Origin of the sequence: Cellulomonas fulva (assembly GCF_018531375.1) — a bacterium.
Taxonomy (GTDB): domain Bacteria; phylum Actinomycetota; class Actinomycetes; order Actinomycetales; family Cellulomonadaceae; genus Cellulomonas; species Cellulomonas fulva.
On sequence record NZ_JAHBOH010000001.1, the window covers coordinates 1 to 115,343 of the forward strand.

99 protein-coding genes and 1 tRNA gene (1 of these 100 running past the window's edge) are annotated in these 115,343 nt (G+C 74.5%); 30 read left to right on the forward strand and 70 right to left on the reverse strand.

Translation table 11 applies throughout. From position 1 onward, the window contains the following. Window positions 1-502: 502 nt before the first annotated feature. From KIN34_RS00005 to KIN34_RS00015, 3 genes are all read right to left on the reverse strand, one after another. Complete coding sequence (locus KIN34_RS00005; protein WP_214345692.1) at window positions 503-1,435, reverse strand: tetratricopeptide repeat protein; 933 nt, start codon at window positions 1,433-1,435, stop codon at window positions 503-505. 131 nt (window positions 1,436-1,566) lie between these two features. Further along, the gene (locus KIN34_RS00010; RefSeq protein ID WP_214345693.1) at window positions 1,567-2,571 is read right to left on the reverse strand and encodes a DUF8094 domain-containing protein; all 1,005 of its coding nucleotides are present in this window, start codon (window positions 2,569-2,571) and stop codon (window positions 1,567-1,569) included. Further along, window positions 2,568-4,490, reverse strand: a complete 1,923-nt coding sequence (locus KIN34_RS00015) for a hypothetical protein (protein WP_214345694.1) — start codon at window positions 4,488-4,490, stop codon at window positions 2,568-2,570. Before KIN34_RS00015 ends, KIN34_RS00010 begins: the two co-directional genes overlap by 4 nt. A 231-nt stretch (window positions 4,491-4,721) precedes the next feature. Between KIN34_RS00015 and KIN34_RS00020 the strand changes: the two genes are divergently transcribed. Together KIN34_RS00020 and KIN34_RS00025 are read left to right on the forward strand one after the other, a co-directional pair. After that, window positions 4,722-6,983 carry a coiled-coil domain-containing protein gene (locus KIN34_RS00020; protein ID WP_237689008.1) on the forward strand — a complete coding sequence of 754 codons (2,262 nt, stop codon included), beginning with the start codon at window positions 4,722-4,724 and terminating at the stop codon, window positions 6,981-6,983. A 129-nt stretch (window positions 6,984-7,112) separates the two neighbouring features. After that, window positions 7,113-7,562: a hypothetical protein gene (locus tag KIN34_RS00025; protein ID WP_214345695.1), complete on the forward strand. Its 450-nt coding sequence runs from the start codon at window positions 7,113-7,115 to the stop codon at window positions 7,560-7,562. Between the two features lie 9 nt (window positions 7,563-7,571). Here KIN34_RS00025 and KIN34_RS00030 read toward each other — a convergent pair whose 3' ends face one another. The 7 genes from KIN34_RS00030 to KIN34_RS00060 all read right to left on the reverse strand — a co-directional run bounded on the left by KIN34_RS00030 (window position 7,572) and on the right by KIN34_RS00060 (window position 16,527). Continuing rightward, window positions 7,572-8,348 carry an alpha/beta fold hydrolase gene (locus tag KIN34_RS00030; RefSeq protein ID WP_214345696.1) on the reverse strand — a complete coding sequence of 259 codons (777 nt, stop codon included), beginning with the start codon at window positions 8,346-8,348 and terminating at the stop codon, window positions 7,572-7,574. Then, window positions 8,345-9,229, reverse strand: coding sequence for an alpha/beta hydrolase (locus tag KIN34_RS00035; protein ID WP_237689009.1), 885 nt, complete (start codon window positions 9,227-9,229; stop codon window positions 8,345-8,347). Before KIN34_RS00035 ends, KIN34_RS00030 begins: the two co-directional genes overlap by 4 nt. Before the next feature lie 10 nt (window positions 9,230-9,239). Beyond that, a complete protein-coding gene (locus tag KIN34_RS00040; RefSeq protein ID WP_307858003.1) occupies window positions 9,240-10,142 on the reverse strand; it encodes an HAD family hydrolase in 903 nt (300 codons plus the stop codon). 1 nt (window position 10,143) lies between these two features. Then, window positions 10,144-10,446, reverse strand: coding sequence for an Rv1322 family protein (locus KIN34_RS00045; protein WP_214345697.1), 303 nt, complete (start codon window positions 10,444-10,446; stop codon window positions 10,144-10,146). Between the two features lie 41 nt (window positions 10,447-10,487). Next, window positions 10,488-11,933, reverse strand: a complete 1,446-nt coding sequence (locus tag KIN34_RS00050; protein ID WP_214345698.1) for a GH1 family beta-glucosidase — start codon at window positions 11,931-11,933, stop codon at window positions 10,488-10,490. Window positions 11,934-12,097: 164 nt separating this feature from the next. Further along, on the reverse strand, window positions 12,098-14,392 hold the full coding sequence (yicI, locus tag KIN34_RS00055; RefSeq protein ID WP_214345699.1) for an alpha-xylosidase: 2,295 nt from the start codon (window positions 14,390-14,392) through the stop codon (window positions 12,098-12,100). Further along, complete coding sequence (locus tag KIN34_RS00060; RefSeq protein WP_214345700.1) at window positions 14,389-16,527, reverse strand: beta-galactosidase; 2,139 nt, start codon at window positions 16,525-16,527, stop codon at window positions 14,389-14,391. Before KIN34_RS00060 ends, yicI begins: the two co-directional genes overlap by 4 nt. A 221-nt stretch (window positions 16,528-16,748) precedes the next feature. On the opposite strand from KIN34_RS00060, the gene KIN34_RS00065 reads away from it, so the two are divergent. Then, window positions 16,749-17,759 (forward strand): LacI family DNA-binding transcriptional regulator, encoded by a 1,011-nt coding sequence (locus KIN34_RS00065; protein ID WP_214345701.1) that lies wholly within the window; start codon window positions 16,749-16,751, stop codon window positions 17,757-17,759. A gap of 7 nt (window positions 17,760-17,766) precedes the next feature. Here KIN34_RS00065 and KIN34_RS00070 read toward each other — a convergent pair whose 3' ends face one another. The 4 genes from KIN34_RS00070 to KIN34_RS00085 form a co-directional block, all read right to left on the reverse strand. Further along, window positions 17,767-20,169, reverse strand: coding sequence for a glycosyl hydrolase family 95 catalytic domain-containing protein (locus tag KIN34_RS00070; RefSeq protein WP_214345702.1), 2,403 nt, complete (start codon window positions 20,167-20,169; stop codon window positions 17,767-17,769). Between the two features lie 9 nt (window positions 20,170-20,178). Next, on the reverse strand, window positions 20,179-21,174 hold the full coding sequence (locus KIN34_RS00075; protein ID WP_214345703.1) for a carbohydrate ABC transporter permease: 996 nt from the start codon (window positions 21,172-21,174) through the stop codon (window positions 20,179-20,181). Next, window positions 21,171-22,037: an ABC transporter permease gene (locus KIN34_RS00080; protein WP_237689103.1), complete on the reverse strand. Its 867-nt coding sequence runs from the start codon at window positions 22,035-22,037 to the stop codon at window positions 21,171-21,173. The genes KIN34_RS00075 and KIN34_RS00080 overlap by 4 nt, the downstream gene beginning before the upstream one ends. 188 nt (window positions 22,038-22,225) lie before the next feature. After that, entirely contained in the window at window positions 22,226-23,893 is a 1,668-nt protein-coding gene (locus tag KIN34_RS00085; protein WP_214345705.1) for a type 2 periplasmic-binding domain-containing protein, read from the reverse strand. Between the two features lie 562 nt (window positions 23,894-24,455). On the opposite strand from KIN34_RS00085, the gene KIN34_RS00090 reads away from it, so the two are divergent. Next, entirely contained in the window at window positions 24,456-27,320 is a 2,865-nt protein-coding gene (locus KIN34_RS00090; RefSeq protein WP_372449545.1) for a glycoside hydrolase family 3 C-terminal domain-containing protein, read from the forward strand. Window positions 27,321-27,324: 4 nt separating this feature from the next. Here the strand turns inward: KIN34_RS00090 and KIN34_RS00095 are convergent, their stop codons facing one another. Next, the gene (locus KIN34_RS00095; RefSeq protein WP_214345706.1) at window positions 27,325-27,705 is read right to left on the reverse strand and encodes a VOC family protein; all 381 of its coding nucleotides are present in this window, start codon (window positions 27,703-27,705) and stop codon (window positions 27,325-27,327) included. Window positions 27,706-27,880: 175 nt separating this feature from the next. Here KIN34_RS00095 and tatA point away from each other — a divergent pair, with 175 nt between their 5' ends. Continuing rightward, entirely contained in the window at window positions 27,881-28,132 is a 252-nt protein-coding gene (gene tatA / locus KIN34_RS00100) for a Sec-independent protein translocase subunit TatA (RefSeq protein WP_214345707.1), read from the forward strand. 70 nt (window positions 28,133-28,202) lie between these two features. Here tatA and KIN34_RS00105 read toward each other — a convergent pair whose 3' ends face one another. From KIN34_RS00105 to KIN34_RS16975, 18 genes are all read right to left on the reverse strand, one after another. Beyond that, window positions 28,203-29,420: an N-acetylglucosamine-6-phosphate deacetylase gene (locus tag KIN34_RS00105; protein ID WP_214351550.1), complete on the reverse strand. Its 1,218-nt coding sequence runs from the start codon at window positions 29,418-29,420 to the stop codon at window positions 28,203-28,205. Window positions 29,421-29,562: 142 nt separating this feature from the next. Then, window positions 29,563-30,258: an endonuclease NucS gene (gene nucS / locus KIN34_RS00110; protein WP_214345708.1), complete on the reverse strand. Its 696-nt coding sequence runs from the start codon at window positions 30,256-30,258 to the stop codon at window positions 29,563-29,565. Between the two features lie 59 nt (window positions 30,259-30,317). Beyond that, the gene (locus KIN34_RS00115; protein ID WP_214345709.1) at window positions 30,318-30,740 is read right to left on the reverse strand and encodes a DUF2550 domain-containing protein; all 423 of its coding nucleotides are present in this window, start codon (window positions 30,738-30,740) and stop codon (window positions 30,318-30,320) included. 13 nt (window positions 30,741-30,753) lie between these two features. Continuing rightward, entirely contained in the window at window positions 30,754-31,035 is a 282-nt protein-coding gene (locus tag KIN34_RS00120) for a F0F1 ATP synthase subunit epsilon (protein ID WP_214345710.1), read from the reverse strand. Then, the gene (atpD, locus tag KIN34_RS00125; protein ID WP_214345711.1) at window positions 31,035-32,516 is read right to left on the reverse strand and encodes a F0F1 ATP synthase subunit beta; all 1,482 of its coding nucleotides are present in this window, start codon (window positions 32,514-32,516) and stop codon (window positions 31,035-31,037) included. Before atpD ends, KIN34_RS00120 begins: the two co-directional genes overlap by 1 nt. Before the next feature lie 87 nt (window positions 32,517-32,603). Further along, complete coding sequence (locus tag KIN34_RS00130) at window positions 32,604-33,503, reverse strand: F0F1 ATP synthase subunit gamma (protein WP_214345712.1); 900 nt, start codon at window positions 33,501-33,503, stop codon at window positions 32,604-32,606. Window positions 33,504-33,505: 2 nt separating this feature from the next. After that, window positions 33,506-35,134 (reverse strand): F0F1 ATP synthase subunit alpha, encoded by a 1,629-nt coding sequence (gene atpA / locus KIN34_RS00135; protein WP_214345713.1) that lies wholly within the window; start codon window positions 35,132-35,134, stop codon window positions 33,506-33,508. A gap of 57 nt (window positions 35,135-35,191) precedes the next feature. Further along, window positions 35,192-36,004: a F0F1 ATP synthase subunit delta gene (locus KIN34_RS00140; RefSeq protein WP_214345714.1), complete on the reverse strand. Its 813-nt coding sequence runs from the start codon at window positions 36,002-36,004 to the stop codon at window positions 35,192-35,194. Then, on the reverse strand, window positions 36,004-36,594 hold the full coding sequence (locus KIN34_RS00145) for a F0F1 ATP synthase subunit B (RefSeq protein WP_214345715.1): 591 nt from the start codon (window positions 36,592-36,594) through the stop codon (window positions 36,004-36,006). Before KIN34_RS00145 ends, KIN34_RS00140 begins: the two co-directional genes overlap by 1 nt. Then, window positions 36,591-36,836, reverse strand: a complete 246-nt coding sequence (gene atpE / locus KIN34_RS00150; RefSeq protein WP_307858006.1) for an ATP synthase F0 subunit C — start codon at window positions 36,834-36,836, stop codon at window positions 36,591-36,593. The genes KIN34_RS00145 and atpE overlap by 4 nt, the downstream gene beginning before the upstream one ends. 110 nt (window positions 36,837-36,946) lie before the next feature. Beyond that, window positions 36,947-37,750: a F0F1 ATP synthase subunit A gene (gene atpB / locus KIN34_RS00155; RefSeq protein WP_307858007.1), complete on the reverse strand. Its 804-nt coding sequence runs from the start codon at window positions 37,748-37,750 to the stop codon at window positions 36,947-36,949. Window positions 37,751-37,904: 154 nt separating this feature from the next. Next, a complete protein-coding gene (locus tag KIN34_RS00160) occupies window positions 37,905-38,447 on the reverse strand; it encodes a Cg1360 family ATP-synthase-associated protein (protein ID WP_307858008.1) in 543 nt (180 codons plus the stop codon). Further along, window positions 38,444-39,547: an MraY family glycosyltransferase gene (locus KIN34_RS00165; RefSeq protein ID WP_214345717.1), complete on the reverse strand. Its 1,104-nt coding sequence runs from the start codon at window positions 39,545-39,547 to the stop codon at window positions 38,444-38,446. The genes KIN34_RS00160 and KIN34_RS00165 overlap by 4 nt, the downstream gene beginning before the upstream one ends. Next, window positions 39,544-40,302, reverse strand: a complete 759-nt coding sequence (locus KIN34_RS00170; protein WP_214345718.1) for an L-threonylcarbamoyladenylate synthase — start codon at window positions 40,300-40,302, stop codon at window positions 39,544-39,546. The genes KIN34_RS00165 and KIN34_RS00170 overlap by 4 nt, the downstream gene beginning before the upstream one ends. Continuing rightward, complete coding sequence (gene prmC, locus KIN34_RS00175; protein ID WP_307858009.1) at window positions 40,299-41,219, reverse strand: peptide chain release factor N(5)-glutamine methyltransferase; 921 nt, start codon at window positions 41,217-41,219, stop codon at window positions 40,299-40,301. Before prmC ends, KIN34_RS00170 begins: the two co-directional genes overlap by 4 nt. Continuing rightward, on the reverse strand, window positions 41,216-42,301 hold the full coding sequence (gene prfA, locus KIN34_RS00180; protein ID WP_214345719.1) for a peptide chain release factor 1: 1,086 nt from the start codon (window positions 42,299-42,301) through the stop codon (window positions 41,216-41,218). The genes prmC and prfA overlap by 4 nt, the downstream gene beginning before the upstream one ends. 135 nt (window positions 42,302-42,436) lie before the next feature. Beyond that, complete coding sequence (gene rpmE / locus KIN34_RS00185) at window positions 42,437-42,652, reverse strand: 50S ribosomal protein L31 (RefSeq protein WP_214345720.1); 216 nt, start codon at window positions 42,650-42,652, stop codon at window positions 42,437-42,439. A gap of 113 nt (window positions 42,653-42,765) precedes the next feature. Further along, window positions 42,766-43,239: a TfoX/Sxy family protein gene (locus KIN34_RS16975; RefSeq protein WP_307858010.1), complete on the reverse strand. Its 474-nt coding sequence runs from the start codon at window positions 43,237-43,239 to the stop codon at window positions 42,766-42,768. Between the two features lie 209 nt (window positions 43,240-43,448). Between KIN34_RS16975 and KIN34_RS00195 the strand changes: the two genes are divergently transcribed. After that, window positions 43,449-44,585: a glycosyltransferase family 4 protein gene (locus KIN34_RS00195; protein ID WP_214345721.1), complete on the forward strand. Its 1,137-nt coding sequence runs from the start codon at window positions 43,449-43,451 to the stop codon at window positions 44,583-44,585. Between the two features lie 68 nt (window positions 44,586-44,653). Beyond that, on the forward strand, window positions 44,654-45,259 hold the full coding sequence (locus KIN34_RS00200) for a DinB family protein (protein WP_214345722.1): 606 nt from the start codon (window positions 44,654-44,656) through the stop codon (window positions 45,257-45,259). A gap of 74 nt (window positions 45,260-45,333) precedes the next feature. Here the strand turns inward: KIN34_RS00200 and KIN34_RS00205 are convergent, their stop codons facing one another. From KIN34_RS00205 to KIN34_RS00280, 16 genes are all read right to left on the reverse strand, one after another. Continuing rightward, on the reverse strand, window positions 45,334-46,278 hold the full coding sequence (locus tag KIN34_RS00205; protein WP_237689012.1) for a glycine betaine ABC transporter substrate-binding protein: 945 nt from the start codon (window positions 46,276-46,278) through the stop codon (window positions 45,334-45,336). A gap of 55 nt (window positions 46,279-46,333) precedes the next feature. Next, window positions 46,334-47,221, reverse strand: coding sequence for an ABC transporter permease (locus KIN34_RS00210; RefSeq protein ID WP_214345724.1), 888 nt, complete (start codon window positions 47,219-47,221; stop codon window positions 46,334-46,336). Then, window positions 47,218-48,453: a quaternary amine ABC transporter ATP-binding protein gene (locus tag KIN34_RS00215; RefSeq protein WP_372449510.1), complete on the reverse strand. Its 1,236-nt coding sequence runs from the start codon at window positions 48,451-48,453 to the stop codon at window positions 47,218-47,220. The genes KIN34_RS00210 and KIN34_RS00215 overlap by 4 nt, the downstream gene beginning before the upstream one ends. Window positions 48,454-48,956: 503 nt before the next feature. Further along, entirely contained in the window at window positions 48,957-51,014 is a 2,058-nt protein-coding gene (gene rho, locus KIN34_RS00220; protein ID WP_214345726.1) for a transcription termination factor Rho, read from the reverse strand. A gap of 334 nt (window positions 51,015-51,348) precedes the next feature. After that, on the reverse strand, window positions 51,349-52,320 hold the full coding sequence (thrB, locus tag KIN34_RS00225) for a homoserine kinase (RefSeq protein WP_214345727.1): 972 nt from the start codon (window positions 52,318-52,320) through the stop codon (window positions 51,349-51,351). 6 nt (window positions 52,321-52,326) lie between these two features. Then, the gene (gene thrC / locus KIN34_RS00230) at window positions 52,327-53,418 is read right to left on the reverse strand and encodes a threonine synthase (protein ID WP_214345728.1); all 1,092 of its coding nucleotides are present in this window, start codon (window positions 53,416-53,418) and stop codon (window positions 52,327-52,329) included. Next, window positions 53,418-54,737, reverse strand: a complete 1,320-nt coding sequence (locus KIN34_RS00235; RefSeq protein ID WP_214345729.1) for a homoserine dehydrogenase — start codon at window positions 54,735-54,737, stop codon at window positions 53,418-53,420. The genes thrC and KIN34_RS00235 overlap by 1 nt, the downstream gene beginning before the upstream one ends. Window positions 54,738-54,852: 115 nt before the next feature. Continuing rightward, a complete protein-coding gene (locus KIN34_RS00240; protein WP_214345730.1) occupies window positions 54,853-57,174 on the reverse strand; it encodes a hypothetical protein in 2,322 nt (773 codons plus the stop codon). Further along, entirely contained in the window at window positions 57,167-58,348 is a 1,182-nt protein-coding gene (locus KIN34_RS00245) for a hypothetical protein (RefSeq protein WP_214345731.1), read from the reverse strand. Before KIN34_RS00245 ends, KIN34_RS00240 begins: the two co-directional genes overlap by 8 nt. Then, a complete protein-coding gene (locus KIN34_RS00250) occupies window positions 58,345-59,148 on the reverse strand; it encodes a heme ABC transporter ATP-binding protein (RefSeq protein ID WP_214345732.1) in 804 nt (267 codons plus the stop codon). Before KIN34_RS00250 ends, KIN34_RS00245 begins: the two co-directional genes overlap by 4 nt. Then, window positions 59,145-60,254: a FecCD family ABC transporter permease gene (locus KIN34_RS00255; RefSeq protein WP_214345733.1), complete on the reverse strand. Its 1,110-nt coding sequence runs from the start codon at window positions 60,252-60,254 to the stop codon at window positions 59,145-59,147. Before KIN34_RS00255 ends, KIN34_RS00250 begins: the two co-directional genes overlap by 4 nt. Next, window positions 60,254-61,384, reverse strand: a complete 1,131-nt coding sequence (locus tag KIN34_RS00260) for a heme/hemin ABC transporter substrate-binding protein (protein WP_214345734.1) — start codon at window positions 61,382-61,384, stop codon at window positions 60,254-60,256. Before KIN34_RS00260 ends, KIN34_RS00255 begins: the two co-directional genes overlap by 1 nt. Before the next feature lie 82 nt (window positions 61,385-61,466). After that, window positions 61,467-63,929, reverse strand: a complete 2,463-nt coding sequence (locus tag KIN34_RS00265) for an Ig-like domain repeat protein (protein WP_214345735.1) — start codon at window positions 63,927-63,929, stop codon at window positions 61,467-61,469. Window positions 63,930-64,127: 198 nt separating this feature from the next. After that, window positions 64,128-65,489 carry a diaminopimelate decarboxylase gene (lysA, locus tag KIN34_RS00270; RefSeq protein ID WP_214345736.1) on the reverse strand — a complete coding sequence of 454 codons (1,362 nt, stop codon included), beginning with the start codon at window positions 65,487-65,489 and terminating at the stop codon, window positions 64,128-64,130. Then, window positions 65,486-67,165, reverse strand: coding sequence for an arginine--tRNA ligase (gene argS / locus KIN34_RS00275; protein WP_214345737.1), 1,680 nt, complete (start codon window positions 67,163-67,165; stop codon window positions 65,486-65,488). The genes lysA and argS overlap by 4 nt, the downstream gene beginning before the upstream one ends. Further along, window positions 67,162-68,442, reverse strand: coding sequence for an MFS transporter (locus KIN34_RS00280; protein ID WP_214345738.1), 1,281 nt, complete (start codon window positions 68,440-68,442; stop codon window positions 67,162-67,164). The genes argS and KIN34_RS00280 overlap by 4 nt, the downstream gene beginning before the upstream one ends. A gap of 178 nt (window positions 68,443-68,620) precedes the next feature. Here KIN34_RS00280 and KIN34_RS00285 point away from each other — a divergent pair, with 178 nt between their 5' ends. Continuing rightward, window positions 68,621-69,274, forward strand: a complete 654-nt coding sequence (locus KIN34_RS00285) for a FadR/GntR family transcriptional regulator (protein WP_214345739.1) — start codon at window positions 68,621-68,623, stop codon at window positions 69,272-69,274. 50 nt (window positions 69,275-69,324) lie between these two features. Next, window positions 69,325-69,400: transfer RNA gene (locus KIN34_RS00290), tRNA-Arg, on the forward strand. Between the two features lie 116 nt (window positions 69,401-69,516). On the opposite strand, the gene KIN34_RS00295 is transcribed toward KIN34_RS00290, so the two are convergent. Both KIN34_RS00295 and KIN34_RS00300 read right to left on the reverse strand, forming a co-directional pair. Beyond that, window positions 69,517-70,359 carry an NAD-dependent epimerase/dehydratase family protein gene (locus KIN34_RS00295; RefSeq protein WP_214345740.1) on the reverse strand — a complete coding sequence of 281 codons (843 nt, stop codon included), beginning with the start codon at window positions 70,357-70,359 and terminating at the stop codon, window positions 69,517-69,519. Between the two features lie 10 nt (window positions 70,360-70,369). Beyond that, window positions 70,370-71,029, reverse strand: coding sequence for a M15 family metallopeptidase (locus KIN34_RS00300; RefSeq protein WP_214345741.1), 660 nt, complete (start codon window positions 71,027-71,029; stop codon window positions 70,370-70,372). A gap of 159 nt (window positions 71,030-71,188) precedes the next feature. Here KIN34_RS00300 and KIN34_RS00305 point away from each other — a divergent pair, with 159 nt between their 5' ends. The 5 genes from KIN34_RS00305 to KIN34_RS00325 all read left to right on the forward strand — a co-directional run bounded on the left by KIN34_RS00305 (window position 71,189) and on the right by KIN34_RS00325 (window position 78,014). Further along, window positions 71,189-72,901 carry a cation:proton antiporter gene (locus KIN34_RS00305; protein ID WP_214345742.1) on the forward strand — a complete coding sequence of 571 codons (1,713 nt, stop codon included), beginning with the start codon at window positions 71,189-71,191 and terminating at the stop codon, window positions 72,899-72,901. 202 nt (window positions 72,902-73,103) lie between these two features. Beyond that, window positions 73,104-75,845 (forward strand): bifunctional acetaldehyde-CoA/alcohol dehydrogenase, encoded by a 2,742-nt coding sequence (gene adhE, locus KIN34_RS00310; protein ID WP_307858011.1) that lies wholly within the window; start codon window positions 73,104-73,106, stop codon window positions 75,843-75,845. 159 nt (window positions 75,846-76,004) lie between these two features. Further along, the gene (locus tag KIN34_RS00315; RefSeq protein ID WP_214345743.1) at window positions 76,005-76,526 is read left to right on the forward strand and encodes a hypothetical protein; all 522 of its coding nucleotides are present in this window, start codon (window positions 76,005-76,007) and stop codon (window positions 76,524-76,526) included. 104 nt (window positions 76,527-76,630) lie between these two features. Beyond that, window positions 76,631-76,747: a molybdopterin oxidoreductase gene (locus KIN34_RS00320; protein ID WP_214345744.1), complete on the forward strand. Its 117-nt coding sequence runs from the start codon at window positions 76,631-76,633 to the stop codon at window positions 76,745-76,747. A 34-nt stretch (window positions 76,748-76,781) separates the two neighbouring features. Continuing rightward, the gene (locus KIN34_RS00325) at window positions 76,782-78,014 is read left to right on the forward strand and encodes a pyridoxal phosphate-dependent aminotransferase (RefSeq protein WP_214345745.1); all 1,233 of its coding nucleotides are present in this window, start codon (window positions 76,782-76,784) and stop codon (window positions 78,012-78,014) included. Window positions 78,015-78,048: 34 nt separating this feature from the next. Here KIN34_RS00325 and KIN34_RS00330 read toward each other — a convergent pair whose 3' ends face one another. Continuing rightward, entirely contained in the window at window positions 78,049-79,431 is a 1,383-nt protein-coding gene (locus KIN34_RS00330; RefSeq protein WP_307858012.1) for a multidrug effflux MFS transporter, read from the reverse strand. A gap of 203 nt (window positions 79,432-79,634) precedes the next feature. Between KIN34_RS00330 and KIN34_RS00335 the strand changes: the two genes are divergently transcribed. Continuing rightward, the gene (locus tag KIN34_RS00335) at window positions 79,635-80,396 is read left to right on the forward strand and encodes an SOS response-associated peptidase (protein ID WP_214345746.1); all 762 of its coding nucleotides are present in this window, start codon (window positions 79,635-79,637) and stop codon (window positions 80,394-80,396) included. 109 nt (window positions 80,397-80,505) lie between these two features. On the opposite strand, the gene KIN34_RS00340 is transcribed toward KIN34_RS00335, so the two are convergent. Together KIN34_RS00340 and KIN34_RS00345 are read right to left on the reverse strand one after the other, a co-directional pair. Then, entirely contained in the window at window positions 80,506-81,588 is a 1,083-nt protein-coding gene (locus KIN34_RS00340; protein ID WP_214345747.1) for an adenylate/guanylate cyclase domain-containing protein, read from the reverse strand. After that, entirely contained in the window at window positions 81,585-82,451 is an 867-nt protein-coding gene (locus KIN34_RS00345; RefSeq protein ID WP_214345748.1) for a biotin--[acetyl-CoA-carboxylase] ligase, read from the reverse strand. The genes KIN34_RS00340 and KIN34_RS00345 overlap by 4 nt, the downstream gene beginning before the upstream one ends. A gap of 102 nt (window positions 82,452-82,553) precedes the next feature. On the opposite strand from KIN34_RS00345, the gene KIN34_RS00350 reads away from it, so the two are divergent. From KIN34_RS00350 to KIN34_RS00360, 3 genes are read left to right on the forward strand one after another with little or no spacing between them, the layout of a single operon-like run. Then, window positions 82,554-84,149 carry an acyl-CoA carboxylase subunit beta gene (locus KIN34_RS00350; RefSeq protein WP_214345749.1) on the forward strand — a complete coding sequence of 532 codons (1,596 nt, stop codon included), beginning with the start codon at window positions 82,554-82,556 and terminating at the stop codon, window positions 84,147-84,149. A gap of 14 nt (window positions 84,150-84,163) precedes the next feature. Continuing rightward, on the forward strand, window positions 84,164-84,760 hold the full coding sequence (locus tag KIN34_RS00355) for a hypothetical protein (RefSeq protein WP_214345750.1): 597 nt from the start codon (window positions 84,164-84,166) through the stop codon (window positions 84,758-84,760). Further along, the gene (locus tag KIN34_RS00360; protein WP_214345751.1) at window positions 84,757-84,972 is read left to right on the forward strand and encodes an acyl-CoA carboxylase subunit epsilon; all 216 of its coding nucleotides are present in this window, start codon (window positions 84,757-84,759) and stop codon (window positions 84,970-84,972) included. Before KIN34_RS00355 ends, KIN34_RS00360 begins: the two co-directional genes overlap by 4 nt. 3 nt (window positions 84,973-84,975) lie before the next feature. Here KIN34_RS00360 and KIN34_RS00365 read toward each other — a convergent pair whose 3' ends face one another. After that, the gene (locus tag KIN34_RS00365; protein ID WP_214345752.1) at window positions 84,976-86,175 is read right to left on the reverse strand and encodes a hypothetical protein; all 1,200 of its coding nucleotides are present in this window, start codon (window positions 86,173-86,175) and stop codon (window positions 84,976-84,978) included. Further along, window positions 86,172-86,708, reverse strand: a complete 537-nt coding sequence (locus KIN34_RS00370) for a sigma-70 family RNA polymerase sigma factor (RefSeq protein ID WP_214345753.1) — start codon at window positions 86,706-86,708, stop codon at window positions 86,172-86,174. The genes KIN34_RS00365 and KIN34_RS00370 overlap by 4 nt, the downstream gene beginning before the upstream one ends. 146 nt (window positions 86,709-86,854) lie before the next feature. Between KIN34_RS00370 and KIN34_RS00375 the strand changes: the two genes are divergently transcribed. Next, window positions 86,855-88,555 (forward strand): DUF885 domain-containing protein, encoded by a 1,701-nt coding sequence (locus KIN34_RS00375; protein ID WP_214345754.1) that lies wholly within the window; start codon window positions 86,855-86,857, stop codon window positions 88,553-88,555. Between the two features lie 82 nt (window positions 88,556-88,637). On the opposite strand, the gene KIN34_RS00380 is transcribed toward KIN34_RS00375, so the two are convergent. Beyond that, a complete protein-coding gene (locus tag KIN34_RS00380; RefSeq protein ID WP_307858014.1) occupies window positions 88,638-89,315 on the reverse strand; it encodes a vitamin K epoxide reductase family protein in 678 nt (225 codons plus the stop codon). A 118-nt stretch (window positions 89,316-89,433) separates the two neighbouring features. On the opposite strand from KIN34_RS00380, the gene KIN34_RS00385 reads away from it, so the two are divergent. From KIN34_RS00385 to efeB, 6 genes are all read left to right on the forward strand, one after another. Continuing rightward, window positions 89,434-90,153: a Maf family protein gene (locus KIN34_RS00385; RefSeq protein ID WP_214345756.1), complete on the forward strand. Its 720-nt coding sequence runs from the start codon at window positions 89,434-89,436 to the stop codon at window positions 90,151-90,153. 169 nt (window positions 90,154-90,322) lie between these two features. Further along, window positions 90,323-92,119: an acetyl/propionyl/methylcrotonyl-CoA carboxylase subunit alpha gene (locus KIN34_RS00390; RefSeq protein WP_307858015.1), complete on the forward strand. Its 1,797-nt coding sequence runs from the start codon at window positions 90,323-90,325 to the stop codon at window positions 92,117-92,119. 22 nt (window positions 92,120-92,141) lie between these two features. Beyond that, entirely contained in the window at window positions 92,142-92,612 is a 471-nt protein-coding gene (locus KIN34_RS00395) for an NUDIX hydrolase (RefSeq protein ID WP_214345757.1), read from the forward strand. Window positions 92,613-92,792: 180 nt separating this feature from the next. Then, the gene (gene efeU / locus KIN34_RS00400) at window positions 92,793-93,659 is read left to right on the forward strand and encodes an iron uptake transporter permease EfeU (protein WP_214345758.1); all 867 of its coding nucleotides are present in this window, start codon (window positions 92,793-92,795) and stop codon (window positions 93,657-93,659) included. A gap of 30 nt (window positions 93,660-93,689) precedes the next feature. Next, on the forward strand, window positions 93,690-94,892 hold the full coding sequence (gene efeO / locus KIN34_RS00405) for an iron uptake system protein EfeO (RefSeq protein WP_214345759.1): 1,203 nt from the start codon (window positions 93,690-93,692) through the stop codon (window positions 94,890-94,892). 1 nt (window position 94,893) lies between these two features. Then, window positions 94,894-96,258 (forward strand): iron uptake transporter deferrochelatase/peroxidase subunit, encoded by a 1,365-nt coding sequence (efeB, locus tag KIN34_RS00410; RefSeq protein WP_214345760.1) that lies wholly within the window; start codon window positions 94,894-94,896, stop codon window positions 96,256-96,258. Between the two features lie 13 nt (window positions 96,259-96,271). Here efeB and KIN34_RS00415 read toward each other — a convergent pair whose 3' ends face one another. Further along, on the reverse strand, window positions 96,272-97,063 hold the full coding sequence (locus tag KIN34_RS00415; protein ID WP_214345761.1) for a transglutaminase-like domain-containing protein: 792 nt from the start codon (window positions 97,061-97,063) through the stop codon (window positions 96,272-96,274). Window positions 97,064-97,120: 57 nt separating this feature from the next. Here KIN34_RS00415 and KIN34_RS00420 point away from each other — a divergent pair, with 57 nt between their 5' ends. After that, window positions 97,121-99,133, forward strand: a complete 2,013-nt coding sequence (locus tag KIN34_RS00420) for an endonuclease/exonuclease/phosphatase family protein (RefSeq protein WP_307858016.1) — start codon at window positions 97,121-97,123, stop codon at window positions 99,131-99,133. Here the strand turns inward: KIN34_RS00420 and KIN34_RS00425 are convergent. After that, window positions 99,120-99,515 carry a hypothetical protein gene (locus KIN34_RS00425; RefSeq protein ID WP_214345762.1) on the reverse strand — a complete coding sequence of 132 codons (396 nt, stop codon included), beginning with the start codon at window positions 99,513-99,515 and terminating at the stop codon, window positions 99,120-99,122. The genes KIN34_RS00420 and KIN34_RS00425 overlap by 14 nt on opposite strands. Before the next feature lie 51 nt (window positions 99,516-99,566). On the opposite strand from KIN34_RS00425, the gene KIN34_RS00430 reads away from it, so the two are divergent. After that, the gene (locus tag KIN34_RS00430; RefSeq protein ID WP_214345763.1) at window positions 99,567-100,640 is read left to right on the forward strand and encodes a WXG100 family type VII secretion target; all 1,074 of its coding nucleotides are present in this window, start codon (window positions 99,567-99,569) and stop codon (window positions 100,638-100,640) included. After that, window positions 100,637-100,969, forward strand: a complete 333-nt coding sequence (locus KIN34_RS00435) for a hypothetical protein (protein ID WP_214345764.1) — start codon at window positions 100,637-100,639, stop codon at window positions 100,967-100,969. Before KIN34_RS00430 ends, KIN34_RS00435 begins: the two co-directional genes overlap by 4 nt. Window positions 100,970-101,039: 70 nt before the next feature. Here the strand turns inward: KIN34_RS00435 and KIN34_RS00440 are convergent, their stop codons facing one another. After that, window positions 101,040-102,467, reverse strand: a complete 1,428-nt coding sequence (locus KIN34_RS00440; protein WP_214345765.1) for an NAD(P)H-quinone dehydrogenase — start codon at window positions 102,465-102,467, stop codon at window positions 101,040-101,042. 108 nt (window positions 102,468-102,575) lie between these two features. On the opposite strand from KIN34_RS00440, the gene KIN34_RS00445 reads away from it, so the two are divergent. Both KIN34_RS00445 and KIN34_RS00450 read left to right on the forward strand, forming a co-directional pair. Beyond that, on the forward strand, window positions 102,576-103,406 hold the full coding sequence (locus KIN34_RS00445) for a purine-nucleoside phosphorylase (RefSeq protein ID WP_214345766.1): 831 nt from the start codon (window positions 102,576-102,578) through the stop codon (window positions 103,404-103,406). A 54-nt stretch (window positions 103,407-103,460) separates the two neighbouring features. After that, window positions 103,461-105,302, forward strand: coding sequence for a phospho-sugar mutase (locus tag KIN34_RS00450; RefSeq protein ID WP_214345767.1), 1,842 nt, complete (start codon window positions 103,461-103,463; stop codon window positions 105,300-105,302). Window positions 105,303-105,306: 4 nt separating this feature from the next. Here KIN34_RS00450 and KIN34_RS00455 read toward each other — a convergent pair whose 3' ends face one another. The 10 genes from KIN34_RS00455 to KIN34_RS00500 form a co-directional block, all read right to left on the reverse strand. Next, window positions 105,307-106,827 (reverse strand): Ig-like domain-containing protein, encoded by a 1,521-nt coding sequence (locus KIN34_RS00455; protein WP_214345768.1) that lies wholly within the window; start codon window positions 106,825-106,827, stop codon window positions 105,307-105,309. 117 nt (window positions 106,828-106,944) lie between these two features. Further along, entirely contained in the window at window positions 106,945-107,625 is a 681-nt protein-coding gene (gene deoC / locus KIN34_RS00460) for a deoxyribose-phosphate aldolase (protein ID WP_214345769.1), read from the reverse strand. Continuing rightward, complete coding sequence (locus tag KIN34_RS00465) at window positions 107,622-108,737, reverse strand: adenosine deaminase (RefSeq protein WP_214345770.1); 1,116 nt, start codon at window positions 108,735-108,737, stop codon at window positions 107,622-107,624. The genes deoC and KIN34_RS00465 overlap by 4 nt, the downstream gene beginning before the upstream one ends. Further along, window positions 108,734-108,967 (reverse strand): hypothetical protein, encoded by a 234-nt coding sequence (locus KIN34_RS00470; protein WP_214345771.1) that lies wholly within the window; start codon window positions 108,965-108,967, stop codon window positions 108,734-108,736. Before KIN34_RS00470 ends, KIN34_RS00465 begins: the two co-directional genes overlap by 4 nt. Before the next feature lie 67 nt (window positions 108,968-109,034). Then, complete coding sequence (locus KIN34_RS00475; protein WP_214345772.1) at window positions 109,035-110,324, reverse strand: thymidine phosphorylase; 1,290 nt, start codon at window positions 110,322-110,324, stop codon at window positions 109,035-109,037. Between the two features lie 9 nt (window positions 110,325-110,333). Continuing rightward, on the reverse strand, window positions 110,334-110,738 hold the full coding sequence (locus tag KIN34_RS00480; RefSeq protein ID WP_214345773.1) for a cytidine deaminase: 405 nt from the start codon (window positions 110,736-110,738) through the stop codon (window positions 110,334-110,336). Further along, a complete protein-coding gene (locus KIN34_RS00485) occupies window positions 110,738-112,033 on the reverse strand; it encodes an ABC transporter permease (protein ID WP_214345774.1) in 1,296 nt (431 codons plus the stop codon). Before KIN34_RS00485 ends, KIN34_RS00480 begins: the two co-directional genes overlap by 1 nt. Further along, entirely contained in the window at window positions 112,030-113,298 is a 1,269-nt protein-coding gene (locus KIN34_RS00490; RefSeq protein WP_214345775.1) for an ABC transporter permease, read from the reverse strand. The genes KIN34_RS00485 and KIN34_RS00490 overlap by 4 nt, the downstream gene beginning before the upstream one ends. Beyond that, window positions 113,295-114,815: an ABC transporter ATP-binding protein gene (locus KIN34_RS00495; RefSeq protein ID WP_214345776.1), complete on the reverse strand. Its 1,521-nt coding sequence runs from the start codon at window positions 114,813-114,815 to the stop codon at window positions 113,295-113,297. Before KIN34_RS00495 ends, KIN34_RS00490 begins: the two co-directional genes overlap by 4 nt. A gap of 105 nt (window positions 114,816-114,920) precedes the next feature. Further along, a protein-coding gene (locus KIN34_RS00500) for a BMP family lipoprotein (RefSeq protein WP_214345777.1) crosses the window boundary here: on the reverse strand, window positions 114,921-115,343 show its 3' portion. It continues 699 nt past the right edge of the window; the window shows 423 of its 1,122 coding nt (coding positions 700-1,122); its start codon lies off the right edge, out of view; it ends in the stop codon at window positions 114,921-114,923.

Here is a 115,343-nt window from a genome sequence, read left to right on the forward strand (position 1 = left end):
CCCAGCCACCCACGGGGTGGGCACCAGGCCTCCATCTCAACCATCAACCCACCCCGCAACACGGGACAGGCCATATGGCATCGACTACTTGGCACACTGTTGAGTTCTCAAGGAACAGACGCGCATCCTTCCCGGACTTGTTCGGTCCGGCCCGGAGGCAACCTCTCTAACTTAGCCGCTTCGATCCTCACCGTCAAGCCGCCTTGCGTTGGCCTCACGAGGTTGGTCGAGCCGCGTCCAGCGCATCGCACTCGGCCGGCGACGTGGTCGTCGGCTCTACGAGCTCTGGGGGGTGTCACCTGCGGGACCAGCCACCGCTTCGTTCGCGGTGTCCGTTCCTCCCTGCCGGGCGACGACGAGAACATTACGCACGGGCCTGGCGAGAGCGCAAATCCGCGACGTGGTGACGGCGATCACCCTGCCTGCGCCGGGCATCTCTGCAGGTCAGGGCTGGATCGGGCACGCGACAGACCGCGGGCACGCGCCGGCGACCGGGCGGGCCTCAGTAGAGCGCGCTCGCCATCGCGCGGCGGGTGGCCATCACGCGGGGGTCGTCGGAGCCGACGACCTCGAACAGGTCGACCAGGCGCAGGCGCACGCGCTCGCGCTCCGGGCCGCTCGTCGCGCGCAGCACGTCGAGGAGGCGGTCGAAGGCGTCGGCCACCTGGCCACCCAGGATGTCGACGTCGGCCACCGCGAGCTGGGCGTCGACATCGGTGGGGTCGGCGGCGGCCGCTGCCCGGACCGTTGCGAGGTCGACGTCGCGGGTGCGCGTCAGCAGCCCGACCTGCGCGAGGCCGGCCCGCGCGAGGTCGTCGCGCGGGTTCTCCTTGAGCGCCTGCTCGTAGGCCGCCGTCGCCGCGTCGAGGTCGTCGCGCTCGATCGCGTCGTACGCCGCCTGGTGCAGGGGCGGCAGCTCGGGCTCGGGCGGCGCCGCCGGCGGCTCGTCGCCGGTGGCGGGCACGACGCCCGTGAGGCCGTTGGCCGCGGCAGCGGTGAGGACCTGGTCGATCACGGCGCGGACCTGGTCGCGCGGCGCGCTCCCCTGGAACAGCGGGAGCGGCTGCCCCGCCAGGACCGCGATCGCCATCGGCACCGACTGCGCCTGGAAGGCCGCCGCCACCTGGGGCGCCGCCTCCGAGTCGATGCGCGCGAGGAGCCAGCGGCCCGCGTCCTGCGCAGCCAGCGCCGCGAGGTCAGCAGCGACTTGCTTGCTCGCCTCCGACCAGGGCGCCCACAGGACCACCACCACCGGGTGCTGGGTGGAGCGCTGCACCAGGTCGGGGAAGCCCGCCTCGTCGACGTCCTCGACGTACGGGCCCGGGGCGGGCAGCCCGTTCGGGGAGCCGGGCGGCGTCACCGTGCGCGCGAGCGACGACAGGTCGATCGCGCCGCGGACGTCGAGACGGGGCTGCGGGAGGTCGGACTGAGCCATGCGCGTTCCTTCGTTGCGTCAGTGCCGCGGGGCCGAGGTCTGCCTGCGCGGTCGGTGGGGCATCTGGTGCGGGCGGTCGTGCGGACGGTCGTGCGTGCTGGTCGGCACCGAGCTCGGCGCCGCCATCGGGCTCACTCCGCCTCCGCCGTGGTGAGGACGAGCTCGCCCGCGAGCACCTGGATGGTCGCGTCCGAGCCGGCGGGCGGGACGTACAGGACCACGACGCCGCGGTAGGTGCGCTCGAGCGACTCGGAGACGCTGGTGGCGCCGGCGAGCGAGGCCAGGAAGTCGTCGGAGAGCGGGATCGTCGCGCCGTCGAGCGTGATGTCGATCGTCGACGTCGTCGTGAACGCGCCGGCGACGACCGCTCCCCCGTCGATGGTCTGCAACGCCGTGCCGAGCACGGGCGGCGAGTACGACGCGGTGGCCGTGCCGGCCTCGCCGATGCTGTCCTCCGCCTGCTCGTGCAGGTCCGCGATCTCGTCCTGGTACGGGCTGGCCGTGAAGTCGTCGGCGAACTCGGAGTCGTCGCCGCTCTTGAGCGTGCTGACGAACATCTTCAGCGCGTCTTCCGGCGCGAACAGGAGCGTCGAGTCGTCGTCCGCCGCCACGACGGGGCTGCCCTCGTCGGCCGGCGCCGTCGCGGGCATCTGCGCCCCCGGCATCAGCCGGGTCCAGCCCCACATCCGGTACGGGGCGCGGGCGTCGTCCTGGCGCAGGATCAGGATGCGCTGCGCCTGCAGGTCGTCGGGCTGCTCGGTCACGACGAGCTGGGTCCGCGCCCAGTCGGTGGTCTGCGGCACGACGCTCGCGAGCGCCTCGGTCGGCAGCTCCGTCGGCGGCTTGTCGCCGTCCGTCGCCGACGAGCGCACGTACTCGGCCGTGCGCATCTCGAGCGCCGGGCCCTCGATGCGCGGCGTGAGCGCGTCCGCGTCGAGCTCCTCGTCACCGTCGGCGAGCACGGTCCCGAGATCGGTCAGCACCGAGTCGGTCTGGTCGACCGTCAGTGCCGCCGGGACCACGGCCGGCGGCGGCGGCGTGACGACCTCGGGCGGCGTCGAGGCGCAGCCCGCCAGGACGAGCGCGAGGAGCCCGAGGCCCGCCAGCGTGCGACCGGTGCGGTTCGTCGCGGTCATCGCTCGCTCCCCTCGTCGTCGGCCTGGGCTCCGTCGGCGGGGTCCGGTGAGGTGGGCGGCAGGCCCCACGCGCGGCGCCAGGCGTCGGCGCGCGAGCCGGCGGACGGGTCCGCTGCGCTCTGGTCGGCGGGCGCGGCCGGCTCGGTCTTCTCGGTCTTCTCGGTCTTCTCGGTCTTCTCGGTCTGCGCGTCGGTCGCACCCGGGCCCGACCGCACGGGGCCACCCGGTCCTGCGCTCGGCGCGCCCGGTCGCGGCGACCACGCCGCCGTGGGCGCTCCCGCGACCGGCGGGTGCGCCCAGCTCGGGGCTCCACCGTGCGTCGTGGGCGCGTCCGGACCGGCCGAGGGACCGCCGGGCACCCAGCCTCCGGGGTGCTGCGCCGGCTGCGGCGGGGCGCCGGCAGCAGGTGACGTCGGGCCGGCGGGACGGGCGGCGCCGCCGAGCCAGGAGGGCCGCTGCCGCGCGCGGTCGGCGGCCGAGCCCGGCACCACGGGGGCGGTGCCGTCGGGCGTCACGTCACCGGACGTCGGGGCGGCCGAGGTCGGGGCGGCCGACGCCGAGGTGGTCTGCGCCGCCTTCGCGTCGCCGCTCGAGCCGGCCGCGGGGCCGGTGGCCGGCGTGGCGGGCGGGGACGCGGGACCGGCAGGGGCGCCGGGACGGGCGGCGGTCGAGCCGGGTCCGACGATGCTGATCTGCCCGGTCGGAGCGCCTCCGCGGAGCGCGCGCCGACTCACCGGGGCGGTCGGCGGCTGCGCCCGCACGGGATCTGACGCGCCCGTGGGGGCGCCCGCCGGCGCCGGCGTGCCGGCGTCGGTGCGCGGCCGCGACGCGGTCGGGCCGGCGGTGCCAGGGGCGGTGGCACCCGAGGTGGCGGCACCCGAGGTGGCGGAACCAGGTCCACCCGGAGCGCTCGGACCGGCCTGCCGCGGCTCACCGCTCGGCGAGGGCGCGGCGGTCGGCGGCGGCACGGTCGGCAGCGCGCCCGTGGTGACCCGCGGGATCTGGCCCGTGCGGCGGGACGCCTGCTCCGCCTCGCGGAGCTGGCGCCGGGTGAGCACCTGGCCCTCCCCGGTGACGACGGGCACGGCGCCGGTGTGCACGGGCTCCCAGGTGCCCGGCCGGGTGGCCGCCCGGCCGCGCAGCAGCAGCACGGCGGAGACGAGCGCCAGGAGCGCACCGACGACGACGCACGGCCACAGCCACGGCGTCGTCACGACGCGGGGCCAGGCGATCGACAGGGTCGGCGTGGCGTCGCCCGCGGTCGCGACGAGCAGGCTCCACCGGCCCGCCTCGGTGGGCCAGACGAGCTCGGCCGAGCCGTTGCCCGACGCCCGGGCGAACCACATGTCCGAGTCGGTCGGGTCCGGCGAGATCACCGCCTCCTCGTCGGACCCCTCGTCTGACGCGGCGGCCGTCCCCGACGAGGTCGGGGTGGGGCGGGCGCTCGTCGTCGCGGAGGCGGTGCTCGACGGGGTGCTGCTGGACGAGGCGCTGCTGGACGAGGCGCTGCTCGACGGGCTGCTGGTGGACGACGGGGTCGCGGACGGCGACGCCGACGACGACGTGGCGGCGGGCGTCGGGGTGGGCGCGGGTGCGGCGCCTGCGGTCGTCGCGAGCTCGTCCCAGGACGCGAGGCCGGTCACGCGCGTGTACGGGTCCTCGCCGACCCAGCCGTCGACGTCGTAGTCCCGGCCGACCACCAGGACGACCGGGGCCCCGCCGGGCGCCGTGACCCGGACGGTCGCCGGGTCACCGCCCACCTCGAGCACGCCGGGGTCCGTCACGACGAGCTGGGTCGACGACGTCGTCGTCGCGACGAGGACGTCGTCCGCGCGCCAGAGCGTCGCCGAGGCGACACCGAGGCCGATGACGACCAGTCCGACGACGCCGACGGCAGCCGTGATCACTCGCTTGCGCACGCACAGTCCTCTCAGGCGGAGAGAGCCAGGATAGGCGGACGATCAGGCGCGACGCCCTCCCGGACCGATCCGAGCAGGCCAGGAGGGGGCCCGTGCGGGGTCTCGGCACCGCCACGACCGGGTGACCGAAGACCCCCCGACGGGTGACGCCGACCGCGTATCCTGGCGAGCGGCCCAGGCTCGCGGTCGTCACCGGGCACGCGGGTCCACACCATCCGAGGAGGAACTCTCGTGCCCGACGCCAGGCCCACCTTCCCCGTCGTGAACTTCCGCGGGTACGAACGCGAGGCCGTCGACGCACGCATCGCCCAGCTCCAGCAGTCGCTGGCGGAGGCGCGGTCGCAGGTCGAGTCGATGGACGCCAAGGTGCTGCAGGTCGCCGGCGAGCTCTCCGAGGCGCACCGCCAGCTGCGCGAGGCCGAGCGCCCGACCTACTCCGGCCTCGGCTCGCGGATCGAGCAGCTCCTGCGCTCGGCGGAGGAGCAGTCGTCGGACGTCGTGTCCCAGGCCAACGCGCAGGCCGCGGACTCCCTGGCCCGGGCCAAGCTGTCCGCCGGGCAGCTGCGCGCCCGCGCGGAGAACGAGGTCGCCGAGCTGCTCGCGACCGCGCGCCGCGAGGCCGAGGAGGTCCGCTCGACCGCGTCCGCCGAGGCGGAGAGCACCCTGCTGGCCGCGCAGCGTCGGGCCGAGGAGCTCGTCGGCTCGGCCGAGCGCGAGGCCGCGCGCATCCAGAGCGCGATCACGACCGAGGAGGCCGAGCGCCGCACCACGCTCGAGCGCGAGCTGGGCACGCTGCGCGCGAGCGTCGAGCACGAGGCCACGCAGCTGCGCGTCGCCACCGAGCGGACCGCGAGCGACATGCGCCAGCTCGCCGAGACCGAGACGGCCGCCCAGCGCGCGGACGCCGAGCGCTACGCGCAGGACCTGCGCCAGAGCGCGGACGTGGACACCACCGCGCTGCGTGCCACGACCGAGGCCGAGGTCGCCGAGCTGCGCGGCGAGGCCGAGCGGTACGTCGCCGAGCTGCGCGCGACCGTCGCCCAGGAGGTCGCGCGCCAGCGCCAGGACGCCCAGACCGAGGCCACCGCCCTGCGCACGCAGGCGCAGGAGTACGCCGACGGCACCCGCGCCGCGGCCGACCGGGACGCGACCGCGCTGCACCAGCGCGTCGCGGGCGAGGTCGCCGCGCTGCGGACCGAGGCCGACCAGTACGCCGGGTTCGTGCGGGCGCAGGCCGACCGGGAGACGGGCGAGCTGCGCGCGCAGGTGTCCGACGAGGTCGCGGCCCAGCGGTCGCAGGCGGAGCAGGAGATCGCCGCGCTGCGTGCCGAGGCCGACCAGTACGTCGCGACCGTCCGCGCCGCCGCCGAGCGCGAGACCACGGAGCTGCGCGAGCGCACCGAGCACGAGGCGACGCACCTGCGGGACACGACGGAGCGCGAGACCACCGAGCTGCGCGAGACCACCGAGCGCGAGGCAGCCGAGCTGCGCGCCGCCACCGAGCGCGCGACGCGCGAGCAGCGCGAGCAGACGCGCCTCGACACCGAGCGGGTGCTGACCGAGGCGCGCCGGTCCGCCGGCGAGACCGTCGCCAACGCCAAGGCGCGGGCCGACGAGCTGGTCCGCACCGCGGAGCAGCGCCTGGCCGACGCCGAGCTCGAGATCGCGTCGAAGCGCGAGGCCAGCGAGCGGCACGACGCGGAGCGCCACGAGGCCGCGCGCGCCGAGACCGAGCGGCTGGTGTCCGACGCCGAGGCGCACGCGTCCGAGGCCGAGGAGCGCGTCGCGAAGGCGCTCGCCCAGGCCGAGAAGGTGCGGGTCGACGCGGAGAACCACGCCAAGGAGCTGCTCTCCAACGCGCGTCGCAACGCCGACCGCGTGGTCGCGGAGGCGCGCGAGCACGCCGAGAAGCAGATCTCCGAGGCCATGACCGAGTCGGAGCGCGAGCGGACGACGGCCGCGCGCCAGGTCGAGGACCTCAACCGCCAGCGCGAGTCGATCACGACGTACCTCGACGAGCTGCGCAACCTGCTGGGCCACGACCCCGACCGCGCCTCGCTCGAGCGCGCACGCCGCGTCGAGGCCGAGTTCGCGGCCTCGCACGGGCCCGCCGGCGGCGGGAGCGCCCAGGCGAGCGGCGAGGCGGCGCCCGCGAAGGCAGCCCGCCCGGCCGCGAAGGGCCGGCCCAAGTCCCGCCCGGCGCCGGTGTCCGCCGCCGCGCAGCAGCAGGCCGCCGCACCGGCACCCGCCGCGGACGACGCATCCACCTCGGGCGCGCCCGAGGCCTCGGCGTCGACGGCAACGGAGGGGAGCGCGGGAGAGCCGACGGCGCAGCAGGCCACGTCCGACGAGAGCAGCGGGTCCGGCGAGAGCGGCCCGAACAGCACCTCCGGCGAGAGCGGCACCTCCGGCGAGGCCAGCGCGCCCGACGCGAGCAGCCCGTCCGGCGAGGGCGACGCATCGGCGACCGACGAGCCGGCCGCGACCCGCTGACGGGTCGGCGACGGGCGACGAGACCGGCGACGCGGAGGTGACGGCGTGAGCGGCCCGGTCGAGAGCACGGCCGACGGCGTAGGCGACCGCAGGGGTGACAGTGGGGGCGACGGCGGGAGCAGCGACAGCGTGGACAACGGTCGGAGCGGCGTTCCCGCCGGGACCGACGCCGCCCGGTGGCGCGAGGAGCGGCGCGCCGCCGCTGCGGCGCACGCCGAGGCGCTCGAGCGACGGCAGAAGGGCGAGTCCGCGCGCGCGAGCGCGATGATCGCCGAGTTCGTCGCGGAGGCGGCGACACGCGGTCCCGCGCCCGAGCCGCTGCGCGCGCGCACCTACGACGGGCGCGCCCGCTACCGGACGTCGCTCGAGGGCTGGTACCTGCGGCTCGACGAGACGCTCGCCGTCGACACCGCGGGGCGGTTCTACGTCCTGCGGACGCCGCCGAGCCTCGTCGGACGCCTCCGCGGGGTGGTCCCCGAGCCGTCGGACCCGCCCCTGGTGCTCGGAGCCGGCGGCAAGGACGGTGAGTCCGTGGACCTGCGCGAGGCCCTCGACCGGCTGCGCGCGCAGCGGGGCTGACCCGCCCGGTCAGTCCGTGTCGCTGCGCTGCAGCAGCTCGCTCAGCGCCGCCGCGACGGCCGCGGGCTGCTCGAGCGCGGACAGGTGCCCGGCCTGCGGCACCACGACGAGCCGCGCGGCGGGCGCCGATGACGCCATGTGCTCGGCCGCGGCGACCGGGGTGACGGCGTCCTCGTCGCCGACGACCACCGCGACGGGCCGGCCGAACGCGGCCAGCACCTCGGTGCGGTCCGGCCGCGCCGCCATCGCGCGCTGCGACCACGCGACGCCCGCGGGCGCCTGGTCCTCGATCCACGCGGCGACCTGCTCACCCACGTGCGGCTGCGCGCTGCGGGTGGTCTCGCCGACGAGCGTGCCCGCCATGGGCCGCACCGGGTCGAGCGTCTCCCCGTCGGCCGCCGCGCGGGCCATCCGGAGCCGGTTGTCCCGGGCCTCGGGGGTGTCCGCGGTCGACTTCGTGTCGAGGAGCCCGAGCGCCGCGACGAGCTCGGGGTGACGCTCGGCGAGCGCGAGCGCGACGTAGCCGCCCATCGAGAGCCCGGCCACCACCGCGCGGGCCACGCCGGCCGCCGCCAGCTCGCGCGCGACGTCGTCCGCGGCCGCCTCGAGCGACGGATCGGCCAGCCCGGTGCCGCCGCCGGAACCGGGCAGGTCCGGTGCCAGCACGGTCCACGAGCCGCTGAGCAGCTCCGCGACGGGTTGCCACATGCGGTGGTCGAGCGGGAAGGCGTGCAGCAGCACCAGCGGGACCGGTGCGTCGCCCTCGCGCAGCACGTGCAGGGTCATGCGTCCTCCTCGGTCGCGTCGCCGCGCTCGTCGTCCTGCCGCGGCGTCCCGGTGGCACCGTCGGCGACGTCGTCCGGGGACGGACCGGCGGCCGGTGGCTCGACGTGCGCGGTCGACGACGGGCCGGACCAGGTGGTCGGCAGCGGGCCGTGGCCGGGCAGCACGTGCGCGACGATCTCGTCGAGCACGCGCCGCACCGCGGGCTCGCCCACCCACAGGTGCTTGGCGCCGTCCACGGCGATCACCTCGGCCTGCGGCACGCGCGCGAAGCGGGCGCGGGCCTCGTCGGGCCGCAGGTAGTCGTCGAGCTCCGGCACCAGCACGACGAGCGGGCGGCCGAAGTCGGCCCACGCGTCGAGGTCGGCGTCGGTCGCCCGGTGCAGCGGCGGCGAGAGCAGCACCGCGCCCTCGACCGACGGGTCGCGGCCGTGCATGAGCGCGAGCTCCGTGCCGAACGACCAGCCGACGAGCCACCGGTGCGGCAGGTCGTGGAACTCGGCGTACTCGATGGCCGCGGCGACGTCGAGCCGCTCACCCCGGCCCTCGTCGAACGCGCCGTCGCTGGTCCCGCGCGGGCTCGTGGTCCCGCGCGTGTTGAACCGCAGCACCGCCAGGTCGGCGAGCGCGGGAAGACGCCAGGCCGCCTTGCGGTACACGTGCGAGTCCATGTAGCCGCCGTGCGTGGGCAGCGGGTGCAGCGTCACGAGCGTCGCGGCCGGCGTGGCGGGCGGACCGTCGCTCCCGGCTCCGGCCGCGAGCGGCCGGGCGAGCTCGCCGACGAGGGTCAGCCCGTCGGCCGTGTGCAGCTCGACGTCCTCGCGGTGCGCGGGCAGCACGGTCAGCGAACGGATCTCGGTCGGGGTCCCGGTGGTGGCGCTCATCGCATCGAGCCTATGCCCGGGGCGCGCCCTGCTGCCGTGCGGCGCCCGGCCGTGGCCCGGCGGTGCGGGCGAGCGCAGCAGCGTGCTCGAGCACCACCGCCACGCCGTCCTCGGCGTTGGCGGGGCACGCGTGGCGCGCCGCGGCCCGCACGGAGCCGAACGCGTTGGCCACCGCGAACGACTCGCCCGCCCAGCCGAGCATCGGCAGGTCGTTCGGCGCGTCGCCGCACGCCCACACGTCCGTCGCGGCGACCCCGCGGCGTGCCGCCCAGTCCGCGAGCGCCGCCGCCTTGGTGACGCCCGCGGCCGACACCTCGCCCAGACCGACCGCGCCGGAGTCGGCGACGAGCGCGTCGCTCCCCACGGCGCGCTGCACGACCGTGGCGTGCTCCGGGCCGTGGTCGGTAGCCGTGCGGACCAGGAGCTTGAGGGTCGGTCCGGTGACCGCGTCCTCGATGCGGTCGACGACCGGGCTGCCCGGTGGCACCACGTGCTCGTCGAGGTAGCCGGTCTCCGCGGCGAACCCGACGAGCGTCTCGACCGCGAGGTGCACCTCGCCGAGCTCGGCGCGCAGCCGGGCCGCCAGGTCCGCCACGAGGTCGACGGCCATGCCGTGCGACGCGAGCACCCGCCCGGTGGCGACCTCGACGACGGCGGCGCCGTTGGCGCAGATCGCCACGCCGTGGCCGGCGACGTGCGGGGCGAGCTCCGCCACCCAGCGCGGCGGCCGCGCGGTCACGAAGACCACCTCGACCCCCGCGTCCTCGGCGGCCCGCAGCGCGTGCGCGGTGCGGGCCGAGACGGTGCCGGCCGGCCCCAGGAGCGTGCCGTCGAGGTCCGTCGCCAGCAGGCGCGGAGCACGCTGCGGCCAGCCCGCGTCGGGGCCGGGGCCCGCGGCGTGGTCCGTCGCCACGTCAGCGCCGCCTCGTCGGGGACCGGCGCCCGCGCGCCTGCCAGCAGGCCGCGTGCCAGTGCCGACGGTCCTCGACACCCTCCCCCTGCCACCCGTCGATGCGCCAGGCGACGACGTGAGCGAATCCCGCCGGCACGACCTGGTCGCAGCCCGGGCAGCGGTACTCCCGGTCACCGCCCCGCACGCGCTGGACCACCCACTCGCCGTCGGGCGACTCCTGGACGGTGCGGCCGCCCGTCGCCCGGTCGGCGTCGATCGGCACGTGCGGCGCGCCGTACGGGCGCTTGCTCGAGCGGCGGGCCATGACCCCGATCCTCCCCCGGCAGCCGGGCGCGCCGCGACGCCTCAGAGCGTGGCGGCCGACTCGACCGTCGGGATCGCGCCCGTGCGGACGAGCTCGGCGTACCAGTGGCCCGAGTCCTTGACGGTGCGCGCGAGCGTGTCGTAGTCGATGCGGACGATGCCGAACCGACGGTCGTACCCGTAGGACCACTCGAAGTTGTCCATGAGCGACCAGACGAAGTACCCGCGGACGTCGACGCCCGCCTCGCGCGCCTCGCCGACGGCGTCGATGTGGTCGTGCAGGTAGGACACGCGGTCCTCGTCGTGCACGCGGCCGTCCTCGCTCACCGTGTCGTAGAACGCGGCGCCGTTCTCGGTGATCGCCAGGGGCAGGTCCGGGTAGCGCTCGTGCAGCGCGACGAGCAGCTCGACGAGGCCCTCGGGCTCGATGTTCCAGCCCATGGCGGTGTGCGGGCCGGGCAGCGGCAGCCACTCCACCTGCGTCGCGCCCACCCACGGGCTGTGCGCCGACGAGCGGTGCCCGTCCGGCCCGGGCGTGCCGTCGCCCCCCGCGGGGGTGCCGTGCTTGACCTTGCCCGTCGCGTAGTAGTTCACGCCGAGCACCTCGAGCGGGACCTTGATCGTCTCGAGGTCGCCCTCGTGGACGAAGGACCAGTCGGTGATGCCCGCGGTGTCCGCGAACACCTCCTCCGGGTACGCGCCCTCGAGCAGCGGGCCCAGGAAGACCTCGTTCGCGATGGTGTCGATGCGGCGCTTCGCCTCGACGTCCTGCGGCGAGTCGCTCGCCGCACGCGTGACGTGCAGGTTGAGCGTGATCGACACGGGGGTGTCCTCGCCCAGGACGTCCTTGACGGCGCGCGCGGCCAGGCCGTGCGCGAGGTTCAGGTGGTGCACGGCGCGCAGCGCCTTCTCGTCGTCCGTGACACCCGGCGCGTGCACGCCGCTGGCGTAGCCGAGGAAGGCGGAGCACCACGGCTCGTTGAGCGTGGTCCACAGGTGCACCCGGTCGCCCAGCGCCTGCGCGACGCCGCGCGCGTACTCCGCGAACCGGTACGCGGTCTCGCGGTTCGCCCAGCCGCCCTCGTCCTCGAGGGTCTGCGGGAGGTCCCAGTGGTAGAGCGTCGCCACGGGCTTGATGCCGGCGGCGAGCAGCGCGTCCACGAGCCGCGAGTAGAAGTCGAGGCCCGCGGCGTTGAGCTCGCCCGTCCCGGTCGGCTGCACGCGAGGCCACGCGATCGAGAAGCGGTAGGCCTGCAGCCCGAGCTCCTTCATCATCGCGACGTCGGACTCCATGCGGTGGTAGTGGTCCGCGGCGACGTCGCCGGTGTCACCGTCCAGGACCTTGCCCGGCGTGCGGGCGAAGGTGTCCCAGATGGACGGCAGGCGGCCGTCGTCGTGCGCCGCGCCCTCGATCTGGTAGGACGCGGTGGCCGAGCCCCACAGGAAGTCGGCGGGGAACTGGCGGCCGGACGGGCGCGAGATCGTCATGGGTCGATCCTTCAGCAGTGAGGCGGGTGAGTCGCGGGCGACGCGCGTCGGCGGTCCGGGCGGCCTCGCCCGGGACCGGTTCCGACGGGGGTCGAATCGATACGGTACACGTCGCGTCGCCGGGCGGACCAACCGCTGCGGCGGTGGCCCGCCCGGCCTCGCGGTCACGCGTCGAGCGTGAGCTCCAGGACGTCCGTGCCGGCGGCCGCGTGCGCCTCGACCGCGGGCGAGCCCGGCGTCGGCTCGACGCGGACCGACCACGGCGCGCGGGTGCCGGACGCCCGCACGCGGAGCGTGCGACCCGAGCGCTCGACGTCGAACTCGGCGTGCTCGCCGCCGTCGGACGCGGGCACCCGCGTGCGGCCGCGGTAGCCGTCCGGGACGCCGAACACCCGCAGCGTGACGTCCGCGGTCCAGTCCTGGTCCGGCCGGTCCGCGCGCGCCCCGAACGGCAGCACGGTGCCCGGCCGCACGTACAGCGGCAGGGAGTCGAACCCGTGCTGCTCGTGCACCCACCGCGGACCCGTGACCTGCTCACCGGTCAGCAGGGAGGTCCACGTGCCCTCGGGCACGTACAGGTCGACCTCGCCCTCGGCGTTGAACACGGGTGCGACGAGCAGGCTGTCCCCGAGCATGTACTGCGTGTCGACCGTCGCGGCCGCGCGGTCGCCCGGGAACTCCAGCACCATCGGCCGCATCACCGGGTAGCCGTGCTCGTGCGCCTGCTCGCCCAGCTCGGCGAGGTACGGCATGAGCCGGTGCTTGAGCCGGGTGAACGCCCGGGTCACGTCGACGGCCTCGTCGTCGAAGGCCCACGGCACCCGGTAGGAGTCCGAGCCGTGCAGGCGGCTGTGCGACGACAGCAGACCGAACGCCACCCAGCGCTTGAACACCGCCGGGTCGGGCTTGCCCTCGAACCCGCCGATGTCGTGGCTCCAGTACGCGAAGCCCGACGCGGCCAGCGACAGCCCGCCGCGCAGCTCCTCCGCCATGGACACGAACGTCGACTCGCAGTCGCCGCCCCAGTGCACCGGGAACTGCTGGCCACCCGCGGTCGCGGACCGCGCGAACAGCACCGCCTCGCCCTCGCCGCGCTCGGCCTCGAGCAGCTCGAACACCGCGCGGTTGTACAGGTGCGTGTAGTAGTTGTGCATGCGGTGCGGGTCGCTGCCGTCGTGCCACACGACGTCCGTCGGGATGCGCTCGCCGAAGTCCGTCTTGAACGCGTCGACGCCCTGACCCAGGAGCTCGCGCAGGTAGCCCGTGAACCACGCCGACGCCTCCGGGTTGGTGAAGTCGACGAGCGCCATGCCCGCCTGCCACATGTCGGTCTGCCAGACCGAGCCGTCGGCGCGCCGCACCAGGAAGCCGCGCTCCTGGCCCTCCGCGAACAGCCGCGAGCGCTGGGCGATGTAGGGGTTGATCCACACGCAGATGCGCAGGCCCTTGGCCTTGAGCCGGGAGAGCATGCCGACCGGGTCCGGGAACGTCGCCGGGTCCCAGACGAAGTCGCTCCAGTGGAACTCGCGCATCCAGAAGCAGTCGAAGTGGAACACCGAGAGGGGCAGGTCGCGCTCGGCCATGCCGTCGACGAACGACGTGACCGTCTCCTCGTCGTAGCTCGTGGTGAAGGACGTCGACAGCCAGAGGCCGTACGACCACGCCGGCAGCCGCGCCGGGCGGCCCGTGAGCTCGGTGTACCGGCGCAGGATCTCCTTGGGCGTGGGCCCGTGGATCACGTAGTAGCTCAGGCGCTCGCCCGCGACGGAGAACTGCGTGCGCGACACCACCTCGGTGCCCACCTCGAACGAGACCAGGCCCGGGTCGTCGACGAACACGCCGTAGCCCGCGTCGGAGAGGTAGAACGGCACGTTCTTGTAGGCCTGCTCGCTCGCGGTGCCGCCGTCCGCGTTCCAGATGTCGACGCTCTGGCCGTTCTTGACGAACGGCCCGAACCGCTCGCCGAGGCCGTAGACGTGCTCGCCGACGCCCAGCGAGAGCTGCTCGTGCACGTACGAGCCGCCGTCCGCGTCCGTCACGATGCCGATGCTGCGCGGCGTGGACGACGTGAGCGTGCGGCCGTCGGCGCTGAACTCGACGCCCCACGGTCCCTCGGTGCGCACCGACGCGACGAGCCCGCCCGAGCGGACCTCGGCGACCTGCGTCGCGGGGTCGTGGGTGATCTTCAGGTCGGGCGCGCGGCGGGCGACCTCGAAGTGCGGCCCCCGGTCGACCGCGCCCTGGTGGTGCTCGATGCACACGCCGATGACGTCGTCGGCCGGCGACGTGAGGGTCACCGTGACGAGCGGGCGGTTGAGCGTGTCCCCGCGCGTGGTCAGCGGTGCGGTCGAGGACCACACGGTCAGCGAGTCGTCCTCGACCCGCACGTCCGCGACGTCCCGGGGGCGCAGCACCTGCACCCCGGGCAGGGTGAGCCAGTAGCCGTCGGTGAACTTCATCGTGCTGCCTCTTCTCGACGCATGTCCGGTCGGTCCTCGCCTCTCGTGGTCGGTGGCACGCCGGCGACCACCGCGGCGCCGCGCGGCGCGAGCCGCACCCGCCCCTCGGCGACCTCGCCGCCCAGCAGGTCGCGCGCGCCGGGCCCGTGCGGCGCTGCGCCGTCCGTGCCGGGCAGCGCGACGACGCGGGCGTCGTCGGCGTGGTTGAGCAGGAAGATCAGGTCGCCGCGCACGGCCACCTCGACGTCGTCGGGCACCTGCGGGAGCGGGGCGACGAGCCCGGCCGCGTCCGCGCAGTCGGCGACGACCCGGGCGAGCACGTCCTCGGGCGGGACGGTCGCGACGTACCAGGCCTGCCCGCCGGACGGGTCACGGCGACGCAGCAGGGCGGGCTCGCCGGCGAGGTCGGCACCCGCGAACCGCGCGAGGACCTCGGCGTCGGCCGCGCGCAGCCGCTCGGACCACACCGTGGCCGTGAAGTCGCCGTACGCACCGGTGACCCCGACGCCCTCGTCGGGCAGCGGCCGCCACTCCTCACCCGCGAGACCGAGTGCGGCGGTCCAGGGCGCGGGGAACGCGCCCGTGCGCACACGCGTCGTCGGGTCCATGACGGCGCTGAAGGGTCCGACGAGCAGGACGCCGCCCCGCTCCGGCACGCGCGCGAGCGCCGCGGCGGCCGCGTCGTCCACCAGCGGGAGCGCCGGGACCACGACGAGGTCGTAGCGGTCCAGGTCCGCGTCCGGGGGCACGACGTCGGTCGCGATGCCGGCGCGCCACAGCGGCCGGTGGTAGGCCTCGAGCTGCTCGACGACGCGCAGGCGGTCCGACGGCCGCGCGGGCAGCTCGCCGGCCCACAGCGACGGCCAGTCGAAGACCAGCGCCGCGCGCGCCCGCACCGGCGCCCCGACGACGTCCCGGAGCCCGGCGAGCAGCCGACCCTGCTCGCGGACCGCCCGGTGCAGCCGTGAGTCCGGGCCCGCGTGCGGCAGCAGCGCCGAGTGGAAGCTCTCCGCCCCGGACGCCGACGCGCGCCACTGGAAGTAGCAGACGCCGTCCGCGCCGTGAGCGACGGCCCGCAGCGAGTCCTGCAGCATCTGCGCCGTCGACTTGGGCACGTTGTGCGGGCGCCAGTTCACCGCGCCGGCCGCCTGCTCCATCAGCAGCCACGGCGCACCGCCGCCGACGCCGCGCGTGAGGTCGTGCGTGAGGGCCGAGCGCGCCGGGCTCGCGGGGTCCTGCGGGTCGCCGTAGTGGTCGTCGGCGACGACGTCGAGGTCCGCGGCCCACGAGTGCTGGTCCACCCCGCCGAAGAAGCCCATGAAGTTCGTCGTGACCGGCGCGTCGGACCCCGCGCGCAGCACCGCGGCCTGCTCGCGGTAGAGGGTCCGCATCTGGTCGGACGTGAACCGCCGCCAGTCGACGGCCTGCGCGGGGTTGTGCAGGTACGGAGCGGCGCGCGGCGGCACCACCTCGTCGAACGAGCGGTAGCGCTGGCTCCAGAAGGCGGTCCCCCACGCCGCGTTCAGCCCCGCCACGTCGCCGTACCGCGCGACGAGCCACGCGCGCAGCTCCGCGGCGCACAGGTCGCAGAAGCACTCCTGGCCGAACTCGTTCCCGACGTGCCACATCGCGAGCGCGGGGTGGTCCGCGTAGCGGGCGGCGAGCGCCCGCGCGACGCGCAGCGCGGCCTCGCGGTACGCGGGCGCCGACGGGCAGAAGTGGTTGCGCGAGCCCACCGCCATCCGCACGCCGCGGGCGTCGACCGACGACGTCTCCGGGTGCAGCGCCGCGAGCCACGGCGGCGGCGAGGCGGACGGCGTCGCGAGGTCCACCGCGACGCCCGCCCCGTGCAGCAGGTCGAGCACCTCGTCGAGCCAGTCGAGCTCGAGCACGCCCGGCTCGGGCTCCAGCACGGACCAGGAGAAGACCCCGACGGTGACGAGGTTGACGCCGGCCTCGCGCATCAGCGCCACGTCCTGCGGCCACACCTCGCGCGGCCACTGCTCGGGGTTGTAGTCGCCGCCGTAGAGCAGACCGCGCGCGCCCGTCAGCGCCGGGAGACCCGTGAGCCTCGCGAGGCCGGCTCGGCTCGAGGTGCTGCGGGGCGCCGCCGCGCTGCTGGCCGTGCCCGTCATCGGGGTCCTCCTCGTCCGCGCCGGGGCGCCACCTCGTCGTCGAAGCGCTTCAACGATCTGCGCTGCCAGATGCTAGTCATGCCTCGGCCCACTCGTCCACGTCGACCCTTTCCAGCAGCGCACGGCGCTCCCGCCAGGATGTCTCCTGGTATCGAAGCGCGTCGTCGAGAGGGGGTGGAAATGCGTTCGACAACGGTCGCTGCGCCGGTACACTCCCCGGCATGGCCACGATCGCCGACGTCGCGAAGCTCGCCGGCGTCTCGTCGTCCACCGTCAGCTACGTGCTCTCGGGCAAGCGCCCGATCTCGGGGCCCACGCGCACCCGGGTCGAGCGCGCCATCCGGGACCTCGGCTTCAGCCCGCACGCGGGCGCGCGGGCGCTGGCGACCAACCAGACCAACGTGCTCGGGCTCGTCGTGCCGCTGCGCGCGCTCGAGGCGAACTCGGCGACCGTCATGGAGGTCGTCACCGGCGTCATCACGGCCGCCCGGGAGCACGGCGACGACGTGCTGGTGCTGACCGACGAGGACGTCGCCGACGTCCACCGGCTCGCCCACGGGTCGCGCGTGGACGCGCTGATCCTCATGGACATCGAGCGGCAGGACCCGCGCCTGCCCGTGCTCGCCGGCCTGCGCCAGCCGTCGATCCTCATCGGCGTGCCCAGCGACACGCAGGGTCTGTCCTGCGTCGACCTCGACTTCACCGCCGCGGGCCGGCTGGCGGTGCGGCACCTGGCCGACCACGGACACCGCAGCATCGCGCTGCTCGGCGCGGGCGAGGCGGCGCTGGCCCGGCACGCCAACTACGCGGTGCGGATCATCGACGGCTTCCGCGACGAGGCCGGCCGCCTCGGCGTCCGGCACACCGTGGTCCCGTGCGAGGAGTCCTACCCGCAGGCCGCGGCCGCGGTCGCCCGCGCGCGCGCCGAGGTCGACGACCTCACCGCGCTCGTCGTGCACAACGAGGGCGCCCTGCCGGGGGTCCTGGACGCGCTCGCGCGCGAGGGCCTGCGGGTGCCCGAGGACGTCTCCGTGCTCGCCGTGAGCCCCACGAGCCTCGCGTCGCACCTGGCCGTCCCGCTCACCGTGATCGACGTGCCGAGCGTCGAGATCGGCCGCACGGCGGTCGCGATGGCGGTCGGCCGCCAGGAGCGCACGACGGCCGTCGAGACGCGGCTGCTCGCCCCGCGCCTGGTCGAGCACGGGAGCTGCGCCGCGCCGCGCGCGGTCTGACATCGCGTCAGGCTGCACGGTCCACCAGCCCCGCCCCCAGCCGGACGACCGTCCCCGCACGCAGCAGCACGCGGCGGTGCACGCCGTCCGCGACGACCTCGCGCTCGCCGTCCGCACCGGGCCGCAGCACGAGCTCGACGAGCCGGCCGGACGCCCACCGCAGGTCGACCCCGAGCCGACCGCGGGCGCGCAGCCCGCGGATCTCGCCGTCGGGCCAACCCGGGGGCAGCGCCGGCAGCACGTGCAGGCGCGTGCGGCTCGAGCAGAGCAGCGCCTCCGCCATGGCGGCGACGAGGCCCAGGTTGCCGTCCACCTGGAACGGCGGGTGCGTCGAGAAGAGGTTCGGCAGCAGGCCGCCCGCCCACGGGCCGCCCTCCGGACCCGCCGCCGTCAGCGCCTCGGCGAGCGCCTCGCCGACCGCGCTCCCGTCACCGAGGCGCGCCCGCAGCGCGGCCTTCCAGGCCATCGACCAGCCGGTCGAGCCAGGGCCGCGGCTGTCCAGGCTCGCGCGCGCGGCCTCGGTGAGGTCCCAGGGGTCGTCGACCAGCTCGTCGAGCGGGTACAGCCCGACCAGGTGCGACAGGTGCCGGTGGTGCGGGTCGACGGCGGGCGCGCCGTCCGGCCACTCGCGCAGCAGGCCGTCCGCGCCCACCTGCGGGCGCGGCAGCCGCGACACCGCGTCCAGCCAGCGGGGCGCGAGCGGCTCGTCGACGCCGAGCACGTCCACCGCCTCGAGGCAGTGGCTCAGCAGGTCACGGGCGAGGGCCACGTCCACGGTCGAGCCCGCGCACAGGGCCGCCTCCCGGCCGTCGCGCACCCGCATGTTCTCCGGGGACGACGACGGGCTCGGCACCAGCACGCCGTCCACCTCGACCAGCCAGTCCAGCACGAAGGCCGCCGCGCCGCGCAGGAGCGGCCAGACGTCCCGCAGCACCTCCTCGTCGAGCGTGTACTCGTAGCGGTCCCACAGGTGGCGGCACAGCCACGCCCCGCCCATCCACCACGACGCCCACGCCGGGTCGCCGTGCCCGCCGCCCACCGGGAGCGCCCAGCCCCAGACGTCGCTGTTGTGGTGCGCGACCCACCCGACGCACCCGTACAGCTCGCGCGCGACCGCCTCGCCCTCGCGGGCGAGCACCCGCACCAGGTCGACCAGCGGGGCGACGCAGGCGCCGAGCCCCGTGGGCTCCGCCGGCCAGTAGGCCATCTGCAGGTTGATGTTGAGCGTGTACGCGCTCGACCAGGGTGGCTGCGGCTCGTCGTTCCAGACGCCTTGGAGGTTCACGGGCGGGGCGCCCGGCCGGGACGCCGCCATCAGCAGGTAGCGCCCGAACGCGAACGCCGCCTGGGACCGCTCGCCCAGGGTCGCGCGCTCCAGGGCGTCCGGGAGCAGCAGGTCCACGGGCGGCCCGAGCTCGAGCCGCGTCGCGTCGGCGAGCGCCCGGTGGTCCTCGACGTGCCGCCGCAGCGCCAGGTCGCCCGCGTCGGGAGAGGTCGGCAGGGCCGCCTGGGCGCGCGCCCGGCACTCCCGCTCCGCCTCCGCGGCGTGCCCGAGCGGACCGGGCTCCGGCCAGCGGGACGTCGTCGCCGTCGCGAGCACGAGCTCGACCCAGGACGCTCCCGTGACGCTCACGTGCCCCGGCGTGCCGCTCGCCCGTCCGTCCGTGGCCACGAGCACGGTCGCGTAGCCCACGAGGGTGGGGGCGGGGCCCGACGACGTGCGCGCGGGCCGCCCCGGCTCGTGGCCGGGAGCGACGTCCGCCGGCAGCTCCAGCCGGACCTGCGCGCCCGCCCGGCCCGCGGGCTCCCCCAGGACGAGCGCACTCGGGCCGCCCGGCTGCGCACCGCGCAGGCGGGCCTCCAGCCCGAACCTCCCCGCCGCCACACGCCACCGGCCGTGCAGGCACCCGTCGAGCGCGCTGGTGAACCAGGTGATCTCGAGGTCCGCACCGCCCAGACGCGCCGCCTCGTGCGCCACGCCGTCACGCAGGTCGAGGCGGCGACCGGCGTACCGGCGCCACGGGTCCGCCTCCGTGGCTGGCTCGTCGGGCTCGTCGGGCTCGTCGCACGACGACACGTCCACGACGAGGTCGACGAACGGCTGGTACGCCTGCGCGTACGGCCCCTGGAACCGCTGAGCCAGCCGTCGCGCCTCGTCGTCCCGGCCGTCCGCGACCGCCGCACGCAGGTCCGCGAGCAGCGCCGGCCCGGCGCCGCGCGCCCGCAGCGTGCCGAGCGCGCGGGCCGGGCCGCCGGGGTCCCCCGACCACGCCGTCGCGTCGTTGACCTGCACGCGCGCCCCCCGCAGACCGCCGTGCACCATCGCCCCGAGGCGGCCGTTCCCGAGCGGGAACGCCTCGTCCCAGTGGTGCGCGGGGGTCGCGAAGCGGAGCGTGTCGCCCGAGGGCACGCCGTCGCCTCAGCCCTTGACGGCGCCGAAGATGACGCCCTTGGTGAAGTGCCGCTGGACGAAGGGGTAGACGACCAGGATGGGGACGATCGCGAGGATCATGACCGCCATCTTGATCGGCATGCCCGTGACCGCGCCGGTGCCGACGTCGACCTGCCCCGTCCCGCTGCCGGGCAGCGTGACGCCCTGCAGAACGTAGGAGCGCAGCACGAGCTGCAGCGGCCACTTGGCGTTGTCGTTGATGTAGAGCATCGCGTTGAAGAACGCGTTCCAGTACCCGACGCCGTAGAACAGCGCGATGACCGCGACGACCGCGCGGGACATCGGGAGCACGATCTTGGCCAGGACCCGCCACTCCCCCGCGCCGTCGATGCGCGCGGCGTCGAGGATCGCCTGGTCGATGCCCATGAAGAAGTTCCGCAGGATCAGGACGTTGAAGGCCGAGACCGCGCCCGGCAGGATCAGCGCCCAGTAGGTGTCGATCAGGTTGAGCGAGCTCACCAGCAGGTAGGTCGGGATCATGCCCGCGCCGAAGAACATCGTGATGAGGAAGACGAACAGGATCGGGCGGTGGCCGAACGAGCCCGGCCGCGACAGCCCGTAGGCCGCCAGCACCGACACGACGACCGAGATGAACGTGCCCACCGCGGTGATGCCGACGCTGACGATCGCGGCGCGCGTCACGACGCCGCCGGACAGGATCTGCTTGTACGCGTTGAACGTCAGGTCACCCGGGACGACGACGAGGCCGCCCGCGCTGATCGTCTCCTGCGTCGTCGACAGGCTGGTGACGACGACCGTCCACAGCGGGAACAGGACCGCCAGCACGACCACCGACAGGACGACGAACTTCGTCACCTGCCCGACGGCCGAGGGCTTCTCCTCCCACACCGGGCGGTACTTGTTGCGGCGCGGCCGACGGGGCCTGCGCCCCGCGGCGTCGTCCGCGATGTCACGAGGGATGACCGCCCCTTCGGCGGAGATCTCCGGAGTCGTCCCGCTCATGCGCGCTTGTACACCCCCGACTCACCGAACACGTGCGCGAGCTTGTTCGCCCCCAGGACGAGCGCGAGGCTCACGACACCCTTGACCAGGCCCGCGGCTGCCGCGAAGCTCCAGTCCCCGTAGATGACACCCTGGTAGTACACGTAGGTGTCGATGACCTCGGACACGTCCGCACCGACCGCGTCGCGCTGCAGGATCAGCTGCTCGAAGCCAACGGTCAGCGCGTCGCCGAGCCGCAGGATGAGCAGGAGCACGATCACCGGCCGCAGCGCGGGCAGCGTGACGTGCCACATGCGCCGCCACCGGTTCGCCCCGTCGACCACGGACGCCTCGTAGAGCTCGGGCGAGACCGTCGAGAGGGCGGCGAGGAAGATGATGATCCCCCAGCCCGCGTCCTTCCAGATCGCCTGCGACGTGATGAGCACCAGGAACGTGTCCGGGTTGGTCATCAGGTCGACGCTCCCGTCCAGGCCGTTGCTGCGCAGCGTCTGGTTGATCAGCCCGGCCCCGCCGAAGATCTGCTGGAAGATCGTCACCACGAGCACCCACGAGAAGAAGTGGGGCAGGTAGACGATCGACTGGATCGTGGTGCGGATCCGCGGCGAGATCACGCTGTTGAGCAGCAGCGCCAGGAAGATCGGCACCGGGAAGAAGAACACGAGCTGGAACACCGTGATGGTCAGCGTGTTCTCGACCGCGTGCAGGAACGCCGGGTTGTTGAAGACCCGCTCGAAGTTGTCCCAGCCGACGAACGGGCTGTGGAGGAACCCCTGGTACGGCGAGTAGCTCTGCCACGCGATGATGTTGCCGAGCATCGGCACGTAGGCGAAGACCGCCAGCAGCGCGACCGCCGGCACCGTCATCAGCAGCAGCGAGCGGTCCCGCTTGAGCTTGGTCGTCCAGCTGAGCTTGCGCACCGGGACCGCCGGTTGAGCACGGCGCCCGCCCCGGCGCCGTGGCTTCCTGCCCTTCGGGGCCGTCTCCCCGGGCTCGCCGGCGGGGCCGGCGACCGGGTCCGGGGAGACGACCCCGTCGGTGACTCGCACGTCGGTCACTGCGCGTCCAGGATCTCCTGGTAGAACGCCCGCAGCTGGTCGCCACCGGAGGACTGCCAGGTCGCGATCGCCGCGTCCAGGTCGTCGAGCGACTTGCGGCCGCGGGAGATGTCCTTCTCCAGGTCGACGAACGGCTGCCCGATCGAGGCGTACTGCGGCGGCTCGACGATCTGCATCGCGAAGAAGAGCGGCTCCTCCACGTACTGCGCGGCGTCCGCCATCCAGGTGCTGTAGGCCTCGACGAACCCGGGGTACTGCACCTTGGCGTTCGCGACCGGCGGGTCGACCAGGAAGATGTACGTCGGCTGCAGCTCCGTCGCCGCGAGCTCGGTGGGCACCGGGAGGCCGTCGTCGCCCTTGGTGTAGTGCACGCCCTCGACGCCGTTGTTGATGACGTCGAACTCGGTGGTGCCGAAGGGGGCGGCCAGGACGTTCGCGAGAGCGAGCAGCTCCTTGATCCGCGCCTCGTCGTCCGACTTCTTGAGGAACGAGAAGATGTTGACCGGGTTGGCCTGCCACAGCACGGGCGTCCCGCCCGTCGCCGAGATCGGCGCGAACGGCTGCTGCGCGTAGTCCGGGTTGGCTGCGAGGTTGTCCCGCAGCGCCTCGTTCCAGCCGCCGAGGCCGTCGGACGAGATGAGGCTCTGGCCGCCCTGGAACCGGGTCTTGGCCTCGCCCGTGTTGCCGGCGACGGCGTCCGGGTGGACCGAGCCGGACGCGAAGAGCCGGGCGTTCCAGTCGAGCGCCGCGCGGTACTCCTCGGTCTCGACGCGGTGGACCAGCTTGTCGCCGTCGAGCTTCCACTTCGGCGGGACCTGGTACATCTGCGTCGCCGTGACCCACAGGTCCTCGGCGCCGTACACCTTGCCGCCCGTGAGCTGCTTCGCGAGCTCGAGCAGGTCCTCGGAGGTCTTCACGTCGACCGTGACGCCCATCTTCTCGATGAGGTCCTTCCGGTAGAACGTGGCGTCCGTGATGATCTCGCCCGGGAACGGCAGCGCGTACAGGCGGTCGTTGAAGACGCCGAACTTCCACGCGGCCGTCGGGATGTTGGCGAGGTTGGGGTACTCCTTGACCTTGTCGCCCGCCAGGTAGTCGGTCAGGTCCTGGAAGAGGTTGGGCACGACCTCGGCGCCGAACCGCGGCGGGATGTTCCACGTCGGCACGCAGACCCAGTCCGGGACGTCCTTGGCGGACGCCAGCACCGTCGCGAGCTTGTCGCCGTAGGTGTTCCCGTCGGAGATCTGGAACGCGATCGTCGACCCGAGGACCGCGTTCACCGCCTCGTAGTACTGGTTGCCGTCGACCGGCGGGATGGTGCCCCACAGGGGGGTCATCGCCGTGAACGTCGCACCCGAGCCCGGAGGGGTCTCGACCGACTGCACGAGCGAGTCGGGGATGGTCGCGTACCCCGGCGTCGAGCCCTCGACGCTCGGGAAGTCCGGTGCGACGTACTCGATCGGGTAGTAGCCCGGCAGGATCCCGGTGGACACGGTGGCCTGGGCCGTGGGCGCGGCAGCGCCCCCGCCCCCGCCACCGCTGCACGCCGACAGCAGCGACGGCACGCCGACGACGGCCGCGCCGGCGGCGATCATCCCGAGGAACCCACGGCGACCGACCTGCAGCTCGTTGAGCCGGCCGGTGCGAGGGGTGGAGCTGTTCATGGACGTCCTCACTCCCTTATGCGGACGAACCCTGCGCGCGGGGTGCACAGGGCAGGCACCTGCTGTGGCCGGGTCACGATCGACGACGATCGTCACCACCCGGTCGAGCCGGCGGCCGCAAACCGTCGACCTCCGTCGTCGAAGCGGTTCGACGGGTGAAGTTAGCCCGGACGGCTCCCGATTGCAACAGTCGCCGCCCGGGCACGCGGGACCGTGACCGAATCGTGGTCAAACCACCGGTCTTCTCCCCGTTCGTCGTGGGGTTGCGCGGCCGGCGGGACGCTGTGCGAGGATCTGGTCCGGCACGACGCCGACGTCGGGATGTGACCTGAGTCATCGAAACGGTTCGACTGGCGTGCACCGCAGCGTGCACCGCAGTGTGCACCGCGGCGCGCTCCCGGGGCGGCCGAGCCCCGTCGTCGTCCAGCCGTGCCGGCCGCTCGACCCCACTCGACGAGGAGCCCCGCACGTGACGTCCCGCACCGACCCGCACCCCGCCACACTGACAGGAGGGCCGACGGGCGGCGAGGCGGCGCAGTCCCCCGCGCCGGCCGGACGGCCCGTGCACCTCGACGCCGACCGTCCGGTCGCGGAGCGCGCGCGGGACCTCGTCGCCCGGCTCACCGTGGCGGAGAAGATCGCGATGCTCCACCAGCGCGCCCCGGCCGTCGAGCGCCTCGGCCTGCGCGCCTTCACCACCGGTGCCGAGGTCCTGCACGGCGTCGCGTGGCTCGGGACGGCGACCGTCTTCCCCCAGCCGGTCGGGCTCGGGGCGACGTGGGACCCGGACCTGCTGACACGCGTCGCGGACGTGGTGGGGATCGAGCTGCGGGCCAAGCACGCGGCCGATCCGATCGTCTCGCTCAACGTGTGGGCGCCCGTGGTCAACCCCCTGCGCCACCCCGCCTGGGGCCGCAACGAGGAGGGCTACAGCGAGGACCCGTACCTCACGGCCGAGCTCGGGACGGCGTACGCGCGCGGGCTGCGCGGCGACCACCCGGTCTACTGGCGCACGGTGCCGACGCTCAAGCACGCCTTCGGCTACAACAACGAGACCGACCGGGGCGTGACGAGCTCGCAGCTGCGGCCGCGCGTGCTGCACGAGTACGAGCTCCCCGCCTTCGTCGGACCGCTGCAGGCGGGCGCCGCCGGCGCGGTCATGGCCGCGTACAACCTGGTGAACGGCCGCCCCAACCACCTGTCCGGCGAGCTCCTCGACCTGCTCCGCGACGTCACCCCGCAGCCGCTGCTCGTCGTCTCCGACGCGGCCGCGCCGGGGTTCGTCGTGACGCTCCAGCGGTTCTACGACGACCACGTCGAGTCGCACGCCGCGATGCTGCGGGCCGGGGTCGACTCGTTCACCGACAACGACGCGGACAGCGCCCCGACGATCGAGCGCGTCACGGCGGCGCTCGAGCGCGGCCTGCTCGACGAGGCCGACATCGACCTGGCCGTGCAGCGGCAGCTCGAGGTCCGGATCCGCACCGGGGAGCTCGACCCCGACCGCGACCCGTTCGTCGTCGGGCCCGACGCGATCGACCTGCCCGCTCACCGCGCGCTCGCGCGCGAGGCCGTCGCCCGCTCGGTCGTCGTGCTCGAGAACGACGGCACGCTGCCCGTGCGCGAGGGCGCGCGCGTCGCGGTCGTCGGGCCGCACGCCGACCGCGTGCTGCACGACTGGTACTCCGGGACGCCGCCCTACCTGGTGGGCCTCGGCACCGCGCTGCGCGAGCGCCTCGGCGACGAGGCCGTCACCGTGGCGGACGGGTCCGACCGCGTCGTGCTGCGCTCGGTCCGCACGGGCCGCGCCGTCCGCTGCGGCGGTCCCACGCACGTCCTCACCGCCGACGGCGCCGGTCCGGGCACGGCGACCGGCCCGGACGAGCAGCACGACCTGACGCACTGGGGCGACGGGCTGTGGTCCGTCGCCGTGGCCGGGACCGGCCTGCTCTGGACCGGCGCGCGCTGGGTGCTGCACGCGGACGCGACGCGCGTGGGCGGCTGGGTCGCGCAGGAGACGTTCCGCCGCACGCCGCACGACGACGGCACGTGGTCCCTGCAGCACGCCGGGTCGGGCAAGTGGCTGCGCGTGCAGCACGACGAGGCCGGCACCCTGGTCGCCGACGCCGAGACGCCCGAGGCCGCCGACCGCTTCACGGCCGAGGTCGTGCGCACCGGCGCCGACGCCGTGCGCGACGCGTGCCGCGACGCCGACGTCGTCGTGGTGGCGGTCGGCAACGACCCGCACCTCGGCGGGCGGGAGACGGCGGACCGGCCGACGCTCACGCTCCCCGAGTCGATGCTCGACCTCTGGCGGGTGGCGGGCGAGGGGGCCGGGTCCGCGCGGCGCGTCCTGCTCGTCGTCTCGTCGTACCCGTACGTGCTGCCCGACGACCTCGGCGCCGACGCCGTGGTCTGGACGTCGCACGGCGGCCAGGAGCTCGGGCACGGCGTGACGGACGTGCTGGTCGGCGACGAGGAGCCGCGTGGACGGCTCGCGCAGGCCTGGCCCGCCGCGGTCGAGCACGTGGGCGACCTGTTCGACTACGACGTCATCGCCGCGGGCCACACCACCTGGTACGCGCGGCACGCGCCGCGGTACGCGCTGGGGCACGGGCTGACCTACGGCGACGTCGCGTACGCGACCGCCCACCTCGCTCTCCCGGGCGGGTCTTCCACGGATGCGGCCACGGTCACGCCGCAGTCGCGCGTCGGCGTCGTCGTGCGGCTCCACAACGCCGGTTCCCGCGCGGCGCACGAGCTCGTGCAGGTCTACGCCGACGCACCCGAGCACCGCCTGCCCTTCGGGCACCGCCTCGTCGGGCACCGGCGCGTCGAGGTCGGTGCGGGCGAGACGCTCGACGTGACCGTCGAGGTGCCGGCCGCGCGGCTCGCCACGTGGGACGTCACCCGGTCGCGGCTCGTCGTGGAGCCCGGCCGCTACGTGCTGGGCGTCGGACCGAGCGCGAGCACGGTCGCGCACCAGCTTGTCGTCGAGGTCGACGCCGAGCCGGTCCCGCCACGTGCGCTCGTGGGGCACGAGGTCCACGCGGCGGACGCCGACGTGCTGACCGACGTCGAGCTCGCGGCGCGGACCCGCACCGTGGGGACTGCCGTCCAGATCGCCCGCGGGCGGGAGGAAGGGTGCGTCGAGCTGTGGACGACGAGCGTGCGCGGCGCACGCGAGCTGCGCGCGGTCCTCGCCCGCACGCGTCCCGGCCCCGCGTGGCTCGAGCTGGCGGTCCCGGAGGACGGCGGCACGTGGCGGACGGTCGCCGCGGCCGCCGTCCCCGAGGACGGCGACCGCTGGACCTGGTCGACCGTCACCGTGCCGCTCGACCTCGCGGCCGGGGACCTGCCCGACGTCGCGGACGTGCGGCTCCGCCTGGTCGGCGCGGTGCGCGTCGCGACGGTCGAGCTGCGCTGACGCCTCAGGACGAGCGGACGAGCCAGCGGTGCCCGAAGGGGTCCACGAGCCACCCGCCGCGCCCGCCGTCCGGCAGCGGGGCGGGTGGCCGGTCCTGCGTCGCTCCGGCGGCGAGCGCCTGGGCGTAGGTCGCGTCGCAGTCGGCGACCGCCAGCACCACGGCGGCCGTGCCGTGCCCGTCGAGCGTGCGCGGCGCGTAGGCGCCGTAGTCGTGCGCCTCGTCGGAGACGAAGACCGGAGCACCCTCGATGTCGAGGGCCGCGAACCCGATCCGGCCGTCCTCCTCGTCGTAGCGCTCGCCGACGGTGGCGCCGAAGGCCGCGGCGTAGAACGCGAGCGCCGCCCTCCCGTCGTCGACCGTGAGGTACGGGACCGTGCCGCCCATGGCATCCTCCTTCGGGGGCCGCTGCGTCGCGGACCGGATCGCGGGTCGAGGCGGTTCGATTGCAGCGCCCCGGAGGCTCAGCAGTCAAGCCTGCGGGGCTTGACGATCCGCCCCCGATCGTCGACGATCAACCGTTGAAGCGCTTCGACGACGAAGCCCGAACCATGGAGCACTCATGCTGCGCAACCTGTCCGCCTGGCACGTCATCATCCTGGTCGGCGTGCTCATCCTGCTGTTCGGCGCCAACAAGCTGCCCGAGCTCGCCCGCGGCGTCGGCCAGTCCATGCGGATCCTGAAGTCCGAGGTCAAGGACCTGACCGACGACGACGCCCCGGCGCCCGCCGCCGCGCAGCCGAGCCCCGTCGCGCCGCTCGTCGCGGCTCCGGACGCCGCCGCGCCCGAGCGGCCCACGCCGACCGCCGCCTGACGACGCCGGCCGGGCCGGCGAAGCGAGCCGCGCCGTCCGCACCGTCCGCGCCGGCTCGTCGCCTGTCGCGTCAGGCGACGACGGCACCACCGCGCAGCACGCGCAGCGGGCGCAGGTCGGCGTCGGTCACCACGACGTCCGCTCGTCGTCCCACGACGAGCGCGCCCACGTCGCTGCGCCCCACCACGGACGCAGGGGTCGTCGCTGCGGCCCGCACCGCGTCGACCAGCGGGACGCCCGCGGCCACGGTGTGCCGCACGACGTCGAGCAGGTGCGCCACGCCTCCGGCGATCGCGCCCGCGGACCCGTCGGCCGTCACGATGCGCGCCACGCCGTCGGCGACGCGCACCGCCATGGGGCCGAGCTGGTAGTCGCCGTCCGCCATCCCCGCCGCCGCCATGGCGTCGGTCACGAACGCCACCGCGTCGGCACCCACCAGGTCCAGGACCGCGCGCACGGTCGCGTCGTCCAGGTGCGTGCCGTCCGCCACCAGCTCCACGACGAGCTCGCCCCGCGCCGCTGCCGCCAGGCACGCCATCACCGGCCCCGGGTCCCGGTGGTGCACGGGCCGCATCCCGTTGAACAGGTGGGTCGCGGTCGGGCGCGCCGACCGGGCGGCCGGCGCCTGGGCGAGCAGGTCGAAGGCGCGGTCCGCCGCCGCCTCGACCAGGTCCGCGCGGGCGTCGGTGTGCCCGAGCGACGGCACCGCCCCGCCCGCGACGAGCGCCGCGAGCACGTCGTCGTCCCCGCCGGCGACGCCCGTCACCTCGGGTGCGACCGTCATCGTCACGAGCCACCCCCGCGCCGCCTCGACCACGCGGGCGACCAGGGCTGCGTCGCCGGCGAGCATGTCGTCGGGGTTCTGCGCCCCGCACCGCACGTGGGACAGGAACGGTCCCTCCAGGTGGATGCCCGCCACGATCCCGCGGTCCGCGGCGTCCGCGAGCAGCGCGGTGCGCTCCACGAGCACGTCGCCCGGCGCCGTGACGAGCGACGCGACGAGCGTCGTCGTGCCGTGCCGCAGGTGCTCGCTCGCCGCACGCTCGACCTCGTCGACGGTCGTCGCGTCCGGGAAGCTGACGCCGCCGCCGCCGTGGCAGTGCACGTCCACGAGCCCGGGCAGGACCGTCTCCCCTGCGCGCGACGGGTCGCGCGGCGGGACGAGCGCTGTCCACGGGGGCGGCACGTCGGCGGCCGGTCCCACCCAGGCGATCTCGCCGTCCTCGACCACCACCACGCCGTCGTCCACGTCGTGGTCCGGGGTCACGACGCGTCCGCGCAGGAACATCTGCTCTGAGGTCACCGGGCCATCCTCCCCGGTCCGGGTCCCGCGTGGGGCAGACGTCCGTCCCGGTGCGGCCGTGTCGGTCGACGGGTACCGCGCGTCGCGGGCGTCACCGCGCGTCGTCACCCCGCGTGCGTGCCGCCGGTCAGAACAACCGGGAGTCCACGTCGTCCACGCCCCGCATCGCGTCGTAGTCGAGCGTCAGGCACGCGATCCCGCGGTCGGTCGCCAGCACGCGCGCCTGCGGCTTGATCTCCTGCGCGGCGAACACGCCCCGCACCGGCGCGAGCAGCGGGTCGCGGTTCAGCAGCTCGAGATACCGCGTGAGCTGCTCGACGCCGTCGATGTCACCGCGGCGCTTGATCTCCACGGCCACCGAGCCGCCCGTCGGGTCCTTGGCGAGGATGTCGACCGGCCCGATCGCGGTCGGGTACTCCCGCCGCACCAGCACGTGTCCCGAGCCCAGGAGGCCGATCTGCGCCGCCAGGAGGGCCTGCAGATGCGCCTCGACCCCGTCCTTCACGAGACCGGGGTCGACGCCCAGGTCGTGCGCGGAGTCGTGCAGGACCTCGAACAGCTCGATCTCGAGGCGGTCGTCGGACTTCTGGTGCTGGACGGTCCACACCGCTGTCACGCCGGCCGCGCGGGACTCGTCGTCCGGCTCGCCCACCACGAGGGTGCAGGGCGGGCTCATCCAGTTCAGCGGCTTGTACGAGCCGCCGTCGGAGTGCAGCAGGACGCTGCCGTCGGCCTTCACGACGAGCAGGCGCGTCGCGCGCGGCAGGTGCGCCGACAGCCGCCCGGTGTAGCGGGCGGCGCAGGACGCGACGACGAGGCGCACGACGATCCTCCGGTCGGGACGGTCAGGAGCGGTCAGAGGCGGGCGACGGGCACGGCGCGTCAGATGACGGGGCCGACGCGCAACGGCGTCGCCTCGATCCAGGAGGTGAGGCCCGCGTACGCCTCGGGCGACATGAACAGCTCCACCTCGGTCGGGCGGCCGTCCGCCCGCGCGCGGCACCGGACGACGTAGCCCTCGCCCGCGCCGTCCCGCGGCTCGGCGGCACGGCGCTCGACGACCGTCAGTCCGTCTCGGTCCCAGCGCCGCGCGGGCCGCGGGGCCAGCGACCAGAACCGCCACCAGTACAGGTGCGCGGCGCCGTACTGGGCGACACCGCTCGACCACCGCCGGCCCCGGCCCAGGTCGCACCGGAACGAGCCCACACGGCGGTCGAGCGTCTGGCGCCGGGACCACCACGCGCCGCCGGCGACCAGCACCACCACGACGAGCGTGACGAGGGCGACGACGACGGGACCGGGCACGTGCGCAGTGACCTCAGTGCGTCGGCGCGGGCGCCGAGTCGCTCAGGGCGTCGACGACCACGGTGACGCGGTCGTCGTCCACCGAGAGGAACCCGCCGTCGACCTGCCAGCTCAGCGCCTGCCCGTCGGCCGTGCGCACGCGGACCTCGCCCGCGCGCAGCACCGACAGGATCGGCGTGTGCCCGAGCAGGATGCCGATCTCCCCGTCGGCCGCGGGCGCCGAGACCTGGCGGGCGCTGCCCGACCAGACCTTGCCGTCCGCGGCGACGAGGTCGACCTCGAGGGAGTCGGCCATCAGACGCCGTACTCCTTCTGGATGCGCGCCCAGTTCTTCTCGAGGTCCTCGAGACCACCGATGTTGAAGAAGGCCTGCTCGGCGATGTGGTCGAACTCGCCCGCCGCGATCTTCTTGAACGCCTCGACCGTCTCGGCGACCGGGACCGTCGAGCCCACGACGCCGGTGAACTTCTCGGCCATGTAGGTGTTCTGCGAGAGGAACTGCTGGATGCGACGAGCCCGCGCGACGACGGTCTTGTCCTCCTCCGACAGCTCGTCGACGCCGAGGATCGCGATGATGTCCTGGAGCTCCTTGTTGCGCTGCAGGATCGACTTGACCTGCGTCGCGACGTCGTAGTGCTCCTGGCCCACGTAGCGGGGGTCGAGGATGCGGCTCGTCGACGCCAGCGGGTCCACCGCGGGGTACAGACCGCGCGAGGCGATCTCACGGCTGAGCTCGGTGGTCGCGTCGAGGTGCGCGAACGTCGTCGCCGGCGCGGGGTCGGTGTAGTCGTCGGCGGGGACGTAGATGGCCTGCAGCGAGGTGATCGAGTGACCGCGCGTCGAGGTGATGCGCTCCTGCAGGAGGCCCATCTCGTCGGCCAGGTTCGGCTGGTAGCCCACCGCGGACGGCATGCGGCCGAGCAGCGTCGACACCTCGGAGCCGGCCTGCGTGAACCGGAAGATGTTGTCGATGAACAGCAGCACGTCCTGGTTCTGCACGTCGCGGAAGTACTCCGCCATCGTCAGCGCCGACAGGGCCACGCGCAGACGCGTGCCCGGCGGCTCGTCCATCTGGCCGAAGACGAGCGCCGTCTTGTCGAAGACGCCGGCCTCCTCCATCTCGACGATGAGGTCGTTGCCCTCACGCGTGCGCTCGCCGACACCGGCGAACACCGAGACACCGCCGTGGTCCTGCGCGACGCGCTGGATCATCTCCTGGATGAGGACCGTCTTGCCGACGCCCGCACCACCGAAGAGGCCGATCTTCCCACCCTGCACGTACGGGGTGAGCAGGTCGATGACCTTGATGCCGGTCTCGAACATCTGGGTCTTCGACTCGAGCTGGTCGAAGGCCGGGGGCTTGCGGTGGATGGGCCAGCGCTCGGTGATCTCGATGGTCTCGCCGGGCTCGGCGTTGAGCACCTCGCCGATGACGTTGAAGACCTTGCCCTTGGTGACGTCCCCGACCGGGACCGAGATCGGGGCGCCGGTGTCGGTCACCTGCGCGCCGCGGACCAGGCCGTCGGTCGGCTTCAGCGCGATGGCGCGCACGAGCGAGTCGCCGAGGTGCTGCGCGACCTCGAGCGTCATCGTGAACCGACCCTCGCCCTCGCCCTGGCTCGACAGGTCGATCTCGACCGTGAGGGCGTTGTAGAGCATGGGGATCTGGTCCGCCGGGAACTCGATGTCCACGATCGGACCGATGACGCGGGCGACCCGTCCCACGCCGGGCGTGCCGGCGGCGGCGGCCGTCTCGTCGACGGTGGTGGCGGTCATGTCTGGCCTGCTTTCTCGTCCCGGGGCGTCGACCCCGGCGTGGTCTGCGGTTCTCGTGGAAGCTGTGTCAGGAGGTTCGGGTGACGGTCAGGAGGCCGACGCGAGCGCGTCCGCACCCGAGACGATCTCGCTGATCTCCTGCGTGATCTCGCCCTGGCGGGCCTGGTTGGCGAGCCGGGTGTACATGCGGATGAGGTCCTCCGCGTTGTCGGTCGCGGTGTGCATCGCGCGCTGGCGAGCAGCCAGCTCCGACGCGGCCGCCTGCAGGAGGCACGCGTAGATCCGCGCCCGCACGTAGCGCGGGAGCAGCGCGTCGAGCACCACCTCCGGGCTGGGCTCGAAGTCGTACAGCGGCAGCGGCCCGGACTCGCCGGCCGGCGCCACGCCCTCGACGACCTCGAGCGGGAGCAGCCGGATCACCCGGGGACGCTGCGTGACCATGTTGACGAACTGCGTGAAGACGACATGCACCTCGGCGATGCCGCCCTCGTCCGCCGGCGCCCGGAACTTCTCGAGCAGCAGGTCCGCGATCTCGATCGCGACCTCGGTGGTCGGCGCGTCCGAGTGCCCCGTCCACTGACCGCCCAGCTCGCGCTGCCGGAACGTGTAGTACCCGACGGCGCGACGGCCGGAGACGAGGAGCTCGACCTCCTTGCCCTCGTCCGCCAGCTGCGCGACGAGGCGCTCGGTCTCCCGGATGACGCTCGCCGAGTAGGCGCCCGCCATGCCGCGGTCCGACGCGACGACCAGCACGGCGACCCGTCGGGTGTCGGTCCGCTCCACCAGGAACGGGTGCGACACGTTCGAGTGCGTCGCCACGGCCGAGACGGCACGGGTGATCGCCCGCGAGTACGGCGAGGCCATCGCCACCCGGTCGCGCGCCTTGCCGATGCGGGAGGCAGCGATGAGCTCCTGCGCCCGGAACATCTTCTTGAGCGACTGGGTGGACTTGATGCGCTGCTTGTAGACGCGCTGCGAACCGGCCATGCTCAGGCCTTCTTCTGCCGGACGATCTGCTCCTGCTCGACCTCGACCTCGGCCTCGTCGTCCGACCCGCCGACGAGCGGCGAGCCGTCGAACGTGAGGAACCCGTTGCGGAACTCCTCGACCGCCGCGGCCAGCGACTCCTGGGTCGCGTCGTCGAGCTTGCCCGTCTCGGCGATGGTCGACAGCACGTCCGTCTTGCGGCGGAGGTGGTCGAGCAGCTCGGACTCGAAGCGCTTGACGTCCTCGATCGGCACGTCGTCCAGGTGGCCCTTGGTGCCGGTCCAGATCGACGCCACCTGGTCCTCGACCGGGTACGGCGTGTACTGCGCCTGCTTGAGCAGCTCGGTGAGGCGCGACCCGCGCGCCAGCTGGGCGCGCGACGTCGCGTCGAGGTCGGACGCGAACATCGCGAACGCCTCGAGCGAGCGGAACTGCGCCAGGTCGAGCTTCAGCGTGCCGGAGACCTGCTTCATGGCCTTGACCTGCGCCGCACCACCGACGCGGGACACCGAGATGCCGACGTCGACGGCGGGCCGCTGGTCCGCGTTGAACAGGTCCGACTGCAGGAAGATCTGGCCGTCGGTGATCGAGATGACGTTGGTCGGGATGTACGCCGACACGTCGTTCGCCTTGGTCTCGATGAGGGGCAGGCCCGTCATCGAGCCGGCACCCAGCTCGTCGGAGAGCTTGGCGCAACGCTCGAGCAGACGGGAGTGCAGGTAGAAGACGTCACCGGGGTACGCCTCGCGGCCCGGCGGGCGGCGCAGCAGCAGCGACACGGCGCGGTACGCCTCAGCCTGCTTCGACAGGTCGTCGAACACGATCAGGACGTGCTTGCCGCCGTACATCCAGTGCTGGCCGATGGCCGAGCCGGTGTAGGGGGCGAGGTACTTGAACCCGGCCGGGTCGGACGCCGGGGCGGCGACGATGGTCGTGTACTCGAGCGCACCGGCCTCCTCGAGCGCGGCGCGCACCGAGGCGATCGTCGAGCCCTTCTGGCCGATCGCGACGTAGATACAGCGGACCTGCTTCGTCGGGTCGCCGGTCTCCCAGTTCGCCTTCTGGTTGATGATCGTGTCGATCGCGATCGCCGTCTTGCCGGTCTGGCGGTCGCCGATGATGAGCTGACGCTGGCCGCGCCCGATCGGGATCATCGAGTCGATGGCCTTGATGCCGGTCTGCAGCGGCTCGTGCACGCTCTTGCGCGCCATGACGCCGGGCGCCTGGAGCTCGAGCGCGCGGCGGCCCTCGGTCGCGACCTCGCCGAGGCCGTCGATCGGCTGGCCCAGCGGGTCGACGACGCGACCCAGGTAGCCGTCGCCGACCGGCACGGAGAGGACCTCACCCGTGCGGCGGACCTCCTGGCCCTCCTCGATGCCGGAGAACTCACCCAGCACGACGACGCCGATCTCGCGGACGTCGAGGTTCAGCGCGAGGCCGAGCGTGCCGTCCTCGAAGCGCAGCAGCTCGTTCGCCATCGCGCCGGGCAGGCCCTCGACCTGCGCGATGCCGTCGCCCGCCAGGGTGACGCGCCCGACCTCTTCGGCGACCGCGCCCGTGGGCTCGTAGGTCTTCACGAAGCTGTCCAGCGCGGCGCGGATCTCCTCCGGCCGGATCGTCAGCTCAGCCATTGCTCTGCTCTCCTGTCATGGGCCCGCAGCAGCGGGCTCGCGTTCTGGGGTGCCGGCTCAGCCGGCGAGTCGTCGTCGGGCGTCGGCGAGGCGGGACAGCACGGTGGAGTCGACCACCTGCGGCCCGACCTGGATCCGCAGGCCGCCGATCACGTCGGGGTCGAGGATCACGTTGAGCTGGATGTCGCGCGCGTACGCCTGACCGAGGATCTCGGTGAGCCGCGCGCGCTGGGCCTCGCTCAGCGGCGTCGCCGTCGTGACCGTCGCGACCTGCCGGTCACGGCGCTCGGCGATCAGGTCGGCGATGTGTCCGAGCGTCGCGACGTAGCGCCGGCCGCGGGGGGCGGCGGCGGCACGCCGGGCGACGATCGAGGCGACCTCGGTCGCACGACCCGCGAGGATCTTGTCGACCAGCTCCGCACGGGCCTCGCCCGGGATCGCCGGGTCGAACAGCGTCTGGCGCACCTCACGCTGCCCGACGAGCGCGCGCGACAGGCGGAAGATCTCCTCCTCCACCCGCGCGAGGTCGCCCTCGTTCTCGGCCCGCGCCAGCACGGCGTGGAAGCCGAGCCGCTCGGCGGCCTCGGCCAGGTCGCCGTCGGCGGACCACCGCTGCCGGACCAGGTCCTGCGCGACGGCCGTGACCCGCGGGTCCGCCGTCGGAAGCAGCCGGCCGACCAGACCGGCCTTGGCGTCGCCCTCGATCGACGGGTCGCCCAGGACGCGGCGCAGGGAGCCGGAGCGGTCGAGCGCGTCGACGAGGGCGAACAGCTGCTCGCCCAGCACCGACGCCTGCGACCCGGCAGCGGCGAGGACCGGCTCGAACCGCTCCTCGACCGCCACCAGCGAGGCGCGAGACGTCCCGCGCATCAGCTCCCCTTACCTGCGGTACCGGCCGGCGACGTCGCCTCGAGCTCGTCGAGGAACCGGTCGACGACGCGCGAGCGCCGGGCCTCGTCCTCGAGCGACTCGCCGACGATCTTGGACGCGAGCTCCGTGGCGAGCGAGCCGACGTCGGTGCGCAGCTGCACGGCGGCCTGCTGACGCTCCGCCTCGATCTGCCGGTGGGCGGTCTCGGTGATCCGGCCCGCCTCCTCCTGCGCCTTCGAGCGCAGGTCGGCGACGATCTGCCCGCCCTCGGCACGCGCGTCCTCGCGGATCCGCGCGGCCTCGGTCCGGGCCTCGGCGAGCTGCTGGTGGTACTCGTCCAGAGCGGCTGCGGCCTCGGCCTGCGCCTGCTCCGCCTTCGCGAGCCCGCCCTCGATCCTCTCGGTCCGCTCGTCGAGCACGGCCTGCAGCTTGGGCAGGGCGAACCTGAAGAACGGGATCGCGATGAGCAGCAGGACGACGGCGGACCAGAAGATGTCGTACGAGGCAGGCAGCAGGAGCTTGATGCCCTCGACGTCCTCCGAGTGCTCCGCGGCCGTCAGGGCAGCCGCGGTGATCGCGGCGGCGCTCACGGGAAGAGGAACCCGGTGATGAGGCCGAGGAGGCCCAGGACCTCGACGAAGCCGATACCGATGAACATCGTCGTGCGCAGCTGGCCGGCGACCTCGGGCTGACGCGCGATGCCCTCGATCGTCTTGCCGATCAGGATGCCCAGGCCGATACCGGGGCCGATGACCGCGAGGCCGTAGCCGACGGTCGCGATGTTGCCCGAGATCGCGTTCTCGGCCGCAAGGATGGTCTCCGCAAGAGCCACGGTTGCTCGTTCCTTCCGTTGGGTACCCGACCGGTCGGCCGGCTACTCGTTCGTGGGTGGGACCGCGCGGGCCCCGGGGTTGACGAGGTGGTGCAGGGGGGTCTGGCTGGTCAGTGCTCTTCCTCGACCGACAGGCTGATGTAGACAGCCGTGAGGACGACGAAGATGTAGGCCTGCAGCGCTCCGACGAACATCTCGAAGAGCGTCATCGCGAAGCCGGCCACGAAGGTCAGGGCGCCGAACGACTTCATGAGCCCGTCGGCGTCGAAGAGGAAGTACTGGGTCGCCGAGAAGCAGAGCACCAGCATGAGGTGGCCGGCCACCATGTTCGCCATGAGTCGGATCGCCAGGGTGGCGGGCCGGATCACGAACACGGTGAGGAACTCGATCGGCGTCAGCAGGACGTACATGAACCACGGCACGCCCGGGGGGAACAGGCTCGCCTTGAGGAAGCCGCCGACGCCGTGCGCCCGCACGCCCGCGGACAGGTACCGCACGTAGGCCCACGCGGCCAGCAGGATCGGCAGCCCGATCAGTGCCGTGCCGGCCATGTTCAGACCGGGCACGACGCTCGTGAGGTTGAACGCCAGGATGGCGAAGAACATCGTCGTCAGCAGCGCGGTGTGCTCACGCGCCCGCTCCTTGCCGAGGATCTGCTCGGCCACCTGGACCCGGACGAAGTCCAGACCCATCTCGACGACGTTCTGGAACCGGCCCGGGACCAGCTTGGCGCGACGTGCCGCGATCACGAAGACGAGCACGATCGCCACCGCCGCGATGATGCGGATCAGCTGGATGCGGTTGAACTCGAAGATCGTGCCCTCGAAGAGCACCGGCGGCGGGAAGAAGTCCGCGATCGACGGCGCGTGGAAGCCGCTGCCACCCTCGTCGGACGCGAGCAGCTGGACGGTCACGAGGCTGGACAGAGCGTGCTCCTGGTGGTCGTGGCGCCGGGTGCCGGGCTTCCTCGCGGGCACACCGTCGGCGCCTGGCCGTCATGGATGGAGGAAGCCTAACCCATCGCAGAGGGTGCCTTGACCCGGCTCCGGCGGCCGGGATCCGTGTGTGCTACAGGGTTCCTGGACGGTCGTCCGAGGGGTCCGCGGCGGCCGGCTCGACGTACGGCACGTGGGCGCGGGTGACCGCGCGGTAGTCGAGGTAGGCGGACCCGAGGACGCCCACCAGCAGCACCGCGGCGAGCACCGGCTTGGAGTAGAAGTCCAGGTCCTTGATGACGGCCAGGACGACGATCACGACCAGCACCTTGGCGAGCCACGTCCCCATCACGACGGCGGCCATGACCTGCGGCGTGGACCGCACCGTGCGCAGCATCGCGACCACGGTGGTCCCGGAGAAGACGAGCGCCAGGCCGATCCCGATGAGCGCGCCCCACACGCCCTCCGTCCCGTCGACCAGGTACCCGACCGGGACCCCGACCACCGTCAGCGCGCCCAGCAGCAGGAGCATCGAGCGCAGCGCGGTGCGGAAGACCTGCTCGGAGGTCGTGTCGTGGCGCGGCGCGGGGGCCGTCGCGTCCTGCGGCCCGCTGGGCTCCCCGGGCTGGGTCGCGGGGTCCGGCTTCGGCGTCTCGTCGGTCATCTGCTCACTCACGTCGTGGTCGGTCGGGCGGAACGGCCGCGCAGGGGGCCCAGGGTCAGCAGCACCGCGACGACGATCCCGCCGGCGAACAGCCAGAGCACCGTCGTCGAGGAGAACACCACCAGCGCCCCGACGCCGAACGCGAACAGCGCGGTCCAGACGTACATGATGGCGACCGCGCGGCGGTGGCTGTGGCCGAGCGCGAGCAGCCGGTGGTGCAGGTGCATGCGGTCGGGGTGGAACGGGGACTTCCCCTGCAGCACGCGGCGCACGATCGCCAGCCCCATGTCGAGCAGGGGCAGGATCAGCACCGCGAACGGCAGGAGCATCGGCAGGAAGGCCGGGAAGGACTGGCGCACGGAGACCTGCTCGGGGTCGATCTGGCCCGTGACCACGATCGCCGCGGCGGACAGGACGAAGCCCAGCAGCATCGCGCCCGAGTCACCCATGAAGATCCGCGCCGGGTAGAAGTTGTGCGGCAGGAAGCCGACGCAGGCGCCGACCAGCGCGGCCACGACGAGCGTCGAGAGGCTCGCGTAGTCGCCCGACGTCGCGCGCGTGAGCAGGTACGAGTAGAGGAAGAACGCCGCTCCCCCGATGGCGAGCACGCCCGCCGCGAGCCCGTCCAGCCCGTCGACGAAGTTCACCGCGTTCATCGCGATCACGACCGTGAGGATCGTCAGGAACGTCCACATCCGGGTCGAGCTCACGGTCACGCCGCCGATCGGCAGCTGGTAGAGCTGCACGCCCTGCCACGCGAGGAAGCCCGCGGCGAGGACCTGCCCCATCAGCTTGGTCAGCCAGTCGAGGTCCCAGATGTCGTCCGCGACGCCGAGCAGGCAGACCATGCCCGCACCGCCGACGATCCCGACGAGCGCCTTCGGGTTGTCGTACACACCCTCGAGGAACGGCAGCCGGCTCGCCATCGTGATCGCGACCAGGATCCCGAGGAACATCGCCATGCCCCCGAGCCGCGGCGTCGGGATCGCGTGCACGTCACGGTCGCGCACCGCCGTGATCGCCCCCCACCGCAGGGCGCACCAGCGCGCCAGCGGCGTCATCAGGTAGGCGACGGCCGCGGCGAGCACCCCGACCAGCAGGTAGACCCTCACCCGGTGGGACCCCCCGGCGCGTCGTCGTGGGTGTGCTCGTCGTCCGCGTCCGCACCGGCCGGCTCGTCGCCGGTGCCCGCACCCGTGCCGGCGTCGTCGGCCGGGAACGCGCCGTCGACGCCGCGGACGGGCGCGACCGCGTTGAGCTCCTCGAGCGAGATCGCCCCCTCCCGGACCACGCGCAGCGGGCCGGTCGCGTCGACGATGGTCGAGGCGACCTGCCCGGGCGCGTCCCCCGCGTCGAGGTAGACGCGCACGCGGTCGCCGAGCATGCGGTAGGCGTCCGCCGCGGTCACGGCGGCGGGCTGCCCGGTCCGGTTGGCGCTCGAGACGGCCATCGGGCCGGTGCGCTTGAGCAGGGCCCGGGCCGTCGCGTGGTCCGGTACCCGCAGCGCGACGGTCCCGTGGGTCTCCCCCAGGTCCCAGGCGAGCGACGGCTGCGCCCGCACGATGAGCGTCAGGCCGCCGGGCCAGAACGCCTCGGCGAGCAGCCGCGCGTGCGGCGGCACGTCGGTCGCCAGGCCGTCGAGCGTGCGGACGTCCGCGATCAGCACGGGCGGCGGCATCTGCCGGCCGCGGCCCTTCGCGTCGAGCAGCTCCTGCACCGCGACGGGCGAGAAGGCGTCGGCCCCGATGCCGTAGACGGTGTCGGTGGGGAGGACCACGAGGCCGCCGTTGGCGACCACGTCGACCGCCTCGTCCAGCGCCGGTCCCCAGGTCGCCGGGTCGTGGGCGGGCTTGGTGCGCGCGTTCACGGCTGGGAGTCTTCCACGTCGCGCCGTGCGTTCCGACGCGCCACGAGCATGCGAGGGCGTCCGGTGAGGTCCGGCAGCGTCGCGACCTGCGCGAACGCCCCTGAGGAGGTCGCCACCTCGCGGACCGCGGCGTCCTGCACCTCCGCGTGCTCCATCACGACGAGACCGCCCGGGGCCAGCAGCCGCGCCGCCGCCGCGAGCACCGCGCGCGGCACGTCGAGCCCGTCCGCGCCGCCGCCGTACAACGCCAGGTCGGGGTCGTGGTCGCGGACCTCGGGCTCGCGCGGCACCGCGTCCGGCGGCACGTACGGCGGGTTGGAGACCAGCACGTCCACCTGTCCGACGAGCTCGGCGAGCAGCGCCGGGTCGCGCACGTCCCCCTGCTCGACGCGCAGGCGCAGCGTGCCGACGGCGCCGCTGTTGTGCCGCGTGAGCCCGACGGCCTCGGGCGACAGGTCCACGGCGACCACCCGGGCCTCGGCCACCTCGGTGTCGACCGCGAGCGCGATCGCGCCGGTCCCGCAGCACAGGTCGACGACGAGCGGGCTGCGCCCGGTCGCGGCGACGCGCCGCGCCTCGTCGATCGCCGCCTGCGCGACCACCTCGGTCTCCGGCCGCGGCACGAACACGCCGGGCTCGACGCGCAGCGTCAGGTACCGGAACACGGTGTGGCCGACGATGTGCTGCAGCGGCTCACGCCCCCGGCGCCGCTCCACCAGCTCGGCGAACTCCTCGACGAACCCCGCGGGCGCCGGGTCCGGCGCGAGGACGAGCTCGAGGCGCGGCAGCCCGAGGGCGTACGCCGCGAGCGCCACGGCGTCCACCCGGGGGGAGGGCACGCCGGCCTGGTCGAGCACCCGCACGGCGCCCTCGACGAGCGCCCGGACGCCCGGGACCCGCTCGTCCGCGGAGGTCACGCGCCCGCCTCGGCCAGCCGGGCGGCCTCGTCTGCCTCGATCGCCGAGGTGACGACCGGCCCCAGGTCGCCCGCGAGCACGGCGTCGAGGTTGTAGGCCTTGTAGCCGGTGCGGTGGTCCGCGATGCGGTTCTCCGGGAAGTTGTAGGTGCGGATGCGCTCCGAGCGGTCGACCGTGCGGACCTGGCTGCGCCGAGCCGCGCTCGCGGCCGCCGCGGCCTCCTCCTGGCGCGCGGCGAGCAGCCGCGCGCGCAGGACGCGCATCGCCTGCTCGCGGTTCTGCAGCTGCGACTTCTCGTTCTGCATCGAGACCACGATGCCCGTGGGGACGTGGGTGATGCGGACCGCGGAGTCCGTCGTGTTGACGGACTGCCCGCCGGGACCCGACGAGCGGTAGACGTCGATCCGCAGGTCGTTCGGGTCGATCTCGACCTCGCCCTCGTCGTCCGCCTCGGGGAAGACGAGGACGCCCGCCGCCGACGTGTGGATGCGGCCCGCGGACTCGGTGACCGGGACGCGCTGCACGCGGTGCACGCCGCCCTCGTACTTGAGGTGCGCCCACACGCCGTCCTCCGGCGCGACCGTGCCGCGCGACTTCACCGCGAGCTGCACGTCCTTGTACCCGCCGAGGTCCGACGGCGTCGACTCCAGCACCTGCGTGGACCAGCCCATGCGCTCGGCGTACCGCGTGTACATCCGCAGCAGGTCGCCGGCGAACAGCGCGGACTCCTCCCCGCCCTCCCCGGCCTTGACCTCGAGGATCACGTCGCGCGCGTCGTCCGGGTCCCGCGGGATGAGGACCGAGCGGAGTCGGCCCGCCGCGTCCTCGGCGGCCGCCCGGAGGCCCGGCAGCTCGGCCGCGAACGCCTCGTCCTGGGTCGCGAGCTCGGCGGCGGCCGCGGCGTCGTCGGACGCGGCCCGCCAGGCGCGGTACGCCTGCGCGACGCGCCCCAGCTCCGCGTACCGGCGCCCCAGCTGGCGCGCCCGCGCCGGGTCGGCGTGCACCGACGGGTCGGCGAGCTGCGCCTCGATCTGCGCGTGCTCGGCGAGCAGCGGCTCGGCGGCGGCGAACTGCTCGCTCACGTCGGCTCCCTGGTGGTGCTGGGTGACCCGCGCACCGACGGACCGGAGAACGCGGGAACGACGCAGCGCCGGTGCCCTCGCGGACACTGCCATGGAGGGCAGTCGTCCGCGCCGGGCACCGGCGCTGCGGAGGTGCTAGTTGCCGGCCTTCTTGCCGTAGCGCGCCTCGAAGCGGGCCACGCGACCACCGGTGTCGAGGATCTTCTGCTTGCCCGTGTAGAACGGGTGGCACGCGCTGCAGACGTCGGCGTGGATCTTGCCGTCCGTCACGGTCGAGCGCGTCACGAAGGTGTTGCCGCAGGTGCACGTGACCTCGGTGACCACGTACTCCGGGTGGATGTCAGACTTCACGGAACTCTCCTTGGTGGGATGTCTCCGGGTCCCGACGCGGATGCGCGCGGGTGAACCGCAGACCAGCGAACCATTGTGCCAGAACACCCCCGCGCGGCCGAATCTTCCCGGGGCTACCGCGGCGCGAGCGCGGCGGCGACCGCGCACCCGCGCCGCACCCACGCCAGCAGCGCGGCGTCGTCCAGGCCCGCGAGGTCGGCCAGCACCCAGCCGCGCATGGCGGAGCCGCGCATCACCACCGGCTGCACGCCGTCCCGGGCGAGCAGCGTCGCGCGCTCGTCGGGTGGGACGCGCACCATCAGCCCGCCGCTGCGGCCGCTCACCGCCACCGCCATCGACCCGTCGAGCAGGAAAGCCACCCCGCCGAACATGCGGCGCTCCGCGAGCCGGGCGGTCACCGGCGCAGCCCTCGTCGTGCTGGTCGTCGTGCTGCTGGTCGTCGTGCTGCTCGTCGTGCTGCTCGTCGAGTCCGGCTCCGCCACGACCGCGCGGACCGCCTCCCGGACGCGCGCCACCGTCGCCTCGTCGACCACGGCCCTCTTCTCGACCACCGCCTTCTTCTCGACCACCGCTCTCCCCTCGACCACGGGTACCCCCAGCCGCCGCGGGCGCGGGCCGCCCCGACGGGGCCCGACCACCCGCGCACGACCGTAGCCTCAGACCCCGACAGCGCGACATGCCGGCGACGAGCCGGCGACGGGCCCGCGACGAGACCGCTACGAGACCGCTACGAGACCAGGCGCCCGGCACGCCGCCTAGCATGGGGAGCCCTCTCGTCCCCTGCCCTGGAGCTGCCGTGCCCCGCACGCTCGTCGTCACCAACGACTTCCCGACGCGACAGGGCGGCATCGAGGCCTTCGTCGCCGCGCTGTGCGACCGGTTCCCGCCCGACGAGGTCGTCGTGTACACCGCGAGCATGCCGGGCGACGCCGCGTACGACGCCGCGCTGCCCTACCCGGTGCTCCGGGACCGCGCGTCGACGCTGCTGCCCACGCCGCGCGTGCGGCGGGCGGTCGTCGCGGCCCTCCACGAGCACGGGTGCGACCGCGTGCTGTTCGGGGCGTCGGCGCCGCTCGGTCTCCTGGCGCCCGCGCTGCGGGAGGCCGGTGCGCGCAGGGTCGTGGCCATCACGCACGGCCACGAGGTGTGGTGGGCGCGCGTGCCCGGGACGCGGCAGGCGCTGCGGCGGATCGGCGACTCGGTCGACGCCCTCACGTACATCTCCGGCTGGTGCCGGGACCAGATCGCGCGTGCGCTGTCGCCGCGCGGGCGCGCGCACCAGCAGCGCCTGGCGCCCGGCGTCGACTCGGAGCGGTTCACGCCCGGCTGCGGCGGCGGCCGCGTGCGCGCCGAGCGCGGCATCGGGGACGCGCCGCTCGTCGTGTGCGCCGCGCGCCTGGTCCCGCGCAAGGGGCAGGACACGCTCATCGCCGCGTGGCCCGCGGTGCTGCGCGCCGTGCCGGACGCGCGCCTGCTCGTCGTCGGGGACGGGCCGTACCGCGAGCGGCTGGACCAGCAGGTGGCGAAGCTCGGGCTCGGCGCGTCCGTCACGTTCACCGGGCCCGTGCCCTGGGCCGAGATCCCGCCGTACTTCGACGCCGCCGACGTGTTCGCGATGCCGTCGCGCACCCGGCTGCTGGGGCTCGAGCCGGAGGGTCTCGGGATCGTGTACCTGGAGGCCGCGTCGTGCGGCAAGCCGGTGGTCGTCGGGCGCTCGGGCGGCGCACCGGACGCGGTGGTCGACGGGGTGACGGGGTACCTGGTGGACCCGCGGTCGCCCGCGGACGTCGCCGCGCGCCTGGTCGAGCTGCTGACCGACCGGGAGACCGCGCGCCGCATGGGCGAGGCGGGGCGCGAGCGGGCGCGCGCGGACTGGCAGTGGGACGCGGTCGCCCGCACCTGCCGCGGTTACCTCGGCTACCCGGAGGCCTGACGCCGGGCGGACGTGTCGGTGCCACCGCGCACACTGGGGGCACCCACCGGACGCCCCAGGAGGTCGGCATGACGGACGACGAGGTCCTCGACGAGCGAGCGGTCCTGCGCCGCTACCTGCAGGCCGCGCGCGACACCCTCGTCTGGAAGCTGGAGGGGCTCGACGAGCGGCAGGCGCGCTGGCCGCACACCCCGACCGGGACCAACCTGCTCGGGCTCGTGAAGCACGCCGCGGGGGTCGAGGCCGACTACTTCGGCGTGACGTTCGGCCGCCCGTGGCCGGGCCCGCCGATGCCGTGGACCGACGAGTCCGCGCCGCCCAACACCGACATGTGGGCGACGACCGAGGAGACGACGGCCGGGATCGTCGCGCTGTACCGGAGCGTCTGGGCGTTCGCCGACGAGCTGATCGCCACCGCCCCGCTGGACACGCGCGGCCGCGTGCCGTGGTGGCCCGAGGAGCGGGCGACCGTCACCCTGCGCCAGGTGGTCGTGCACACGACGTACGACCTGTCGCGGCACGCCGGGCACGCGGACATCCTGCGCGAGCTCACCGACGGCGCCGCCGGGTTGCGCGCCGACGTCTCCAACCTGCCGGACCAGTCGGCGCAGGACTGGGCGGACTACGTGACGCGGCTGCGGGGCGTCGCGGAGTCGTTCCCGCCGGGGACCTGACCGGCGGACGTGACCGGCCGGCGACGACGAGACCCCGGCACCCGCGCGAGCGGGCACCGGGGTCGTCGGACGGGTCACGCCGAGGCGGCAGCCTGGAGGTCGTCGACGAACGTCGCGTTGTCCTCGAGCCACGCGCGGGCCGACGCGTCGGGGTCGGCGCCCTCGTCCTCGTTGAACATGAGGTTCTCGAGCGAGAACAGCTGCTCGTCGGTGAGGGTGAAGGCGTCGATCCACGACGCGAGCGTCGGGTAGTCCGCGGTGAAGTCGGTCCGGCCGACGGTGTGGATCTCCTCGGCGGTGCCCATGGCACCCTCCGGGTCCTCCAGGTCGCGGATCGGGTACTCGTCGTAGGCCCAGTGCGGGCGCCAGAGCGTCACGACGACGTCCTCGCCGGCGTCCGTGGCGCCCTTGAGCTCCGCCAGCATCGCGGGCGTCGAGGAGATGACGAAGTCCATGTCCTCGAGCCCGTACGCCGGGATGGCCTCGTCCTGCGTGATCCGGGTCAGGCCGGCACCGGACTCGATCCCGACGATCCGGTCGCCGAACGCGTCCGCGTGCGCGGCGAGCTCGTCGAGCGACGTGATCGGGGCGTCCTCGTTCACCGCGATCGTCAGCTTGGCGTCGTCGTACCAGACACCGAGCTGCTCGAGGTCGTCGCCGTACTTCTCGAGGTAGTCCGCGTGGGTCGAGGGCAGCCACATGTCGAAGTTCACGTCGTAGTCGCCGCCCGCGAGCCCGGCGTACACCAGGCCCGCCTCGGCCTCGCCGGTCTCGACGTCGTACCCCTCGTCCTCCAGCATCACCTTGAACAGGTGGGACACGGCGATGCCCTCGTCCCACCCGGAGTGGATGCCGATCGAGACCGTGCTCAGGTCCCCGTTCTCGAGCCGGTCGCCCGCGGCCTGCGTGCCGCCGTCCGACGACGGGTCGCCGTCACCGGCGCACGCGGTGAGCCCGAGCGTGAGCCCGAGTGCGGCCACCCCGGCCGCGATCTGACGCTTGCGAGTGCGAAGTCGCATCATGTCCTTCCGTGCGGTCCCGGCCCGGATGCCGGAGACCTGGTGGGGGTCGTGGTCAGGCCGTCGCCGTGGCAAGGGCCCGGGAGACCTTCGACCGGCCGCCGAGAGCGGCGGTGACGCGGTCGAGGTACATCGCGAGGATGACGACGGAGATGCCGGCCTCGAAGCCGAGCGAGACGTCGACGCGCTGCAGCGAGGACACGACGTCGCGGCCGAGGCCGGCGGCGCCGACCATGCCGGAGATGACCACCATCGACAGCGCGAGCATGATCACCTGGTTGACGCCGGCCATGATCGTGGGCATCGCGAGGGGCAGCTGGATCTGGCGCAGGATGCGTCCCTCGCCCGAGCCGAACGCGTGACCGGCCTCGACCACCTCGTGGTCGACCTGCCGGATGCCGAGCTCGGTGAACCGGACGCCGGGCGCCATGGCGAAGATGACGGTCGCGACGAGGCCGGGCACCACGCCGACGTGGAAGATCACGACGGTCGGGATGAGGTAGACGAACGCCGGCATCGTCTGCATGAAGTCGAGCACCGGCCGCAGGACGCGCGACACGTGGTCGTTGCGCGCCGCCCAGATGCCGAGCGGGACGGCGAGGACGATCGCGACCAGGCTCGCGAGCACCACGAGCGCGAGCGTGGACATCGCGTTGTCCCACTGGTCCACGGCCCCGATCACGAGGAAGCCGACCGCGGAGCCCGCCGCGAGCCGCCAGCCCTTGACCAGGAACGCGATGCCGACGAGCACGAGGGCGACCAGCCAGAACGGCGGTCCGCCGAGCACCGTCTCGAGGCCGTCGTAGGCGGCCTCGAGCACGGTGCGCACCTGGTCGAACAGGCCGCGGAAGGTGGCGGTGACCCAGTCGACGCCCTGCTCGACCCAGTCGCCGAGCGGCACGCGCGGCGCACCCTCCACCGTGGCCAGGATCGCCGCGTTCATCGCGCCACCTCCGTCGCGGTCCGGACGTCCTGCACGGGTGTCTCGCCCGTCGTCGTCGGCGGGACCATCGCCTCCAGCAGCGTCACCCGCGGGATCACGCCGACCAGGCGGCCGGCGGCGTCGGTGACTGGCAGCGGGAGCGCCGTCTCGGCGGCCGGCGCGAAGACCTCGGACAGCGGCGTGTCGACGCCGATCGCCGGCACGGTCGCGTCGAGCAGCCCCTCGAGGGACTCGGTCCCGCGCCGGACCGCCTCGACCGCGTCGGCGTCACGGACGACGCCGCGCAGGACGCGCGCCCGGTCGACGACGTACGCGGCCGCCGCCTGCTGCTCCCGCATGGTCCGCAGCGCGAGCCGCGGGCCGCCCGTGACCGGCACCACCGAGGCGGGACGCTGCATGACGGAGCCCGCCGTCAGCACGCGGGTGCGGTCGACGTCGGCGACGAACTGCGCCACGTAGTCGTTCGCGGGCTCGGACAGGATCTCCTCGCTGGTGCCGACCTGCACCACGCGGCCGTCGCGCATCACCGCGATGCGGTCGCCGAGGTACATCGCCTCGTTGAGGTCGTGGGTGATGAACACGATCGTCTTGCCCAGCGTCTGCTGGAGCTCGAGCAGCTGGTCCTGCATCTCGCGGCGGATCAGCGGGTCGAGCGCGGAGAACGCCTCGTCCATGAGCAGCACGTCCGTGTCGGCCGCGAGCGCGCGGGCCAGGCCCACACGCTGGCGCATCCCGCCGGACAGCTGCGAGGGCAGGTGGTCCGCCCACTGGTTCAGCCCGACGAGCTCGAGGGCCTCCCCCGCGCGGCGACGTCGCTCGGCGCGCTCGACGCCCTGGATCTCCAGGGGGTAGGCGGCGTTGTCGATGACGGAGAGGTGCGGCAGCAGCGCGAAGTGCTGGAACACCATGCTCACGCGGCGCCGGCGGAGCTCGCGCAGCTGCGCGCCGGTGACCGTCGTGAGGTCGGCGTCGCCGAGCACGACGCTGCCCGCGGTCGGCCGCCACAACCCGTTCAGCATGCGGATCAGGGTCGACTTGCCGGAGCCCGACAGGCCCATGACGACGAACGTCTCGCCCGAGCGCACCTCGAAGGTGGCGTCGATGACCGCCGCGGTGCCCCAGGGGCGCACCTCGTCGCGGGTCGCGCCCTGCTGCAGCCGACGCACCGCCTCGTTCGGCCGCCGGCCGAACACCTTGAACACGCCCTCGGCGCGCAGTCCTGTCACGTCCACCCTCGTCCGTCGGTGGCGTCCGGGCACGGCCCAGCAGCCGTGCCGCGGGTCGCGGCACGGCCGGGCTGAGGGCTCGGAACGCGCAGACCGGTCGCACGCATCGGACCCGGGGGCCCGGCGCGACGTCTCCCGCAGCGGGCACGCTCGCACCCGCCCCACCAGGCAGGCACGAGGCCCACCGGCACAGGGACGCCCTGATCGACCGGTCGTCGATCTGGTCGTTGACCACCCTGCCCCGGGATCGCGTCTCGGCCAAACCCGCGCCGTCCGGATCCTCCCGGTTCCGCGGGCCGTCCGGCGTCGCCACATCCGCTCTGACCTGCGTCTTTACCCGATCTTGATCGTTACCCCTTCGTGACCTCGCCCGTCGCTCCGGGAGCGTGCGCGCTCGTCGGCCCGGGCCAGAGAGTGACCGACCTCACCGCGGACGAGACGAGGACGAGACCGCTGCGCAGACGCACGACGGCCCCGGTCCCACCGGGACCGGGGCCGTCGTCGCGGGGTCAGACGTGCTTGCCGGCGTTCTCGTCCGCGAACGTGTTGCCGGGAGTCGTCTTCTGCACCTGGAGCAGGAACTCGACGTTGGACTTCGTGTCCCGGAGCTTCCCGATGAGCAGCTCGATCGCCTGCTGCTGGTCGAGCGCGCCCATGACGCGACGGAGCTTGTAGATGATCTTCAGCTCGTCGTTCGACATGAGGATCTCCTCACGCCGGGTGCCGGAGGCGTTGACGTCGACCGCCGGGAAGATGCGCTTGTCCGCGAGGGAGCGGGACAGCCGCAGCTCCATGTTCCCGGTGCCCTTGAACTCCTCGAAGATGACCTCGTCCATCTTGGAGCCGGTCTCGACGAGCGCGGAGGCGAGGATCGTGAGCGACCCGCCGTTCTCGATGTTGCGCGCCGCCCCGAAGAACTTCTTCGGGGGGTAGAGCGCCGAGGCGTCGACACCACCGGACAGGATGCGGCCCGACGCGGGCGCCGCCAGGTTGTAGGCGCGGGACAGGCGCGTCAGCGAGTCCAGCAGCACCACCACGTCCTGGCCGAGCTCGACCAGCCGCTTGGCGCGCTCGATCGCGAGCTCGGCGACGATCGTGTGGTCGGAGGCGGGGCGGTCGAAGGTCGAGGCGATGACCTCGCCCTTGACCGTCCGCTCCATGTCCGTGACCTCCTCGGGGCGCTCGTCGACGAGCACGACCATGAGGTGGACCTCGGGGTTGTTCGTGGTGATCGCGTTGGCGATCTGCTGCATGATGATCGTCTTGCCCGCCTTGGGCGGCGCGACGATCAGGCCGCGCTGGCCCTTGCCGATGGGCGCCACGATGTCGATCACGCGGGGCGTGAGCCGCGTCGCCTCCGCGTTCTCGAGGCGCAGCCGCTCCTGCGGGTACAGCGGCGTGAGCTTGCTGAACTCCGGACGCTCGCGCGCCTCCTCGGGTGGCAGGCCGTTGACGGTGTCGAGGCGCACCAGCGCGTTGAACTTGTTCGGCCGGTTGCCCTGCGGCTGCTGGGCGAGCTCGCCCTCACGCGGCTGGCGCACCGCGCCCGTGATCGCGTCACCACGGCGGAGCCCGCTCTTCTTGACCTGGCCGAGCGAGACGTAGACGTCGTTCGGCCCGGGCAGGTAGCCGGTCGTGCGCACGAAGGCGTAGCTCTCGAGCACGTCGAGGATGCCGGCGACGGGCAGCAGCACGTCGTCGTCCGCGACCTCGATCTCGTCGAGGCCCGCCAGGTCCGGCGCACCCGGGCGGCCCCGGCCGCGCTTGCGGTCCCGGTCACGGTCGCGGTACCGGTCGCGCGACCGACGGCGCCGACCGCCGCGCTCGTCGTCCTCCCCCGCCTGCTGCTGGCCGTCCTGCTGCCGTGCGGCGTCGGGCTGGCGCTGCGGGTTCGCCTCCTGGCGCTGACCCTCCTGCCGCTCGCCGCCCTGGCGCTGACCGTCCTGACGCTGACCGTCCTGCCGCTCGCCGCCCTGGCGCTGGCCGTCCTGGCGCGGCGCGCGCTGCCCGTCCTCCGGGGCACCCGTCGCGCGGCCCGCGCGACGCGAGCGGCGCTCGGTGCCGGCCTCGGTCACGTCGCCGACCGCCTCGGCCGCACGCGCGGCCCGGTCGTCCCGCTCGTTCCGGGCGGCGTTCCGGTCCGTGCCCCGGTCCGTGCCGCGGTCCGGGTCCGCCGGCGCGAGGCGCTTGTCGAGCGCGGCCTCGAGGCCGGCCAGGGCGTCGCTCGCGGGCTGCTCGGCGCGCACGGGGCGGCGGGCGCCGCGCGTCCGGGCACGCGTCTCGCCGGCGGGCTGCTCGGACGACTGCTCGGACGGCTGCTCGGTCGTGGCGGCAGCCGGTGCGGCCTGCTCGGCGACCGGGGCGACCGCCTGCTCGCGGCGGGCGTCGAGCGCGCGGGTGCGGGAACCGCCCCGGGCGGCGTTGATCGCCTCGACCAGGTCGCCCTTGCGCATCTTCGACGTCCCCTTGACGCCGAGCTGCGCGGCCATCGCCTGCAGCTCGGGCAGTCGCAGCGCCGCGATGGAACCGCCGGAGGAGCTCACGGCGGTCTGGATGGTGTCTGTCACGAAGGACCCTTCCCCCTCGTCAGGGGCCGTTCCCGGCGGTGCCGGGTCACGACCGTCGTCCGGCGGGGACAGGTCCCCGGGACGGTGCTGGAGCCCCACGCGCGCATACGACGACGTCGGCGACGCGTTCAGGCTGGGGTGTCCCCCGACGTCGACTCGCCTGGGGCGCGGCCACACGATCACGATCGGGTGGGATCACACACGTTGGTCCACGGTGCCGACGACACGGCGTGGGATCTCACAGCGGCGCGCGACCCGGAATTGGTCCGGGGAACGCGTCGATGCTACCACTGTCGACCTGCGGGCCTGGACGGATGACCCTGGTCGACGGGCATCACCCGATCGGGCGTCCGCCCGCGTCGACCTGCACACCCGCGGCGTCGACGGGGAGCGCGCGGATGGTCCACCCGCCCAGCACCCCGCCGAACGCCTCGGCGATCGCCGCGTCCGCATCGGTGCGCGCGCCGCCCGGACCCGCCGCGCCCTCGTCGGGCAGCAGACGAGCGAGCGCGAGCACCGTCGGGCCCGCGCCCGAGACCACCGCGGCGACTCCGCGCGCCCGCAGCGCGTCGACCAGCGCGAGCGAGTCCGGCATCACGCGGCGGCGGTACTCCTGGTGCAGGCGGTCCTCCGTCGCGTCGAGCAGGAGCTCGGGACGGCGGCCGAGCGCCTCGACCAGCAGCGCGGCGCGGCCGGCCTGCGCCGCCGCGTCGCGGTGCGGCACCTGCTCGGGCAGCACGCCGCGCGCGGCGGTGGTGGACAGGTGCGTGGGCGGGACCATCACCACGGGGACGAGGTCCGCGTGCACCGCCAGAGCGGCCGCCCGCACCGCACCCGCGGAGCTCGTCCATGCGACCGTCGCCCCGCCGAGCACCGCGGGGGCGGCGTTGTCCGGGTGCCCCTCCATCTGCGTCGCGAGGGCGAGGACGGTCGCGTCGTCGAGCGCCTCCGGCTCGGAGATCAGCCCGCGGGCCGCCGCGATCCCCGCGACCACCGCGGCCGCCGACGAGCCCAGGCCGCGCCCGTGCGGGATCGCGTTGCGGCACTCCAGGACGAGGCCCGCCTGCGGCGCACCGACGTGGTCGAGGGCCAGCCGCACCGCCTGCACGACGAGGTGGCGCTCGTCGTCGGGCACCTGACCGGCGCCCTCGCCCGTGACGGACACCGAGACGCCCGGCGACGCCACGGCGCGCACGACGAGCTCGTCGTGCAGCCCGAGCGCGACCCCGAGCGCGTCGAAACCGGGACCGAGGTTGGCCGACGTGGCCGGCACCCGGACCCGCACCTGGTCGGCGAGCAGACGCACGGCCGGTCAGCCCAGGCCGAGGACGTCCGCGATGGACACCACGTCGGCGCTCACGCGGACCAGGTCGACGTCGCTGCCGTCCGGCCCCCGCAGCGCCCACTGGGGGTCCTTGAGCCCGTGCCCCGTGACGGTGATCGTGATGCGCGCACCGGTGGGGACGCGGCCCTCGTCGGACAGGCGCAGCAGCCCCGCGACCCCGGCCGCGGACGCGGGCTCGACGAACACGCCGACCTCGGCCGACAGCACGCGGTGCGCACGCAGGATCTCGTCATCGGTCACGGACTCGATCAGCCCGCCGGAGACGTCGCGCGCCTCGACCGCCTGCTGCCAGGAGGCGGGGTTGCCGATGCGGATGGCCGTGGCGATCGTCTCCGGCTCGTCGACGGGGTGCCCCAGGACGAGGGGCGCGGCGCCCGCGGCCTGGAAGCCCCACAGGACGGGCGTCCGCGTGGCGACCGCGCCGTGCTCGGCGCCGTCGTCCAGGCCCGCGTACTCCCGGAAGCCCTTCCAGTACGCCGTGATGTTGCCGGCGTTGCCCACGGGCAGCACGTGGATGTCCGGCGCGTCGCCCAGCGCGTCGACGATCTCGAACGCGCCGGTCTTCTGGCCCTGGATGCGGTCCGGGTTCACCGAGTTCACGAGCTCGACCGGGTAGGCCTCGGCGAGCTTGCGCGCAGCCACCAGGCAGTCGTCGAAGTTGCCGTCGACCTGCAGCAGGCGCGCGCCGTGCGCGACGGCCTGGCTGAGCTTGCCCATCGCGATCTTGCCGTCCGGCACGAGCACGGCGCAGGTCATGCCGGCCCGCGTCGCGTACGCGGCCGCCGACGCGGACGTGTTGCCGGTCGAGGCGCACACCACCACCTTGGCGCCCCGGGCGGCGGCCGCGGAGATCGCGGTCGTCATGCCGCGGTCCTTGAACGACCCCGTCGGGTTCATGCCCTCGAACTTCACGTGCACGTCCGCGCCCGTGCGCTCGCTGAGCGCGGGGGCCGCGACGAGCGGCGTGCCGCCCTCGTGGAGCGTGACCGGGTGGGTGAGCAGGTGCTCGGGCAGGCGGTCGGCGTACTCGGCGATGACGCCGCGCCACTGGTGGGCCATCAGGCTCCTTCGACTCGCAGGACGGACACGACCTCGCGCACGGCATCGAGGTCGGTGAGGGCGGTGACGGTCGCCGCGAGCGCGCTCTCCTGCGCGGCGTGCGTCGTGATGAGCAGCAGCGCGAGCGCGTCGCCGTCGCCCGCGGGGACGGGGTACGCGACCTGACGGACCGCCTCGATCGAGACACCGTGCTCCGCGAGCGCAGCCGCGACCTGGGCCAGGACGCCCGGGCGGTCCTCCACCGCGAGGCGCACCTGGAACCGCGTGCGGGCGGCCAGGGCGGGCAGCACGGGCAGCGCCGCGTACGACGACTCGACCGGTCCGCGGCCGCCGAGCACCCGGTGCCGCGCGACGGAGACCAGGTCGCCCAGCACGGCCGACGACGTCGGCGCGCCTCCCGCGCCCCGGCCGTAGAACATGAGCTCGCCCGCGGCCTCGGCCTCGACGAACACCGCGTTGAACGCGCCCCGGACGCCCGCGAGCGGGTGGTCCGACGGCACGAGCGCCGGGTGGACGCGCACCTGGATGCCCGTCACGCCGTCGTGGGCGTTGCGCTCCGCGATCGCGAGCAGCTTGATCGTGTGCCCCGTGCGCTGCGCCCATGCGACGTCGTCGGCCGTCACCGCGCTGATGCCCTCGCACGCGACGTCGTCGAGCGCGACGCGCGTGTGGAACGCGAGCGACGCGAGGATCGCGGCCTTGGCCGCCGCGTCGTGGCCCTCGACGTCCGCGGTGGGGTCCGCTTCCGCGTAGCCGAGCGTCTGCGCCTCCTTGACGGCCTGCTCGAGCTCGAGCCCGTCGGTCGCCATGCGGTCGAGCACGTAGTTCGTCGTGCCGTTGACGATGCCGAGGACGCGCTGCACCTGGTCCCCCGCGAGCGACTCGCGCACGGGGCGGACGATCGGGATGGCTCCCGCGACGGCGGCCTCGAAGTACAGGTCCACGCCCGCCGCGTCGGCCGCCGCGTACAGCGTCGGGCCGTCCTGCGCGAGCAGCGCCTTGTTGGCCGTGACCACGCTCGCGCCGCCCTCGATCGCGCGCAGGATCAGCGAGCGCGCGGGCTCGATGCCGCCCATGAGCTCGACCACGACGTCGGCGCCGGCCACGAGCGACTCGGCGTCCTGCGTCAGCAGGTCCGCGAGCGGCGTGCCCGTGACGCCCTCGCGAGGCTGCGCGACGTCCCGCACCGCGATCCCGACGAGCTCGAGCGGGGTGCCGACGCGGGACGCGAGCTCGTCCGCGTGCTCGGTCAGGCGGCGGGCGACCTGCGTGCCGACCACGCCGCAGCCCAGGATCGCGACCTTCAGGGGGGCGGGCACACGGCCTCCGGGGTTGTCTCGTGCCGAACACGTCGGGATCTCGTCGGACTGCGCACAGGATAGGGCGGCGCCGTGGCGCCCCGTACGCCCGTCCGCCGTGCGGGCGCGGGACGCGTCAGCGGCGTCGCGCGGGCACGACGAGCAGGGCGGCGGCCGCGAGCAGCGCCGCACCGCCCAGCCACCACGCGAGGTCCGGCGCACGGCCGTGCGCGTCGGGCAGGGCGGGCGAGGCGGGCAGCGCGAGCACCGTGCCGGCCGGCACGGCGGGAGCGGCCACGGGCGCCTCGCCCGTGGTCACCGACCCGTCGGCGGCGGCGTCCGCGGGCCGCCGCACGGGCGCGGGGACGGGCCCCGCGGCCGAGGGCGGCAGCCGCACGACGGGCGGGGCGGCCGTGACCGGTGCCGTCGGTGCCGTCGGTGCAGTGGGGGCCGGCGGTGCCGTCGGCCCCGTGGGCCCCGTCGGCCCAGTGGGCCCCGGTGTCGGCTGCGGCGCGGGGTCGGGCACGGTGGGCGTCCACGTGACGGCCAGCTCCGTCGCGGGCTTGTACGCGTCGCGCGCGCCGCCCGAGGCGTACCAGTACGCCGCCTGGCCCGTGCGCACCTGGAAGTCCACGAACGACTGCGGGAACGCGCCCCACACGTCGCCGTCGCCGGCGGTCCGCTCGGCCTGCGGGGTGGCGGTGCCCGTCGCCACCGCGACGCCGAGGTAGTCCGGCAGCACGACGAGGCCGGAGGCCGCGTCGACCTCCACGTCCGTGAGCGTCGCCAGCACGACGTCCCGGGGTTCGAGCCGGACCCAGCGGCTCGTGTCCGCCATGTCGGTGCCCCAGCCGGACAGCCGGGCCGTGAGCGTCCCCGTGCCGTCCGGCGCCACGTCGAGCACGGGGTCCTGCGCGCTCCAGTACGTCATCCCGCCGTAGAGCGCGACGGTGAAGCCGCCGACCCAGGTCACGCGGGCGGTGCCCGCGACGGGGTCGACGACGCCCGTGCCGCCGTCCATCACGACCTGCGACCGCGTGGTGCCGCCGTTCGAGGCGGTGACCTGCTCGCCGTTCCCGTCGAGGCACCGCGTCGCCCAGGACGCGGTCGTCCACGTCCCGTCGGCGCCGGGCTTCTCGATCCGCACGTCGCCGGCGCGTGCCGAGTACAGCCCCTCGGACCGCGTCCAGACGTGCGCGTCGCCCGCGTCGCCGGAGACACCGGCGGACAGGAAGTTGCAGCCGCCGAAGTACGCGCCGGCACCGACCTCGGCGTTCACGCCCCAGCGCAGCTGGGCGTCGTCGACCTCGAGCTCCTCCGCGGGCGCGGTGGCCGTGGGTGTGGGTTCGGGTGTGGGCTCAGAAGTCGGCTCAGGCGTGGCCGTCGGCGACGCGGTGGCCGACGGCGAGCCCGTCGGCGTCGCACTGGGCGGGCTCGTCGGCGTGCTCGTCGGGGTTCCGGTGGGCGACGACGTCGGCGACCCGCCCACCTCGGTGAGCGCGCGCTCGTCGGACGGAACCTGGACGGGGTCACCGAGGGCGTAGTCGGCCCGGACGGGCGAGGCGACCTTGCGGGGCTGGATGCTCGACGCCCCGCCGGCCGTCGTGTACCAGTACGGGTGCTGCCCCGTGAGCCGCTGGAAGGCCAGGAAGTCCGCGGGGAACGCCCCCGACCACGGCTGCCCCCGCTCCTGGGCGGCGTCGCCGCCCGGGTCCGCCACGACGCCGAGGAAGTCGGGCGTGACCGTGAGCCCGGCCGGGTCGGACAGGTCGACGTCGGTCAGGGTCGCCAGGGTGACCGTGCGGGCGGGGACCCGCGCCCACCTGGTCGGGTCGTCGCGGTCGGCCGCGTAGCCGGACAGCGTCGCCGCGAGGGTGCCGGTGCCGTCCGAGCGCACGACGAGCACGGGGTCGGTCGCCGACCAGTACGTCATGCCGCCGTAGTAGACGACCGTGAACGAGCCCGCCCAGCGCACGACCGCGGTGCCCCGGTCCTGGTCGACCCAGCCGGCGCCGCCCGCGACCTGCACGACCATGCCGGTCGACGACGCGGCGTCGGACGTGGTCCGGCCGTTCACGGACGCGCCGTCCGCGTTCTCGCACCGCGTCGCCCACGTCACCGGCCCGAGCGCCCCCGACGAGGTCGGCTTGCGCACGCTCACCGCGCCCGCCGACGCCTGGAAGAAGCCGTCGGCCGCGGTCCAGGTCCGCGAGCTGCCGGTGGACCCGGCAGCCCCGGCGGACAGGAAGTTGCAGCCGCCGAAGTACGCGCCGCCGGAGGACTCGGCGTTCAGGCCCCAGGTCAGCACCGCGCCGTCGACACCGTGCGCGGTGAGCTCGTCGTCGGCGGGCAGCGCCGCGGCCGCCCCCAGGAGCACGGCCAGGACGGCGGCGACCGCTGCGACGACGGCGGCGCGCGCGGCGTGCACCCGGCGCGTGGCGTGGCGGGTCTCAGGCACCGGGCACCTCCGTGGCCGGCGACGAAGCCGGGCGTGGCGGGCGCAGGCGCCGGGCGCCCCGCACGCGCCAGACGACGGCCGCGACCAGCAGCAGGAACGCGGCGACGCCGAACGCGAACGCCGGCCAGCCCGGCCACCAGTCGGGCGCGTTCGACGCGGCGCCGTCGTCGACCGTGGCTCCCGCCGCATCGGCGGGCCGGACCGCGAACGTGATCTCGACGGGCGTACCCGACGTGGCGGACGTCGCGACGAGCGTGTGCGTCCCGGTCTCGAGGTCGGCGGGCAGCTGCAGCAGGCCGGCGAACGCTCCCCCGGTCCCGACCGTGAGCGGCCCGACCGCGGCGATCCCGTCGTCGAGCAGCACGACGACCTGCTCGCCCTGGGTGAACCCGCGACCGGTGAACGCGAGCACGTGCCCCGGCACGGCCCCCGTGGTGTCGGCGACGAGCTCGCGCTCGGTGGCCACCGGGCCATCGTCGGGCGCCGCGGTGGGCGCGGCCGTCGGGACCGCGGCGCCGCTCGTCGGCTCCGCACCGCCCTGCGCGGCCGCGGTCGGCTCCGCCGGCGCGGGAGAGGTCGGCGCCGACGTGGGTGCCGCCGCGGGCTCGTCGACCAGGTCGGTGAACGCGATCGGCGTGAACGTCTCGTTGCGCGCGTTGGTGACCCCGTGCGCGCCGATCGTGATGATCCCGCAGGTCACCTCGCGGCAGTCGACCGTCCTGAGGCCGCCGTCGCGGTCGGCGGCCTGGAACGTCGGCCCGGGCACCGTCATCGTCGTCGACCAGGTGCCGTCGGCCGCGACCGTGCCGCCGTTCGCGGCGTCCTCGGTGTCGGACCCGGGGAACGCCACGAAGCGCTGGTAGCCCGCGTTGTCCTTGCCCTCCGTGTCCGGCACGTAGAGGTAGTCCCCGGCGCCGACCGTGCCGCCCTGGCTGGGCCGCCAGCCCTCGCCGACCCAGCCGAACAGCACGTAGATCCCGCCGAACCCGCCCGGGATCGACTGGAAGCCGCGCCCGGACACCGTGACCGGGGTCGAGTACGTGACGTCCGCCTGCGCCTCCCCCTGCTCGTTGCGCACGGTGACGTCGGCGGCCGCGTGCGCGGGCGCCGCGAGCAGCGGGGCGGCGAGCGCCGCCAGGAGGGCGGCGAGCACGGTGGGTCGGGTGCGGTTCACGGGTGCCTCCGGACGGGGACGACGACGAGCTCGGGCGGGCCCGCGGCGCGCTCCCGGCGGATGACGTCGATGGGGTGGGCGTACACGCGCGTGAGCAGCTCGGGCGTGAGGACCTCGTCGGGCGTACCGGTCGCGGCGACCCCGCCCCGCTCGAGCACCGTCACGCGGTCGGCGTACGCCGCCGCCAGCGACAGGTCGTGCAGCACGACGACGACCGCCATGCCCAGGCCCGCGCACCGGCGCGCGATGCCGAGCACCTGCTCCTGGTGCGCGATGTCCAGGGCCGCGGTCGGCTCGTCGAGCAGCAGGACGCCCGTGCCCTGCGCCAGGACGCGCGCGAACGCCGTGCGTGCCTTCTCCCCGCCGGACAGGGTGGGGAACGTCCGGACGGCGAGGTGACCGACGTCGGTGGCGCGCAGCGCCGCGTCGACGACGACCTCGTCCTGGTCGGCGGCGGGCGTGCCCCGCCACGGCGCGCGACCCATGGCCACGACCTGCTCCGCCGTGAACGGGAACGTCAGTGTGTGCTCCTGGAGCAGCACCGCGCGCCGGCGCGCCAGCTCGGCCGCAGCGGGCAGGGGCTCGCCGGCCAGCCGGACCTCGCCCGCGTCGGGCGTGCGGTCACCCGCCAGCACGGCGAGCAGCGTGCTCTTGCCCGCGCCGTTCGGTCCGACGAGCGCGTGGACCTGACCGGCGGCCACCGCGACGTCCACGCCGTCGACGACCGGGCGGCCGCCGAGGACCACGCGCACGCCGTGCGCGGTCAGCGCCGGCGCCCGGTCCGCGGTCGCGGCGCTCATGCCCAGCCGCCCGAGGTCCGGCGCGTGCGGCGCAGCAGCCAGAAGAAGAACGGGCCGCCGACGAGCGCGGTCAGCATGCCGATCGGCAGGTCCGCGTAGGGCACCGCGGTGCGCGCGACGAGGTCGGCGACCAGCAGCAGCACGGCGCCGCCCAGCGCGCTCGCGGGGAGCAGGACGCGGTGACCGGGTCCGACGACCATGCGCACCAGGTGCGGCACGACGAGACCGACGAACGAGATGATCCCGCAGAACGCGACCGCGGCACCCGTGAGCAGGGCGACCACGACGATCGACACCCGCCGGAGCCGCTCGACGTCGACGCCCAGGTGGCTTGCCGCCCGGTCGCCGAGCGCGAGCAGGTCGAGCCTGCGGGCGAGCGTCTGCACCGCGACCAGGCCCAGCACGACGAGCACCGCGACGACCCCGACGTAGGGCCACCGCGTGCCGTTGAGCGAGCCGAGCTGCCAGAAGACGATCTGCTCGCGCGCCTGGGTGTCCCCGAGGAACGTGAGGAACGCCAGGCCGGCGCCGGCGACCGCGTTGACCGCGATGCCGGTGAGGATCAGGGTGACCACCTCCGTGCGACCGTTCGCGCGCGAGAGCGCGTAGACCGCGAACGCGGTCACCAGCGCCCCGGCGAACGCGAGCACCGCGATGGTCCACGTCCCCAGGAACGTCAGACCGAAGACGATCACCGAGCTCGCGGCGAGGGCCGCGCCGCTCGAGACGCCGACGACGCCGGGCTCCGCGAGGGGGTTGCCGAACACGCCCTGCATCACCGCGCCCGCCGTCGCGAGCGCGGCACCGACCAGCATCGCCATGGCGATGCGGGGGAACCGGATCGTCCACAGCGCCTCGTCGGCCAACGGGTGGCTCGCGGCGGACGCGCCGTCCAGCCCGAGCCGCCGCAGGACCGACCCGACCACCTCGGCCGGCGGCACGTGGAGCTGACCCACCACGGCGGCGACGAGCGCCGCCGCCACGAGCGCGACCAGGACGACGAGCAGCACGACGGCCCGCCGACGGTCGGTGGCCGGCGGGCGCGGCTCGTCGACGCGGGTGGCACCGGCGAGGTCGAGCGCGTTCGTGCCGGTCGAGAAGTCCATCAGGACCCCGGCGCGTAGATCGCCCGGGCGAGCGCGTCGAGCGTGTCCGCGGCGCGCGGCCCGAAGCTGAGCACCTGGGTGTCGGGCATGTCGACGACGCGCCGGTGCTGACCGGCGGGGGTCTGCGCGACGGCCGGCAGCCGCTCGAGCAGGCCGTCCACGCCGCCCACGGACTCGAGCCCCTTCGTCATCACGATGATCAGGTCGGGCTGTGCCTTCACGAGCCCCTCGTCGTTGACGGGCTTCATCCCGTCCCAGCCGATCTCGGCCGCGACGTCGAGCCCGCCGACCCCGTCGATCAGGTCGTCCGCGCCCGAGCCCTCGCCGAACATGTAGTAGACGCCGGCCTGGCCGCGGACGTAGAGGAACACCATCCGCAGCCTGTCGTTGGTGGCCTGCGGCGCGACGCTCGCGATCTCGGCGACCTTGGCGTCGATCTCCTCCTGCGCACGCTCGGCGAGCTCCGTTCCGAGCTCGGGGACCCCGAGCGCGTCCGCGACCTGCTGCGTCAGGTCCGCGACGCCGTCGAGGCTGCGGTGCGAGTCCACCACGACCACCGGGATGCCCGCGTCGCGCAGCTGCAGCACCACGTCCCACGGGCCGATGGACGTGTCGGTGATGACGACGCTCGGGTTCAGGCCCAGCACGGCCTCACCCGACAGCTCGTGCCCGCCGGGCGTGACGTTGGGCAGGTCCGCGATCTCGTCGAACGCCGACGACGTGTCCCGGCCGACGACGTCGTCCCCCAGCCCCAGCTCGAAGACGGTGCGGGCGAGCGTGCCGTACACGTCGAACGCGAGGATCCGGCTCACGTCGGTCACCGTCACCTCGGTGCCCTGCGCGTCGGTGACGGTCACCGGCAGCTGCGGCTGCGGGTCGGCGGAGACGGGCTCGACCGCCGCGTCCGCGACGCGCGCGCTGCTGGCGCCGACGTAGGACGCCGGGTCCGCCAGCGGGGTCGCGTCGGCGAGGGTCGTGGCTGTGCCGACGGTGCCGACGGTGCCGACGGCGTCCTCGCCGGTCGCCGATCCGGGCGCGGGCGAGGCGCCGCACGCGGTCAGCAGGGCGAGGAGGGCGACGAGCGCCGCGGACGCTCCTGCGAGGGAACGGCGGGTGCGCGGGACGGACAAGGGTGCCTGCTTCCTGGTGGTACGTGGCGACGACCGCGCGGCGGTGCGGTGCTCATGCGAGCCCGCCCCGCCGCGCCGGGTGTCACTTGACGGTGATGCTCCGCACCGTCGACGTGGCCTTGGCGACCGTGGACGAGCCCGCGTAGACGGCCGTGACCTTCCACGTGCCGGCCTTCGTGAGCCTCGGCGAGACCGCGGTGGCCTGGCCGTTCGCGAGCGTCACCGTGCGGGCCACGGTCGCGCCGGTCGACGACTTCCAGGTCACCGTGACCGTGCCCGTGGCCGGCACGCCGGTCGAGCGGACCGTCACCTTGACGCTGGACGTCGCGTTCCTGGCGACCGTCGCGCGGCTCGGCGTGGCCGTGACCGTCGCGGCACCCTTGGTGACCTTGACGACGGCCTTCGCGCTCGCCGCCTTGTGGTTGGCGTCGCCCGAGTACGTCACGACGAGCGTGCGCGTCCCGGCCGCGAGCCTGCCGCCCGCGATCGTGACCTTCGCCGAGCCGCTCTTCAGCGTGCCGGTGCCCAGGACCGTCGAGCCGAGCTTGACGGTCACCTTGCCGGTGGGCGTCGCGACGCCCGCCGGGCCGGAGACCTTCGCGGTGACCGCGACGGCCTTGCCCGCCACGGCCGTGGACGGTGCCGTGACGGTGGGCTTCGGCGTGGCCTTGGCGACGGTGAGCGTGGCCGGGGTCGTCTCGACGGTGCCCGCCGGGTTGGTCAGCACCGCGCGGTACAGCGAGCCCGACTGCGCCACGGCGCTCGTCGCGACCGTGAGGCGACGCGAGTCCGCGTCGGGAACCGTGGTCCAGCTCACGCCCTTGTCGGTCGAGACCTGCCACGCGTAGTCGACGTACCTGCCCGTCGTCGTGACCGCGAACCCGGCCGACGAGCCCACCGGGACGGACACGTCCGCGGGCGGGGTCGTCACGACGAGGCCGGGGATGTCGACGATCAGCCGCGCCGGGTCGGTGCGCACGGACGCGTTGCCGTCCTTGACGACGGCACGGAACAGCGCACCGTTGTCGGTCGACGCGGTCGTGAGCTCGTAGCTCGCGGCGGCCGCACCCGCGACGGGCTTCCAGGAGACGCCCTCGTCGTCGCTGCGCTCCCAGCCGAACGTCGCCGCGGTCGCGCCCGCGGCGGCCTGCGCGGTGAAGGTCGCGACGTCGCCCTCGGTCGCTCGGGCGTCCTGCGGCCCCGCCCCGGCCAGCTCGGCCGTGCCGAAGGAGATCGGCACGGACAGCTCCTGCGACGCGTTGGCGGCGGCCCCGCCGGCCGCGTACGTGTAGACGCCGTAGCTGCCGGCGAGCGCGTCGGCGGCGGACACGGTCAGGGTCGTGGTGAACGACCCGTCCGGCTCGACCAGGACGTACGCGGCATTGGTCCCGGCGGGGTTGAGGATGTCGAACGACTCCTGCGGGAGGGCCCACTTCTGGTCGATGACCTTGCGGGCCGAGCTCGCGGCCCCGGCGGACGGTCGCCACACGTCGGCGAACTTGCCGAAGATGACGTACACGCCGGTGGGCTTGCCGGGCAGCGGGGGCCGGTTCGCGCCGATGTTGGCGTTCGGCTGGAAGCCCGTGCCGGTGACCGTGATCGTCGTGGCCGCGTCGGCGTAGAAACCCGACGTCTGCGAGACCTCGAGCGAGGGCTCCCAGATCGTCCACGCCACGTCGAGGGGCACGGTCGGCTTGGCGGCATCGCGCGCGCCGCCGCTCGAGTACCAGTACGACGACTGGCCGGTGAGCTCCTGGAACGCCACGAAGTCCTGCGGGAAGGAGCCCCACGTCGCGCCCGTGCGCGTCTGCGCGGTCCCCGCGGTCGTGACCTCGACGCCCAGGTAGTCGGGCGTCACCGTCAGCCCGGTCGGCGTGACCTCGACGTCGGTGAGCGTCGCGAGCGTGACCTCACGCGGCGCGATCGCCTCCCACTGCTCCTGGTCCTCCATGCTCGCGCCGTAGCCCGACGCGGTGGCGGTGAGCGTGCCGGTGCCGTCCGCGGCGACCGTGAGCTCGGGGTCGGTCGCGGTCCAGTACGTGAGTCCGCCGTAGAACGCCACGGTGAACGACCCGTCCCAGGCGATCTCGGCGGTGCCGGCGGCGACGTCCACCGCGCCCTCGCCCGCCGACAGGCGCACGCGGTTCTTCGAGACGTTCGTCGTGCTGGCGGCGCTCACCGCGGCGCCGGACGGGTTCTGGCACCGGGTCGCCCACGTCGGCTGCGCGTACCCGCCCGCGGCGTCCGGCTTCTCGACGGTGACGTCGCCGTCGACCGTCCGGTAGAAGCCGTCCGCCTCGGTCCACACCCGCGACGAGCCGGTGTTCCCGGCGGCGCCGGCCGAGAGGAAGTTGCAGCCGCCGAAGTAGGCGCCGCCGCCGACCTCGTCGGACAGCCCCCAGGTCAGCTCGACGCCGTCGACGGCGACAGGCGACGGGTCCTCGGCCGCGGTCGCGGGCGCCGCGAGGGCGACGCCGAGCCCCGCGACGAGCGCGAGGGCGCCCGCGGACGCCACCGCCCGCGCGCCGAACGCACTGATGCGCATGGTGATCCCTTCAGGAGTCATCTGGTCCGGCGCCCCCAGCCGGTGATGAGGTGAGCCTAACCTCATATCAGTTAGGTTAGACATACCTCAGTACCAGTGACCTCGATCACGTCACCATGACGAAAGTCCTGATGAGCGGGCATCCGCCGCGCGATCCACCTGTTCGGGGGACGGACACGCGTCCACCTGACGAGACGGTCAGCCTTCGTCGAGCGCCAGCAGGTCGTCGACGGTCTCCCGGCGCAGCAGCGTGCGCACCTCCCCGGACCGCACGGCCACCACGGGCGGGCGCGTCAGGAGGTTGTAATTCGAGGCCATCGACCGCCCGTAGGCGCCGGTCGCCGCGACGGCCAGCAGGTCGCCGGCGCGCACGTCGCCCGGCAGCTGCACCTCGTGCACCAGGATGTCGCCCGACTCGCAGTGCTTGCCGACCACGCGGGCCAGCACGGGCGGGGCCGACGAGAGCCGCCCGACGACCTCCGCGTGGTAGCGGGCCCCGTACAGGGCGGGGCGGATGTTGTCGCTCATGCCCCCGTCGACGGACACGTACAGGCGCTCGGTCTCGTCGTCGACGCGCACGGGCTTGACGGTGCCGACCGTGTACAGCGTGAGGCCGGCAGGCCCGACGATCGCGCGCCCGGGCTCGATCGAGAACCGCGGCAGCGTCGTCCCCAGGTCCGCGGCGGCTGCCGCGACCGACGACGCGACGTCCTTGGCGATCCGGTCCGGGTCCAGGGCGACCTCGCCGGGCAGGTAGGCGATGCCGTACCCGCCGCCCAGGTCGACCTCGTCGACCAGCACGCCGGTGCGCAGCGCGAGCGCCGCGCGCAGCTCCAGCACCACGCGCGCGGCGACCTCGAAGCCCGACGGGTCGAGGATCTGCGAGCCGATGTGCGAGTGGATGCCCAGCAGGTGCAGCTCGGGGTGGTCGAGCACGGCGAGCAGCGCGGTCATGGCCGGCGCGTCCGCACCGTCCCGCGCGGTCACCGACAGGCCGAACTTCTGGTCCTCGTGCGCCGTCGAGATGTACTCGTGGCCGCCGGCGTGCACGCCGGTGGTCACGCGCACCATCACGGGTGCGGGGGGAAGCCCGTGGGCACGGACCAGCCCGGCGACGCGCTCCACCTCGACCAGCGAGTCGACGATGATCCGGCCGACGCCCGCCGTCAGGGCGGCGAGGAGCTCCTCGTCGGACTTGTTGTTGCCGTGCAGCCCGATGTCGGCGCCCGGGACGCCGGCCCGCAGCGCGACCGCGAGCTCGCCGCCCGACGCGGTGTCCACGCGCAGCCCTTCCTCGTGCACCCACCGCGCGACCGCGACCGAGAGGAACGCCTTGCCGGCGTAGTAGACGTCGACACCCGCCCCGACCTCGGCGAACGCCTGCGTGAACGCACGCCGGTACGACGAGGCGCGCGCCCGCAGGTCGGCCTCGTCGAGCACGTAGACGGGCGTGCCCACCTCCGCCGCGAGCCGCGCCACGGGCACGCCGCCCACGACGAGCGCGCCCTCGTCGTCCCGGACGACGCCGGTCGCCCAGGGCTCCCCCGGGACGCTCGTCACATCCGCTCCGGCGCGCTCACGCCCAGCAGACCCAGGCCGTTCGCGAGCACCTGCCGCGTCGCGTCGTTGAGCCACAGCCGCGTGCGGTGGACGTCGCCGACCTCCTCGTCGCCGAACGGCATGACCCGGCGCTGCCCGTACCAGGTGTGGTACGCGCCCGCGAGCTCCTCGAGGTACCGCGCGACGCGGTGCGGCTCGCGCAGGTTCGCGGCCTGCGCGACGACGCGGGGGAAGTCGGCGATCCGGCCGAGCAGCTCCGCCTCGGTCTCGTGGTCGAGCAGCCCCGCGTCGAACCCGTCCTCGCGCCGCACTCCCGCGTCGGCGGCGTTGCGCGCCACGTTGACGGTCCGGGCGTGCGCGTACTGCACGTAGTAGACGGGGTTCTCGTTCTTGGCGCTGGCCAGCAGGTCGAGGTCCAGGTCGATCGCGCTGTCGGCCGACGAGCGCGCGAGCGAGTACCGCGCGGCGTCGACGCCCACGGCCTCGACCAGGTCGTCGATCGTCACGACCGTGCCCGCGCGCTTGGACATCCGCACCGGCTGCCCGTCGCGGACCAGGTTCACCAGCTGGCCGATGAGGATCTCGAGGTTGACGTCCGGGTCGTCGCCGAAGGCGGCCGCGACCGCGCGCATGCGGCCGACGTACCCGTGGTGGTCGGCGCCGAGCATCATCACGACCCTGTCGAAGCCGCGCTCGCGCTTGTCGAGGTAGTACGCGATGTCGCCCGCGATGTACGCCGCCTCGCCGTCCGACTTGATGACGACGCGGTCCTTGTCGTCGCCGAAGTCGGTGGTGCGCAGCCACGTCGCGCCGTCCGCGTCGAACACGTGCCCGAGCTCGCGCAGCCGCGCGACCGCCCGCTCCACGGCTCCGGACTCGTGCACCGAGTCCTCGTGGAAGTACACGTCGAAGTCCACGCCGAAGTCGTGCAGCGACGTCTTGATCTCGGCGAACATCAGCTCCACGCCGCGCGCGCGGAAGGCCTCGGTGGCGTCGGCGTCGGCGAGCGTCGTCGGGTCCGGCTCGCCGGCCGCGGCGGCGTCCGCCACGACCTGCGCGGCGATCTCCGTGATGTAGTCGCCGCCGTACCCGTCCTCCGGCGCCTCCTGGCCGCGGGCGCGGGCGACGAGCGACCGCGCGAACCGGTCGATCTGCGCGCCGTGGTCGTTGAAGTAGTACTCGCGGGTCACGTCGGCGCCGGACGCCTCGAGCACGCGCGCGAGGCTGTCGCCCACGGCCGCCCAGCGCACGCCGCCGATGTGCAGCGGGCCGGTCGGGTTCGCGGAGACGAACTCGAGGTTGACCCGGTGCCCGGCCTCGGTGTCGTTGTGCCCGTACGACGAGCCCTGCTCGACGACCGTGCGCGCGAGCTCGCCCGCCGCCGCCGCGTCGAGCCGGATGTTGAGGAACCCGGGTCCGGCGATCTCCACCGCCGCGACGCCGGGGGTGCTCGCCAGCCGCTTCGCGAGCTCGTCGGCCATCGCCCGGGGGTTGGTGCCCGCCTTCTTGGCGAGCTGCAGCGCGACGTTGGTGGCCCAGTCCCCGTGCTCACGCTGACGGGGCCGCTCCAGGTGCACCTGCGCCGGGACGTCGGCGGGGTCGAGGGCGAACGTGCCGTCGGCGACGGCGGCCTGCAGGGCGGCCGCGAGCGCCTGGGAGAGCTGGTCGGGAGTCACCGGTCAAGGGTAGGGGAACCCGGCACCCGCTCGGCCGCGGCGCCCAGCACCTCCGGCCGGCACGCGCGCCACGCCGCGACCAGCAGCACGACGAGCAGTCCGATCAGCACCAGCAGCGGCGCGGTCCAGCTGCCCGTCGCGTCGTACAGCAGCCCGATCCCGAGCGGTCCCAGACCCGCCAGCGCGTAGCCGACGCCCTGCACCATGCCCGACAGCAGCACCGCGAGCGCCGGCGTCGCGGTGCGCAGGCCGATGAGCGCGAGCAGCACCGGGAAGGAGCTGGGCCCCAGCCCGAGCAGCACCATCCACACGGCGGTGCCGTGGGCGGGCGCCAGGAGCAGCCCCAGGTACCCGGCGGCCCAGCAGGCCACGAACCCTACGACGAGCGGGTACGGCGAGCGCATCCGCGCGGTCAGCACCGGCGCGACGAGCGACGCGGGCAGGCCGAGGATCGCGAACACCGCCAGCCACCGCCCGCCGACCTCGGTGCCCAGCCCGGCGTCGGCCAGGATCTCCGGCAGCCAGGCGAACACCGTGTAGGTGCCGAGCGAGTTCACCGCGAACGTCACCGCCATGGCCCAGGCGAGGTGCGAGCGCCAGACGAGGCGGGCGTCCCCGTCGCCCGCGGTCGTGACCACCGAGGCAGCCGGCCGCGGGGCTCGTCGGACCAGCTCCCGCAGGTGGGCGCGCGCCGTGACGGACCGGACCACCACCACGACCCACGGCACGGCGGCGACCACCCCGACGCCGGCCCACACGCCCACCGACCACCGCCAGCCCGCGGCCTGCGCGAGCGGCAGCGCGACGAGCGGCGGGACCGCCGTGCTGATCGACAGCGCGACGGAGTACGCCGCGGTGACGGGACCGATGCGGTCCGGGAAGTACCGCTTGACCAGCGGCGGCAGCAGCACGTTGCCCATGCCCATGCCCGCGAGCGCGACGACCGACCAGGCGAGGAACGCGGGCGCGGTACCGGACGCCGCGCGCAGCACCTCGCCCGCCGCGGACAGCAGCAGCGCGAGCACCATCGTCGGCTCCAGCCCCACCCGCCGGGCGAGCAGCGGCGCGAGCGAGCCGAACAGCGCGAAGGAGAGCACCGGGATGGTGCCCAGCAGGCCGGTCTCGGCGGACGTCAGCGGGACGTCCTGCCCCATCACGTCGAGGATCGGCGAGACCGCCGCGACGGCGATGCGCAGGTTGAGGCCCACCAGCACGATGCCGGCGAGCACGACGAGCCGACCGCGCCACGGCGCGGGGGTGTCAGGACGGACGTTCACGGGTCTCCGGGCGGCGCGGGGGCGGGGCGGGCTGGCGGGCGGGCTGGCGGACGGGCTGCGGGCGGGCTGGCGGGCGGACACGACGCGGTCGGTCGCAGGTCGGGTCTCGCGGGTCTGGCGGAGGCACGGCCGGGCGGTGTTGACTGCACCGCATGCCTGCACACGGAGTCCCTCGACGATGACGCGACGGACCGGTCTGATCGATTCGACCGTACAGGAGCTCCGGGGCCGGATCGCGAGCGGCGAGTGGCCGGTGGGCTCGCGGATCCCGCCCGAGCCGCAGCTGGTCGCCCTGCTCGGCGTGGGCCGCAACACGGTCCGCGAGGCGGTGCAGTCGCTGGTCCACGCCGGGCTGCTGGAGCGCCGGCAGGGATCGGGCACCTACGTGCTCTCCGCCTCCGAGCTCGCCGCCTCGATGGGCCGCCAGATCGCCGACGCGCGGCAGCGCGACGTGGTCGAGGTGCGCCGCGCGCTCGAGGCCGAGGCGGCGCGCCTCGCGTCGCGCCGCCGCACCGCCCTCGACGCCGCCGCCCTGATGGACCGGCGCGACGAGCGCGCGGCGGCCTACCTGTCGGCCGACATCGACGCCATGGTCGCCACCGACCTGGCGCTGCACCGCACGATCGTGCGCGCCGCCGCCAACCCGCTGCTGCTCTCGCTCTACGAGAACCTGATCGACGCGATCGGCGAGAACATCCGGTTCAACTTCGTCACCGACTACCACGGCCAGTCGGCGCACGACGGGCTGGTCGAGGCGATCGTCGCCGGCGACGAGGCGCGCGCGGTCAAGGAGACCGACCACTACCTGTCCGCCCTCCTCGGCGAGTCCTGACCCACGCGGTCGGGCTGGTAGTCTCGCTGGCTGATGCGTCCGCGCATCGCGCGCCCGTAGCTCAGCGGATAGAGCGTCTGCCTCCGGAGCAGAAGGTCGAAGGTTCGAATCCTTTCGGGCGCACCATGGGATCACCCAGCACCGAGGCCGCGCCGTCATCCCGACGGCGCGGCCTCGTCGTGTCTTCGCCGCTGGGCGCCGCTCCGGGATCCCGAGCCCGCACCGACCGATGCACGTCGGTCTCAGCGCCAGGTGCGCTGGGGGTTCCAGCCGAGCAGGCGGCGGGCCTTGTCGATACCGAGCAGCGTCTCGTGCCCGACGAGCTCGCGCCGCACCGGGACGTCGGGCAGGTGCGTCGCGACGAGCTCGGCGGTGGGCGTCGCCAGCACGGTGTCCGGTGACGCGATCACGAACGCCTCGAAGCCGCGCAGGTCGCTCTCGAGCGCGAGCCTGACGGCCTCGGCGCCGTCGACCGCGTCGATGTAGCTCCACAGGTTCCAGCCGCGCTGCTCGGGCGTGAAGGAGGCGAACTGCGCGTAGTCCTCCTCGACCATGACGTTCGAGAACCGCAGCCCCAGGATCTTCAGCTCGGGGTCCCACCGCGCGAAGTGCCGGGCCATCTCCTCCTCGACCGCCTTGCCGAGCGAGTAGGTGGACTCGGGACGCACGGCGTACTCCTCGTCGACCGGCACGTACGGCGGCGGGGTCTCGAAGGGCAGGCCCAGGACGGTCTCCGACGAGGCCCACACCACGTCCCGGATGCCCGCCTGGCGGGCGGCGAGGAAGACGTGGTGCGTCGCGACGACGTTGTTGGCGAACGTGGCCCCGCTCGGACGCAGGCCGGGCGCGGGGATCGCGGCCAGGTGCACCACGGCGTCCACGCCCCGGTACCGGTCGTCGACGCCGTGCAGCATCTCGACGACCTGGCCCAGGTCGGTCAGGTCGACGCGCGTGAACAACGCCGGCTGGTCCGGCGGCGGCGGCGCCACGTCGGCGTTCACCACCGTGTACCCGTGCTCCGCGAGGTGCTCGACCACCGCCCGGCCCAGCTTGCCGCTGCCACCCGTCACCACGACCGTCTGCATGGGAGCGACGTTACCGAGCCTCGCGTCTGCTCCGGACCGCGCGGACCCGGTTCTCCACGATCGTCTTGAGCTGCGCCCGCGTGAGCGCGCCGGTCGGCAGCGCCGCCGCCAGGTCCTCGACCAGCGCGTCGCGCGCGTCCTCGACGGCGGACGCGACGACGCTGCGGACCGCGGTCCGGAACGCTCGGCCGCTCCCGGTCGAGCCCGCGGCAGCCTCCTCCCACAGCTTGCGCGACTCGCTGCGGACGACGGTCCGCACGAGCTCCTCCATCTCCTCCAGCGTCACGGCCATCTCGTCGGCCTCCTCGTCCTGGTGCTGATCGGTGTCCGGGCCGTAGACCATGTGCCACGGCTCGTTGGCGACCGTGTCCTTGGCGAACCCGTACTCCGACCGGGCCCGCACCCAGGACCGGGCCGGCTCCGCGATGTCGATCGCGTTGCCGACCTCGTGCAGCGACTCCCCCGGGCGCGCCGCTGTCGCCGCCAGCTCGCCCCGCAGGAAGGCCGCGTAGAGCGCGGCCTGCTCGGCGTTCGTCCGTCCGGCGTCGGACAGGCACCCGCCGGGCATGCCCGCGGCCTTCATCCGCTCGTAGGCCCGCGCGGCGGAGGCGTCGAGCCAGCCCTGCTGCCCGTTGCGGCGGTTCACGTCGGAGATCGGCACACCGCTCATGGCCCACCTCCCCACGCCCTCGAGCTGTCCGTCCTCTCGCGAAGGAGGAGCCGCGGGGGCACCGCCACGGACATCCGGGCGGACCGTTGGTAGGTTCCCGAGGATGAGGCACGGGCAGCGGGACGGGCAGCGGGACGGGCAGCGCCGGGCGGCGTCCTGATGGACCACGTCGAGGTCTTCCTGCTCGTCATCGGGGCCGTGCTGGTCGGCGCCGCGTGCCGGCGCCGGGGGTGGCCCGCGCCGCTGGTGGTGGTCGGCGTCGCGATCCTGGTGTCGCTGATCCCGGCCGTCCCGCGGTACGAGGTCGACTCCGAGCTCCTGCTCGAGTTCGTGCTGCCGCCCCTGCTGTACTCGGCCGCCCTCGCGTCGTCCTACCGCGACTTCCGGGCGTCGCTGAACTCGATCACGCGGCTGGGCGTCGGGCTCGTGCTCGCGAGCGCGCTCGTCGTCGCGGCGACGTTCTGGCTCCTGGAGGACGTGCCGTTCGCCGTCGCGCTCGTGCTCGGTGCGGTGGTGGCACCGCCCGACGCGGTCGCCGCGGCGGCGGTCGGCCGGCGGCTCGGCCTGCCCCGGCGCGTGATGACCCTCCTCTCCGGCGAGAGCCTCATCAACGACGCCACGTCGCTCACGCTCTACAAGGTCGCGCTCGCGGGCGTCGCCACGGGCGCGTGGGAGCTCGGTGCCGGGCTCGCGACGTTCGCCGCGGCCGTCGTCGGGGGCGTCGTCGTCGGGTTCGCCATCGGCTGGGTGGTCCACCTGGTCCGGATGCGGCTCGACGACCCCGTGGTCGCGTCCGCGATCGGCCTCCTGACCCCCTTCGGCGCGTACTGGGCGGCGGAGGCGATCGGCGGCTCCGGTGTGCTGGCCGTCGTCACGGCGGGCCTGTACCTGGGCCACACCTCGCCGCGCGCGGGCTATGCGACGCGGCTCTACGAGGGGCCGATCTGGTCGACGCTCGACCTGCTGCTCGAGTCCTTCACCTTCGCCCTCATCGGCATGCAGCTCCCGTGGGTGGTGCGCGACGTCGTCTCCTCCGACCAGGGGTTCGCCCACGGGCTGGTGGTGTCCTTCGTCGTGCTCGGCACCGCGGTGCTGGTGCGGCCGCTGTACGTCTTCGGCACCGCGTGGTTCGACCGCCTCCGTCTGCCCGGCTCGCACCGGCCGCGGGGCGACTCGCTGACGCGCCGCGAGTCGGCGGTCGTCTCGTGGGCGGGCATGCGCGGCGTGGTCACCCTCGCCGCCGCGGCCGCGATCCCCGCGACGTCGGGCGGCGACCCGTTCCCCGAGCGCGCCACCATCCAGCTCGCCGCCTACACGGTCGCGATCGGCACGCTCCTGCTGCAGGGCCTGTCCCTGCCGTGGGTCATCACCCGGCTCGGCGTCGGCTCCGCGCAGGAGGTGGCCGACGACGCGGCGCAGGAGGCGGGCATGCGCCTCGCGGCGGCGGACGCGGTGCAGGAGTACTTCGAGGGTCGTCGCGACCAGCTCGAGCGGGAGTTCGGCCGCGAGCGCGCGGAGCAGATGATCGAGCGCATGTCCTCGGGCTGGCGGCAGCGTGCGTCCGCGGCCGCCGTCATGCTCGACCCCGAGCACGCGGAGGAGCTGCTGCCCGACGGCGTCACGCCGCAGGACGCGGCGGAGAAGGGCCTGGGCACGATCGGCGGCGCCGCCGCCCGACGGCTGCCCGCGGCGGCCGCGGGCCGCAAGATGCAGGCGATGCGGCGCGCGCTCATCGCGACGCAGCGCGAGGTCCTCATGGAGCACCGCGACGCGGGTGACCTCGACGAGTCCGTGATGCGGCGCATGATGCGCGAGCTGGACCTCGAGGAGGAGGCGCTGGCCTCGTCGTGGGTCACGCGCCTGCGGGACTGAGCCCGCTGCCGACGCGGTCCGACGAGCGGGACCGAGGTCCCGCGGCGCTCCGCCCGACGCCGGTCGGCGGCCGTCCCGCGCCGCCCGGGGGACTTTCATCCCACGACTACGACGACGCCCGTCCCTAGCGTCGAGACATCGGGTCGGACGAGCCTCCAGCACTCGTCCGAGCCCCCGAGTCCGTCTCGACCAGGGAGTCACGGTGAGCACCACCGCCAGCAGCACCCGCCCGTCCAAGAGCCGCAAGCCCGAGACCTCGAGCACCGTCGCGGCGCCCGCCGTCGGCGTGCAGGCGCAGGACGACGTGGAGCGCACGATCGACGAGCTCGTCGCGAACGCCACGAAGGCGCTCGCGCAGTTCGAGTCCATGACGCAGGAGGACGTCGACCGGTTCGTCAAGAAGGGCGCGGTCGCCGCGCTCGACCAGCACGGTCAGCTCGCCAAGCTCGCGGTCGACGAGACCGGACGCGGCGTCTTCGAGGACAAGGCCGTCAAGAACATCTTCGCGTGCGAGCACGTGACCAACTCGATGGCGGACCTCAAGACGGTCGGCGTGATCCACGTCGACGACATCAACGGCATCACCGAGATCGCCGAGCCCGTCGGGGTCATCGCGGGCATCACCCCCGTCACCAACCCGACGTCGACCGCGATCTTCAAGTCGCTCATCTCGCTCAAGACCCGCAACCCGATCATCTTCGCGTTCCACCCCAACGCGCAGCGCTCGTCGATGGCGGCCGCGAAGGTCGTGCGCGACGCGGCCGTGGCCGCGGGCGCCCCCGAGCACTGCATCCAGTGGGTCGAGGTGCCCTCGCTCGCCGCGACCGGCGCGCTCATGAACCACCCGGGCGTCGCGACGATCCTGGCGACCGGCGGCAACGCGATGGTGAAGGCCGCGTACTCGTGCGGCAAGCCGGCCCTCGGCGTCGGTGCGGGCAACGTGCCCGCGTACATCGAGAAGACCGCCAAGCTGGCCCGCGCGGTGAACGACGTCGTGCTCTCCAAGGCGTTCGACAACGGCGTGATCTGCGCGTCCGAGCAGGCCGCGATCATCGACACCGAGGTCTACGACGCCGCGATGGCCGAGTTCGCCCGGCTGCACGCCTACCGGACCACGCCCGCCGAGAAGGCGCTGCTCGAGCAGTTCGTCTTCGGCGTCGAGGCCGGCGGGGAGAACTGCGCCGGCGCGAAGCTCAACCCGACCGTCGTCGGCAAGTCCCCGGTGTGGATCGCGGAGCAGGCCGGGTTCACCGTCCCCGCGGACACCTCGATCATCCTCGCGGAGGTCACGGGCGTCGGCCCCGACGAGCCGCTGACGCGCGAGAAGCTGTGCCCCGTCCTGGCGGTGCTGCGCTCGACCTCGACCGAGGAGGGCATCCGCCTCGCGGAGCAGATGGTGGAGTTCGACGGCCTGGGCCACTCGGCCGCGATCCACACGCAGGACGAGGCGCTGACCGTGGAGTTCGGCAAGCGCGTCAAGGCGATCCGCGTGATCTGCAACGCGCCGTCCTCGCTCGGTGGCATCGGCGACATCTACAACGCCTTCATCCCCTCGCTGACGCTGGGCTGCGGCTCCTACGGCCACAACTCGGTGTCCAACAACGTCTCGGCGGTGAACCTCATCAACGTCAAGCGCGTGGGCCGACGCAACAACAACCTGCAGTGGTTCAAGGTGCCGGCCAAGACCTACTTCGAGCCGAACGCGATCCGCTACCTCGCGGACATGCCCGACGTCGAGCGCGTCACCATCGTCACCGACGCGACCATGACGACCCTCGGGTTCGTCGACAAGGTGCTCGACATGCTGCACCGCCGCGGCAACAACGTCGCCGTGCAGATCATCGACGAGGTCGAGCCCGAGCCCTCGGTCCGTACCGTCCAGAAGGGTGCCGCGAGCATGCGGCACTTCGAGCCCGACACGATCATCGCGCTCGGTGGCGGCTCGCCGATGGACGCCGCGAAGGTCATGTGGCTGCTGTACGAGCACCCGGAGATCAACTTCTCCGACCTCAAGCAGAAGTTCTTCGACGTCCGCAAGCGCGCGTTCAAGTTCCCGACGCTGGGCGAGAAGGCGCACCTGGTGTGCATCCCGACGACGTCCGGCACGGGCGCGGAGGTCACGCCGTTCGCGGTCATCTCCGACCCGGACGCGGGCAAGAAGTACCCGCTCGCGGACTACGCGCTGACCCCGACGGTCGCGATCATCGACCCGGTCCTCACCTCGAAGATGCCGCGCTCGCTCGCCGCCGACTCGGGCTTCGACGCCCTCACGCACGCCACCGAGGCGTACGTCTCGGTCTACGCGAACGACTTCACCGACGGCATGGCGCTGCAGGCGATCCGCCTGATCTTCGACAACCTGGCGATGTCGGTCAACGGCGAGCCGGGCGACCCGCTCACGCAGGACGCCCGCGAGAAGATGCACAACGCGGGCACGATCGCGGGCATGGCGTTCGGCAACGCCTTCCTCGGCATCGTGCACGCGATGGCGCACGTCGTCGGGTCGACCTACCACCTGGTGCACGGCCGGACGAACGCCACGCTGCTGCCGCACGTCATCCGGTACAACGGGACGGTCCCGACGAAGCTCACGAGCTGGCCGAAGTACGAGAGCTACGTCGCGCCGGAGCGGTTCCAGGCGATCGCGCAGATGCTCGGGCTGCCGGCCGCGACCCCCGAGCAGGGCGTCGAGTCCTACGCCCGGGCGGTCGAGTCGCTCCGCGCCAAGGTCGGCATCCCCTCGTCGTTCCAGGCGCAGGGCGTCGACGAGCAGGAGTTCCTCGGCCGGCTCGACGAGGTGGCCATGGGCGCCTACGAGGACCAGTGCGCACCGGCCAACCCGCGCATGCCGATGATCGAGGACATGAAGGCCATCATGACCGCGGCCTACTACGGAACGTCGCTGGAGGACGTCCGGGGCCGCACGGGCGAGACGAAGGGCTGACCACCTTCGAGGCCTCCCGGGCCGGTGCCCCCGCACCCCCGGTCGAGGGCACTCGCCCACCGACGCCCCACCCGGCTCATCCCTCGCCGGGTGGGGCGTCGTCGTCCCCGGTCACGCGCTTCGGTTGCGTCCCGCGCGGACTTCACGCACCGTGTCCGCATGGCCCGATCGACCCGTCCTCGCCCCCGCGCGCTCCTCGCCGCCGGCGCCCTCGTCGTGACGTCCGCCGTCATGCTCGGGACGGCCGGCTGCTCGGACGCCGCCGACGACGTGCGGACGGTCGTGAGCGACGCGGCCAGCAACGCCCGCGACGCCGTCGACGACGCGCAGGCGTCGCTCGACGACCTGCGGGCCCGCCTCGACGAGGCGGGCGACGCGGTCACCGAGGCCCGGCAGTCTGTCGAGGACCTCGCTCCGCAGGCGCGCGAGGAGGCGCAGCAGGCGATCTCCGACGCCGGCGACGCGATCGGCGACGCGCGGGCCGCCATGCGGGACGCCCGCCAGGACGCCGCGGGCGCGAAGGACGACCTGGCCGCGGCCCGCCAGAAGGTCGAGGACGCCCGCACCCAGCTCCGCGAGTCCGCCGACGCCGCGAAGGGCGACGCCGCGGACGCGCTCTCGGGGCTCGCCGACACCCTCGACGACGTCGCCGCCGACCTCCGTGGCGCGGCCGGCTCCTGACCCTCCCTCCTCCCCGCGCCCTCGCCGCGTGCCGAACGGGTGATCTTCACGCGGCTCGGCGCGGTTCGTTGTCTTTGCCGGGCGACCTGCCGATCTTGAGAGACATGGCCGTCCGTCGCGCGATCCGTCGCCCCCACGTCGAGTGGTGGGTCGTGGCTGCGTGGTCGTCTCTCGCGCTCGTCGTCGTCGCCGGTCTGGCGGCGGCGACCGGGACGTTCTGAGCCGGTCCCGCTCCACGCCCTACGCTCCTGCTCCATGAGCGCTCCCCGGTGGGTCGACGTCGCCCGCGCGACGAACCTCCTCGGTGCCGACGGCAGGCCGCGCGCGACGATCTTCGCGGAGATGTCCGCGCTCGCCACGGCCACCGGCTCGGTCAACCTGGGCCAGGGCTTCCCCGACGTGGACGGGCCGCCCTCGGTCGCCCGCGCCGCCGCGGACGCGATCCTCGCGGGGCACAACCAGTACCCGCCGGGTCCCGGGATCCCCGAGCTGCGGCAGGCGGTCGCCGAGCACCAGGAGCGGCACTACGGCCTGACCCCGGACCCCGACACCGAGGTCCTGGTCACCGCCGGCGCCACCGAGGCCCTCGCGGCCACGGTCCTCGCGCTCGTCGGACCGGGTGACGAGGTCCTCACCCTCGAGCCGTTCTACGACGCGTACGCGGCGGTGGTCGCGCTCGCCGGCGCGACGCACACGACGGCACCGCTGCGCGCGACCCCCGACGGCTTCCGCCTGGACGCCGACGCGCTCGCCGCCGCGTTCACGGACCGGACGCGGCTCGTCGTGCTGAACACGCCGCACAACCCGACCGGTGCGGTCCTCACGCCCGACGAGCTGGCGGTCGTCGCGCGGCTCGCGCTGGCGCACGACGCGCTCGTCGTGACCGACGAGGTGTACGAGCACCTCACGCTCGCGGGACCCGACGGCGCGCGTGCCCGGCACGTGCCGATCGCGACGCTGCCCGGGATGGCCGCGCGGACGCTGACGATCTCGTCCGCCGGCAAGACCCTGTCCTTCACCGGCTGGAAGGTCGGCTGGGTCACCGGGCCGGAGGCGCTGGTGACCGCGGTGCGGACGGTCAAGCAGTTCCTCACCTACGTCAACGGCGCGCCGTTCCAGCCGGCGGTGGCGGCCGCGCTGCGGTCCGACGAGGTGGCGCGGTGGGTCACCGCGCTGGCCGACTCCCTCTCCCGGCGACGCGACCTGCTGTGCGAGGGCTTGCGTGCCGCGGGGTTCACCGTGGTGCCGCCCCAGGGGACGTACTTCGTGCTCGCGGACGCCGCGCCGCTGGGGCACGCCGACGGCGCCGAGCTGTGCCGCGAGCTGCCCCGGCTGTGCGGCGTCGTCGGGGTGCCCGTGTCCGCGTTCACGCAGCCAGGGTCCGCCGCGGACGACGCGCTCCGGTCGTGGGTGCGGTTCACGTTCGTCAAGCGCGACGACGTGCTCGCCGACGCGGTGACGCGGCTCGCCCGGCTGGGCGGGCGCTGAGCCCGCTCGTCGGACCGCCTGCCCGCGGGGCGCGTCAGCCGGACCAGGCGCCGCCGCGGCGGTAGGCGGGCGTCGCGAGCGCGAGGACCAGCAGCGCCGCGGTGGCCGCGCCGACCATGACCGCGGCCATCGCGACCGCGTCGCCGCCCAGGAGCCCGGACAGCGGCGAGATGACGCCCGAGATCGCCGCCTGCGTGGCGCCGATCATCGCGGCGGCCGTGCCGGCGATCTCGCCGTGCCGGGACAGCGCGAGCGCCGACGCGTTCGGCGGCGCGAAGTTCACCATGGCGAGCACCAGCCAGAGCATGACGAGCAGCACGGGCAGCCCGCCGACGCCCGTGATCGCGATGGTCAGCAGCCCGAGCGTGAGCAGGAGCGACAAGGGCAGGACCACGCGGATGATGCGGATGGGCGCGACGCGCCGCACGAGCGCCGCGTTGACCTGCGCACCCGCGACGAGGCCGACGCCGTTGAGCGCGAACAGCAGCGAGAACTGGTGCGACGTGAGCCCGTAGCCCTCCTGCAGCACGAACGGCGAGCCGACGACGTAGCTCATGAGGACCGCGTTGCCGAGGCCCGGCATGATCGCGAGGGCGACGAAGTGCCGGTCCCGCAGGAGCCGGCGGTAGCCGCCCAGCGCCGTGCGGAGCCCGCTGTCCCGCCGCCGCTCGCGCGGCAGCGTCTCCGGCAGCCGGCGGAGCACGACGAGCCACAGCGCGACACCGAACAGCGCGAGGGCGACGAACACGCCGCGCCAGCCGACCTCGCCCGCGATCAGGCCACCGACCGACGGCGCGAAGAGCGGCGCGATGCCGATGACGAGCATGAGGCGGGAGATCAGCCGCGACGCGTCGGCGCCCACGAACCGGTCCCGGATGACCGCCATCGCGACGACCGTCGCCGAGGCGTTGAAGAAGCCCTGCGCGACGCGCAGGCCGATGAGCATCTCGACGTTCACGACGAGCGCGCACAGCAGCGACGTCAGCACGTGCAGCGCGACCCCGACGAGCACGGGCGCGCGCCGGCCGAACCGGTCCGAGAGCGGCCCGATGACGAGCTGCCCGACCGCGCCGCCCAGCATCATCGCCGTCATCGTGAGCTGCGCGGCGGTGGCCGAGGTCGACAGGTCGCGCGCGACGTCCGGCAGCGACGGCAGGTAGATGTCGTTGGAGATCGCCGGCAGCGCGCACATCATGCCGAGCAGCAGCACGTACTTCGCGTTGGGGCGGTAAGCCGGCGCGTCGGGCGGGCTGGTGGGCGCGTCGGACGGGCTGGTGGGCGTGTCAGGCGCGTCGGCGGGTCCCGCGGGGTGCGTGAGCGCGGGGTCGACGGCGGTCACGGCGGAGGTGCCGGACTCGTCGAGCGCTGCGTCGCGCGGGGTGGTGGTGGGCTGGCAGCGGGATGCGGTCTCGGTCACGGTCTGCTCGGCGTCGCTCGTCGGGTGCGTGGTCCTGTGGGGTGTCGTGGGCCCATCGTCGCACCGCTCGCCACGACCGCGCGAATCGTTTCGATCCCGTGACCGCGGGTGGGTGGGGAGATGACCGGGGCTTGACCGGCGCTCCTCGCGGACGCCCGTCGGACGGCGGGGTGGATGTCGGCGCCGGCTGGCAAGGTGGGGGCATGTGCGGTCGCTACGCCTCCTTCCGTGAGGACCAGGCCCTGGCCGACGAGTTCGCGATCGCGACCGTCGCCGACGACGTGCGGCTGCTGCCGCCGTCATGGAACGTCGCGCCGACGGACGGCGTCCGCATGGTCGTCGAGCGCGCGGACCGGGAGACCGGCGAGATCACGCGTCAGCTCCGCGTCGCCCGCTGGGGTCTGGTGCCGTCGTGGGCCAAGGACCCGTCGATCGGCAACCGCATGATCAACGCCCGCGTCGAGACACTGACCGACAAGCCCGCGTTCGCCCGCCCGTTCGCCACGCGGCGCGCGCTGCTGCCGGCGGACGGCTACTACGAGTGGCGCAAGCCGGGCCCGGGAGCCACGAGCAAGCGCAAGCAGCCGTACTACCTGCACCCGACGGACGGCTCCCCGGTCGCGCTGGCCGGGCTGTACGAGTTCTGGAAGGACCCCACGAAGTCCGACGAGGATCCCGACCGCTGGCTGGTGAGCGCGACCGTGATCACCCGGCCGGCGACCGAGCACCTCGCGTTCATCCACGACCGTCAGCCGCTGATGCTCCCCCGGTCCGCGTGGGACGCCTGGCTCGACCCGGCCGTCGACGCGGCCGGTGCGCGCGAGCTGCTCGACGTCGAGCCGCCGACCATCGACCCGACACCGGTCCTGCCCCTGGTCAGCTCGGTCGCCAACGACGGACCCCAGCTCCTCACCCCGGACCCGGACCCGATGCCGCTGGACCCCGAGCCCACGCTCGACGTCTAGGCCGGTCGCGCCGGGGTCCTGCGATCCGCCCCCTCGCCGAGCCGGAGGTCCGCAGACCGACCCGGCACGAGGCCGCCCTGGCCTGACCCGACCTCGTCCTGGCGTCAGCTCACGGCTGGGCGGCGCGGAGCTGGACGGGGACGACCGTACCGAGGCCCTGGAGCTCGAGCGCGGCGAGCTCCGCGGTGGTGAAGGAGGGGTCGCCGGCGAGCGCGGCGGCGGTGAGCTGGTCGGTGAGGACGTGCGACGGCTCCGCGATGTCGGTGAGCCGCGCCGCGAGGTTGACCACGGGCCCGAAGACGTCGCCGAACCGGGACAGGACCCGGCCCCACACGAAGCCCACGCGCACGGGCGTGACCCCACGCGCACCCTCGGCGATGCCGCCGGCGGCCGTCGCGGAGTCGACGTCGAGCTCGCGGCCCAGCGCGTCGGCGAGACCGAGGGCCACGCGCGCACCGGTCGCGGCGTCGTCGGCGACGAAGAGCACGGCGTCGCCGATCGTCTTGACCACGCGGCCACCGGCCGCGGTCACGACGTCGCGCGCGGCGGCCTCGAAGCGCTGCACGAACTCGGACAGGTCCGTCGACCCCAGGCCGGCGGTGCGGCGCGTGAACGAGACCATGTCCGCGAAGCCGACGGCCCGCGCGAGGGGCAGCGCGGTGGCGTCCGGGCCGGGGTTGCCGATCTCGCCGAACTCGGCGGCGTACCGGCCCGCGATCGCGGCGAGCTGGCGGCGGTAGGAGTGCACCAGCTGCGCCTCGAGCACCGGCGCGAGCTCGACCAGCCGGTCCAGCACCAGCAGGCGCGCGGTCGCGTCGTCGAGCTCGTAGCGCGAGGCCATGTCCTCCACGAGCGCCTCGACCTGCCACAGCGCGAGCCGGTCGGAGGTGTGGCCCAGCGCCCGGGTCACGGTGATCACGGTCCGCAGGTCGAGCCCGTGCTCCCGCACGAGCGCCGCGGCGCGGTCGACGGCCTCGGCGTCCCGCTCGGTGTAGAAGGGGTCGTCCGGGTCGCTGTGCGGCAGGCCCATCGTCGCCCAGAAGCCGCGCACCACGTCGACGCCGATGTCGGCCCGCCGCGCGAGGTCGTGGGCGCTGTAGGCGCGGTGCCCGCCCAGCAGCGCGGCGTCGATCTCCTCGACCGTCGAGGCGAGCAGGTCAGGTTCGTCGGGCACGCCACGAGGGTAGTTCACGCGGTGGCGCGCACGTGATGCACGTCACCCGCGAGCACCCGCTGCGTGAGGCCCTCGTCGTCGAGGAGGACCAGCGCGCCGTCGTCGTCGAGGCCCTGGGCGACGCCCTCGACCACCGCGTCGCCGGGGAGCGACGCGCGCACCCGGGTGCCGATGGTCGCCACGACGCCCGCGACCTCGGCGTCGAGGCCGGACCCGGCGGCGTCGCCACCCGCGGCGCGCCACCGCCCCGCGATCTCCTCGAGCGACGTCACGAGCGCGACGAGCAGCCCGAGCCGGTCGACGTGCCGCGCGCCCGCGAGCGCGAGCGAGCCGGCGCTCGGCACGGGCAGCTCGTCGGCGGACTGCAGCACGTTGAGCCCGATCCCGACGACGACCGCGCTCGGCCGCCCGGACGCGCCGGGCACCACCTCGGTGAGGATCCCGCCGACCTTCCGGTACGGCCCCCAGCCGTCGACGTCCTCGGCCGCGGGGACCAGCACGTCGTTGGGCCACTTGAGCACGGCGCGCACGCCCGCGGTCGCACGGACGGCAGTCACCACCCCGAGGCCGGCGAGCAGCGGGATCCACCCCAGCGACGCGGCCGGCACGTCGGGCCGCACGACGAACGTGCACGTCACCGAGGTCCCGGGTGGCGTCGACCACGTGCGGTCGCGGCGGCCCTTGCCGGCCTCCTGGTGGTCGGCGACGAGCAGGCTCAGGTCGGGCCACCCGTCCGGGTCGGCGCGCAGGTCCCGGACCACGTCCGCGTTCGTGGACCCCGCGCGCGGCACCACCTCGACCCGCGCGAGCGGGCCGGCGGGCCGCTGCAGGAGCTCGCGCACGGTCGCGGCGTCGAGGGCGGGGCGCTCGTCGTCTGCCATGCGGCCCATCCTGCCCGTTGGAGGTTCCCGACGACGACGCCCGCGCAAACCCGTGAGCGCCCTGCACCCGTGTGGAGCCTTCCGACAACTAGCCTCGGTCGGGTGACCCAGACCGACGCGACCCCCACGCCGCGCACGACGGCCGACAAGCTCGCCGACCTCGCCGCCCGGACCGACGCGAGCGCCGCCGCCGAGGCGGCCGCCGTCGACAAGCAGCACGCGCGCGGCAAGAAGACCGCCCGCGAGCGCATCGACCAGCTGCTGGACCCCGGCTCGTTCACGGAGATCGACGCCCTGGTCCGCCACCGCTCCACCAACTTCGGGCTCGAGAAGAAGCGGGTCCCGGGCGACGGCGTCGTCGTCGGGCACGGCACCGTGGACGGCCGCCCGGTCGCGGTCTACTCCCAGGACTTCACGGTCTTCGGCGGCAGCCTGGGCGAGGTCCACGGGCAGAAGATCACCAAGGTCATGGACCTCGCGCTGCGCACCGGCGTCCCGCTCATCGGGATCAGCGACGGCGGCGGCGCGCGCATCCAGGAGGGCGTCGCCGGCCTGACGCAGTTCGCCGAGATCTTCCGCCGCAACGTCGCCGCGAGCGGCGTGATCCCGCAGATCAGCCTGATCCTGGGCCCGTCGGCGGGCGGTGCGGTGTACTCCCCCGCGCTCACCGACTTCATCGTGATGGCCGACGGCACGTCGAACATGTTCATCACCGGTCCGGACGTGATCCGCGCGGTCACGGGCGAGGACGTCGGCTTCGAGGAGCTGGGCGGCGCCACCACGCACAACACGCGCTCGGGCGTGGCGCACTACCTGGCGCACGACGAGGACGACGCGATCGACTACGTGCGCTCGCTGCTGGGCTACCTGCCCCAGAACAACCTGTCCGACCCGCCGCTCTACGCGCACGAGAGCGACCTGGACCGCAGCGACGCGGACCTCGCGCTCGACACGCTGGTGCCCGACTCGGACAACCAGCCGTACGACATGCGCACGGTCGTCGAGACCGTGCTCGACGACGGCGTGCTGCTCGAGGTGCAGCCGCTGTACGCGGGCAACGTCGTCGTCGGCTTCGGTCACGTCGAGGGCCACCCGGTGGGCGTCGTCGCGAACCAGCCGCAGCAGATGGCGGGCACGCTGGACATCAACGCGGCGGAGAAGGCCGCACGGTTCGTGCGCACGTGCGACGCGTTCAACATCCCGGTGCTGACGTTCGTGGACGTGCCGGGCTTCCTGCCGGGGACCGACCAGGAGTGGAACGGCATCATCCGCCGCGGCGCGAAGCTGATCTTCGCCTACGCCGAGGCCACCGTCCCGCTGGTCACGGTCATCACCCGCAAGGCCTACGGCGGCGCGTACATCGTGATGGGCTCCAAGCAGCTCGGCGCGGACGTGAACCTCGCGTGGCCCACGGCGCAGATCGCCGTGATGGGCGCGGGCGGCGCGGTCAACATCCTCCAGCGCGGTGCGCTCAAGAAGGTGTCCGACGAGGGCGGCGACGTCGAGGCCGAGCGGCGGCGGCTGACCACCGAGTACGAGGACGCGATCGTCAACCCGTGGGACGCCGCGGACCGCGGCTACGTCGACGCCGTGATCGAGCCGTCGGCCACGCGCGCGGAGATCACCAAGGCACTGCGGCTGCTGCGCACCAAGCGTGCCGCGCTGCCCGCCAAGAAGCACGGCAACATCCCCCTGTGACCGAGGACGGACCGATGACGCACGACCACGAGCACGACGACCACGAGCACGACCACGAGCACGACCACGACGAGCCGCAGGGCCACGAGCACGACGCGGCGACGCACGGCACCGACCCGCTGCCCGGGGTGGACCCCGCGGACCTGCACGCGGCGGTCGACGCGCTGGCGGGCGCGCTGCACGAGTACGTGGCGACCGCGGTCGGCGTCCGCGCCGAGTTCGGCGCCGAGGAGGCCGACGAGGACCCGCGGATCCTGGCGCTGGAGTCGCGCGTCGGCGGGTTCAACGCCGCGCTGTACGACCTGCTCCACGACCGGCTGGGCATGCACGCCGACCTCGTCGGGATGACGTGGGACGACGACGGCGACACCGCCGACGACGCCACGGACGAGGCCGGTGAGGTCGACGCCTTCCACGTGGGTCTCGTCGTGTCCCGGACGCCCGCCGCGGGCGACCGCACGCTGGACTCGGTGCTCGACCTGGTCGAGGCAGGCGCCTCGGACCTCACCCAGACGCTCGTCGAGGCGGGCTTCGAGGTGGTCGAGTGGGGCGTCTCGCGCGGTGCCGCCGTGGACCTCGGCGAGGACGAGGACGACGAGGACGGCGCGTGAGCGACGACGCCCACCTCCAGGTGGTCCGCGGCACGCCCGACGACGTCGAGCTCGCCGCGCTGGTCGCCGGGATCCTGGCCGCGACGTCGAGCACGCCGGCACCCGACCTCGCCGCGCCCGCGTCCGCGTGGGCGGACCGGCGGCGCCAGCTGCGGCCGCAGCCCGCGCCGGCGCCGGGTGCGGACGCCTGGCGGTGGAGCCTGCGCGGCTGACGCCTACGGCACCGTCACCGTCCCGAGGTGACCCAGCGCGGGGCCGGCGGCCAGGTCGGGGTCCCACGGGGCGAGCGCCATCGAGCCCCACGCCTCGTAGGTGCCCGCGGGCAGCGGGTCCCCGTCGCACGTGACCGCGTCGGCGGCGAGCTGACCGCCCTGGCCGACGGCGGGCAGGTCGTACCACCCGCCGAACCGGTCGCCGGGGTCCGCGCCCGAGGTCGCCGAGTCGCTGACCACCGCGCCGGCGGCGTCCGTGAGCAGGAGCCGCGGGCTGCCGAGGGCACCGGCGGCGCGGGACGCCGGGTCGACGACGTCGAGCTGCTGCGAGGTCCGGAGCACGTCGAGCGGTGGCGCACCGGCCACGAACTCCTGGTCCACCAGCGAGCCCAGGTCGGCCGTGCCGGTCAGCGCCACGGACCGGTCGGAGGCCAGGTCGCCGACGGTCCGGCCGCAGTAGCCGGGGACCTCGCCCTGCTCGACCTGGATCGCGGTGCCGCCGCCCAGCAGCAGCGCGGACTCGTCGCCGCGGGTCACGTCGGCCAGCACCCAGACGGCGAGGTCGCCGTCGAGCGGGCCGGTAGGGCCCTCACCGTCGGACCGTTCGCACGCCTCGAGCGGCACGTCGGTCCACAGGTACCAGGGCGCCTGCTGGGCCACGCGCGCCGAGTCGCCGTCGACCACGACGTCGTGCCGCGCCACGACGACGCCGTCGCTGGTGACCAGGACGGTGACCGCGTCGGCGGTGAGCCTCGCCTTGTCCTCCTCGTCGCTGCCGAGCATGACCGTGGTGTCGAGCGTCGCGCCGGTCGGGGTGGTGGCCGACGCGTCGACCGGGAGCACCGTGGCGCGTAGCGCGCCCGTCGTCGTGCTCGTCGTGATCGTCGTGCCGTCCGCCTGCGCGCCCGCGGCGACCGCCCAGCCGCACGCCCCCGGGGCCGCTCCCGTCTGCGGGGCGACGGAGGTGATCGCGGCGCCCTCCGCGTCGTCGGCGCCCGCGACGGAGTCCGCCGCCCGGTTGCCGCCCTGGAGCTGGGCGGCGCCGAGCGCGAGCGCCCCGACCGCCCCGACGCCGACCGCCGAGCGCGTCGCGGTACGGGCCGCGCGACGACGGCGCACGCGCCCGGTGAGCGCGTCGGCGCGCAGCCCGTCCGTCGGCAGCTCGTCGGCCGCCGCGTGCAGCAGGTCTCGCAGGTCGTTCATCGTGCCCTCCCGGGTCCCCCGACGACGTGGGTCTCCACGTCGTCCTGCACCGGCCCGAGCGTGCGCTCGAGGGTGCGTGTGCCGTCGCTCAGGTACCGCTTGACCGCGCCGTCGCTCAGCGTGAGCGCGCGGGCGATCTCCGCGATCGTCAGGTCCTCGTAGAACCGCAGGACCACGCACGCCCGGACCCGCGGAGGCAGGTCCGCGAGCGCCGCGACCACGTCCGCGCGCTCCTGGACGCCCCGCTCCGGCCCCTCGTGGCTGTCCGACCGCACCAGCAGGTGGCGCACGTCCCGGAACCGCCGCCCACGGCGGGTGCCGTCGACGAAGGTCGTGAGGATCGTGCGGCGCACGTAGGACTCCGCGGCGGCCGTCTCGCGCAGCTGCCCCCGCCGGACGAACGTCGCGACGACGGCGTCCTGGACCAGGTCCTCGGCGGCGGCGCGGTCGCCGGTGAGGAGGTAGGCGTAGCGCACGAGAGCCGGCCCGCGGTCGCGGACCAGCGTCTCGAGCGTGCGTTCCCAGTCGGCCATCGGTCTCCTCGTCGTGCGACGCCCCCTGCAGTGTGCGCCGTGTGTCACCGGGACCGTGCCACCCCCTGCGCGGCACGCGCCCGACACGACCAGGACGACCGGGGAGCACGAAAGGTTGGGGGCTACCCGCGAGTAGTGTCGAGCGCATGCGTGAACCCACGGCCGTCGACGCCGTCGCCGAGAAGTACGTCGCCACCTCCGCCGCCCTGGACCCGGTGGCCGCCACCGAGATGGGGCTGTCCGGGCACGACCACGAGATGACCGACCTGTCGCCCGCCGGGCACGACGCGCGGGCGGCCGCAGCACGAGCGACGCTGCTCGAGCTCGACGCCGCCGTGGCGGACGGCCGGTCGCCTGACCAGCCCGCCGACGACGTGGACCGGATCACCGTCGCCGCGATGCGCGAGCGCCTCGGCCTGCAGCTCGAGCTGCACGACGCGGGCGAGCACCTGCGGGACCTCAACAACATCGCCTCGCCCGTCCAGGGGCTGCGGGACGTCTTCGACATCATGCCGACGGGCGACGTCGAGGCGTGGGAGAACATCGCGGCCCGCCTGAACGCCCTGCCCGGCGCGGTCGACGGGTACGTCGAGTCGCTGCGCGCGGGTGCCGCGCGCGGGCTCGTCGCGGCCGCTCGGCAGGTGGCCGACGGCGTGGAGCAGGCCGCCGAGCTCGCGGGCGACCAGTCGTTCTTCACGTCGTTCGTGCAGGGCGAGGCCGCCGCGGCCGCGCTCGACGACTCGGCGTCCTGCGCGCTGGTGCGCGCCGAGCTCGAGCGCGGCGCCGCCGCGGCGCGGCAGGCGTACGGCCGGCTGACGGAGTTCCTGCGCGACGAGCTCGCCCCGCAGGCCCCTGCCGAGGACGCGGCCGGGCGCGACCGGTACGCGCTCTGGTCGCGCGCGTTCCTGGGGGCGCGCATCGACCTCGAGGAGACCTACCAGTGGGGGCTCGAGGAGCTCGCGCGCGTGGTCGCCGAGCAGGAGGCCGTCGCCGCGCAGATCGCCGGACCGGGCGCGACCGTGGAGCAGGCCGTCGCCGCGCTCGACGCCGACCCGGCCCGCACGCTCACGGGCACCGAGGACCTGCGCCGCTGGATGCAGGAGACGTCCGACTCCGCGATCGCCGCACTGGACGGCACGCACTTCGACATCCCGCCCGAGCTGCACACGCTCGAGTGCCGCATCGCGCCCACGCAGAACGGCGGGATCTACTACACCGGCCCGTCGGACGACTTCACGCGGCCGGGCCGCATGTGGTGGTCCGTGCCGCCGGACGTCACGACGTTCAACACCTGGCGCGAGAAGACGACGGTCTACCACGAGGGCGTCCCGGGGCATCACCTGCAGGTCGGCGCCGCCGTGCACAACCGCGCGTCGCTCAACACCTGGCGGCGCCTCGCGTGCTGGACGTCGGGTCACGGCGAGGGCTGGGCGCTGTACGCCGAGCGCCTCATGGCGGACCTGGGCTTCCTGGACGACCCGGGCGACCGGCTCGGCATGCTCGACGGCCAGCGCATGCGGGCCGCGCGCGTCGTGTTCGACATCGGCGTGCACCTGGGCCTGCCCGCACCCGAGCAGTGGGGCGGCGGCCGGTGGGACGCCGACAAGGCGTTCGCCTTCCTGCTGGCCAACGTCAACATGCCCGAGTCGTTCGTGCGGTTCGAGTGGATGCGCTACCTGGGCTGGCCCGGGCAGGCGCCGTCCTACAAGGTCGGCCAGCGGCTCTGGGAGCAGACGCGCGACGAGGCCCGCGCGGCTGCCGGTGACGCGTTCGACCTGCGCGCGTTCCACGCCACGGCGCTGAACCTCGGCTCGCTCCCGCTCGACGTGCTGCGGCTCGCGTTCTGAGACCCAGGAAGGCCCGGCCCCGCGGATGTCGCGGGTGCCGGGCCTTCGTCGTCGGGTCGGGCGACGGAGCCGGTCGCTGCGGTCAGAGCAGCGTGTACCCGTACCCGAGCCACACCAGGCCGGCCAGGGCGACGAGCACCGCGGCCGTCACGTACCAGTCGGTCCCCTGCGCGACGAACCGGCGCGCCCACGGGCCCGCGCGTCCCGGCAGGACGATCACGCGGTCGCGGACGTTGAGCCGCGTGAGCCCCGCCCAGACGAGCGTCGTGGTGACCGTGATGAGCAGGCACCAGGGGCACAGCGCCTTGATGTCCGTGTAGGCCTCGTAGAACAGCCACCACGCGAACACGAGGCCCGCCGTGTAGATGACCTGCGCGATCTGCATGAACCAGCGCGGGAAGACGACGCCACCGAGGATCGCCACCGCGACCGTGAGCACGACGGCCTCCGCCGCGATCCCCACGAACGCGTTGGGGAAGCCCAGGAGCTCGGCCTGCCACGACTTCGCGACCGTGGAGCAGCTGATCTTGCTGTTGAGGTCGCAGCTCGCGGTGGTCTTGCCGCCGGCGAGCTGCCAGGCCTCGACCGAGAGCACGAACGCCGCGTACAGGCCGATCAGGCCGGAGACGATCATCTCGATCGCGGTGCGGCGGCGCCACGCGAGCGTCGACGGGCGCAGCAGGTCCGGGTCGGGGTCGACCGGTGCGACGTCGTCCAGGTCGAGGTCGTCGTCGTCCACGACGGCGTTCCGCTTGCTCACGTGCCCTCCCTGAGGCCTCCTGCGACGAGCTGCGCGCGACGCGCGAGCGCCATTGTGCCCCGCCCGGCTGTGCGCAGGGCCAGACGATCGTCCCGCCGGCACGGTTAGGCTCCCCCGCGTGACCCGCCTGCTGCTCGCCTCCGCCTCCCCCGCCCGCCGCGCGACGCTGCGCGCCGCGGGCATCGAGCCGCTCGTCGCGGTCTCGTCGGTCGACGAGGAGGCCGTGCTGGCGGCCGCGCGCGAGCGGTACGCCGACGAGCACGGCGCGCTCGACCCCGCGGACGCGGTGCTCGTCCTCGCGCAGGCCAAGGCCCACGACGTCGCGGCGCACCTGCCCGAGGAGCTGGCGGAGGCGTGCGACCTCGTCGTCCTCGGCTGCGACTCGATGCTCGAGCTCGACGGCCAGGTGCTCGGCAAGCCGAGCGACGCGCAGGACGCGGTCGCGCGGTGGCACGCCATGCGCGGGCGCGCGGGCGTGCTGCACACGGGGCACTGGCTGGTGGACCTGCGCGAGCCCGACGAGGCCGACGACGCCGCACCGAGCCCCGCGGCCGGCTCGTCGGGCACCGGGCTCGGCGCGGGACGCGGGGCCGTGCTGGGCGCGACCTCGTCGACCACGGTGCACTTCGCGGACGTGACGGACGACGAGATCGCGGCGTACGTCGCGACGGGCGAGCCGCTCGCGGTGGCGGGCGCGTTCACGGTCGACGGCCGGGGCGGGCCGTTCGTCGAGCGCATCGAGGGCGACCACCACGGCGTCGTCGGCCTCAGCCTGCCGCTGCTGCGGAGCCTGCTCGCGGAGGTCGACGTCCCGCTGCACACCCTCTGGAGCGACTGACCTCCGTTGTGCGGTTCGTGCAGCCGTCGGCCCCGGGGACCTGGCGGGCGGCCGTGTCGTCGTCGGGACCCTACAAACGCCGCCGGGGCGGGCTTGGACGGATCGCCAATGTTCGTCCGGCCGCGGTGACGGCGCGGACCGGCGCGACGCCTGGGCGTTACGGTGAGCCGTGCCCTCCCCCACTCCCCTGCGCAAGGTCCTGATCGCCAACCGGGGCGAGATCGCCGTCCGCATCGCGCGCGCGTGCCGCGACGCGGGGATCGGGTCGGTCGCCGTCTACGCCGACCAGGACCGCGAGGCGCTGCACGTCACGGTCGCCGACGAGGCGTTCGCGCTCGACGGCGCCCGCGCCGCCGACACGTACCTCGACATCGCCAAGCTGCTCGACGTCGCGCGCCGGGCGGGCGCGGACTCGGTGCACCCGGGGTACGGGTTCCTCGCCGAGAACGCCGCCTTCGCGCAGGCGGTCCTCGACGCGGGCCTGGTCTGGATCGGACCGCCGCCCGCCGCGATCGAGTCCCTCGGGGACAAGGTCAGCGCGCGGCACATCGCGCAGCGCGCGGGCGCGCCGCTCGTCGCCGGGACGCCCGACCCCGTGAGCGGGCCGGAGGAGATCCACGCGTTCGTGGCCGAGCACGGCCTGCCGATCGCGATCAAGGCGGCGTTCGGGGGCGGCGGGCGCGGGCTCAAGGTCGCCCGGACGTCCGACGAGATCGACGAGATGTACGAGTCCGCGGTGCGCGAGGCGGTCGCGGCGTTCGGCCGGGGCGAGTGCTTCGTCGAGCGGTACCTGGACCGGCCGCGCCACGTCGAGACCCAGTGCCTGGCCGACGAGCACGGCACGGTCGTCGTGGTCAGCACGCGCGACTGCTCGCTGCAGCGCCGCCACCAGAAGCTGGTCGAGGAGGCGCCGGCGCCCTACCTGACCGACGCGCAGCGCACGCAGCTCGTCGAGTCGAGCAAGGCGATCCTGCGCGAGGCCGGCTACGTGGGTGCGGGCACGTGCGAGTTCCTGGTCGGTGCGGACGGCACGGTCAGCTTCCTGGAGGTCAACACGCGCCTGCAGGTCGAGCACCCCGTGACCGAGGAGATCAGCGGGATCGACCTGGTCCGCGAGCAGCTGCGGATCGCGGCGGGCGAGCCGCTGGGCTACGACGAGGTCGCCACGCGCGGCCACTCGCTCGAGTTCCGGATCAACGGCGAGGACCCGGCCGCGAACTTCCTGCCCGCCCCCGGTCGCATCTCGACGCTGCGCTTCCCGAGCGGCCCGGGCGTGCGCGTGGACTCGGGCGTCGTCGAGGGCGACACGGTCTCCGGCGCCTTCGACTCGATGATCGCCAAGCTCGTCGTCACGGGCGCGACGCGGCGTCAGGCGATCGAGCGCGCGCGTCGCGCGCTGGCCGAGCTCGAGGTCGTCGGGATCCCCACCGTCGTGCCGTTCCACCGCGCCGTGCTCGAGGCGGAGGCGTTCGCCCCCGCCGACGACGCGACGCCGTTCTCGGTGCACACGCGCTGGATCGAGACCGAGTTCGCCGACGTGCTGCCGACGCTCGGGGCGGCGCCCGCCGCGGCGCCGAGCGAGCCGGAGGACGCTCCCACGCTCGAGCGCGTGGTGGTCGAGGTCGGCGGCAAGCGGCTCGAGGTCGTGCTGCCCGCCGCGCTCGGGCTGGGCCGCCCGGGCGCGGCGCGGGCCGCCGCGGGGCCGCGCCGGCCCGCTCGTCGTGCCGCCGGACCCAAGGCCGCGGCCAACGGGACCACGCTCGCCTCCCCCATGCAGGGCACGATCGTCAAGGTCGCGGTCGCCGACGGCGCCACGGTCGCCGAGGGCGACCTGGTCGTGGTGCTCGAGGCCATGAAGATGGAGCAGCCGCTGGTCGCGCACCGGGCCGGCACCGTGGCCGGGCTGGCGGCGAGCGTCGGGGCGAGCGTGAGCGCCGGGAGCCCGATCTGCGAGATCGTCGACTGAGCGGCGTGACCGGCGGGACGCCGTGACCAGCCCGGGCGACGGCTGGGTCGAGTGCGCCTGCGACCAACGGCACTGGGGCCTCGCCGGGGCCGCCGGCCTGCTCGTCGTGCGACGTGACGCGGACGGCACCCCGACGCACGTCCTGCTGCAGCACCGTGCGCTGTGGTCCCACCACGGCGGGACCTGGGGCATCCCGGGCGGCGCGCGCCAGCCGCACGAGGACGCGACGGCCGGCGCGCTCCGCGAGGCCGCCGAGGAGGCCGGCGTGCCGCCCGCGGCGGTCGCCCCGTTCGCGACGACCGTGCTCGAGCACCCGGACTGGTCCTACACCACCGTCCTGGCCGACGAGGTCGCGCCGTTCGAGGCGCGCGCGACCGACGCCGAGTCGCTCGAGGTCGCCTGGGTCCCCGTCGACGACATCGCCGACCTGCCGCTGCTCCCCGCGTTCGCGGACGCGTGGCCCACGCTGCGCGAGCTCGTCTTCATGCGGTAGGGCACGCGCGGTAGGGCACCCGCGGTGGGCACTCGCGGTGGGCACCGGCGGCAGGGCACCGCCGCGTGACGCGGAGCACATGACCGCCTGCGGACGGCCCGTTCCCCGGACCGGCCGGGCGCGGTATCGTCGCGCGTCGTGAGGTAAGCCTGACCTCACCACGTCGAGACGAAGGTCGTCATGGTCGCCAACTTCCTGATCGGTCTGCGCGAGGGGCTCGAGGCCGCACTCGTCGTCAGCATCCTGGTGGCGTACCTGGTCAAGACCGACCGCCGGGACCTGCTGCCGGCGCTGTGGGGCGGCGTCGCGGTCGCGGTCGGCGCGTCGCTCGCGTTCGGCGCGCTGCTCACGTTCGGGCCCAAGGGGCTGTCGTTCGAGGCGCAGGAGGCGATCGGCGGCTCGTTGTCGATCGTCGCGGTCGGGCTCATCACCTGGATGATCTTCTGGATGGCGAAGACCGCCCGGCACCTCAAGGCGGACCTGCAGCACAAGCTCGACGACGCGATCGCGGCCGGCAAGGGCGCGGTCGTCGTGATGGCGCTGCTCGCGGTGGGCCGCGAGGGGCTCGAGACCGCGCTGTTCCTGTGGGCCGGCGCGCAGGCGACCTCGTCCGGCACCGCGGGCCCGCTGGTCGGTGCGGCGCTGGGCATCGGCGTCGCGGTCGTGGCCGCCTGGCTCATGTACCGCGGGGCCGTCCGGCTGAACCTGCGCGTGTTCTTCGCCTGGACCGGCCTGTTCCTGGTCCTCGTCGCGGCCGGCGTGCTGTCCTACGGCGTCCACGACCTGCAGGAGGCGGGCATCCTGCCCGGGCTGAACAACCTGGCGTTCGACGTCTCGGCCACGGTCCCGCCGTCCTCCTGGTACGGGACGTTGCTCAAGGGCGTCTTCAACTTCACGCCGGCCACCACGTGGCTGCAGCTCGTCGCGTGGGTCGCCTACGTGGCGACCGTGCTCACGTTCTTCGTCCGCACCACCTGGGGCAGCCACCCCGCCCCGCCGCGCGCGGCCGCACCGTCGCCGACGGTCCCGGTCACCGCCGCCTCCTGACGCACCCGCACCACGATCCTGAGGAGACCCATGTCCCGCTCCACCGTCGGCGTGCTCGCGCTGGCCGCCCTGGTCCTGCCGCTCACGGCCGCGTGCGTGGACAACGCCGCGCCCGGCGACGCGGCCTCGGGCACGCCCGCGGGCTCGCTCACCGTGAGCAGCACGGCGGACGGGTGCGAGGTCTCGAGCGCCACCGCGCCGAGCGGCACGCTCACCTTCCAGGTCACCAACGACGGCTCGGACGTCACGGAGTTCTACCTGCTCGGCGAGGACGGGCTGCGCGTGGTGTCCGAGGTCGAGAACATCGGCCCCGGCATCACCCGCGACCTCGTGGTCCAGGCGCGCCCGGGCACCTACTACACGGCCTGCAAGCCCGGCATGGTGGGCGACGGCATCCGCGCGGAGTTCGTGGTGACGGACTCGGGCGAGGACGTCGGCCCCACGGGCGACGTCGCGGCGCAGCTCGCGACGGCGGAGCAGCAGTACGTCGCGTACGTGAAGGACCAGGTCGGTGCGCTGATCGCGGGCACCCAGGAGTTCGCGGACGCCTACCAGGCCGGGGACGACGAGGCCGCACGCGACCTGTACGCCGCGACGCGGGTGCACTGGGAGCGCGTCGAGCCCGTCGCCGAGTCGTTCGGCGACCTCGACCCGCTGACCGACGCGCGCGAGGCCGACCTCGCCGCCGGGGACACCTGGAGCGGCTGGCACTACATCGAGAAGGACCTGTGGCAGCCCGCCGCGGCCGACAACGGCGGCGAGGAGTACGTCCCGCTGACCGACGCCGAGCGCACGCAGGCGGCCGACGACCTCGTCGGGTGGACCCAGGAGCTCGTCGACCAGGTCAACGACCCCGCGTTCACGTTCGAGGCGTTCCAGATCTCCAACGGCGCCAAGGAGCTGCTCGACGAGGTCGCGACGGGCAAGGTCACCGGCGAGGAGGAGATCTGGTCGCACACCGACCTGTGGGACTTCCAGGCCAACGTCGACGGCGCCCGCGTGGCCTACGAGGTCCTCTCCGACGTCGTCGAGGCCGAGGACCCCGACCTGGCCGCGACCCTGCTCGAGCGGTTCACCGCGCTCGACGGCCTGCTCGCCGCGCAGGGCTCCGTCGAGGAGGGCTTCACGTCCTACGACGAGCTGAGCGACCAGGAGGTCAAGGAACTCTCCACCGCCGTGGACGCGCTGTCCGAGCCGCTGTCGCAGCTCACCGTGGTCGTCACGGGCGCCTGAGATGACCGAGGCCGAGCAGTCCCCCGACCCCCGGCAGCGCGAGCGAGCCGGGCTGTCCCGCCGCGCGCTGCTGGGCGGGGGGCTGCTCGGCGCGGCGGCCGTCGGCGCGGCGGCCGGCTTCGGCACCGCGCGCGCCACGGCGGCCGAGCCGGCGGTGGCGACCGACGCCGCGGCCGGCACGTTCCCCTTCACGGGCGAGCACCAGGCCGGCATCGTCACACCCGCGCAGGACCGCCTCTACATCGCGGCGTTCGACGTGACGACCGACGACCGCGACGACCTCGTCGCGCTCCTGCAGCGCTGGACGACGATCGCGGCACGCGTGACCCAGGGGCTGTCGGCCGGGCCGTTCGGGCCCGCCGCCGGCCCGTACGACGCACCGCCGGACGACACGGGCGAGGCCCTCGACCTGCCGCCCGCCGGTCTGACGGTCACGTTCGGGTTCGGCCGGTCGCTGTTCGTCGACGCGGACGGCCGCGACCGGTTCGGGCTCGCCGACCGGCTGCCCGACGCGCTCCTCGAGCTCCCGCACTTCCCGGCCGACAACCTGGACCCGGCGCGGTCGGACGGCGACCTCGTCGTGCAGGCCTGCGCGGACGACCCGCAGGTCGCGGTGCACGCGATCCGCAACCTGTCCCGCGCCGCGTTCGGCGCCGCGACGATCCGCTGGACCCAGCTCGGCTACGGCAGGACGTCCTCGACGTCGACCGCGCAGCGCACGCCCCGCAACCTGTTCGGGTTCAAGGACGGCACGGCGAACCTCAAGGTCGAGGAGACCGCCGCGGTCGACGAGCACGTGTGGGTGCCGGCCGGCCAGGACGACCCGAAGGCCACGTGGATGACGGGCGGCAGCTACCTCGTCGCGCGTCGGATCCGGATGCAGATCGAGACGTGGGACCGCACGTCGCTGCGCGAGCAGGAGGCGCTCGTCGGGCGGACCAAGGGCGAGGGGGCGCCCCTGTCGGGCGGGACCGAGCACACCGAGCCGGACTTCACGGTGACCGGCCGCGACGACGTGCCGCTGGTCGCGCTGAACAGCCACGTCCGGCTCGCGCACCCGACGCAGAACGACGGCGTGCGGATGCTGCGCCGGGGCTACAACTTCACCGACGGCAACGACGCGCTCGGCCGGCTCGACGCTGGGCTGTTCTTCATCGCCTTCGTCGTCGACCCGCGCACGCACTTCGTCCCGATGCAGAACCGGCTCTCGCGCGACGACGGCCTCATGGAGTACCTGCAGCACACGGGGTCGGGGCTGTTCGCGGTGCCTCCCGGCGTGCCCGAGGGCAGCCTGGTCGTCGGATCGGACGGCACGCCGATCACCACCGGCAGCAGCCCGTTCGTCGGGCAGGCGCTGTTCGCCTGACGTCCGCGGACGGTCAGCCCAGCGAGACCAGCGTGCGCACGTCGTCGTCCGGCAGGGTGTCGGCGACCGCGCCGACGGTCAGCTCCCGCAGGTCCGCCCGGCCGCGGTAGACCGACAGGAACGCCGTGTCGGCCGCGTCCCGGCCGGTCGCGACGCGCACGAGCGTCGAGCGCGGCGCGAGCGTCGTCGCGTCGACGACGCACCAGCGGCCCTCGACGTACGCCTCCGCGACCGCGTGGAGGTCCATGGGCGCCAGGCCGGGCGCGTACACCCCGACGACCCGGGCCGGGACGTCCAGGCCGCGCAGCAGCGCGACGACGAGGTGCGCGAAGTCCCGGCACACGCCTCGCCGCGCGAGCAGCGTGCGCACGGCCCCGTCCGTCGGCAGCGACGAGCCGGGCACGTAGGCCAGGCGCGTGCCGACCCACGAGGACACGCCCGCGAGCAGGTCGACCCCCGCGAGCCCGGCGAACTCGGCGCCCGCGGTGGCCGCCAGCGTGTCCGACTCGCAGTACCGGCTGGGCCGCAGGTACCGCAGCAGGTCGACCTCGTCGGCCGGTCGGGGCTCGGCGCGGCCGTGCACGGTCGCGCGGTAGTCGACGACGAGCTCGCCGGGGCCGGCGTCGAGCACGTGCAGCCGGGTGCCGTCGGCGTCGGCGAGCTCGCGCGGCACCACGGGCGCGCCGTCGAGGCGGACGTCCAGCACCTCGTCGGCGTCCTGCCCCCGAGCGACCGCCACCGCGAGCGCGAGCGTGGCCGGCTCGGTGACCTCGAGGACCAGGCGGCTGGTCACGTCTCTGCGCATGCCGAGGAGTCTGCGGGGCCACGGGCCTGCGCGCACGCCGGGGCGTAGGGTGCGGCCGTGACGGATCCGACGACGCCACCGCTGGTCCCGACGACGGCTCCGCCGACGACGCCATCCCCGACGACTCCGCCGGACGACGGCACACCGACGCGCGTATGGCTGGTGGCGGCGCTCACCGTCGCCGCGCTCGAGCTGGTGCGCGCGAGCGGCCCGCTGCTCGACCACGCGTTCGCGGCGGGCGTCGTCACCGCGGGCGTCACCGCCGTGACGACGTACGCCGTGGCGGGGCTGGTGGCCCTCGTCCTGCTGCTCGCCACCGGCGCGCGCGCGGGCGTGCCGTCGGGGCGGACGCTGCTCGCGGGCACCGGGGTCCTGGCCGTCGCGCGGCTGGTCCTGCAGGCCACCGACGGCGACGTGCGGTACTGGCTCGGCCTCGCGTGCGTCGCGTGGGCCTGCGGCGTGCTGGTGCTCGCGGTCGCGTTCGTCGCGGGGCGGCCGGACGGCCCGCGGCAGGCGGCGTTCGCGCTGCTGCTCGGGTGCGGGCTGTCGGTGGCGCTGCAGCTGCTCCTGGGCACGTGGGACGCGGTGTGGCGGACGTCGCCGGTGGGCTGGACCGTGGCCGCGGTGGTCGCGCTCGCGCCGCTCGCCGCGTTCCGTGTCGCGCGCCCCGCGACCGGCGCCGGCGCCCCCGCCACGGGCCGGCCGCGCCGGCTGTGGGCGGTGGGCCCGTTCCTCGCCCTGGCCGTGACGATCGGGGCGAACCCCGCGTTCGTGGCGTCCCAGTCCGGCGTCGGGCTCGCGTGGGCGGGGCTCGCGCTCGTCGGCGCGACGAGCGTCGGCTGCTGGCTCCTGCTGCGGCCCGACCGGTGGGCCGGCGGCGTGCGCGTCGGTGCGGGCGCGCTCGTCGTGCTGGCGGTCGCTGTGGCGATGGGGGTGACGACGGGGACGGACGGCCCGGCTGCGCTCGTCGCGGTGGTGGTGCTGGACGTCGCGCTCGCCGTGGTGCTCGTCGGGACGCTCAGCATGCGCCGCCCCGCGCCGCCGGGCACGTGGCGCACGGCCGGTGCCGCGGCGCTCGTGGGGCTCGGCGTCGTGGGCCCGCTGCTGCTGTACATGCTCGACTACGACGTCCCGCTGCCGGTCGACAACGCGCTGGTGCCCGTCCTGGCCGCGCTGGCGGTCGCCCTCAGCGGGCTGCACCACCGCGACCCCGCTGCCGAGACTCCCGCGACCGGCGACGACCGGCAGCCCGCACGCGTGCGCGCCGTCCGGCTCCTGCTGGTCCCGCCCGTCGCGCTCGCGCTCGTCGCACTCGTGACGGCACCGACGAGCACGGACGGTGCCGCGGTGCCGGCCGCGGCCCGGGGCGCGGAGCTCACGGTGCTGGACTGGAACCTGCACTACGGGGTCTCGCCCGCGGTCGGCGTGGACCTCGAGGAGGTCGCGACGACGATCGAGGCGGCCGACCCGGACGTCGTGCTGCTGCAGGAGGTCGAGCGGGGCTGGGTGTTCGGCGGCGGGGTCGACATGGCGTCGTGGCTCGCCGACCGGCTCGGGATGACCGTGCGCTTCGCGCCCGCGGCGGACCACCAGTTCGGCAACGCGGTCCTGGCCCGCTCGGCGCTCGACGACGTCGTCGTCCACCCGCTGCCCTACGGTGCCGGCCCGCAGCAGCGGTCGGCGCTCTCCGCGACGGTGACCACGTCGGCGGGCGTCCCCGTGCGCGTGACCTCCGTGCACCTGCAGCACCGCGAGGAGAACACCCCGACCCGGCTCGAGCAGCTCGGCACGCTCCTGGCGGACGCGCCGGTGACGGGGCCCTCGGTGCTGGGCGGCGACCTCAACGCCGAGCCGGGCTGGCCGGAGCTCGCGCTCCTCGAGGGCGCCGGGTGGGTGAGCGCCGTCGACACGGCCGGGGACCCCGCCGCGCTCACGTCACCGGCGGACGAGCCGCGGTACCGCATCGACTGGGTGCTCGGTCAGCAGGTCACGTTCACCGAGGCGTCCGTGGTCACCGGGGTGCAGGCGTCCGACCACCTGCCGGTGGTGGCGCGGCTCAGCGTGCCGTGACGTGGACGGCGGCGGGCGCCGTCGCCGTCTCGTCGTCGAGGTCCGCGGCGCCCGCCTGCAGCGCGACGACCGCGAGGACCAGCAGCACCACCGCCGCCAGCGACCAGACCGACGCGCGGCCGTAGTACGGGCGGGAGCGCTGCAGCCCGCCGTCGGGCTCGGTCGCCACGTGGTAGCCGAGGCGACGGAACGTGAGCGCCTGGCCGAGCGCGAGGACGAACCCCGCCGTGGGCACCGCCGCGAGCGCGAACCACCACGAGCCCGAGACGACGGCGGCGACGACCAGCAGGACGGGCAGCGCCAGCAGGACGACGACGAGCCCCTTCTGCAGCCCGCCCAGCCAGCTCGGCGGCTGCGCGGTGTCAGGGACCTGATCGCTCATGCTTCCTCCTCCAGGTGGTGCCCGGGGCATCCGGTTGCGAGTATGTGCGCCATGACATTCCAGGTCCAGCCGGGCGCACTGGACGCGTGCGCCACCCGGTTCGGCACGCTCGCGGGCACGTTCACGAGCGCGCGCACCTACGTCCAGTCCGGGACCAGCATCTCCCACGCCGACGCCGCGCTGTTCGCCCACGTCGCGTTCCTCAACGACGACGTGCGCGCCGCGGTGTCGGACGTGCTGACCCGGGGGCACGACGCCGTGCACGCGTCGGGCACGGAGCTCGCCGCGTCGGCGACCATGTACCGGACCACGGACCAGTCCCGCGCGGCCGCGCTCGACGCCACCTACCGGGCGCAGGGCGTCGACCCCGGGCTCGACGAGGCCTGGCGCAGCTCCGGCTCCGCCGCGCCGGACCCGGCCAAGGCGCTCGTGGCGCCGGTCGCCGAGCAGCCGATCCCGAGCCTGGTCGACACGTTCATGTCCTTCCCGGACTTCGTCAGCCCCAGCCACTGGCTGCTCTGGGTCATCGACAAGGTGTGCGGCGTCAACCCGGCCGAGTGGCTCGCCGAGCAGTTCGCGGGCGACTGGGAGGCGATGGCGCGGGCGTCGAGCGCGTACCACCACGCCTCGACCTACGTCACGCAGGCCGCCGCCGCGATCCGCGCCGACGGCGGCGCGATGCTCGCGTCCTGGACCGGCGAGGCCGCGGCGGCGTGCGAGCGCTACCTCGCCCAGCTCGCAGACGCCCTCGACACCGGCCCCGCGACCGGGCTGGAGAAGGTCTCGGACGAGCTCAAGGCCGTGGCGTACGGCGTGTGGGCGACGGCCAAGACGGCCGTCGGTCTGCTCGAGTCGCTGCTCGACACCATGATCGAGGCCGCCATCGCGGCGGCCGCGGCCGCCGCGTCGTCGTGGACGGTCGTCGGCGGGCTCGTCGGCGGCGGCATCGCCGCCGAGCGGATCCTCAACGGCATCAAGCTGTTCCGGCAGATCATGGACGCCCACTCGCTCGCGCTGAACCTCGCGTGGGGCGCGTCCGGCGTGATCGCCGGCGGGCTCGGGATGATCCGGACGTTCGAGGAGGCCCCGATCCCCGCCGGGTACGACCACCCCGGCGCCCGATGAGCGCGCTGCCGCCCGACGGACCGCCGCCCCAGGACGACCTGCTGCTGAGGTTCACGCGCGGGGACGTGGGGCGCGCCCGCGCGCTGCGCGCGAACCTCGAGGTGCTGCGCGAGGCGAGCGGCGACCGTGACTTCGCGCGGCTGGTCGACGACGTGCTCGCCGGGCGGCGCACGCTGCGCGAGGCCGTGCGGGCGCCGGAGTTCGACCGCGAGGTCGCACCGCGCGTCGAGCGGTTCGGCGAGTGGTGGGACGAGCAGTCGCAGGAGGAGCGCGAGGCGCTCGCCGAGCAGGGCGCGCAGGCGCTCGACGAGGCGCGCGAGGAGCGCTGAGCCCCCGGGGCACGCGGATCGGACACGCAGACCGGACCCGACCGGACCGGACCGGACTGTGCGGCCGGCCTCAGTCCGACGTGCGGTGGTGGAGCATGCGCGCCACCTCGGCGATGGTTCCGGACATCGACGGGTAGACCGTGATGACGTCGGCGACCTGGTCGGCCGAGAGCCGGTGCGTGATCGCGAGCGCGACGGGGAACACCGACTCGCTCGCGCGCGGGCCCACCAGCACGGCGCCCAGCACCGTGCCCGAGCCCGGGCTCGCGAAGATCTTGACGAAGCCCTCCCGCACGCCGAGCATCTTCGCGCGCGGGTTGCGGGTCAGCGGGAGCGTCGAGACCTCGTACGGCGTGCCCTCGTCCTGCAGACGCTGCTCCGAGTAGCCGACCGTGGCGATCTCCGGCGCGGTGAAGATGTTCGCCGCGACCGCGCGGAGCGACAGGGGCGAGACCGCGTCGCCGAGCGCGTGGGACATGGCGATGCGCCCCTGCGTCGCCGCGATCGACGCGAGCGGCAGCACGCCGGTCACGTCGCCCGCCGCGTAGACGCCGCGGGCGCTGGTGCGCGAGACCTTGTCGACCTCGATGTGCCCCGACGGCGTGAGCCGCACCCCGGCCTCCTCGAGCCCGAGCCCGCTCGTCGTCGGGATGGACCCGACCGCGAACAGGACGTGCGAGGCCTCGATCTCGCGCCCGTCCGCGAGGGTCACGACGACGCCGTCGGCGGTGCGCCGCGCGCCGGCGGCCCGCGAGCGCGAGAGGACCGTCATCCCGCGGCGGGTGAACACCTCCTCGAGCAGCTCGGCGGCGTCCGGGTCCTCGCCGGGGAGCACGCGGTCGCGCGACGACACCAGCGTGACGTCCGCACCGAGCGACGTGTAGGCGCCCGCGAACTCCGCGCCGGTCACGCCCGAGCCCACCACGACGAGCTTCTCCGGCAGCGCCTGCAGGTCGTAGAGCTGCGTCCAGGTCAGGATCCGCTCGCCGTCGGGCCGCGCCTCGGGCAGCTCGCGCGGCCGCGCACCGGTGGCCACCAGGACGACGTCGGCGTCGAGCGTCTGGTCGGCCACGCCGTCGGGCGTCTGCACGACGACGCGCTGCGGGCCGTCGAGCCGGCCGTGGCCGAGCACGATGTGCACGCCCTCGCGCTCGAGCCGCGCGCGGATGTCGGCGGACTGCGCGGCCGCGAGGGCCTTGACGCGCGTGTTCACCGCGGCCAGGTCGATGTGGTGGCGCAGGTCCGGACCGCCGCCGCTGCGGATGCCCAGCTCGGGCGCGCGGTCGGCGATCGTCATCCACTCGGCGGTGGCGATGAGCGTCTTGGACGGCATCACGTCCGTCAGGACGGCGGAGCCGCCGAGGCCCGCGGCCTCCACGACCGTGACGTCGGCGCCCAGGCGGCGAGCGACGAGCGCGGCCTCGTAGCCGCCGGGCCCGCCGCCGACGACGACGACGCGGGTGTCGGGCAGGGCGGGCGTCCCGGGCGGTGTGCTCACGCCCTCGATTGTGCCTGGTCGACGGGGTGCCGGTCCTCCCGAGGCCGCCCGGCGGGGCCCGGACGCCGTCCTGGAGGCGGTCGTCGAACGGGGACTAGCCTGCGGGACATGACCGACGTCACGGACCTCGACTCCCCCACCACCGACCCGTTCGAGGTGGCGCGCACCGCCGCCGCCCACCTGGCCCAGGCGACGGGGGTGCCGCGGCACGACGTCGCGCTCGTGCTCGGCTCCGGCTGGGGCGGCGCGGCCGACCTGCTGGGCGAGACCGTCGCCGAGGTCGCCAGCACCGACGTGCCCGGCTTCGCGGCCGCCGCGGTGGCCGGCCACGTCGGCACCATCCGCTCGGTGCGCATCGGCGACACCGGCAAGCACGCGCTCGTGCTCGGGTCCCGCACGCACCTGTACGAGGGCCGGGGGGTGCGGCGCGTCGTGCACGGGATGCGGACCGCCGCGGCGGCCGGCGCGTCCGTCGTCGTGCTGACCAACGGCTGCGGCGGCCTGAACCCGGCGTGGGCGCCCGGCACGCCCGTCCTCATCAGCGACCACATCAACCTCACGGCGACCTCGCCGCTGGAGGGCGCGACGTTCGTCGACCTCACCGACCTGTACTCCGCACGGCTGCGCGCCGTGGCGCGGGAGGTCGACGCGTCGCTCGACGAGGGCGTCTACGTCCAGTTCCGCGGGCCGCACTACGAGACGCCGGCGGAGGTGCAGATGGCCGCGCGGATCGGGGGCGACCTGGTCGGCATGTCCACCACGCTCGAGGCGATCGCGGCCCGCCAGGCCGGCATGGAGGTGCTCGGCATCTCGTTGGTCACGAACCTGGCCGCGGGGATCAGCGCGCAGGCGCTCTCCCACGCGGAGGTGCTCGAGGCGGGCCAGGCCGCCGGCCCGCGGATCAGCGCGCTGCTCGCCGACATCATCCGCCGGCTGTAGCCCGTCGGGACCTTCGGCTCGTGCGGTCCGCCACCCGTCAGTACGTTGGGGGGCATGGACCGCGACCTGGCGTGGGAGGACCTGCGGACGCAGGTCGAGGAGTGGATCGACGACGACCCGGACCCGCAGACCGCGGGCGAGCTGCGGGACCTGCTGCGGAAGGCCGACTCGCTCCCGCCGCAGCACGGCAGCACGCCGGTCGAGGAGCAGGCGTGGCGGCACGCACAGACCGCGCGGGCCGAGCTGGCGGACCGCTTCAGCGGCCTGCTGCAGTTCGGCACCGCGGGGCTGCGCGGCGCCGTCGCCGGCGGACCCCACCGGATGAACCGGGCCGTGGTCATCCGCGCCGCCTCGGGCCTCGCGGACTACCTGCTCGGTGAGCTCGACGGGCTGACGCCCGGTCCCCGCGTGGTGGTCGGGTACGACGCGCGGCACAAGTCGCACGAGTTCGCGCTCGACACCGCGGCCGTGCTGACCGCCGTGGGCATCGAGGTGCTGCTGCTCCCGCGCCCGCTGCCCACGCCCGTGCTCGCGTTCGCCGTCCGGCGGCTCGACGCCGACGCGGGGGTCATGGTCACCGCGTCCCACAACCCGCCGCAGGACAACGGCTACAAGGTGTACCTGGGCGGCCGCGTGGTCACCGACGGCGGGCAGGGCGCGCAGATCGTGCCGCCCGCCGACGCGGCCATCGCCGCGGAGATCGACCGCGTGCCGTCCGTCGCCTCCGTGCCGCGCGCCGCCGCCGGGTGGACCGTGCTGGGCGAGGACCTGGTCGAGGAGTACGTGGCCGCGACGCTCGCGCTCGCCGGGCCGGAGGACCGGGCCGCGGCCGCCGACCTGAAGATCGTGCTCACCCCGCTGCACGGGGTCGGCGGGCAGGTGGCGGCTCGCGTGCTGCACCAGGCGGGGTTCACCGACGTGACCGTCGTGCCGGAGCAGGAGGCGCCGGACCCGGACTTCCCGACCGTCGCGTTCCCCAACCCCGAGGAGCCCGGGGCGATCGACCTGGCGCTCGGCCTCGCGTCGGACGCCCGCGCGGACCTGGTGATCGCGCTCGACCCGGACGCCGACCGGTGCGCGGTCGCGGTCCTGGACCCGCGGGCGGGCGCGTACCGCGGTCCCGACACCGCCGCCGCCGAGGGCTGGCGCATGCTGCACGGGGACGAGACCGGCGCGCTCCTGGGCCAGGTCGCGGCCGACCGTGTCGCCGCCGACCTGGGTCCGGTCGACCCCGAGGCGACGTTCGCGAGCTCGATCGTCTCCTCGCGGCTCCTGGCGAGCATCGCGGACGCCGCGGGCGTGCGGCACGTGCGCACGCTGACGGGCTTCAAGTGGCTCTCCCGCGTCGACGGCCTGGTGTACGGCTACGAGGAGGCGCTCGGCTACTGCGTCGCCCCGCAGAACGTCCGGGACAAGGACGGGATCTCCGCCGCGCTCCTCGTGGCGGGACTGGCCGCGCGGCTCAAGGTCGCCGGCCGCACGCTCGTCGACGCGCTCGACGACCTCGCCCGCGCCCACGGTCTGCACCTGACGGGCCAGGTGTCCGCGCGGTACGACGACCTCGCCCAGATCGGGACGACCGTGCAGCGGCTGCGCGACGACCCGCCCCGGACCGTGGGCGGCTCGCGCGTCACGGTCGTCGACCTCGCGCGCGGGTCCGACGACGAGCGCGGCGGGCTGCCCCCGACCGACGGGCTTCGGTTCGACGGCGAGGACGGGACGCGCGTCGTCGTCCGGCCCTCCGGCACCGAGCCCAAGGTCAAGTGCTATCTCGAGGTGATCGAGGAGCTCGATCCCGGCGCAGACGACGCCGCGGTGGGCGCGGCGCGCGAACGTGCACGAGCGCGGCTCGACGCGGTCGCCGCCGACATGCGCGCGGCGCTCGGCATCGCCTGACCCGTCAGGCTCGCACGGCGAACGTGACCGACCTGGCGAGGTACCCGCTCCGGCTGACCGTGACCGTCTTGGTGCCGACCGGCGTCCCCCGGGCGACCCGCACGAGCGCCACCCCCGACGCGCTCGTGGTCCAGGTGCGGCCCGCGTACCGCACCGTGGCGCCCGCCACGGGAGCGCCGACGTCCGTGACGGTGACGCGCACCGTCCCTCCGGTCGTCCGGTCCACGCTCGCGGGCGTCCGGACCACGGTCAGCGGTGCGCGCACCTGGGTGTGGAAGACCCCGGTGACGAACGACGAGTCGTCCACCGGTGAGGTCGCCACGACGTCGAGAGGACCGCGCGACCCCTCGGCGGCGATGTGCCACACCGTGCCGGCGCCGAGCGGGCGCGTCCTGACGACCGAGCCCACGCGCGTCGCCGTGGTGCTCGTCCGCACCGCCTTGACCGTCGCCGCCGCCCCTGTGTAGCGCGTCGCCCAGGCGACCCACACCCGGCCCGACGGCCCGGGCGAGGCGGCCACGAGCCGCGCGTCCCTGGCTGCTACCTGCACGTACGACGAGGACGAGGTCGACGCTCCGACGCGCCACAGCCGGACCTGCGTCACGAACGGGTAGCCGACCGGGTACGCGACCGCGAGGCCGCCGCCCGACCGGGCCACGAGCGCGACCCGCTGCTCGACCGAGACCTGCGTCCCCGAGCCCGGCGCCCGCACGGGCGTCGACGTGGTCGGCAGGATCCGCTGCGTCCAGATCCCGCGAGCGGCGGCGTCGCTGCTGCCGACGTACCACGCGGCCCACACCGAGCCGGTCCGAGCGTCACGGGCGAGAGCGCCCTCGTACACGTAGCCTGCCGGTCCGCCGGGCGCCGACGTCCGCCGGTCCGGCGTGGTGGCCGGCACGGTCGTCTCCGCGCCGACGTGGAAGAACAGGCGTGACGGGTCGTCGACCGAGGAGAACGCGCCGACGAGGGTGCCTCCGGAGTCGAGGGCGTCGAGGGCGTAGCCGCCGTTCTGGGTCGCGCTCAGGGCGCCGTTCGCGAGCGACCACGCCGCGCCGTCGGACGAGGTCCCGTACGTGACGGCGCCGGCGTACCTCTCGCCGGGCTGGGTGGTGCGGATCCCGCGCAGCACCGCGCGGTAGCCGGCCCCGCTCCGGACCAGCGCGACCCGCTGCTCGAGCGAGGCCCACCCGCTGACGACGGTGCGCACCGGGCCGCTGAGGGCGCCCGTCGTCGTGAGCTGTCGTGTCCGGACCGCGTCCGAGGTCGTCCAGCCCACCAGGAGCCGGCTGCCCTGCGCGGACGACATCCGCAGCAGGTCCGGCTGGGCGACCGACGACACGTCCGACGTCGTGATCGTCGCCCACCCGGACGCGGCCGGGATCGGTCCCGGCGTCGTGGCCGGTGGCGGTCCGCCCGTCGCCGCCGCGGCCCCCGTGCCGAGCACCAGGGCCGATGCGGCGAGCGCGGCGACCGTGCGGGAGCGCAGTGCGGAGCGGGACGGGCGGAGCAGGTTCCTCGATCGCATCGGGGCTCCCGGGAGGAGTGCCGTCCGCCGGCGAGCGCCGACGTGCCAGCCACGCTAGGGGCCCACGGGTGGAGCGTCGATCCTTCTTGTCCTGAGCTCCGCGCAGCCGTCCGACCGTCAGTAGCCGGGGTCCGCCTCGAGGCCGGCGAGCACCGCCGCGGTGCCGGACAGGCCGAGGCGGGTCGCTCCGGCCTCGATCATGGCGAGCGCGTCGGCCGCCGTGCGGACGCCGCCCGACGCCTTGACCCCGAGCCGCCCGCCGACCGTCGCGGCCATCACCTCGACCGCGTGGACCGACGCCCCGCCCGAGGGGTGGAAACCGGTCGAGGTCTTCACGAAGTCGGCGCCCGCGGCCTCGGCGGCCTGGCACACCGCGACGATCTGGTGGTCGTCGAGCGCGGCGGACTCGATGATGACCTTGAGCACGGTCGGCGCCGGGACGGCCGCACGGACCGCGGCGACGTCGGCGCGCACGTCGTCGAACCGGCCCTCGCGGGCGGCACCGACGTCGATCACCATGTCCACCTCGTCGGCCCCGTCCGCGACCGCGCGGGCGGCCTCCGCGGCCTTGACGTCGCTGTGGTGCTTGCCCGACGGGAAGCCGCACACCGTCGCCACCAGCAGCCCGTCGGGGACCGTCACCGGCAGGAACGACGGCGAGATGCAGATCGAGTACGCGCCCAGCGCCGCGGCCTCGGCGACCAGCGCCTCGACGTCGGCGCGGGTGGCCTCGGGCTTGAGCAGCGTGTGGTCGACGAACCTCGCGAGGGCGCGGGCGTCGAGGGGCTCGTGGGTCATGCGCGGTGCCTTCCTCCCCGGGCCGCGGCGTACGCGGGCCGGATCACGGTGTCGATGAGCGCGGCGCGCTCGTCGTGGTGGACGAACGCGTGGGCGGCCGCCGTCACGGCGACGTCCTCGAGGTCCTCCAGGGTCCAGCCGGCCTCCTCGACGAGCAGCGTCAGCTCGCGGCCGAGCGACGTGCCCGACTGCAGCCGGTTGTCCGTGTTGACGGTGACCGCGAAGCCGAGGCGCAGCAGCCGCGTCACCGGGTGCTCCGCGACCGACGTCGCGCCCCCGGTCTGGACGTTGGACGACGGGCAGACCTCGAGCGCGAGGCGCCGGTCCCGCACCCAGTGGGCGAGCAGCCCGAGCCGGTCGCCCAGCTCGTCCGCGCCGAGGTCGTCGGCCAGCCGCACGCCGTGCCCCAGCCGGAGCGCGCCCTCGGCGACCGCGTCCGCGATCGAGTCCAGGCCCGCCGCCTCGCCCGCGTGCAGCGTGCACGGGAGGTGCGCCGCGCGGAGCGAGTCGAAGACCTCGGGGCACCGCGAGGCGGGGAAGCCGTCCTCGGGACCGGCCAGGTCGAACGCGACCACGCCCTCGTCGCGGTTGGCGATCGCGAGGTCCGCGACCTCCTGCCAGCGGTCCAGGTGGCGCATCGCGCACAGGATGGCGAGCACCCGGATCGGGTGGCCCTCCTCGCGCGCCTGCGCCGCGCCCTCGTCGAACCCGGCACGGACCGCGTCCACGACCTCCTGCAGGCTCAGGCCCTGCTCGACGTGCTGCTCGGGCGCGAACCGGACCTCGGCGTACACCACGCCGTCGGCGGCCAGGTCCAGCGCGCACTCGCGGGCCACACGCCGCAGCGCGTCGGCCGTCTGCATCACCGCGACGGTGTGCGCGAACGTCTCGAGGTACAGCTCGAGCGTGCCGGCGGACGCCGCGTCGACGAACCAGCGGCCCAGCTCGTCGGGGTCCGTGGCGGGCAGCTCGTGGCCGATCTGCGCGGCGAGCTCCACGATCGTGGCCGGCCGCACGCCGCCGTCCAGGTGGTCGTGCAGGAGCACCTTGGGCAGGGCCGGGACGAGCTCGGCGAGCGACTGCGGCCGCTCGTCCGGGTGCGGTTCGGTCACGTCTGGTCGCCCTCGTCCTCGTCCTCGAGCGGCACCTCGGTGCCCTGCTCGACGACGTCGGCCTCGTCGGCGCTGCCGTCGCGGTCCGCACGCGGGAAGTCGGGCGTGTACTCCTCGGGGTCCGCCGGAGCCGGCGTGCCCTCGTCGTCCGTGAGTCGCGCGGGGACGTCGGGGTCCGCGGGCACCAGGCCCGCGTCGCGCCACGCGTCCGGTCCGGGCACGGTGCTCATGGTTCCTCCAGGTCTCGTCCGGGACGGGTTCTCCCCCATCCTGGTCCGCTCGCGGGACGCGCGCAGGTCAGGCGGTGATGCGGTCGAGCACCAGCGGCCCGGCACCCGGCGCCGCCGCCGGGTCGACGACGACGCCGCCCGTGAGGGCCTCCCGCGCACGGCCGAACCGCTCGGGCGTGTCCGTGTGCAGCGTCAGCACGGGCTGGCCGGCGCGGACGCTCTCGCCCGGGCGCACGTGGATCTCGACGCCCGCGCCCGCCTGCACCGGGTCCTCCTTGCGGGCGCGGCCCGCGCCCAGGCGCCAGGCCGCGATGCCGACCGCGTACGCGTCCAGCGTCGTCAGCACGCCGTCCGTCTCCGCGAGCACCTGCTCGGTCTCGCGGGCCACCGGCAGCGGCGCGTCGGCGTCGCCGCCCTGCGCCTCGATCATGCGCCGCCAGACGTCCATGGCGCGGCCGTCGGCGAGAGCCGCGGCGGGGTCGGCGTCGGGCCGCCCCGCGGCGTCCAGCATCTCCCGCGCGAGCGCGAGGGTCAGCTCGACGACGTCGTCGGGACCGCCGCCCGCGAGCACCTCGAGGGACTCCCGGACCTCGAGCGCGTTGCCCGCCGTCCGGCCGAGCGGCGTCGACATGTCCGTCAGCAGCGCGACCGTCGTGACGCCCGCGTCCGTGCCGAGGTCGACCATCGTGCGCGCGAGCTCCCGCGCGTCGTCGAGGTCCTTCATGAAGGCGCCCGAGCCGACCTTGACGTCCAGGACCAGCGACCCCGTGCCCTCGGCGATCTTCTTGCTCATGATCGAGCTCGCGATGAGCGGGATCGCCTCGACCGTGCCGGTCACGTCCCGCAGCGCGTACAGCTTGCGGTCCGCGGGGGCCAGGCCGGAGCCGGCCTGGCAGATCACCGCGCCGACGTCGGCGAGCTGGCGCATCATCTCGTCGTTGCTCAGCGCGGCGCGCCAGCCGGGGATGGACTCGAGCTTGTCGAGCGTCCCACCGGTGTGGCCCAGCCCGCGGCCCGAGAGCTGCGGCACCGCGACGCCGAAGACCGCGACGAGCGGCGCCAGCGGCAGCGTGATCTTGTCCCCCACGCCGCCGGTCGAGTGCTTGTCCGACGTCGGCCGGCCCAGGCCCGCGAACGACATGCGCTCGCCGGACGCGATCATGGCCGCGGTCCACCGCGCGATCTCCGCCCGGTCCATGCCGTTGAGCAGGATCGCCATGTTGAGGGCGGACATCTGCTCGTCGGCCACCACGCCGCGCGTGTACGCGTCGATGACCCAGTCGATCTGCCCGTCGGTCAGCCGCTTCCCGTCACGCTTGGCGACGATGACGTCGACGGCGTCGAACGCCTCGCTCATGCCCGCTCCTCAGGCTCGTTCGGTCAGGTCGTCGGGCCCGAAGGCGTCCGGCAGGACCTCGGTCATGGGCCGCAGCCCGCTCACGGTCTCGAGGACCAGGCCCGCGCCGCCGTGCTCCCACAGCAGCTGGCGGCACCGTCCGCACGGCATGAGGACCGTGCCGTGGCCGTCGACGCACGTGAAGGCGACGAGCCGGCCGCCGCCGGACATGACGAGCGCGGACACCAGCGAGCACTCGGCGCACAGCGTGACGCCGTAGCTCGCGTTCTCGACGTTGCAGCCGGAGACGACGCGACCGTCGTCGACGAGCGCGGCGGCGCCCACCGGGAAGCGGGAGTAGGGCACGTACGCGCGCTGCATCGCCTCCGTGGCGACCTGTCGCAGCGCGTCCCAGTCGACCTCGGGCACGGACATCACTCCTTGACGTACGGCTCGCCGTCGGCGGCCGGTGCCCGCGACTTCCCGACGAGCCCGGCGACGGCCAGGATCGTCACGACGTACGGGAGCATGAGCATGAACTGGCTGGGCACGGGGGCGCCGACGATCGACAGCGCGCCCTCGAGGTTCGACGCGAACCCGAACAGCAGCGCGGCGAGCGCGGCGCCGATCGGGTCCCACTTGCCGAAGATCACGGCCGCCAGGGCGATGAAGCCCGCGCCCGCGGTCATCTCCTTGCCGAACGACGACACCGAGACGACGGTGTAGAACGCGCCGCCGACCCCGGTGATGGCGCCCGCGATCATGAGAGCGCGGTACCGCGTGCGCTCGACCTTGATGCCGACCGTGTCGGCCGCGGTGGGGTGCTCGCCGACCGCGCGCACCCGCAGGCCCCAGCGGGTGCGCATGAGCGCGAACCACACCGCGGGGACGAGCAGGTACATCAGGTAGATCACGATCGTCTGGTTGAACAGCGCCGGACCGAGGACGGGGATCTTCGAGAGCACCGGCAGCGCGATGCGCTCGAACCGGTCGGTGTCGTTGAGCGTCTCGCCCTTGGGCACCATCACCTGGGAGTACAGGAAGCTGGTCACGCCGATGACGAGGACGTTGAGCACCACGCCGACGATGACCTGGTTCACCTTGTAGGTGATCGCGAACAGACCGAGCACGAGCGCCACGAGGACGCCCGAGACGACCGCCGCGACCAGACCGGCCCACGGGCTGTCGGTGAGCGACCCGACGAAGGCCGCGGTGAACGCGCCGGCGAGGAGCTGGCCCTCGATCGCGATGTTCACGACGCCGGCCCGCTCGCCGACGACCCCGCCGAGCGCGCCGAACACGATCGGCACGGACAGCAGGACCGAGCCGCCGACGAGCCTCACGGCCGGGATGTCCCCCTGGCTGCCGGCCGCCGCCCAGGCCAGGAACCCGACGAGGAAGACGAACGCGAACACGAGCGTGACCCACACGGGCACGCGCCGGCGACGCGCGACGAGCAGGAACGCGGCCGCGGTGCACAGGGCCATCACGACGATCGCCAGCCACGCCGTGGTCATGCCGTCGACGGTCGCGTCCGGGATCGTGAAGAAGTCGGTCTCCGTCGCGAACCGGAAGGTCGCGTCGCCCTCGCGCGGGACGAGCAGCAGCAGCAGCGCGAACAGCGCGGTGACGACCGCGAAGCCGATCGGCGCCTTGCGGCTCACGACCTGCACGTGCCGGTGCGCGCCGGCGTTGGGGGCGGCCGCGGGGGCCGGTGCCAGGGCGGTCATCGAGCTGCTCCGTCCGCCGTCGGGGTGGTGGGTGCGGCCATCGCCGCAGCGGCGGCCGGTGGCGTCGTGCTGCGGCGGTCCGGCTGAGGCAGCCGGAAGATCGCCCGGACCAGCGGCGGAGCCGCGATGAACAGCACGATGAGCGACTGCACGACGAGCACGATCTCGATCGGGATGCCCTCGGCGGCCTGCATCGTCGTCCCGCCCGACTTGAACGCGCCGAACAGGAGGCTCGCGAACAGCACGCCGACGGGCTGGGAGCCACCGAGCAGCGCGACGGTGATCGCGTCGAACCCGATGCCGGCGTCGATCGTCGAGCCGAACCCGCTCGTCGACAGCCCGAGCACCTGCGTGGCCCCGGCGGCGCCGATCAGCGCACCACCGACGAGCATCGAGCCGACGATCGTGCGCGGCACGTTGACGCCGGCGACGCGCGCGGCGTACTGGTTCTCGCCGATCATCCGGAACCGGAACCCGAGGCTCGACCGGTTGAGGAGCCACCACACCACCACGACGGCGACCAGGGCCAGGACGAAGCCCAGGTGCAGCTGGTACTGCGGGCCGAAGATGCGGGGCAGGATCGCGGTGGGAGCCATGGGCGGCGTCTTCGGGTTCGCCGAGCCGGGTGCCTGCAGCAGCCCGGGCGTCGCGAGCAGGTAGGAGAGCAGGTAGAACGCGACGTAGTTGAGCATGATCGTCACGATCACCTCGTGCGCCCCGGTGGTCGCCTTGAGCACGCCGGCGATGCCCGCCCAGAGCGCGCCGGCCAGGACGCCCGCGAGCACCGCGACGGTGACGTGGATCCCGGCGGGCAGGTCGACACCGAACCCGACCCAGCCGGCCGCGGCGGCCGCCATCAGCATCTGGCCCTGGCCACCGATGTTGAACATCCCGGAGCGGAAGCCGATCGCGACGCCGAGACCCGCGAGGATCAGCGGGGTCGCGTACGTCAGCGACTGCGTCAGCGGGCGGATCGCCTGCTCGAACGTGTCCGCCTGGTAGTTGTAGACCGCGCCGCGGAACAGCGCGGTGTACGCGCCGCCCACCGCCTCCCCGACCGCCGAGAGCAGGTCCAGCGGCCGCGCGAAGAAGTACGACGCGGCGGCCTGCACCTCGGGGTCGGTGACGGCGACCATGATCGAGCCGGCGAGCACCGCGAGCACGACCGCGCCGAGCGCGACCGCCCACCCGCCGGAGGTCGCGCGCGCGACCGCGTCGCGCCAGCGGTGGTCGGGGTTCTCGGTGGCTGCGTCGGGCGCGCTCATGCCACGGCTCCTGCGTCGTCGGGCGCGATGCCGGCCATCATCAGGCCGATCACGTCGCGCGGGGTCGTCGCCGGCACGATGCCGACGACCCGGCCGCGGTACATCACCATGATCCGGTCGCCGAGCGCGACGGCCTCGTCGAGCTCGGTCGCCAGCACGACCACCGGGATGCCCGCGTCACGCGTCTCGACGACGCGCTTGTGGATGAACTCGATCGAGCCGACGTCCACGCCGCGCGTGGGCTGCGACGCGACGAGCAGCCGCAGCTCGCGCGAGAGCTCGCGAGCCAGCACGACCTTCTGCTGGTTGCCGCCGGACAGTCGTCCCGCCGGCACCTCGATGCCCTGCGTGCGGATGTCGAACTCGTCGACCTTCTCGCGGGCGAACGTGTCGCGTGCCCCGAGCTGCAGCAGCCCGCGGCGCGCGAACGGAGCCTCGTCCGCGCGGTTGAGCATGAGGTTCTCCGCGACCGTGAACGAGCCGACCAGGCCGTCCACCCCGCGGTCCTCGGGCACGTAGCCGAGCCCCGCGTCGATGATCTGGCGCACGGTGAGCCCGACGAGCTCGCGGCCGTCGAGCGTGATGCTGCCCGTGACGCCGTGCGCCAGCCCCGCGAGCGCCTCGGCGAGCTCGGTCTGCCCGTTGCCCTGCACGCCGGCGACGACGAGCACCTCGCCGCCGCGCACGGTGAAGGACACGTCGTCGACCAGGACCGTGCCGCGCTCGTCGGTCACGTCGAGGTGGCTGACCTCGAGCATCGACTCGGCGTACGCGGGCGCGCCCTTGCGCACCGTCAGCTCGACCGCGCGGCCCACCATGAGCGCGGCGAGCTCGGCGTCGCTCGCGCCGGGCGACGCCTCGCCGACGATCGCCCCGCGGCGCACGACCGTGATCCGGTCGGCGACCTCGCGCACCTCGCGCAGCTTGTGGGTGATGAAGACGATCGCGACGCCCTCGGACCGCAGCTGGCGCATGATCGCCATGAGCTCGTCCGTCTCCTGGGGCGTGAGCACCGCGGTCGGCTCGTCGAACACGAGGACCTTGGCGTCGCGGGACAGCGCCTTGATGATCTCGACCCGCTGCTGCACGCCCACCGGGAGCTCCTCGACGAGGGCGTCGGGGTCGACGTGGAAGCCGAACCGGTCGGCGATCTCGCGCACCTTCGCGCGGCCCGCCTCCAGGTCGAGCCGGCCGCCGCCGCGGGTCTGCTCGTGGCCGAGCATGACGTTCTCCGCGACGGTGAAGACCGGGATGAGCATGAAGTGCTGGTGGACCATGCCGATGCCGGCCGCCATCGCGTCGCCCGGGCCCGAGAAGTGCTGGACCTCGTCGTCCAGGAGGATCTCGCCCTCGTCCGCGGTGTACAGCCCGTACAGCACGTTCATCAGCGTGGACTTGCCCGCGCCGTTCTCGCCCAGCAGGCAGTGGATCTCGCCCGGCTCGACGACCAGGTCGATGTGGTCGTTGGCGACGAGCGCCCCGAACCGCTTGGTGATGCCTCGAAGCTCAAGCCTCATGTGGTGATCCTCGTGAGGAGCGGCGTCCGCCGCACGACGACACGCGGCGGGGAGGCCGTGCAGGCCTCCCCGCCGTGTCTGACAGGTCCCGTCAGGACGCTCGCGTCACTGAGCGAGGTAGGACGTGACCTCGACCTTGCCGTCGATGATGTCCTGCTTGAGCTGGTCGACCTCGGCCACGAGCGCCGGGTCCACCTTGCCCTCGAAGTTGTGCAGCGGGGCGATGCCGACGCCGCCGTTCTCGAGCGTGCCGATGTACGCCTCGGGGTCCCAGTTGCCCTGGCCCGACGCGAGCATGGCGTCGTACGTCGAGACGTCCATGTTCTTCAGGATCGAGGTCAGGATGATGTCCTGCGTCTTCGGGTCCGTGTTGAACACGTCGGCGTCCGCGCCGATGAGCGCGACGTCGCGGCCCGAGTCGGCGATGGCGTCCATGGCGGACTGGTAGATCGGGCCACCCACGGGGAGGATCACGTCGACGCCCTGGTCGATGATGCCGGCCGCGACCTGCTTGGCGTCGTCGTTGGC

What these genes read in the sequence shown, in the direction of transcription:
- KIN34_RS00005 (WP_214345692.1), bottom strand. Translation starts at nt 1,435, where the DNA reads ATGGCTCAGTCCGACCTCCCGCAGCCCCGTCTCGACGTCCGCGGCGCG.
- KIN34_RS00010 (WP_214345693.1), bottom strand. Translation starts at nt 2,571, where the DNA reads ATGACCGCGACGAACCGCACCGGTCGCACGCTGGCGGGCCTCGGGCTC.
- KIN34_RS00030 (WP_214345696.1), bottom strand. Translation starts at nt 8,348, where the DNA reads ATGACCCTGCACGTGCTGCGCGAGGGCGACGCACCGGTCCCGCTGGTG.
- KIN34_RS00035 (WP_237689009.1), bottom strand. Translation starts at nt 9,229, where the DNA reads ATGAGCGCCACCACCGGGACCCCGACCGAGATCCGTTCGCTGACCGTG.
- KIN34_RS00045 (WP_214345697.1), bottom strand. Translation starts at nt 10,446, where the DNA reads ATGGCCCGCCGCTCGAGCAAGCGCCCGTACGGCGCGCCGCACGTGCCG.
- KIN34_RS00050 (WP_214345698.1), bottom strand. Translation starts at nt 11,933, where the DNA reads ATGACGATCTCGCGCCCGTCCGGCCGCCAGTTCCCCGCCGACTTCCTG.
- yicI (WP_214345699.1), bottom strand. Translation starts at nt 14,392, where the DNA reads ATGAAGTTCACCGACGGCTACTGGCTCACCCTGCCCGGGGTGCAGGTG.
- KIN34_RS00060 (WP_214345700.1), bottom strand. Translation starts at nt 16,527, where the DNA reads ATGACGGGCACGGCCAGCAGCGCGGCGGCGCCCCGCAGCACCTCGAGC.
- KIN34_RS00065 (WP_214345701.1), top strand. Translation starts at nt 16,749, where the DNA reads ATGGCCACGATCGCCGACGTCGCGAAGCTCGCCGGCGTCTCGTCGTCC.
- KIN34_RS00075 (WP_214345703.1), bottom strand. Translation starts at nt 21,174, where the DNA reads ATGAGCGGGACGACTCCGGAGATCTCCGCCGAAGGGGCGGTCATCCCT.
- KIN34_RS00080 (WP_237689103.1), bottom strand. Translation starts at nt 22,037, where the DNA reads ATGACGGTGCCGGCGGTCGCGCTGCTGGCGGTCTTCGCCTACGTGCCG.
- KIN34_RS00085 (WP_214345705.1), bottom strand. Translation starts at nt 23,893, where the DNA reads ATGAACAGCTCCACCCCTCGCACCGGCCGGCTCAACGAGCTGCAGGTC.
- KIN34_RS00095 (WP_214345706.1), bottom strand. Translation starts at nt 27,705, where the DNA reads ATGGGCGGCACGGTCCCGTACCTCACGGTCGACGACGGGAGGGCGGCG.
- tatA (WP_214345707.1), top strand. Translation starts at nt 27,881, where the DNA reads ATGCTGCGCAACCTGTCCGCCTGGCACGTCATCATCCTGGTCGGCGTG.
- KIN34_RS00105 (WP_214351550.1), bottom strand. Translation starts at nt 29,420, where the DNA reads ATGTTCCTGCGCGGACGCGTCGTGACCCCGGACCACGACGTGGACGAC.
- KIN34_RS00120 (WP_214345710.1), bottom strand. Translation starts at nt 31,035, where the DNA reads ATGGCCGACTCCCTCGAGGTCGACCTCGTCGCCGCGGACGGCAAGGTC.
- atpD (WP_214345711.1), bottom strand. Translation starts at nt 32,516, where the DNA reads ATGACCGCCACCACCGTCGACGAGACGGCCGCCGCCGCCGGCACGCCC.
- KIN34_RS00130 (WP_214345712.1), bottom strand. Translation starts at nt 33,503, where the DNA reads ATGGCCGGTTCGCAGCGCGTCTACAAGCAGCGCATCAAGTCCACCCAG.
- atpA (WP_214345713.1), bottom strand. Translation starts at nt 35,134, where the DNA reads ATGGCTGAGCTGACGATCCGGCCGGAGGAGATCCGCGCCGCGCTGGAC.
- KIN34_RS00140 (WP_214345714.1), bottom strand. Translation starts at nt 36,004, where the DNA reads ATGCGCGGGACGTCTCGCGCCTCGCTGGTGGCGGTCGAGGAGCGGTTC.
- KIN34_RS00200 (WP_214345722.1), top strand. Translation starts at nt 44,654, where the DNA reads ATGACGGACGACGAGGTCCTCGACGAGCGAGCGGTCCTGCGCCGCTAC.
- KIN34_RS00205 (WP_237689012.1), bottom strand. Translation starts at nt 46,278, where the DNA reads ATGCGACTTCGCACTCGCAAGCGTCAGATCGCGGCCGGGGTGGCCGCA.
- KIN34_RS00210 (WP_214345724.1), bottom strand. Translation starts at nt 47,221, where the DNA reads ATGAACGCGGCGATCCTGGCCACGGTGGAGGGTGCGCCGCGCGTGCCG.
- thrC (WP_214345728.1), bottom strand. Translation starts at nt 53,418, where the DNA reads ATGGCCCACCAGTGGCGCGGCGTCATCGCCGAGTACGCCGACCGCCTG.
- KIN34_RS00250 (WP_214345732.1), bottom strand. Translation starts at nt 59,148, where the DNA reads ATGAGCGCCGCGACCGCGGACCGGGCGCCGGCGCTGACCGCGCACGGC.
- KIN34_RS00255 (WP_214345733.1), bottom strand. Translation starts at nt 60,254, where the DNA reads ATGGACTTCTCGACCGGCACGAACGCGCTCGACCTCGCCGGTGCCACC.
- KIN34_RS00265 (WP_214345735.1), bottom strand. Translation starts at nt 63,929, where the DNA reads ATGCGCATCAGTGCGTTCGGCGCGCGGGCGGTGGCGTCCGCGGGCGCC.
- KIN34_RS00285 (WP_214345739.1), top strand. Translation starts at nt 68,621, where the DNA reads ATGACGCGACGGACCGGTCTGATCGATTCGACCGTACAGGAGCTCCGG.
- KIN34_RS00295 (WP_214345740.1), bottom strand. Translation starts at nt 70,359, where the DNA reads ATGCAGACGGTCGTGGTGACGGGTGGCAGCGGCAAGCTGGGCCGGGCG.
- KIN34_RS00300 (WP_214345741.1), bottom strand. Translation starts at nt 71,029, where the DNA reads ATGAGCGGTGTGCCGATCTCCGACGTGAACCGCCGCAACGGGCAGCAG.
- KIN34_RS00305 (WP_214345742.1), top strand. Translation starts at nt 71,189, where the DNA reads ATGGACCACGTCGAGGTCTTCCTGCTCGTCATCGGGGCCGTGCTGGTC.
- KIN34_RS00315 (WP_214345743.1), top strand. Translation starts at nt 76,005, where the DNA reads ATGGCCCGATCGACCCGTCCTCGCCCCCGCGCGCTCCTCGCCGCCGGC.
- KIN34_RS00320 (WP_214345744.1), top strand. Translation starts at nt 76,631, where the DNA reads ATGGCCGTCCGTCGCGCGATCCGTCGCCCCCACGTCGAGTGGTGGGTC.
- KIN34_RS00325 (WP_214345745.1), top strand. Translation starts at nt 76,782, where the DNA reads ATGAGCGCTCCCCGGTGGGTCGACGTCGCCCGCGCGACGAACCTCCTC.
- KIN34_RS00335 (WP_214345746.1), top strand. Translation starts at nt 79,635, where the DNA reads ATGTGCGGTCGCTACGCCTCCTTCCGTGAGGACCAGGCCCTGGCCGAC.
- KIN34_RS00345 (WP_214345748.1), bottom strand. Translation starts at nt 82,451, where the DNA reads ATGGCAGACGACGAGCGCCCCGCCCTCGACGCCGCGACCGTGCGCGAG.
- KIN34_RS00355 (WP_214345750.1), top strand. Translation starts at nt 84,164, where the DNA reads ATGACGCACGACCACGAGCACGACGACCACGAGCACGACCACGAGCAC.
- KIN34_RS00365 (WP_214345752.1), bottom strand. Translation starts at nt 86,175, where the DNA reads ATGAACGACCTGCGAGACCTGCTGCACGCGGCGGCCGACGAGCTGCCG.
- KIN34_RS00370 (WP_214345753.1), bottom strand. Translation starts at nt 86,708, where the DNA reads ATGGCCGACTGGGAACGCACGCTCGAGACGCTGGTCCGCGACCGCGGG.
- KIN34_RS00375 (WP_214345754.1), top strand. Translation starts at nt 86,855, where the DNA reads ATGCGTGAACCCACGGCCGTCGACGCCGTCGCCGAGAAGTACGTCGCC.
- efeU (WP_214345758.1), top strand. Translation starts at nt 92,793, where the DNA reads ATGGTCGCCAACTTCCTGATCGGTCTGCGCGAGGGGCTCGAGGCCGCA.
- efeO (WP_214345759.1), top strand. Translation starts at nt 93,690, where the DNA reads ATGTCCCGCTCCACCGTCGGCGTGCTCGCGCTGGCCGCCCTGGTCCTG.
- efeB (WP_214345760.1), top strand. Translation starts at nt 94,894, where the DNA reads ATGACCGAGGCCGAGCAGTCCCCCGACCCCCGGCAGCGCGAGCGAGCC.
- KIN34_RS00415 (WP_214345761.1), bottom strand. Translation starts at nt 97,063, where the DNA reads ATGCGCAGAGACGTGACCAGCCGCCTGGTCCTCGAGGTCACCGAGCCG.
- KIN34_RS00425 (WP_214345762.1), bottom strand. Translation starts at nt 99,515, where the DNA reads ATGAGCGATCAGGTCCCTGACACCGCGCAGCCGCCGAGCTGGCTGGGC.
- KIN34_RS00430 (WP_214345763.1), top strand. Translation starts at nt 99,567, where the DNA reads ATGACATTCCAGGTCCAGCCGGGCGCACTGGACGCGTGCGCCACCCGG.
- KIN34_RS00435 (WP_214345764.1), top strand. Translation starts at nt 100,637, where the DNA reads ATGAGCGCGCTGCCGCCCGACGGACCGCCGCCCCAGGACGACCTGCTG.
- KIN34_RS00445 (WP_214345766.1), top strand. Translation starts at nt 102,576, where the DNA reads ATGACCGACGTCACGGACCTCGACTCCCCCACCACCGACCCGTTCGAG.
- KIN34_RS00450 (WP_214345767.1), top strand. Translation starts at nt 103,461, where the DNA reads ATGGACCGCGACCTGGCGTGGGAGGACCTGCGGACGCAGGTCGAGGAG.
- KIN34_RS00455 (WP_214345768.1), bottom strand. Translation starts at nt 106,827, where the DNA reads ATGCGATCGAGGAACCTGCTCCGCCCGTCCCGCTCCGCACTGCGCTCC.
- deoC (WP_214345769.1), bottom strand. Translation starts at nt 107,625, where the DNA reads ATGACCCACGAGCCCCTCGACGCCCGCGCCCTCGCGAGGTTCGTCGAC.
- KIN34_RS00470 (WP_214345771.1), bottom strand. Translation starts at nt 108,967, where the DNA reads ATGAGCACCGTGCCCGGACCGGACGCGTGGCGCGACGCGGGCCTGGTG.
- KIN34_RS00475 (WP_214345772.1), bottom strand. Translation starts at nt 110,324, where the DNA reads ATGAGCGAGGCGTTCGACGCCGTCGACGTCATCGTCGCCAAGCGTGAC.
- KIN34_RS00480 (WP_214345773.1), bottom strand. Translation starts at nt 110,738, where the DNA reads ATGTCCGTGCCCGAGGTCGACTGGGACGCGCTGCGACAGGTCGCCACG.
- KIN34_RS00485 (WP_214345774.1), bottom strand. Translation starts at nt 112,033, where the DNA reads ATGACCGCCCTGGCACCGGCCCCCGCGGCCGCCCCCAACGCCGGCGCG.
- KIN34_RS00490 (WP_214345775.1), bottom strand. Translation starts at nt 113,298, where the DNA reads ATGAGCGCGCCCGACGCAGCCACCGAGAACCCCGACCACCGCTGGCGC.
- KIN34_RS00495 (WP_214345776.1), bottom strand. Translation starts at nt 114,815, where the DNA reads ATGAGGCTTGAGCTTCGAGGCATCACCAAGCGGTTCGGGGCGCTCGTC.